A 115,343-nucleotide genomic window follows, 5' to 3' on the forward strand; every position below is an offset into this window, starting at 1 on the left:
CGTCGGTAAGCCTCACGTGGGACACCCTACGGATCTTGCAACAACAACGCTGGCAGAAAATGAGCTGTGTCACAGCATGATGGCTAACCTTAACGTGCCACGCTGTGACAGAGTCTCAACAGGTAGTGATAATATTCCTATCACCAGCGGGCAAAGATCACTGCAAGCCGACTATTCATTGGCATTACTCGCTAAAGATGTTTACGCCCCTGTTGCCGGGAGTCTTGGCGGTTTTACACGTTTGAGTGATAGGGCGCTACTCTCGGCGGGAATTGATCCGGCGAGCTTATCTGATAGCGCCTCAGGTTTTCTGGCCGGTATTTACAGTGATAATCAGCAGTATGTTTTATCTTTTGCTGGCACTAATGATTTAAATGATTGGCTAAGTAATATCCGACAGGCGACCGGTTATGAGGATATTCAATATAATCAATCGGTTGCTTTGGGAAAAACCGCAAAAATGGCGTTTGGTGATACGCTGATAATGACGGGACACTCTTTGGGCGGTGGGTTGGCGGCTACGGCAGCATTAGCCAGTGGGGTTTGGGCCGTGACATTCAATGCTGCGGGCGTTTCTGATCACACATTAAATCGCCTTGGTATGGACCCTGCTCAGGCGCGGCTTTCAGCAGAGGGCGGTGGCGTGCGGCGCTATAGTGAACAATATGACTTACTGACCGATGTTCAGGAATCTACCTCGCTAATTCCTGATGCTATTGGCCATAAAATCACGCTGGCAAATAGCGATAAGCTCTCCGGGGTGAATGACTGGTTGCCACATAAGCACCTCGAACGCCGCTTGTCGGCACACGGTATTGATAAAGTACTCAGTTCAATGAGTGAACAACAACCTTGGGATCGGCAGTATGCCTGAATCGACACTGGCAGTGAGGGTGAACCGCCATTTGCGTTATGCCATCTACGGTGTTTTGATGCCATTAATCAGCTTTGAGGGGCAGGCGATGACAGATGTTAATACAGCTTTTACTGATCCATCGGTAATGCCGATTGCAGATGCGATTATTCACGGCGATGTGAAACAGATTCATCAATTAGCAAACGAAAAGTTACTACAACAACAGGGTGAACAGTCGATAACGCTGATGCAGTGGGCCATTCTTAACCAACAACCTGAAAGTTTAGCCGCGTTGCTGCAAGAACATGCCGATCCTTTTCAGCCAGGGATGCAGGGCGATACTGCATGGCATACTGCGGCCAGTGTACAAGATGCGCATTACATGCAAATTTTACTTGAGGGGCATCTTCAACCGACGGCCCGAAATAGTGTAACACTAGCGACACCATTGGCTGCCGCAGTTATGGCCAAGCGCGAAACCCAGATGACCCTACTGTTGGTTGCCGGGGTTGATCCGAACCTTGCTGATCGTATGGGGGATACACCGCTACACTTGGCCGGTAAGAATAATGCGCCAGATTTAGCGCTGCGTTTATTAAAAGCAGGGGCTGATCCTGAATTACGTAATAAACAGGGCGCAACGTTCCAGCAGTATTTAGCGATGACGCCGTTGAATATCCAAAGTGCCGAAATGCAGCAAAAATATCAGCAATTGAATGTCTGGCTTCGTGGTAACAAACTTGCAGAGGTTTATCAGCAGTAGCAGAGAATCTGCCAGTTTTCAGACTGGAATGTTAAACAATACTTTAATATGGAACAGTTACTGATTACTGGAATTTCTCTGATAACAAATAAAAAAAGCCGCTGTCATAAGCGGCTTTTTTGTCAGGATACTGAATTAATTAGCACTTTTAGTATCAGGTTTTACCTTTGGCTGACGACGCTTACCCACATTTTTGGCATCGCGGTGACGAACCTTAACCTTTACTTTCTCTTTGCTGGCTTCTTTTAGTTCTTTACGCTTCGCTAGCACTTTTTTAGAGGGCTTACCGGTGGCTTTTTCGCTTGGTGCTTTACTGGTCGGACGTAATTCATCAATAACCCGTGGCTTCAGCGGCTCGTTCAAATAACGGCCAACTTTACCCAGTAACAAATGGTCATGCGCTTCAACCAATGAAATAGCGACACCTTTACGGCCCGCTCGGCCAGTACGGCCTATACGGTGAAGGTAGACGTCAGCGGTCAGCGGCAGATCAAAGTTGAATACGTGGCTAATATCGTCGATATCCAAACCACGTGAGGCGATATCTGTAGCAACCAGAACGTTAACTCTGCCATCGCTTAAACGGATAACTGCCTCGGTACGCTTGGCCTGAACCATTTCGCCTTCAAGGAACCAGGCGTTAATCCCGGCTTCACGCAGCCAACTGACCAGTTGGTGTACCTTTTCACGGGTACGTACGAAAATAATGGATTTCTGCACTTCCGGTTGCTTTAGCAGATGTACAAGCAAGGCGGTTTTGTGTTCGATACTGTCTGCGCGATAATACCATTGTTGAATTTTTTTGCGTTCCCGGCGGGATGGGTCGGCTTCCAGCTCTACTGGCTCATTCAGGATGCGCTCCGCAAACTCACGGATAGCCTCACCTTCAAGCGTGGCAGAAAACAGTAAGGTTTGTTTGCGCCAGCGAGTTTCTGCTGCAATGGTTTCAATATCCTGCGCAAAGCCCATATCCAGCATACGGTCAGCTTCGTCCAGAATCAGGGTCTCTACTGCCCGACAGTCAAAGTTCTCTTCTTTGATGTATTGCAGCAAGCGACCCGTTGTGGCCACCACAATATCTTGATTCTCACTAAAGACTTCCGCGTGGTTCATATAAGCGACACCACCGGTGATCGTCGCGATATCCAGTTGGGTGTGCTTGGCCAATTCACGGGCTTGATCCGCAACTTGCATGGCCAGTTCACGAGTTGGCGTCAGGATCAGGATCCGTGGCGTGCCGGATTTTTTGCGTGGGAAATCCAGCAAATGCTGCAAGGCAGGCAGCAAAAAGGCGGCAGTTTTGCCAGTACCTGTTGGAGCCGAACCCAATACATCGCGCCCATCCATAGCTGGCGGAATAGCCGCAGCTTGAATGGCAGTCGGGCGCTCATAGCCTTTGTCGCGCAGTGCGTCAATCAGGCGTTCATCGAGATCGAGTTCGGAAAAATTGGTTACAGTCATGGTCTTCCTCTACTTGGGGCGCCGATTATAGACGGGTTAGCCGAATTCTTCACCTGTTTAAGTGGTAATGATGTCTTTTCCCTTCAATCATATTGTCCTATGCTACGCCGGTTATATACCCGTCATCTTTTAAGTTGCAGGTATGTTGGCTGCGTTCAATCACCCGAATCACTTATTTGTATAAGCTTATCGGAAGTTCTCTCGCTTGCCGCTTACCCGCATTTTTGCAATCTATGGGGTATAGATCCTGGTGACTAATATGGGCAAACAATTGAAAAAAAAACCGGTGTTGCGTGGTGGTGGTTTCACTTTTAAACAATTTTTTGTGGCACATGATCGTTGTGCGATGAAAGTGGGCACTGACGGTGTTCTACTCGGGGCGTGGGTACCGGTAGAAAAAGCACACAAAGCCTTGGATATTGGTTGTGGCAGCGGGCTTATCGCCTTAATGATTGCTCAGCGTTTAGCATCTGAGGTCTTAATTGATGGGGTTGAGTTAGAGCCTGATGCGGCACAGCAAGCGAGCAGCAATGTGGCTTTATCTCCTTGGGCTGCACGGGTTCGTATCTATCAGCAAGATGTGCACCAGTTTGCCGAAAACCACCCTCATCAGTATGATTTGATTGTCAGTAACCCACCCTATTTTGCTCCGGCAATCGCCTGCCGGGATGAAGCCCGTGATATCGCACGTTACACCGGCTCCTTAACTCATGACGCTTTACTGAATTGCGCAGAGAAGCTTATCACAGAGAACGGTGTATTTTGTGTGGTTTTACCCCATAGTCTGGGAATTGAACTTACGGGTCTTGCTGTTCAACAAAACTGGTTTGTTCGCTGCCAGGTAGACGTCAGGGATCGCCCCGGTAAGCCACTACATAGAATGCTGCTGATGTTATCGCGCCAATCAGGTGAGATGGAACATCAGCATTTGGCTCTGCGTCAATCCGAAGGCGTGTATTCACCTGAGTTCTGTCAGTTGATTAGTGAGTTTTATCTCAATTATTAGTGCGGGCGATAGTGTTGCCGGAGTGATTAATAGGGCGCGATTACTGAATGAACTGCGCCCTGAAAAGTATTATGGATGAAGGATCGTTGGTTGCGGGTTTTCAATTTGATCAGGATAATCAAGGGTATAGTGCAGCCCTCGGCTTTCTTTACGATCCATTGCACAACGTACGATTAATTCAGCCACTTGGACCAGGTTACGCAATTCCAGCAGATTATTTGAAATACGGAAATTGGCATAATATTCATCAATTTCTTGCTGTAATGTATTAATCCGGCGTAAGGCGCGCTCTAAGCGCTTGGTTGTACGCACGATGCCAACGTAATCCCACATAAATAGGCGTAGTTCATGCCAGTTATGCTGAATGACAACTCGTTCATCGGAGTTATCAACGCGGCTTTCATCCCAGTCTGGTAACTGTTTAGCTAACTTAGCCGTAGGCAAGCGCATAAGGATATCTTCTGCGGCGGACCAGCCGTAAACCAGACATTCGAGTAATGAGTTGGATGCCATGCGGTTAGCGCCATGCAAACCGGTATAGCTGACTTCACCAATCGCATATAACCCATCCAGATCCGTACTCCCATGCTGGTCTACCATCACACCACCGCAGGTATAGTGAGCGGCTGGAACGATAGGAATGGCTTCTTTGGTCAGATCGATACCCAGCGACAGCAGTTTTTCATAGATCATTGGGAAGTGCTGCATGACAAAGTCAGTGGGTTTATGGCTGATATCCAGATACATGCAATCAGCACCAAGGCGTTTCATTTCATGGTCTATAGCGCGGGCAACGATATCACGTGGTGCGAGTTCGCCACGTGGGTCAAAATCGAGCATGAAACGGCTGCCGTCAGGGCGTTTAAGATAGGCTCCTTCCCCACGTAATGCTTCGGTCAGTAAAAAGTTACGTGCTTGCGGGTGGAACAGGCAGGTAGGATGGAATTGGTTAAATTCCAAATTAGCGACCCGACATCCGGCACGCCATGCCATGGCAATACCATCACCGGAGGAGATATCAGGATTGGTGGTATATTGATAAACTTTAGCCGCTCCGCCGGTGGCTAAAACGACGGCCTTAGCCCGAAACGTTTCCACTTTTTCTAGCTCACGGTTCCAGATATAGGCGCCGACCACGCGTTTAGTGCCTGCCAGGCCAATTTTATTGGACGTTATAAGATCGACTGCATTGCAGCGTTCTTTAACTAAAATATTAGGGTGGGTACTTGCTTTGCCTACCAGGGTGGTTTCTACTTCTTTACCTGTCGCATCAGCAGTATGCAGAATACGGCGATGGCTATGGCCGCCTTCCTGGGTAAGGTGATAACGCTCTTCGCCGCTGGCATTAGTCTCGGTATCAAACAGGACGCCTTGATCAATGAGCCATTGCACGCAAGGGCGGGCATTACTGGCAATGAATTCTACGGCGTCTTTGTCACAAAGCCCGGCCCCGGCAATCAGGGTGTCATTGACATGTGAACCGATGCTGTCGGTTTCATCAAAAACGGCGGCAATACCTCCCTGAGCATAAAAAGTCGCGCCTTCATTAAGTGGCCCTTTGCTCAGAACGGTGACTTTACAATGTGGCGCCAGGCGTAACGCTAATGACAAACCGGCAGCGCCACTCCCGATGATCAATACATCGCTAACGTGTTCAGATGATGATTGCATATCGTATGATGTGTGCAGAAGAAGAGTGAAATTCATGTTAGCCTATCTGCCAGAGCAAAAGCTATGGCTATAAGATGTCTAAAGAATATTCAGACAAATAATCTGGCAACATGGAACTTTGCAATTTTTATAAACACCAAGCGTGTGCTTGCTCAGGAAAATAAAGATATGGCTGGCAGTACTACTTTTAGCGTGGGGATAAATTTCGGGAGAGTTCACCTCGGATGAGCGAGCAGTTAACGGATCAAATGCTGGTTGAACGGGTCCAGAAAGGTGATCAGCAATCGTTCAATTTACTGGTAATTAGATACCAGCATAAGGTTGCGAGCCTCGTATCCCGTTATGTACCTCAGGGGGATGTCCCTGATGTAGTTCAGGAATCATTTATCAAAGCTTATCGTGCACTGGAGTCATTTCGCGGCGATAGCGCTTTTTATACGTGGCTTTACCGTATTGCTGTAAATACAGCGAAAAATTACTTAGTCGCTCAGGGGCGGCGCCCGCCATCCAGTGATGTGGATGCAAATGATGCTGAAAATTACGAAAATGCGGGTGCATTGAAAGAAATATCGAACCCTGAGAACTTAATGTTGTCTGAAGAATTGAGGCAGATAGTTTTTAAAACCATAGAGTCACTTCCTGACGATCTCCGGATGGCGATTACACTCAGGGAGTTAGATGGTCTAAGCTATGAAGAGATAGCTGTGATTATGGACTGTCCGGTGGGTACGGTTCGTTCACGTATCTTCCGAGCCAGAGAGGCTATCGATAACAAAGTTCAGCCGCTAATTCAGCGATAGGCGGACACACAAAGGGTATTTGGCATGCAGAAAGAAAAGCTTTCCGCTCTGATGGACGGAGAAACTCTTGATAGTGAGCTGCTTGGTTCTTTATCGAAAGATAAAGCATTGCAGCAAAGCTGGCAGAGCTATCATTTAATCCGTGATACTCTGCGGGGGGATGTTGGTGAAGTCGTGCATCTGGATATCGCCAGCCGTATTGCAGAGGCACTTAAAAACGAGCCTGCTCGTTTTGTTCCTATTGCTGTGCCTGAATCTCAGCCACAACCTCATATCTGGCAGAAAATGCCTTTCTGGCAAAAAATTCGCCCATGGGCCAGTCAGATTACCCAAGTGGGAGTTGCGGCCTGTGTTTCTCTAGCCGTAATTGTTGGTGTTCAGCAATATAACCAACCTGCATCCGGTAATTTACAGCCAGAATCACCTGCATTTAATACCTTACCGATGATGGGTAAAGCCTCACCAGTAAGTTTTGGTGTGCCTGCTGATGGTTCTTTCGGAACGTCTCAACAGCATCAGGTTCAAGAGCAACGCAGGCGTGTCAATATGATGACACAGTTGCAAGATTTTGAATTGCAGCGTCGTTTGCCACAAACTGATATATTGCAGCAGCCTTCGGCATCAACGCAGGCCGCTATTCAGGTCCCTGGCACTCAATCCTTAGGAATGCAGCAGCAGTAATGAAGCAATTTTGGTTTTCCGTCTGTTTAATGGCGGGCGGCCTGCTCATGTCAACAATTGCTTCGGCGGAAACCGCGCCGATAGCAATGTTACAGGAAATGAGCAGTGCCAGCCGGTCGCTCAATTATGAGCTCTCGTATATCAATGTTAATAAACAAGGGATTGATTCTCTTCGTTATCGACATGCTATTTTAGATAAAAAAACGTTGGCCCAGTTGCTGCGCATGGATGGTCCTCGTACTGAGATCCTACAACGTGGCAATGAGATAAGTTATTTCGAACCAGGTTTCGACTCTTTCACGCTAGGCGGTGAGCATATTGTCGATGCTTTACCCTCTGTTGTATTTCCCGATTTTGAAAAACTATCAAAATACTATAACTACATTGCGCTTGGTCGGGCTCGTGTCGCTGATAGGCCATCCCAGGTTATTAGGGTTGTAGCTCGTGACAGTACTCGATACAGTTATATTATTTGGATGGATGAAACATCCAAGCTCCCTATGCGTATAGATCTGTTGGACAAGGACGGAGAAACACTCGAACAGTTTCGTGTGATTTCTTTTGCCATCGGTGAGCCCATTCAGCAGATTCTAGAAGGCTTGCTAAAATTGTCTTTGCCGCCATTACTGGCATTACCCGCTAAAACTAAAGTGGATTTTACTTGGGCACCGCGTTGGTTGCCGGACGGTGTTACCGAGGTTTCGCGTAGTCGTCGTACATTACCCAATATGGATACACCAACAGAATCACGGCTATATTCCGATGGTTTGTTCAGCTTTTCGGTGAATGTCAATCCAGTGGGTAAAGATGCGCTTTCGGAACAATCGCTGCGTCAAGGACGCCGTACTGTTCATACTGAAGCGCGCAATAATGTAGAGATTACCGTAGTGGGGGAACTACCTCCTTCAACAGCTAAACGTATTGCCGATAGTGTAGTGCTGGAATCCGCTAAATGATGAAAGAATGGGCCACGGTTATCTCATGGCAAAATGGCATTGCACTTTTGCGTTGTGAACCACATTCTGGTTGTGGGAGTTGTAATGCGCGTTCCGGATGCGGTAGTCATTTATTAAATGAACTGGGGCCGAAGTCAGCGCATCAACTCCAAATACCCATTTCGCAGCCGCTTGAGCCTGGGCAAAAGGTTGAAGTTGGGATTAGTGAAGGTAGCTTATTACGTTCTGCTTCTTTGGTTTATTTGACGCCATTATTTGGGTTAATTGCCGGTGGGAGTCTGTTTCAGGCTTTATTTATCACCGATGCCTTTACTGCTATTGGTGCTATTTTAGGGGCTGGTTTAGGTTTTCTGTTAGCCAGACAATTGGCTACCAGGATTGAAGGGCAGAGTGATTATCAACCGACTATTTTACAGATAGGTTTGCCGCCAACAGCGATACGTATTCAGCAAGAGTAATGTCTTTAGCCTATTAGCCATAATAGGCAGGAATACGGTTTTGTATCATATGCTCAACTAATGCAATAAAAAGATCTGCACTGATAAGTGTTGAGTAATCTACCGAAAAAAGTATGTCACCTTTCGTGTCAAATAATCGTATTTTGTCATGGTGGTTTTCACGCAGTATCTCGATACGCAAAATATCTTCAATGTTAATAATACCGTCTGTCGTAATCAATTTGTGTGCACTAAGTGAAAGTGGAATTGTATCCATCTCGATGTTTTTTACCATGCTAATATTTAAAAGGCCATTAAATATTAGCATTTTTAGCCAGTTATCATTCTTTTTGATTACATCAAATACAATGGTTTTTCCACGAGATAAGGTATTTAAACTCATGATGCCCACATGCATAACTTGCTGATGGATTATTGTATTAATGAGAGGGTAAGCATTGGTTATATTATTAATTATGATATTCCATTGCTGAACTTTTGATGTGCGAAACGCCATCGTATTAATATCACCATTAGGGTTTATCCCTGAGTGGTATTTATGAATGTATTGTATTTTATTAAATGTGATAAAATATACATTTCCATTGTGATGATTAAAAACACGCACGCCTTTTTCATAAAGAAAGTAGGTGAATATTGGGCCGTTATGTAGAAATAAATAGAGTAAGCTACTCAATGAGACAACTGCAATGGTGGCACATAATATCGAAAGAATAAACAGTATTGAAAAGCCAGGTGTCATGTTAGATGAAATAATTACAACCAAGCTAAGCGAGAATATAAATATTATTGCGAGAATAGTTAATCTAGAGTTCTTTTTTCTAAACTCATGGCGGCTAAGTATTTGTCCTTCGTCAATCATAATATTCTCCATGTTGGCAGCCAAGAGGATATTTCACTTGGTTGTTATATAATCACATAAATACTCTAGGTTATTTTCCAATCGGGTAAATGAGCATTTTCCTAAAGTGCATTAATTGCGATTCATACGTAAAATATAAGTTTTAGGCGCTAATTTGTTTTCGGCTGGAATATATCTGCATGATTATTATAATTAAAATGACGAAAATTGATTACATGTATAGACTATAACAATAATATAAATATGGGTATCGGGGCCGTTTTTACTGGATAACTGATAGGAATAGCGTCAGGTCGAGGTTCTACCAATATTTGCTAACGGCAAGGTATTGATACATTTTAACGGGATAAATCAGGTAACAAGCTAAGTGTGATGCCTTTCACGAGGCTGACTTACAGTGTAAGATGCGTGCATATTTATGTGGGTAGTTTTGGGTTTGAGTCCATCGCTGTGTCCACCAATAATTAATTAAAAACAACGACTAGAGAAAAATTCATATAAATGAAGCACATAAGAAACTTTTCTATTATTGCCCATATTGACCACGGTAAGTCGACATTGTCGGACCGTATTATTCAGATTTGTGGCGGATTATCTGAGCGTGAAATGGCCGCTCAAGTACTGGATTCAATGGATCTGGAGCGTGAGCGCGGCATTACCATCAAGGCACAGAGTGTGACGCTTGATTACCATGCTAAAGATGGTCAAATCTATCAACTTAACTTTATCGATACTCCCGGCCACGTTGACTTCTCTTATGAAGTTTCCCGCTCTCTGGCGGCTTGCGAAGGGGCTCTATTGGTGGTCGATGCAGGGCAAGGTGTTGAAGCACAGACGCTGGCAAACTGCTACACCGCGATGGAAATGAACCTGGAAGTGGTTCCGGTTCTGAATAAAATCGACCTGCCAGCCGCGGATCCTGAGCGCGTTGCCGAAGAAATTGAAGACATCGTAGGTATTGATGCCACCGATGCAGTACGTTGCTCAGCCAAAACCGGCGTAGGTGTACCTGATATTCTTGAGCGCTTGGTGCGAGATATCCCACCACCTCAAGGTGATCCGGACGGGCCATTGCAGGCACTGATTATTGACTCCTGGTTTGATAACTATCTGGGTGTGGTGTCATTAATCCGTATTAAGAACGGTTCGTTACGTAAAGGTGATAAAGTTAAAGTTATGAGTACCGGGCAGAGCTATAACGCTGAACGCTTGGGTATCTTTACACCAAAACGTGTTGATCGTGATGTGCTGAACTGCGGTGAAGTTGGCTGGTTGGTCTGTGCGATAAAAGACATTCTTGGCGCACCGGTTGGCGATACATTGACATTGACCCGTAACCCGGCAGAGAAATCATTACCTGGTTTTAAGAAAGTAAAACCACAAGTTTATGCGGGTCTGTTCCCCATTAGCTCAGATGATTATGAAGCTTTCCGTGATGCGTTAGGCAAATTGAGTCTTAATGACGCCTCTTTGTTCTACGAACCAGAAAGTTCGACTGCGTTGGGCTTTGGCTTCCGTTGTGGCTTCCTTGGTTTGCTGCATATGGAAATCATTCAGGAACGTCTGGAGCGTGAGTACGATCTGGAGCTTATCACCACGGCGCCCACAGTGGTGTACGAAGTGATCACTACCAGTCAGGAAACGGTTTATGTTGATAGCCCATCCAAGCTACCGGCGCTGAACAATATTGAAGAACTACGCGAACCGATCGCTGAGTGTCATATGCTGTTGCCACAGGAATACCTGGGTAACGTCATTACCTTGTGTATCGAAAAACGGGGTATGCAGACCAACATGGTTTACCACGGTAACCAAGTGGCACTGACGTATGAAATTCCAATGGCTGAAGTGGTGCTTGATTTCTTCGATCGTCTGAAATCGACATCCCGTGGTTACGCCTCACTGGATTATAATTTCACACGTTTCCAGACCTCAGACATGGTCCGTGTTGATGTGTTGATCAACAACGAGCGTGTGGATGCGCTGGCGCTTATCACCCATCGTGATAATGCGCAGTATCGTGGACGTGATCTGGTTGAGAAAATGAAAGAACTGATCCCGCGCCAGCAATTTGATATTGCGATTCAGGCGGCTATCGGTAACCATATTATTGCCCGTGCAACTGTGAAACAGCTACGCAAAAACGTACTGGCGAAGTGTTATGGCGGTGATGTTAGTCGTAAGAAGAAACTTCTGCAGAAACAGAAAGATGGTAAGAAACGTATGAAGCAGGTCGGTAACGTTGAATTACCGCAAGAGGCTTTCCTGGCTATTCTGCACGTCGGAAAAGACAGCAAATAAGGAGTTTTGATGGCTAACATGTTTGCCTTGATTTTAGCGATAGCAACGCTGGTAACAGGGATTATCTGGTGCTTCGAGCGGTTTAAATGGGGCCCTGCCCGCCAGGCAAAAATTGCGGCAGTTCATGCGCAAACTGCGGAGATCAAAGCTCAAACCGGTTGTGCAGTCGATAATAAGACTTTAGCACAGGCAGCAAGACAGCCAGGTTGGATCGAGACTTGTGCCTCTGTTTTCCCAGTATTGGCTCTGGTGTTCATCGTGCGTTCGTTTATTTACGAACCGTTCCAAATCCCTTCTGGGTCGATGATGCCAACGCTATTGATCGGTGATTTCATTCTGGTTGAGAAGTTTGCTTATGGGGTTAAAGATCCTATAACTCAAACCACGCTGATCCCTACTGGGCATCCGAAACGCGGTGATGTTGCGGTATTTAAATATCCACTAGACCCACGTTTGGACTATATCAAACGTGTGGTGGGTTTACCGGGTGATCGCGTTAGTTATAATCCCATCAGCAAAGAAGTGACGGTTCAACCTGCGTGTAATACCGGGGCTGCTTGTGATAGCGCGTTAGCCATTACTTACAGTACGTCAGAGCCAAGTGAGTTTGTGCAGACATTCCGTTATGGCGGCAATGGCGAGGCTTCTGCCGGGTTCTTCCAGATCCCGACAAACCAAGCTGTACCTGATGGTGGGGTGCGTCTGCGTGAGCGTACTGAGACCCTCGGGCCGGTTGCACACCATATTCTGACTGTCCCTGGGCGTCAGGAGCAGATAGGCGCTTATTATCAGCAACCTAATCAACCTTTAGGGGTTTGGGTGGTACCGGAAGGTCATTACTTTATGATGGGTGATAACCGAGATAATAGTGCTGATAGCCGTTTCTGGGGTTTTGTGCCGGAACGTAATCTGGTCGGTAAAGCCACTGCTATTTGGATGAGTTTTGAAAAGCAAGAAGGTGAATGGCCAACGGGAGTGCGTTTAAGTCGGATTGGTGGGATTCATTAATACCGGCTATGTGCGAAGTCATTGGCGTTGCTGTAAACGAACAAATCCCGATAAGCCGACAAAAGTCAGTGGTTCGGGTGAGTAAGGGCGGCTAATATCGCGGCAACTTCAATTCAGCAGGGTATTTAAACGCAGCATTATATTTCCACTCGTTGTAGAATAACCTTTCGAGCGATAAAAGTTGGCTCCTTTATGGGAGCCACTGCAAACGAAACAGTTTTGTCTTGTAATATTGGCGGATCAGACCTGTTCCGTGTGCTGTAGTTTTTGACGCATTCTTGATCTATTGGTAACTCATGAACCCCATCGTAATAAACAGGCTACAGCGGAAGCTGGGCTACACTTTTCAACAGCAGGAGCTCTTGCTGCAAGCACTGACTCATCGTAGCGCCAGTAGTAAACACAATGAGCGTTTGGAGTTCCTGGGTGACTCTATATTAAGTTTCGTTATTGCCAATGAGCTGTATCGCCGTTTTCCTCGGGTTGATGAAGGGGATATGAGCCGGATGCGTGCAACATTGGTCAGAGGCAATACACTCGCCGAAATGGCCCGTGAGTTTGACCTTGGTGAATGTTTGCGCCTTGGGCCGGGTGAATTGAAGAGTGGTGGTTTCCGCCGTGAATCAATTTTGGCAGATACCGTCGAAGCCTTAATTGGCGGTATATTCTTAGATAGCGATATTCATACGATCGAACGGCTGATTCTCGAGTGGTATTGCAGTCGCTTAGAGGAAATCAGCCCAGGTGATAAGCAGAAAGACCCAAAAACGCGCTTGCAAGAATATTTGCAAGGCCGTCATCTGCCATTACCTTCTTATCTGGTTGTGCAGGTTCGCGGTGAAGCTCATGACCAGGAATTTACTATCCACTGCCAGGTGAGTGGCTTGAATGAACCGGTAATAGGTACTGGCTCAAGTCGTCGTAAAGCTGAGCAGGCGGCAGCGGAACAAGCGCTGATACAGTTGGAGCTTGAATGAGCGAAGTAGAAAAAACGTATTGTGGTTTTATTGCAATTGTAGGTCGCCCGAATGTGGGTAAATCTACCTTGTTGAATGAGCTGCTGGGGCAAAAAATCTCCATCACTTCACGTAAACCACAAACCACACGCCACCGTATTATGGGGATCCATACTGAAGTGCCTTATCAGGCCATTTATGTTGATACCCCAGGGTTGCATATTGAAGAAAAACGCGCGATTAACCGTTTAATGAATCGCGCGGCAAGTAGCTCTCTCGGTGATGTGGAATTAGTAATTTTTGTGGTCGAAGGTACCCATTGGACTGCTGACGATGAAATGGTAGTGAATAAGCTGCGCAGTTTACAATGCCCGGTATTATTGGCGATCAACAAGGTTGATAACGTAACAGATAAAACCAAGCTGTTACCTCATATCCAGTTCTTAAGCAAGCAGATGAATTTCCTGGACGTGGTGCCAATCTCTGCCGAGAAAGGGATAAACGTGGATACCATCGCCAGCATTGTGCGCAAGCTTATGCCGGAAGCGGGTCATCATTTCCCGGAAGATTATATCACTGACCGCTCTCAACGTTTTATGGCGTCAGAAATCATTCGTGAAAAACTGATGCGCTTTTTGGGTGAAGAGCTGCCTTACTCAGTGACGGTTGAAATTGAACAGTTTGTACCCAACGAGCGCGGTGGCTATAACATCCATGGGCTGATTTTGGTTGAACGCGAAGGCCAGAAGAAAATGGTCATCGGTAATAAAGGTTCAAAAATCAAGACTATTGGTATCGAAGCCCGCCAGGACATGGAAAAAATGTTCGAAGCAAAAGTACATCTTGAACTGTGGGTCAAAGTGAAATCGGGCTGGGCAGATGACGAACGTGCATTGCGCAGCTTAGGCTATACCGACGACCTGAAATAAGATTCATCAATGGAAGGTTGGCAACGCGCATTTGTCCTGCATGGGCGACCTTACAGTGAAACCAGTTTGATGCTGGATTTATTCACTGAAGGGGAGGGCCGCATTCGGGTATTGGCAAAAGGTGCACGAGGCCGGCGCTCCAATCTAAAAGGCTGCTTGCAGCCTTTTACGCCATTACTGGTTCGTTGGGCTGGGCGTGGCGAAGTCAAAACATTACGTAGCGCTGAGCCGGTGTCAATGGCTCTCCCATTGAGTGGCTCTATCTTGTATAGCGGCTTATATGTCAATGAGCTGCTCTCCCGCGTGTTGGAACACCAAACCAATTACTCCGCTCTATTCTTCGACTATCTGCATTGCTTACAATCCTTGGCAGGTAGCGACGGGTCGCCTGAATATGCTTTGCGCCAGTTTGAATTGGCGATACTGGCCCACCTTGGTTATGGCGTGGATTTTCTCCATTGTGCCGGTAGCGGCCAGCCGGTATCGGATACTATGACCTACCGTTATCGAGAAGAAAAAGGATTCATTGCCAGTCTGATTATTGATCACTACAGCTTTACTGGCCGCCAATTATTGGCGTTGGCTAATCGTGAGTTTCCTGATGCCGAGACTTTACGCGCAGCGAAGCGATTCACCCGTATTGCACTTAAACCCTATTTGGGCGGTAAACCGCTAAAAAGCCGCGAACTATTTCGTCAGTTTGTGATTAAACCGCCAACTGATCCATTGCCCTCGCAATAATTCTTTTATTTTTTTAGACCGCCCATGATCAACTTTCCCGCACTGTAACCTATCCGCTACCCGTCCACTCGGTGTAAACTGCGAAACACTGACGCATTTGTTGGTATGTATATTTACATGCTTATTAATCTATTAAAGATGCATCCATATCCGGAGGGCTGTCATGGCTGATTTGTTGCTGGGCGTTAATATTGATCACATTGCGACATTACGAAATGCACGTGGGACTATTTACCCCGATCCTGTCCAGGCAGCGTTTATCGCTGAGCAAGCTGGTGCCGACGGTATTACCGTACATTTGCGCGAAGATCGCCGTCATATTACTGATCGGGATGTGCGGATCTTGCGACAGACCCTCCAAACCCGTATGAATCTGGAGATGGCTGCCACCGATGAAATGGTGGGTATCGCTTGTGAAGTACAACCGCATTTTTGCTGTCTGGTGCCAGAAAAACGCCAGGAAGTCACTACTGAAGGCGGGTTGGATGTCGCCGGGCAAATCGATAAAATGACTGTGGCAGTCAGCCGATTATCTGAAGCCGGCATTCTGGTTTCACTGTTTATCGACGCCGATATACGCCAAATTGACGCGGCAGTTACCGTCGGTGCACCTTATATTGAAATCCACACTGGCGCGTATGCTGATGCTAAAACCGATTTGGCGCGTCAGGTTGAATTAGTCCGTATCGCCAAAGCCGCAACCTATGCTGCGGGCAAAGGGTTGAAGGTTAATGCAGGCCATGGCCTGACCTACCACAATGTGCAACCTATTGCCGCGTTACCAGAGATACATGAACTGAATATCGGCCATGCAATTATTGGTCAGGCCGTAATGACCGGCCTTGCTGCTGCGGTTACAGAGATGAAAGTATTGCTGCGGGAAGCGCGTCGCTAATGGCGATCCTTGGGTTAGGCACTGATATTGTTGAAATTTCAAGGATTGAGGCCGTGGTAGAACGCAGTGGAGAGAAACTGGCGCGGCGCATCCTCAGCCCATCCGAGTGGCAACATTATCAGCAGCACCAACAACCCATCCGTTTTCTGGCAAAACGTTTTGCGGTTAAAGAAGCTGCCGCTAAAGCATTTGGCACCGGGATCCGTAATGGCCTGGCGTTTAATCAGTTCGAAGTGGTTAACGATGCATTGGGTAAACCGACGTTGCGTTTACATCATCGAGCGGCAGAGTTGGCCGCAGAATTAGGGGTTAAATCCTTGCATGTAACCTTGGCTGATGAACGTCGTTATGCTTGTGCAACCGTAATTATTGAAAGCTAAATCAATCTTTCCCCCTCGGTGGTGAAGGAGTTTGAGGGCGCGCATGAAAATGCCGCCCTTTTTTTATCTTAATCTGAACATCCCTTCCCAGAAACACCCCCGCTATTGACTCCCGATATCGACCTTTATGCCTCCATTCTGTCTACCTACAACCATTGGTAAGGAATAAATCTTAATTTTGCGATCTGTCCGACAACTTGGTTAACCAAAACTTCATTTGGTTGCCCAATTGATGGTACTTGTAATACCAAATTGTCAGCCATCATCGACAATTCAGCGTTGAAACTCAGTCATATAAACAAAGTTGCCGTATGAAGATGATGTAAATACACAAAAAAGTCAGATGTGGCCTGACCAATATAAAAATAGTGTTACCAGACAACATATTGATATCTAACTACTGGGGAAAATAAAAGATGGAATGGATTAATATCCTATGGGTAGTGCTGGGCATAGGCTTAATGCTGGTGCTCAATATCCGCTATCAGATTAACTCAATGATTGCGTTGCTGCTGGCAGCTCTGCTGGTGGGGACCCTCGCTGGCATGGATCTGCTCAAACTTCTGCACACGATTAAAGCGGGGTTTGGTGGCACACTGGGTGAACTGGCGATAATCGTGGTGTTTGGTGCGGTGATCGGCAAGCTGATGGTGGACTCTGGCGCTGCTCATCAGATAGCTCAGACACTACTGCGTCGCTTCGGGATTAAATATGTCGAATTCGCGGTAATAATTATCGGTTTGATCTTCGGTTTGGCCATGTTCTATGAGGTTGCCTTTATTATTCTGGCACCCCTGATCATTGCTATCGCTGTCGAAGCGAAGATCCCTTTCCTCAAACTGGCGATCCCGGCAGTTGCTGCTGCGACTACCGCTCATTCCCTGTTCCCACCGCAGCCGGGGCCGGTTGCACTGGTCAGCGCTTACGGCGCAGATATGGGTATGGTCTATATCTACGGGGTTTTGGTGGCGATCCCTTCGGTTATTTGTGCCGGGTTGATTTTGCCGAAATTCCTGGGCAACCTGGAACGCCCGGTCCCAACCTTCCTGAAGGCGGAAAATCCGCTGGATGAAAATAATCTGCCGTCGTTCAGTACTTCGATTCTGGTGCCGTTAATCCCCGCATTTATTATGATTTTTACCACCATTGCCAACGTCTGGCTGGTAAAAGGGACGGCATCATACACCATCCTCAATTTCCTGGGTTCGTCACCTATTGCCATGTTTATCGCCATGCTGGTTGCCTTTGTCCTTTTCGGTACCGGGCGTGGCCATAAAATGGAATGGGTCATGCACTCGTTTGAAGGGGCGGTAAAAGGGATAGCCATGGTCATCCTGATTATCGGTGCGGGTGGGGCGCTGAAGCAGGTTATTATTGATACCGGGATTGGCGATACCATTGGAATGCTGATGTCTGCGGGGGGTGTTTCACCTTATATCATGGCCTGGCTAATTACGGTGCTTATTCGCCTATCAACAGGTCAGGGAGTGGTTTCGGCAATGACGGCGGCGGGGATTATTGGTGCTGCGGTGATGGATCCCGTCACCGGCACCATTACGTCGGTCGATCCGGCGCTGTTGGTACTGGCGACGGCAGCAGGTTCAAATACCTTTACCCATATCAACGATGCTTCATTTTGGCTGTTTAAAGGTTATTTTGAATTGTCGATTAAAGATACGCTGAAAACCTGGGGCCTGCTTGAACTTACCAACTCGGTAGTGGGGCTGGCTATGGTGCTGTTGATCAGCATGTTTATTTAGCGGCTGTAGGGTTTAGCGACAAACCTGTTTAGCGATAGATTTATTATTTTGATGATTCTATTATCAGTGCTTCAGTAGTGGCACTGATAATCAACTTCATAGGGAAAATCACCTAACTACAAACGATCGGCGTGATGCAGTTGTACAAACTTATCCCACAGCTGTTCATTCGTTTCAATCCTGGCTGGATCGGTAGAAATAGTATTATCAATAGGGCAGACCAACTGGCAGGTTGGGGTCTCGTAATGACCGACACATTCCGTGCAACGCATTGGGTCAATCTCATAAATTTCTGCACCCATGGAAATTGCCTCGTTAGGGCATTCCGGCTCGCACATGTCGCAATTAATGCAGCGTTTAGTAATCAATAAAGCCATGATCCCTCTTACCTTAGGTCGGGTATTTTTAACCGCGGTGGATTATACCCCTCTGAGATCCCTAGACCAGTTTTTTCACCAGTGCAGCACTGTGCTTAATACTCGCCTGCGCGTTTTCGGGGTCTTGCTGGATCATCGCCATAAATAACAGATCAGTGAGAGCATATTGTGCGGTACTGGAGGAGATTGCGGCACTGCGAATAACCGGCTCTTCCGATATGGTATACAAACAATGATCCGCACGTTGTTGCAAGCTGTTGGGGGAAAAACGGGTAAGAGCCAGTACTTTTGCACCACATCGTTGTGCTTCTTCTGCGGCCAAATTGATCTCACGGCGTTCACCACTAAAAGAAATAGCTAACAGTAAATCCCGTGAATCCAATGCCTGTACGGCGGCCAGTTGTGCGTGCATATCGGTTTCTGACACGGCCATAACACCAATTTTCAACAGCTTATAAGCCAGGTCTTTTGCTACCAATCCGGAGGCTCCCATACCTGACAGAATAATCCTTCGAGCCGACCTCAGCATCTCTAATGCTTGTGTCAGGCACTGTTCACTGTTGATATCCAGAGTGGCCCGTAGTGCAGCTGTTTTTTCGCTCAATAACTTTTCGCCGACCGTTTTTAAATTATCGGTATTGAGGATCTGGTTGTGTAGGGTGACGGCTTGCGTGGTGGGAGCGACAATTTCACTCAGTGCTAATTTTAGTGCCGGGAAGCCTTTATAGCCTAATTTCTGGGCGAATTTTACCACCGCAGATTGGCTGACACCGGTCTGTTGGGCCAATTTTTGTGAGCTGAGGTGACGTGCTTGCTCGGGATTGGTCAGTAGGAAATCGGCCAATTTACGATCATTTTGTGCCAGCGTTGGATAGAGCTGACGGATGCGAAGAAGACTGCTCATAAATCAGTTCCTGAATGCGGGACGTTATGGTTAACAATACCCACAAATACTGAATGTTAAGGGCCAATGATGGAGCATAACATCCTTTTTTTGTGATAGTCCGATGAAAGCGGTAAGAAAACAGTCGCTTTAATGAATATTATATTCAATTATAAATAAATAGTTATGAATTAAAAATTCAATGAGGAACAACCATGAACCTGGGCGCTTTGATTTCAGAAAGCCGTAACCCGGCAACTATGGAGCTGGATACGCTTTCAACGCTGGCGATGTTGACCTGTATTAATGATGAGGATCGCAAAGTGCCGGAGGCCATTCGTTTGGTATTACCGGCTATTGCTCAGGCGGTTGATTTGGCCGCTGAGGCCTTAAAACAAGGAGGGCGTCTGATTTATATGGGAGCAGGTACCAGTGGGCGGCTCGGGGTTTTGGATGCGTCTGAATGCCCGCCAACCTTCGGCGTACCCCATGGCATGGTGATTGGCTTAATTGCGGGTGGCCCAGGTGCGTTACTGAAAGCGGTGGAAGGTGCTGAAGATGATATGGCACTTGGTATAAGGGATCTGCAAGATTTAAAACTGACCGTAACTGATATGGTGGTCGGGCTGGCAGCTTCGGGTCGAACGCCTTATGTCATTGGTGCTCTGCGCTATGCCCATCAGCTTGGGTGCCCGACTGCCGCCATTTCTTGTAACCCGGATTCCCCTATTGCGCAGGAAGCTCTGGTTGCTATTTCGCCGGTGGTGGGGCCGGAGGCGCTTACCGGTTCCACACGTATGAAGTCAGGTACCGCACAGAAACTGGTGCTGAATATGTTATCTACCGGGGCGATGATTAGGCTGGGCAAGGTCTACCAAAATCTGATGGTGGATGTGAAAGCGACCAATATAAAGTTAGTCGATCGCGCCTACCGTATTGTTGTTGAAGCCACTGGTGCCAGCCGTGCGGAGGCTGAAGATGCTCTATCGCAAACTGAATTTGAAGTAAAACCCGCTATTTTGATGATTTTGAAAGGCATTAGTGCCGAGCAGGCCCGCCAAAGCTTACAGCAACATCATGGTTATTTGCGCGCAGCATTGTAGGACTCATTCTCAGCGACTCGGCAAAGTGATGTTGTATTTAGCCGCGATGGTTGTCACCATACTGACAGGTTTTCTATTTACCTGGTTTATGGGATTCAATGACCCTGAGGAGTAACCTTTTTACCTGGTTTATGGGATTCAATGACCCTGAGGAGTAACCTTTGAGCGCAGAGCCGGCCACATCGACCTTTGAGCAAGCTGACATTAATCATGAGGCGGTGGAGCCACAATCAGAAAGTGCCAAACGTATTGTCTTCTTTGACCTGGATGGCACCTTGCATCAGCAGGATATGTTTGGCTGTTTTTTGCGTTTTCTGTTGCGCCATTTGCCGCTGAATCTATTACTGGTGGTCCCCTTGCTGCCGATTATTGGATTCGGGTTGCTGGTTGGAGGGCGTTGTGCCCGTTGGCCGGTGAGTTTGTTGCTGTGGGCGATTACCTTCGGGCGATCTGAAGAGCACCTGAAAGATTTAGAGTTACATTTCGTGAATTATTTTCGTCAGAAAGTGACGGAGTTTCCGGTGGTCGTTATGCGTTTACGTCAATATCTGGACAGCTCGGACACTCAGGTATGGTTGATTACCGGCTCACCGCAGCGGCTGGTGGAACAGGTGTATCATGACTCCGCATTTATTCACCGTTTACGGCTGGTGGGCAGCCGCATGGCACGGCGTCATGGCGGCTGGGTGCTACCTTTGCGCTGCTTGGGGCCAGAAAAAGTGGTGCAATTGGAACAGCGCTTGGGGTCGCCGCTGAAACTTTACAGCGGATACAGTGACAGTAAGCAGGATAACCCACTGTTATATTTTTGCGAACATCGGTGGCGAGTCAGTAAAACCGGCGAATTACAGCAATTAGAATAAACAATCATTGGCGTCATTTGCCACCTACCATCGCCTTATCCTGTTTTAACTCTAACCATAGTAGGCATATATCATTTATATACGGAATGATTTATATCTTGCCGGAACATTAACCAATCATTATCTACCGAGCTACTTTATATTAGGAGTAGTGGTATAGCGCTTACCGCTCCCTGTGTATAATGCATGCCGCAAAAGCACCTGAGAGGTTAATGTGTCCGCTGATAATAATTTGTCTTCCCAATGTGATTTGCCTGCTGAATACAGTGATGAGTACTGGATGCAGCGGGCATTGACGCTAGCCCTGCGAGCGCAGGAAGAAGGTGAAGTCCCGGTGGGCGCGGTATTAGTACTTGATAATAAAGTGATTGGTGAAGGCTGGAATCGGTCTATTTGTGATAACGATCCAACCGCGCATGCAGAAATTATGGCGCTGCGCCAGGGCGGGCAAGTGGTGCAGAATTATCGCCTGCTAGATGCCACTTTATACGTGACGTTGGAGCCGTGCGTGATGTGTGCCGGCGCCATGGTACACAGCCGCATTCGCCGATTGGTCTATGGTGCTAATGATCTGAAAACTGGGGCTGCCGGATCGCTGGTGGATATTTTGCGTCATCCGGGAATGAACCATCAGATAGAGATAAGCGCCGGTGTACTGGCGGATGAGTGCTCCCGGCAGTTGAGTGAATTTTTTCGTCTGCGGCGTGAGCAGCAAAGGGCACTGAAGCTCGCGCAGCGGGGAAACTCTGAACCGCGCGAGATGTAAGTAAAAATAAGCAATATTAATGATAAAGCAATTTATAATTTAGCAAGTGAAGGGGTGACCGCACCTCGGGGCGCTCCGGCGACGGCGTCGCTACGACCTCAACGGCACGCTTCCCCTTCATTTGACTTTGTCGGTAATCTGAACGAAGTGCTAATTATTGATTGACCAGCCGGGGCCGACTACCGGATACGCCTTGCCAAGTTCGGCTTCGATAGCGGCATGTTGGGCGGCCTTTTTCTCTTTTTCCTGCAAATATCCCACCAGACTGACCTGATAACGGCGGATGTTTTCGACATAGCTATAGGCTTCATGACCACGGGCATAACCATAAGTGGTGCTTGGGTAATAGCGCTTTTGGCTCAACATCGGTAACCGCATTTTTACATCAACCCAGCTATCTGGATTACCATTCTGATTTTTAGTCAGACGACGGGCATCCAGCATATGACCATAACCCAGGTTGTATGCCGCCAGTGCGAACCAGATCCGTTCATCTTCCGGAACGGTGTCCGGTACTTTTTGCATTAGCCGCTGCAAGTAAACGGAGCCGCCTTTAATGCTCTCTTCAGGATCAATCCGGTCTTTGACCCCTAAGCCATTTGCCGTGGCACGCGTTAACATCATCAGCCCACGCACGCCGGTCGGTGAGGTGGCCTGCGGGTTCCAATGGGATTCCTGATAAGCAATCGCTGCCAGCAATTTCCAGTCGATTTCCCCCGCATGTTTTTCAAACAAGGGCTGGAAAACCGGCAACACGCTGTCGATGGCTGACAGGAAGGTTTTGGTGTCGACATAATCAAAGCTACCGACATGGCCGAGATATTTTTCCTCCAGTCGGGCCAGGCTACCGTCTTCTACCATCTGACTGTAGAAATCGAGCATTGCCGCATATACGCTGTCATCATTGTTCTTCTGAAAATACCAGGTCACGGGTTCTTCATCGGTGACATCAAAGGCAACCGCCAATTGCGGGTGAATGCGTTGCAGCAGAGCAATAGTGACGGAATCGCCAAGGGTATAGTCGAGTTTGCCGTCAGCCACCTGTTCCAGTAGTTCCTTGCCTGAACGGTCAATAGACGACCCCCAGTTAAGGTTCGGATATTTGCTCTGCTTAAGTTGTTTTAGGGTGGTCATATGGGCCGAACCAGAGGCAACAATCAACTGACCTTTCAGGTCACTGAATGATTTTGGTCGCGGTTTACCAAGCCGATAGACTAACTGTTGCGAGACCGAATAATAGGCAGGGCCAGTACGCGCCCGGTTAAGGCGTTCACGATTAAAAATCAGCCCGGCAGCTAGCATGTCTGCATCATCACTATTTAAAGCATCAAACAGATCGTCAATGTTATGACGAGGGGTAACAACCAGTTTGACCCCCAGATAGTCCGCAAAACGTTTTGCCAGCTCATAGTCAAGCCCGGAAGGGCCATCCTTTCCGGTAGAGTAGATCAGTGGAGAGCTAATCATGCTAACGCGTAGCTCTCCACGGGCTTTTATACGGTCCAGTTGCCCCTCTTGCCCATTGCGCCAGGGAATATTGGGCCACAGCGCGAGGGCCAGAAGTAAGGCAACTACACCGATAACAAAGTAATTTAATTTTATGCGCGTCAAATAGTTATCTCTCGGCAGCGCTCTTTATTTGAGTGTTGTGAAGCTAGAATCAACATGGTTAAATCCCCAGTGGAGTGGCATTTTGCGCAACAAATCGTCAGTGTGCAACTTTATTGCGTGCTTATTTATCCGGCATTTAACGTATATCTCTAACAGAGGTTTCTGACGTAATTATAAATAATAGATACGCAAACGGTTTCGTCTGCGGCTTAGATTCACTATAATGGCGCGCGTTTTCCCCTGTTTTGCGCCAATGAACGCTGCGCCCAATGAAGTGCTGTTTCAGTCGCTTCGAAGAGAGAGAAACTTAGATTATGGAAATACTGCGTGGTTCGCCCGCTTTGTCGGCTTTTCGTATTACCAAATTGCTGTCCCGTTGCCAGGATGCTCACCTGCCGGTGAGTGATATCTACGCCGAATATGTTCACTTTGCCGATGTCAGCGCACCACTGAGTGCTGACGAACACGCCAGACTCCAGCGGCTGCTTCAATATGGGCCATCTCTCCCCGAACATGCGCCAGAAGGGCGTTTACTGCTGGTGACGCCAAGGCCGGGGACAATTTCTCCGTGGTCTTCCAAAGCCACTGATATCGCACATAACTGCGCATTGCCACAAGTTCTGCGCCTGGAACGTGGCCTCGCCTTCTATATTCAGATTCAAAACGAAAATATTCAGATTCAAGGCGAAAATCGGATTCAAGGCCCGAATCTAAACGAAAGCCAATGGCAACAATTAGCGGCCTTACTGCATGACCGCATGATGGAAACGGTACTTACCGATTTGCAGCAAGCGGAGCAGTTATTTTCCCATCACCAGCCCGCCCCAGTGCAACGGGTGGATATTCTGGCACAGGGCCGCAGTGCGCTGGAGCAAGCCAATATTAAATTGGGTCTGGCACTGGCACCGGATGAAATTGATTATCTGTTGGCCGCCTTTACTGGCCTTGGACGCAACCCAACGGATATCGAGCTGTATATGTTTGCTCAGGCAAACTCTGAGCATTGCCGCCATAAAATCTTTAATGCAGATTGGATCATTGACGGTGTTGTGCAGCCAAAGACACTGTTCAAGATGATTAAAAATACCTTTGAACACACCCCAGATTACGTGCTGTCAGCCTATAAAGATAATGCCGCTGTGATGGCAGGTTCTCAGGTCGGGCGCTTCTTTGCCGCACCAGAAAACGGGGTTTATGACTACCATCAGGAAGAAGCGCATATCCTGATGAAAGTTGAAACCCATAACCACCCGACGGCAATTTCGCCGTGGCCGGGTGCCGCGACCGGTTCTGGTGGTGAAATCCGTGATGAGGGTGCCACCGGGCGTGGCGCTAAACCTAAAGCGGGTTTGGTGGGGTTCTCTGTTTCTAACCTGCGTATTCCAGGCTTTGAACAGCCATGGGAAGAGAATTTCGGTAAACCGGATCGGATCGTAACCGCACTGGATATCATGACCGAAGGCCCATTGGGCGGCGCGGCATTTAACAACGAATTCGGTCGTCCGGCCCTGCTGGGTTACTTCCGTACCTACGAAGAACGCGTTAACAGCCATAACGGTATAGAGTTACGTGGCTATCATAAGCCGATCATGTTGGCGGGCGGGATCGGTAATATCCGTGCTTCTCATGTGCAAAAAGCAGAGATAACGGTCGGTGCCAAGCTGGTGGTACTCGGCGGCCCGTCGATGAATATCGGTCTGGGGGGAGGCGCCGCTTCTTCCATGGCCTCCGGCCAGTCAGATGCGGATCTGGATTTTGCTTCGGTACAACGTGATAACCCGGAAATGGAACGCCGCTGTCAGGAAGTGATCGACCGCTGCTGGCAGTTAGGTGACCACAACCCGATTCTGTTTATTCATGATGTCGGTGCGGGCGGTTTGTCCAATGCCATGCCAGAACTGGTCAGCGATGGTGGCCGTGGTGGTCGTTTTGAGTTGCGTGACATCCTTAACGACGAGCCGGGCATGAGTCCGCTGGAGGTCTGGTGTAACGAATCTCAGGAACGTTATGTCATGGCCATTGCCCCAGCGCAGATGGCACAGTTTGATGAGATTTGCCGCCGCGAGCGGGCACCCTATGCGGTTATCGGTGAAGCCACCGAAGAAATGCATCTGACGTTGAATGATCGCCACTTCAACAATCAACCCATTGATATGCCGTTGGATGTGTTGTTGGGCAAAACCCCGAAAATGCTGCGTGATGTGACCCGCCTTCAGGCTCAGGGTGAGGCGCTGCAACGGGCCGAGATCAGCATCGCTGATGCGGTAAAACGTGTGATGCATTTACCGGCAGTCGCAGAGAAAACCTTCCTGATTACTATCGGCGACCGTACCGTGACCGGTATGGTGACGCGCGATCAGATGGTGGGGCCGTGGCAGATCCCGGTAGCCGACTGTGCGGTAACCAGCGCCAGTTTGGACAGTTACTACGGTGAAGCCATGTCGCTGGGTGAACGTGCGCCAGTGGCGTTGCTGGACTTTGCCGCCTCAGCCCGTCTGGCGGTGGGGGAAGCACTGACCAATATCGCCGCTACTCAAATTGGTGAGCTAAAACGTATCAAGCTGTCTGCCAACTGGATGTCTGCCGCCGGTCATCCGGGTGAAGATGCGGGTTTGTATGACGCTGTGCGCGCCGTCGGTGAAGAGCTATGTCCTGCGCTGGAAATTACCATTCCGGTGGGCAAAGACTCCATGTCGATGAAAACCCGCTGGCAGGAAGGTGACGAGCAGCGCGAAATGACCTCGCCATTGTCATTGGTCATTACCGCTTTCGCCCGTGTCGAAGATGTTCGCCATACCGTGACGCCACAGTTACGTACCGATATGGGTGATAATGCGCTGCTACTGATTGATTTGGGCGCAGGCCACAATGCATTGGGTGCCACCGCCCTGACTCAAGTTTACCGTCAACTAGGGGATAAACCTGCTGATGTGCGCGATGTGCCGCAACTGGCCGGTTTCTTTAACGCGATGCAGCAATTAGTGGCCAGTCAGGCATTGCTGGCGTATCACGACCGTTCTGACGGCGGCCTGCTGGTGACATTGGCTGAAATGGCCTTTGCCGGTCATTGTGGGGTGCAAGCTGATATTCACTCCTTGGGTAATGATGCGCTGGCCGCTTTGTTTAACGAGGAATTAGGGGCGGTAATTCAGGTGCGTGCCGAGCAGCGCGCAGCCGTGGAAAAAGTGCTGGCAGACCATGGGCTGGCAAACTGTGTTCACTATCTGGGCCGCGCCGTTGAGGGTGATAGCTTCGATATCCGCAGTGGTAGCGACGTGGTATATAGCGAAAAACGCAGCACTCTGCGCTTGTGGTGGGCAGAAACCACCTGGCAAATGCAACGTCTGCGTGATAACCCGGATTGCGCTGATCAAGAACATCAGGCGAAACAGGATGAACGCGATCCTGGTCTGAATGTGAAGCTGACCTTCGATCCGGCTGAAGATATCGCGGCACCGTATATTATCAAGCAGGTGCGGCCAAAAGTGGCGGTGCTACGTGAACAGGGTGTGAACTCCCATGTTGAAATGGCAGCCGCTTTCCACCGTGCCGGTTTTGATGCCATCGACGTACATATGAGTGACCTGCTTGCGGGTCGCATCGATTTGCAATCCTTCCAGACCTTGGTGGCCTGCGGTGGTTTCTCTTACGGTGACGTATTGGGTGCCGGTGAAGGCTGGGCGAAGTCTATTCTGTTTAACAACCGTGTTCGTGATGAGTTCGAGGCTTTCTTCCATCGCCCTGAAACACTGGCATTGGGGGTCTGTAACGGTTGCCAGATGATGACTAATCTGCGTGAACTTATTCCAGGGGCTGAACATTGGCCACGCTTTGTCCGCAACCTGTCTGATCGCTTTGAAGCGCGTTTCAGCTTGGTTGAAGTGGCCAATAGCCCATCGCTGTTTATGCAAGATATGGCCGGATCTCGCCTGCCTATTGCGGTTTCACACGGTGAAGGGCGGGTTGAAGTGCGTGATGCGGCACATCTGGCGCTGCTTGAGCAGAGCAACCTGGTGGCATTACGCTTTGTTGATAATCAGGGCGCAGTCACCGAGCGTTATCCGGCGAACCCGAACGGTTCTGCCCATGGGATCACGGCGGTAACCAGTGTCAGCGGGCGAGCCACGGTAATGATGCCGCATCCGGAGCGTGTCTTCCGCACGGTCAGTAATTCATGGCATCCGGAAGAGTGGGGCGAGGATAGCCCGTGGATGCGTATGTTCCGTAATGCGCGTCAGCAATTAGGTTAACTTAATCTTATTAATTAGGGGGATCCGATGGATCCCCTTTTTTATCTTTAATTTTCAGAAAAATGGGTTAAAGCAATATTAAATTTTTTAATCGCACTTTGATTATCAGTGTTCAATGCCTTAATCACTAATTTATAATTCCCCGCCACTAGATTCTCCAAAGGTAATGAAAGATCTTTCGTTCGATTATTAATTAATATTTCGGCCCGTGTTTTTTCATTTCCATTTAAATCATATAGATAGCTGGTAATTAGTAAGTGTTCATGGGCTGTTATCGTCATTTCAATTTGTCCCTGGCCGTCGTTAAGCCAATAATTCGATTGGATCCCGTGCACTGAAAAGTCATTTGAAACAACAAGGCTGCTGGTTAACGATATCTGTTTTATCCATAATTCACTGGCAATCAATGGCTGCGTTACTGCTGATAAACAGAACAACATAGCGTGGGTGAAAGTGATAAGGCTGATTTTCATATGAGTACCTCTCTAACTATAGGTAAGAGAAACTCCGCGGCAAATACCTGTGAGTGACCTGATGGGCATGAGCTGTTACCGGTGTTTTATATTCTGCACTTTGGCGACCTTCTCATCAGGGACCAGAGCCAGATCATTAGCGTGACTCATTCACAGTAGTGATGAAATCTCATAATTTATAACGCTATAGTGATTTGTACAGCAGCTTGCGGAGTGGTGGTGATAGCCTGCAATGGATAAGAGATGTAAAGGGCATTACCACCAAGGCAAGTTACTTAACGTATTGATTATTAAGTTTTTAATAAAATGTGTCGGTAAATCGCGACAATCAACATGTTATCTGTCTCAAAAAGGAGACATTTAATCTATTGATTTTAATGTATTTTATTTTAAACTTGCTTAGGTGTCGGGGATTAGCGACAAAATAGCCATTACTGACCTTTTTTGATTAGTGTCATTCATACTCAAATCGGATTGTGAAATTTATTTAATAGTAAATTCAATGTGTTATGTTTATTTTTATAAACTTGGCACGTAATCTGCAATATCATTATCAGTTGCTCATTCACCTCCTTATGATAGCCCCGCAGTTAAGCGGAATATGCGCTTCATAAACCATCGAATGATGCCTAAGACTGGTACCTATCGTCCACCAAACCGATATTGTGTGAATGCACATTATCAAACATCGGACGACACGTTGAGTGAGGTGCCGCCTATGTCCTACTGTGATGAATGGTTCATCAATTTTGGACATATTTGGATGCTATTCGTCTCATCCTCCCGATGATTGCCTCGGCTTCATCAAACTGGAGACGATGTTTAAGGGCATCCACATATTCTGCAACGGGGCATTTATTGCCCCGTTGTCACATCTTATTTTCGTCAAAGATAAGGTAATACCCGCCATTTTCACTGCGATTGACAATAAAAGCAGGTCTGATGATGATTTTGACGATAGTGGACAAGCAGCCTTAATTAAAAGCACTTCGCTCAAAGCCAAGTGCTTTTTTTTTATCTCAATTAAGAGCGGTTGTTCTAGGTACCACTTAAAATATGACGGGGTAATTGGGCCTCAGGCATTGTAATCCTCACACAGTCAGTTAGCATCACAGCAGAATGATAGGTAATGAGATGATTTCGTTGAAAAGATGGCGTTTATTCCCCCGTTCTTTACGTCAATTGGTGCTCATGGCATTTCTGCTGGTACTGTTGCCCTTATTGGTACTGGCATACCAGGCTTATCAAAGTCTTGACCATTTAAGCACTCAGGCGGCTGATATTAATCGCACTACGCTGGCAGATGCCCGGCGCAGCGAAGCAATGACCAGCGTAGCGCTCGAAATGGAGCGTAGTTATCGTCAATACTGTGTGTTAGATGATGCAACATTGGCAACGCTATATCAGCATCAGCGTAAACAGTACGCCCAAATGCTTGATACCCACGCCTCTATCCTGCCTAATGCCCGCTATTATCAAACCCTGCGTGAATTACTGACGCAACTTTCTGATATTCAATGTAAAAATAGCGGCCCGGAACAGAGTGCTGCGGCATTATTGGAACAGTTTTCCCGCTCGAACGCCGAAATGGTACAAGCCACCCGCGATGTGATTTTCTCTCGTGGCCAACAACTGCAAAAAGATATCGCTGAACGTGGGCAATTTTTTGGCTGGCAATCCCTGTTGCTGTTTTTAGTCAGTGTACTGTTAGTGGTGCTATTCACGCGTATGATTATCGGGCCGGTTAAAGGCATCGAGCGAATGATTAATCGGCTGGGAGAAGGGCGACCACTGGGTAATACCGCACTGTTTAAAGGGCCACGTGAGTTACGCTCATTGGCACAGCGCATTATCTGGCTCAGCGAACGTTTAGCCTGGCTGGAATCACAACGCCATGAGTTTTTGCGCCATATTTCGCATGAGTTGAAAACGCCCCTGGCCAGTATGCGTGAGGGGACTGAATTGTTGGCTGATGAGGTTGCCGGGCCATTGACTCAAGATCAAAAAGAGGTGGTCGCTATCCTTGATAACAGTAGCCGCCATCTGCAATTATTGATTGAGCAACTACTGGATTATAACCGTAAGCTGGCCGATGGCCCCGGTGAGCTTGAAAATGTTGAACTGGCAGAAATGGTCGAGGATGTCATCTCCGCCCACAGTTTACCGGCAAGGGCGAAGGCTCTCCGTACTGAGATAGATCTTCAGGCAGACATTTGTTGGGCGGACCCGACATTATTAATGCGGGTATTAGATAATCTCTACTCCAATGCGGTGCACTATGGTGAGGAATCCGGTACCATTTGGATCCGTAGCCGCCGGGTGAATAACCGCGTACAAATTGATATTGCCAATACTGGGGCACCGATCCCGATGTCCGAAGAAACAATGATATTTGAGCCTTTTTTCCAGGGAAGCCATCAGCGAAAAGGGGCCGTCAAAGGCAGCGGGTTGGGGTTGAGTATTGCCCAGGACTGCATCAGACGTATGCAGGGTGACTTGCAACTGGTGGCCGTGGATTACGCCGCAGTCTGCTTCCGTGTCGAATTGCCATTAACCGCCGAGAATGAATGAATAATGTACAAATGGTCTATGAGCAGCATGAGTAAAAAGACCGCCTTTTTATCATGTCCTACATCAACTGCGGCAGCGATGCCTGCGAGTAGGTCTGGCACCGGTATTTTTTGGCGAGCCTTCTTGCTGGCCCCACTATTACTTACCGGCTGTACAGATAACCCCACCAAGAGCCGTTTCTCACAAGCAGTCCAGATGGTCATCCCAGAAACGAAAATCGTTGATTATCGTACTTTACCTTGCGATGTGCTGTGGAGTCTTGATGATAAAGACACCCTGGAAAACTCTCTTTACTGGCTACGAGCGATGGATTGTGCCGAGCGACTGGGTTCAACTCAGGCGAGAGCCTTAGCGAAAACATTATTGGTCGAGACATGGTCTTCGGCCTTTAAGCAAGGCGTATTGGTCAGCAGTGCTGATCCTTCAATGGCGGAACGCCGTCAGATTGTTGAGCGCATGAACAGCTATAGTCAAACCTTCCCAGGGGCTGTGCGTCCACTGATCCAGCTATGGCGTGAGCAGCAGGTTCTACGCATCTCTCTTGCTGAAGAGCGCATTCGTTATCAGCGCTTACAAGACGAATCGGATGCCCAGATTGATCGCCTGCGGGAAAGTCAGGTCCGGCTGCAATATAACTTAATGGATACCAGCCGTAAGCTGGAAAACCTGACCGATATCGAACGGCAACTTTCATCGCGTAAGCAGTTACAAAATGAAATTCCGGAAACCGATGCGGATAGCAAGGCAGCAATCCCAAAACCCGCAGAGGATAAACCTCAGCTAAAAGTTGAGCCAGCCAAACCGGTCAAAACTAAGCCTGTAGAAGACAAACCCGTTGCAACCAAGCCCGTCGAAGCCAAACCGGTTGAAAGCAAGCCTATCGCGCCTCAATCGGCAGAAGCTAAGCCCGCAGAGGCCAAGCCAACGGCAGCTCAACCTGACGCTAAACCGGCTCCGCAATCGGTAGAAAAACCGGCTGATACTGATACACCGCCAGTGGTACCGCCAACTGACGCACCACCTGCCACTAATAAGGGATCTCATGACGCCACGCAAACCGGCCAATCTACTGCTGGTTGACGACGACCCCAGCTTACTTAAGTTATTGGGAATGCGTTTAACCAGCGAAGGATTTAATGTCACCACCGCCGAAAGCGGCCAGGAAGCATTGCGCCTGTTAATGCGTGAAAAGATTGATCTGGTTATCAGCGACCTGCGGATGGATGAAATGGATGGCATGGCGCTATTCGTTGAAATTCAAAAGCATCAACCGGGTATGCCCGTCATTATTCTGACCGCCCATGGCTCGATCCCTGATGCAGTTTCCGCGACGCAACAAGGGGTGTTCAGCTTCCTGACCAAACCGGTTGATCGCGATGCTTTATATAAGGCTATTGATGCGGCATTGGCGCTTTCTATGCCTGCCGGTGATGATAGCTGGCGTGAAGAGATAGTGACCCGTAGCCCGGTGATGTTGCGCTTATTGGAACAGGCCAAAATGGTGGCGCAATCGGATGTCAGTGTGCTGATTAACGGGCAAAGCGGCACGGGTAAAGAGGTGCTGGCGCAAGCTATCCATGCCGCCAGCCCACGGGCAAAAAAAGCCTTTATTGCCATCAATTGTGGTGCGCTACCCGAGCAGTTGCTGGAGTCCGAATTATTCGGCCATGCCAAGGGCGCGTTTACCGGCGCAGTCAGCAGCCGTGAAGGGCTATTTCAGGCCGCAGAGGGTGGTACGTTATTTCTGGATGAAATCGGTGATATGCCGTTGTCATTACAGGTGAAATTATTGCGGGTATTGCAGGAACGCAAAGTGCGCCCATTGGGCAGCAACCGTGATTTAAGTATTGATGTGCGGGTGATTTCAGCGACTCACCGTGATTTGCCTAAAGCCATGGCGAAAAATGAATTTCGCGAAGATCTCTACTACCGTTTAAATGTTGTCAATTTGAAAATTCCGGCACTGCATGAGCGCTCGGAAGATATCCCCCTGCTGGCGAACCATCTGTTACGTGTATCGGCTAAGCGCCATAAGCCGTTTGTCCGCAGTTTCTCAACCGATGCCATGAAACGGTTAATGACGGCCAGTTGGCCGGGTAACGTGCGTCAACTGGTTAACGTGATTGAGCAATGCGTGGCACTGACATCGGCTCCGGTTATCAGTGAAGCGTTGGTTGAACAGGCACTGGAAGGTGAAAACACCGCATTACCGACCTTTGTTGAAGCCCGCAATCAGTTCGAATTGAATTATTTGCGTAAGCTGCTACAAATGACCAAAGGTAATGTGACCCAGGCGGCCCGGATGGCGGGGCGTAACCGTACCGAGTTTTACAAATTGTTGTCACGCCACGAGTTGGATGCCAATGACTTTAAAGAATAATTATTGTGAATTAATGACAAAAATTATTTCCTGACAAAGCTGAAATAGAGTTTAAATACCAATGAGCAGATCACTTTCCATTGCGTTAGCCCAGTTGAATTGGTTGGTTGGCGATATTGAAGGCAACACTGAACGTATGTTGCAAACCTTAAATGAGCAGCAGAAGGCGGGTGCCTCACTGGTCATGTTCTCCGAACTGGCTTTGTCTGGTTATCCACCAGAAGACCTACTGTACCGCGATGATTTTTATCAACGTTGTGAAGCACAACTGGATCGTTTACAGGCCGCAACACAGCACACCGCAGTGCTGGTGGGTCATCCATGGCGTGAACAGGGCAATCTGTATAATGCGTTATCACTGTTTGCTGACGGCAAATTGCTGGGGCGCTATTTCAAGCAGCAACTGCCTAACTACGGTGTTTTCGACGAAAAACGCTATTTCTCAGCGGGTCATAAAAGCTGTGTAGTGGAGCTGAACGGTTATCGTCTAGGTTTGCTGATTTGTGAAGACTTATGGTTCGACGGCCCGGTCGATGCAGTTAAAGCTGCTGGCGCAGAAGTGGTACTGTCGATCAACGCCTCACCGTATAACCGTGAGAAACCCTATATCCGTAAAACCCTGATGGCGTCCCATTGTCAGCGTACGGGTTTGCCATTGGTCTATCTTAATCAGATTGGCGGGCAGGATGAACTGATTTTCGATGGTTGCTCCAAAGCCTTTGATGCTGCGGGCAACATGACCCATCGTCTGGCGGCATTCGCTGAACAAACCACCTTGCTACAATTCAATGAGTGTAATCTGGTGCCAATGACGGCACCGGTTGCTGAGCTGCCGCCACTGGCACAGGTCTATGAAGCGCTGGTGTTGGCGGTGCGTGATTATGTGACCAAAAATGGTTTTAATGGCGCGGTGCTGGGCCTATCCGGTGGGATTGACTCGGCACTGACGCTGGCGATTGCGGTTGATGCGCTGGGTAAAGACAAGGTTCAGGCATTGATGATGCCGTTCCGTTACACCGCAGATATCAGTATTGCTGATGCTAAAGAAGAAGCAGAAATTCTGGGTATCGAATTTGATGTACTGTCCATCGAGCCAATGTTTGATGCCTTTATGGGCCAACTGGCACCGATGTTTGCCGATACCGTGCGCGATACCACTGAAGAAAACCTTCAGGCGCGTTGCCGTGGCGTAGTGCTGATGGCTTTGTCTAACAAACGCCGCAGTATTGTATTGACCACCGGTAACAAAAGCGAAATGGCCGTGGGTTATGCCACGTTGTACGGTGATATGGCCGGTGGCTTTGATGTACTGAAAGATGTGCCAAAGACGTTGGTATTTAAATTATCAGAATATCGTAATACCGTTTCCTATGTGATCCCGCAGCGGGTTATTACCCGCCCACCCTCTGCTGAGCTGGCCCCTGATCAGAAAGATGAGGATAGCCTGCCACCTTATGTTACTTTGGACGCTATTCTCGAAGGATACGTTGAGCAGGATAAATCAGTGGCCGATTTGGTCGCAGAGGGTTTTGATGAGACTACCGTGCGTAAAGTTATCCGCCTGGTAGATATCAATGAATACAAACGGCGTCAGTCGGCTGTCGGGCCACGTATCACTGCCCGCAATTTTGGTAAAGACAGACGCTATCCGATTACATCAGGCTTTGGCCGCAAGAATTGGTAACACAGGGATCCACCATGAAAAAAATTGATGCGATTATTAAGCCATTCAAACTGGATGATGTTCGTGAGGCACTCGCTGAAGTGGGTATCACTGGTATGACAGTGACGGAAGTAAAAGGTTTTGGCCGCCAGAAAGGGCACACTGAGCTGTACCGTGGTGCCGAGTATATGGTCGATTTCCTGCCAAAAGTAAAAATCGAAATTGTTGTTGCTGACGATATCGTCGATACCTGTGTCGAAACGATTATGCAAACTGCCCAGACTGGCAAAATTGGCGATGGTAAAATCTTTGTCTTTGATGTCTCCCGCGTTGTACGTATTCGTACCGGTGAGCAGGACGAAGAAGCGATTTAATTCCCGTATCTTATCTCACAACCAATCCGTTCGTTTCGCCACGAGCGGGTTTTCTTTATTATTAATAGTTAGATTATTAATAGTTAGATTATTAATAGCGAGGTTCTAGTTCGCCATTCTGTACTGCCCGTTGGTGGTTAAGTAGTAATGCTTCATTGATGCCTTTTTCTAACAGTAGTTTTATCGGGTGGTTATCTGACCGGATAAGGATCACTGCCTGCGAGGCTTGAATATAACGCTCATCGCCTTGTAGCTTAATTGCCTGTAAATGCTGATGAGGAATATTGTCAGCCAGATTCCAGATAGCTGCATCAATATCACCACGGTTAATCTGCGCGATACAGTCGCTATAAGGGAGTTCGACCCGCTCAATAGGTTGCCCGGCGAATTTAATATCGGTCAGCAGGCATTGGTCGGGTGAGCGCGGGTCTAACCCAACCCGGCGAATGTTGTGTTGCTCACCGCGCCGGCAAATAAGCTGGTGGCCCTCAACGTAAGAGCCATTTCCCAGGTTTAATGCCACCGCCACTTCCCCTTTATCGAGATAACTTTTTGCAGCCAAATGAGACACGACGGCCATATCGTAAATACCGTCTATCAGGCACTCGATTCGCACCTCGGCCCCTCGCATATGAGCAAAATAAAGGGGCAGTAAGGTAAATTGTTCTCTTAAGCCACTGGCCAGGCCTTCATACAGCTTGGTATAGGGCAGTGGCATGGCGCACACCATATTACCCAGATCAGCCTGTTGCAGTAACAACGGCATATTCAGGTCAATAAGTAAGGTACCATTGCGGCCCCGGCGTTCAACGATGATAGCGCCATCTGCTTCCAGCACTTTTAATGCGTGCTGCACCACACCGACAGAGATGCCGAAATCTTCTGATAACTCATCAATAGTTTTAAGCCGATTACCAGAGCACTCACCAATTAAATAGCGCGCCATCGATACTAATACCAGCCCTTCTTTTTTTATGAATTTCTTACTCATGGTAGGTCAATTCAGCCTTAATTCACCCGGTAATATACCCATGTTACTGAAATTACAGGAATTAACGACATTAGATCACTGGCTGCCTGTAACTCCACGTTATTGGGGGATAAACGCGTTACCGGGTAATAAATAGTAAGGGGATAATTTAGCCACGTTATTCATTTTCAGTTATATGAATATTCAGACATTCGTTTGAATGCCTCATCGCGGCAATATTAAGTCAGGATATATGAGATTGATATCTGGTTCTACCAAATTTAGCCACAATAAGTAGAAGGACTTTCTGACGTGGAAACGCGGAGGAGGCCAGAGACCTCCCCACGATAAATTGAATATAACTCAATCACTAAATCACTTTATGCGGGCCGAAACATTCATAATGAATGCGCTCAGAGGCCACCCCTTGCGCTAATAATTGACGGCCCGCAAACTGCATAAATGCCAGTGGGCCACAGAAATAATAATGTCTATCGGGATCTGCCGCCAGCCACTGATGCGAACTGAGGTCCATCAACCCTTTACTATGATAATCCTCACCCTGGTTATCCTCGACGGTGGGTTCGCGATACCACACATGGCGACTGAGATTCGGCAGATTTTCTGCAATAGTGGCGACTTCTTCGGCGAAAGCATGTACCCGCCCATTCTCAGCCGCATGCAGCCAATGTATTGGGGCGGCATGTTGTTGGCTATTTAGCGAGTTGAGCATACTTAACATCGGGGTCTGGCCAACGCCAGCGGAAATCAATGCCACTGGCGTGTCCGGTGAGATATCCAGGAAGAAATCACCACGAGGAGGGGCAATACGCACACTGTCCCCTTCGTTCAGTTGTTGGTGCAGGTAATTAGAAACCGTGCCTTGTTCTTCACGTTTCACTGCGATGCGGTAAGTCTTACCGTTTGGTGCAGCCGTCAGGGAATATTGGCGTATTTCCTGATATTCCAGTCGTTCATCTTCGATATAAATACCCAGATATTGGCCTGGCTTGAAATCTAATACTCGCCCGCCATCTTCCGGTGCTAATACAAAGCTACAAATGACTTCGCTCTGCATCTCTTTTTTAATGATGCGGAAACGGCGCAAGGTTCGCCAGCCGCCAACTCCATTTTCACTTTGTTGATAAATTTGGCTTTCCCGCTGAATAAAGACATCAGCCAGCACTCCGTAGGCTTTACCCCAGGCATCTAACACTTCCTGACCCGGTGAGAGCAGTTCATCCAGCGTGCATATCAGATGGTGGCCGACGATGGGGTAATGTTCTGGTTGAATATTCAGACTGACGTGTTTTTGGGCAATGCGTTCAACCGCAGGTAACAACGTGGCCAGATTCTCAAGATTGGCGGCATAGGCGCAAATAGCGTTGAATAGCGCTTCACGCTGATCGCCATTGAGCTGATTGCTCATGTTGAAAATATGCTTGAGTTCGGGGTTGTGTTTGAACATGCGATCGTAGAAATGTGCGGTCAGTTTGGAACCGGTGGCGGCAAGTAACGGGATGGTAGATTGAACGGTGGCGATGGTTTGGCTATCCAGCATAGTGTGCTCCTATCGATTTAATAATCTGCATTCTAATAGATGTATTTTAAATACATCTTATATATTGCCCACTAATTTGTAAATGCACATTCCGCTCATAAGGGATTATTTCAGCGTATCAATTCACCGAAAGTGAAAAAATCACATAATGAATATGAGGATAATTCCGCTGTGTAGGATGAACTTTGAACAGGTCAAAGCCTTACGCCATCTGAAGCCAATCGTTTGCGTAAAAACCTCTGTCAAGACCTATCTTAACGGGGGGGAAACAGTTTACACTGTGTGCCAGAACCCAAACGGGTGACCCCCAGGTATATTTAGTTAGCTAAGTCAGGAGAGCCGGATGTTAAAGCGTGAAATGAACATTGCCGATTATGATGCAGATCTATGGCGTGCAATGGAGCAAGAAGTGGTGCGCCAGGAAGAGCACATCGAGCTGATTGCTTCTGAGAACTACACCAGCCCGCGTGTTATGCAGGCACAAGGTTCTCAATTGACGAACAAATATGCTGAAGGCTATCCGGGCAAGCGTTACTACGGTGGTTGTGAGTATGTCGATGTCGTTGAGCAATTGGCCATTGACCGCGCTAAAGCCTTGTTCGGTGCCGATTACGCCAACGTTCAACCGCATTCCGGTTCACAAGCTAACGTCGCGGTTTACTCAGCTTTGCTGAAACCGGGTGACACGGTATTAGGGATGAACCTGGCGCATGGCGGCCATCTGACCCACGGCTCACCGGTTAACTTCTCCGGTAAACTGTACAATATCGTGCCTTACGGGATCGACGAATCGGGCCAGATTGACTATGAAGATATGGCACGCCAGGCCGCAGAACATAAACCAAAAATGATCATCGGTGGCTTCTCTGCCTATTCCGGTATTGTTGATTGGGCAAAAATGCGTGAAATCGCAGACAGTATCGGCGCATGGTTCTTTGTGGATATGGCCCACGTAGCCGGTCTGGTTGCTGCTGGCGTATACCCTAACCCAGTTCCACATGCCCATATCGTTACCACCACCACGCACAAAACACTGGCTGGCCCACGCGGCGGTCTGATTTTGGCAAAAGGCGGTGATGAAGAACTGTACAAAAAGCTGAACTCTTCAGTCTTCCCTGGCAACCAGGGTGGCCCATTGATGCATGTTATTGCGGGTAAAGCGGTAGCACTAAAAGAAGCCATGGAGCCTGAGTTCAAGATTTACCAGCAGCAAGTGGTTAAAAATGCCAAAGCGATGGTGTCTGTGTTCCTGGAACGTGGCTACAAAGTGGTTTCTGGCGGTACAGAAAACCACCTGTTCTTGTTGGATCTGGTGGATAAAAACATCACCGGTAAAGATGCTGATGCCGCTTTGGGCCGCGCTAATATTACCGTGAATAAAAACAGCGTACCGAATGATCCGAAAAGCCCGTTTGTGACTTCGGGTGTGCGTATCGGTAGCCCGGCGATTACCCGTCGTGGTTTCAAAGAAGCAGAATCTCGTGAACTGGCTGGCTGGATGTGTGATGTGTTAGATAACATCAACGACGAAGCCACCATCGAACGTGTGAAGCAAAAAGTACTGGATATCTGCGCCCGTTTACCGGTTTACGCATAATATCGTCGGATTTGCTTTAACCTGATGAAAACCCGCGAAATGCGGGTTTCAGGCTGCTGACAAACCTCGACGGCTCGATCTTGCGAGGTGAGGGCGGGCAGAAGAGTAAAGCGTCCGCGCCAGGGATGGCGCGGCTCGAGCCTACATGGATGTATTCACGGCGTCTTTACGATCTGCCTGTTGTCACCGCTCAGAGCACTTTGTCATTGGCCTCAAACCCGCGAAATGCGGTTTTTTTACGTGTGTGCCGAGTGAGTTGCTGTTGGTATTTTGTTATTCACGCGGTTTAAATGTGAACTCCATCCCAAACTCTATGTTTGCATAATTGCAAAGTTGCTAGCAGACGGGGCCTCTGTCACAGTGACGGGCTGACCTCGGAGGGATTCATGGTATTGCAATCAACGCGTTGGCTGTCGCTCAGCTATTTCACCTATTTCTTTTCTTATGGCATATTTCTGCCTTTCTGGGGCATCTGGTTACAAGGGGAAGGGATACCACCTGAAACCATCGGTATTTTGCTGGGGGCCGGATTAATTTCTCGCTTTCTCGGCAGCTTGATTATTGCCCCCAGTGTCAAAGATCCTTCCCATCTGGTCACCGCGATCCGTATTTTAGCGTTGCTGGCACTGGCGTTCGCAGTCGGCTTCTGGTTTGGTAATGGCTGGGCTTGGTTGATGGTGATTATCGCGGGTTTTAACCTGTTTTTTGGCCCATTGGTACCCCTGACCGATGCACTGGCTGCCACCTGGCAGAAACAGATAACGATGGATTACGGCAAAGTCCGGCTATGGGGGTCATTGGCCTTTGTTATCGGATCAGCATTGACCGGTAAACTGGTATCCATTTGGGGCCATCCCGCCATTCTTTATAGCCTGATTCTGGGTGCCTCAGCCATGTTACTTGGCTCACTGCTGAAACCCAGTGTGATGCCACAGGGTGAGGTTAAACACCGTAATGTGGCCGCAACCGACTGGAAGGTGTTGCTGTCTGAGCCGCAGGTGTGGCGCTTTTTGCTCTGCGTGACGTTATTACAAGGCGCGCACGCCGGTTATTACAGCTTCAGCTCTATTTACTGGCAAGATGCAGGCTATTCTGCAGCGACGATAGGTTACTTATGGTCGTTGGGCGTGGTGGCCGAAATTGTGGTTTTTGCCTTTAGCAATGTGCTATTTCGCCGTTGGACTGCCCGCAGTTTGTTGCTGCTTTCCGCTGTCACCGGGATTATCCGCTGGAGCTTGATGGCTTCGACTACCGAGCTGCCGTGGCTAATCTTGATCCAAATTCTGCATTGCGGATCCTTTACTGTTTGCCATCTGGCGGCGATGCGTTTTATTGCCGCCCGGCGTGGGGCCGATGTGATCCGCTTGCAATCGGTTTATTCTGCGCTGGCGATGGGGGGAGGGATTGCGGTAATGACGGTAATATCCGGCTTCCTGTTCGAGCATTTCCGGGGCGGGGTATTCTGGGTTATGGCGTTGATTGTGATCCCTGCGTTGTTTATCCGCCCTCGGGTGGTGCCAAATCAGGAAGAGTTAACCGGTTAAGGCAATTCCAATATACGGCGTAACTGCTTGTTTTGTTGCTCAGTCAGCGGTAATAACACCTGAATCAATGGCGGCGTTGATTCAGGTTGCCGCACGGCATAAGGTGTGAGCACCACCGCAGTACCGGCTGGGGCACCGGATTGCAGATAAACGTCATGAGGCAAATATTTAATATGCAACGGCAATAGGGTTAACTCACGAACCTGTTGTTCCACTTGTTGTTCCAATTGCGGATTATTCCGCGTCAGCAGTAAAATCTGCTTTTCTTGTAATGCATTTTCCTGCATCAGCCAGGCGCCAAAGCTAATCGCAATCAAGCCAACTTCATCGCTAGAAAATTGAATCTGATATTCCTGTTCAAAAGCTAGCAGCGCTTGTTGGGTGGTGCGTAACAGCCGTGGGTATTTATGGGTGACTTCCTCCAGCAATGAATTATCAATACCAATGTTAAAATAGCAGCGCTCAATCGCGGGGGCTAGATGGGCAAAAAGTTGGCTTATCAGCGCCTCATTACTGCTAAGTGTCATGCCGGAAAATTGCTGAAAATGTGCGATTAACTGGTTAATAGCGTCGATTAGGCGGTTATCTTCTGCTGATTGGTTGCTGTAATAACTGTGTGCCTTAATCATCGTCAGCATTAGGATTAGCATATCTCGCTCAATTTTATTCAGCGGATCACCGGGTAGTGAATTACCTAACAGCGGATTAAATGAGTCAAATAAGCTGTCAGCCGCCGCCAGCGCGGGTTTGCGTTCTAACCACTGCTGCTGAGTGAGTGATAACTCTGGCGAGGTTTGCTGCTGGTTGTCCCAAGCGCAATAAGCCAAATACAATTGCAAAAACTGGCGATCTTTTTCATTGAGCTGCCGATTAAGATGGGGTTCACATTGGCTAACTATCCGCGGTAAATGCAGCGGTAGCACGCTGTCATCCCATGACAGTGCCTGATATAAGCAGGGGGCAAACTGGCTCTCCACAAAATGTGGGCAATAGCGCAACCCACGCCGTAGCCAATGGATCAGGCAGAGCCTTTTGTCCAGATGACTGCCGTGAATCAGACAACTATTATCGCTATTGGTACTGAGCTGCAAATGGTAGAAACGCTGGATTTCATTAGCAACCTCGGCTATATCTTGCCGAGTAGTTGGGAGTTCGACCCCATTGAATTGGCTGATAATCTCCAGTTGTATTCTGGGTGCTGGCATAAACAGTATCAGTACCAGATGACAGTGTCGTTGTTGTACGGATAGCGCTTGATGGGATAACTGGGGCACAGGGAAAGTGTCCAAGCGTGTATAACCTTCTGTGATGGATTCATGGTTGTTTATCAGACTTAAGCATAGCAAAAGAGATTCTATTCGGTTTGCTGGGTTTTACATCGACTTACAACTTAGGTCACAACTAGCGTGGAATATCTAAGGATTGATGAATGCAGCATATGTTATAACAAATTAGGTATGATTAGCCGACTGATGGCCATGCTATTAGCGGGGGGAACTATGGTTTATAGCCAGTTGTCGCAAGCTCATCCGCACAGTTTTATTGATATGGATGCCACTTTTGTGAGTGAAAAACAGACCCTGACAGGGATAAAAATGGTATGGACGATGGATGAAATAACCTCAGCTGATCTGCTGTATGACGCAGAAAATGCCAAAAGTGACGCTGAAATCTGGAAAAAGCTGGCAGCCCAAGTGATGGCGAATGTACTGGGACAGCATTATTTCACCGATCTCTACCGTGATGGTAAGCCAGTGAAATATAAAAACTTACCAACAGAATACCATTTGTCGCGTAAGGGACATCAGGCGGTTTTAGAGTTTGTTATGCCACTGGCAGAACCCCCACCGCTGGTGGGTAAGCCTTTTATTATCTCAACTTACGATCCTACCTATTTTGTGGATATGACCTATGCCGGTAACAAGGCAATAAGGTTATCGGCTGAAATGGAAAAAAGCTGCAAATTAACCTTATTTACCCCTAATCCCAATAGTTCACTACAGGCTTATGCATTGTCATTGGATAAAAATGATTCACCAGGAGAAGACATGGACCTTGGAAAACAATTTGCCCAACGGGTAACGGTGCAATGTCAGTAGGCATCACTGCGGGTTCACGCCACAGGCACTGGCTGATAAATTTATGGCCACTATTGCTGTTTTTATTGCTTCTGGCCGGTGCTGCGCAGGCTGCATGGCTTTATTGGCCTGAGCTATTTTTCAAGACCGTGGTATGGCAGAAAAGTATGCATCAGCAGATGGCTCAGTTGCTGCAACAGGTTAAAGCTAATCCTCATCAGGCCGGATTGGCACTGATGATGTTCAGCCTGATTTATGGCGTGCTACATGCGGTAGGGCCAGGCCATGGCAAAGTGGTGATTGTCACTTATTTGGCAACCCATCCGGCACAGTTAAGAGGCAGCCTGAAGCTGACCTTTGCGGCCTCAATACTGCAAGGTGGGGTGGCAATCTTACTGGTCACGCTGTTGCTGGGAGTATTGCAACTCTCATCCCGTTATCTGCATCAAAGTAGTTTCTGGCTGGAGAAAGGGAGTTTCTTGCTGGTTATCGCGCTAGGTATTCTGCTTTGTTTCCGCGCCATAAAGCGCCTTTATCAGCAGGTAAAAGCGCTAAAACCTCGGAAAATCACCATCCAGCGGATACCACCTTTAGCTGCCTATTCTATCCACAGTGACGACTGCGGCTGTGGGCATCGCCATCTGCCTAATGCTCAAGAGCTACAAGCCGGTGATGACTGGCGTACCCGGTTGGCGATTGTGCTGGCGATGGGGATGCGGCCTTGTTCCGGCGCGATTATGGTGTTGCTGTTTGCCAAAGTGATTGGGGTTTACTGGTGGGGTATTTTGTCGGCCATAGCCATGGCAATCGGCACCTCATTGACCATCTCGCTACTGGCACTGTTGGTTCATTATGCACGAAGGCTGGCGGTGCATTTAAGCCGTAAGCGGGCACCTGCGGCTTGGGGGGCGATAGCCTGGGCAACGTTGGCATTGACGGGTGGCGTTATTTTGCTGTTTGCCGGTGTGCTGCTTTATCTGTCTAGCCAGCCGGAAATGATGGGGGGGAGCCGGCCATTTAGTCATTGAATTTAGTAATAAAAAAGCCAGTCGGTTAACCCAGACTGGCTTTTTTGTATGAAACTGTCATTCGTATGGAATTAACGCTTCAAGGCATCACTCACTTCAGCTTGTATGATGGCCTGAATGATAGATTTCACAATACGTGGATTACCTGCCACGATATTGCCAGAGCTGAAATGGTTATGGCCACCGGCAAAGTCAGTTACGATCCCGCCAGATTCACGAACCAAAAGCTCGCCACCGGCAAAATCCCATGGCTTCAGGCCAATTTCAAAGAAACCATCGACGCGACCTGCGGCGACATAAGCCAGATCCAGTGCCGCTGAACCGGTGCGACGGAAGTCAGCACATTGTTCAAAAAGTTTACCTACTACGCGCAGATAAGCCGGGGCGTGTTGTTTTACTTTGAATGGAAAGCCCGTTGCCAAAATGGTGCCGTCTAAATCTTTGGCGTTGGTGCCACGCAGACGATAGCCGTTTAATTGAGCGCCTTGACCCCGGCTGGCTGTAAATAATTCGTTACGCATTGGGTCATAAACCACTGCAACTTCGGTACGGCCTTTGATGCGTACCGCGATAGAAACCGCGAAATGAGGGAGACGTTTGATGAAGTTGGAAGTGCCATCCAGCGGATCAATAACCCATTGTACATCGTCGTCTTCGCCAAGCAACTCACCACACTCTTCACCAATAATGGTGTGTTTCGGATAAGATTTACGGATGACCTCAACAATCAGGCGCTCAGAATCGCGGTCTACATTAGTAACAAAGTCGTTAGTGCCTTTTTGGCTCGCTTCGACAGCGTCTGGGGTTTCATAATTTTTGGCAATCAGGTTACCGGCCTTACGCGCAGCGCGTATGGCGATAGTCAGCATCGGATGCATGGGTATCTTCCACTAGGATGTTAAAGAACGAGAAACGGCGCGTAGTATAGCAGGGGATCGGATAAATGCCTATACCACCCTGCATCTCGAAGTAGCTTGGGTATATGTCTGTGTTAAGATATGGCAATTCCCCGTTACCCTCAGAGTTTGTATGCTACACAATATTCGTATCGTTTTGGTTGAAACTTCGCACACCGGCAATATGGGTTCGACAGCCAGGGCCATGAAAACAATGGGATTAACCAATTTATATCTGGTTAATCCTTTAGTAAAACCAGATTCTCAGGCCATTGCGTTATCTGCAGGCGCAAGTGATGTCATTGGTAATGCCACCATTGTCGATACTTTGGATGAAGCACTGGCTGGGTGCAATCTGGTGGTTGGCACCAGCGCCCGTTCCCGTACGTTGCCGTGGCCAATGTTAGAGCCGCGTGAATGTGGGGTGCGCAGCACACGCGAAGCAGAACATGCACCGGTGGCACTGGTATTTGGCCGTGAGCGAGTGGGCCTGACTAACGATGAGCTACAAAAATGCCACTATCATGTCGCTATTCCGGCAAACCCGGAATATAGCTCACTGAATTTGGCGATGGCAGTTCAAATTTTAGCCTATGAAGTGCGAGTGGCATTCCTTGACAGACAACAGGCGGCGGCACCGGTAATTGAAGAAGAGGAAGCGCCTTATCCATTAGTGGATGATCTGGAGCGTTTCTATCTGCATCTGGAGCAGGTTTTGTCTCATTCCGGTTTTATCCGTCAGGCACATCCAGGCCAGATTATGAGCAAGTTGCGCCGCTTATTTACCCGCGCACGGCCAGAGGCTCAGGAGCTGAATATCCTGCGTGGTATGCTGACATCCATCGAAAAACAGGATAAATACCCACAGCGTGGTGTGGGTGATACTGAGCCAGGCAACAAAAATTAATGCGTTATATCAATTGGTTATTATAAAAACTACGCCATATTATTGACGCGGAATAGGGGAATAATACTTGAGTAAATTACTAGGTTAAATAGTTGACTGAAACACTCAGGTATGTCAAAGTTCTGGCTTGTTTTCACCAACAGGTAATTTAGCTATGAGACTGACATCCAAAGGCCGTTATGCCGTGACCGCCATGCTCGATGTGGCATTACATTCCCATGACGGGCCAGTTCCTCTGGCCGATATTTCTGAACGTCAGGGGATTTCGTTATCCTACTTGGAACAGCTTTTTTCACGGTTACGCAAAAATGGTTTAGTTGCCAGCGTTCGTGGTCCGGGGGGCGGTTACCTGCTGGGCAAAGACGCATCAGCAATCGCGGTAGGTGCAGTGATAACTGCTGTAGACGAATCTGTCGATGCCACCCGCTGCCAGGGTAAAGAAGGTTGTCAGGGGGGCGATCGTTGCCTGACTCATACCTTGTGGCGTGATTTGAGCGAACGCATTAGCAGCTTCCTCAACAGCATTACACTGGCAGAATTGGTTAATAATCAAGATATTCTAGAGGTAGCGGATCGTCAGAACAACGATACGCGCCGTACGGCCAATGGCCGACCGCAAGAGACGATTAACGTTAATCTGCGCGCATAAGCAGAATCTGCGGAATTTTACGTTTTGGAAGTGATGTACGGAGCATAAGAGCAATGACCGAATCAAAAATAAAGACACCAATCTACTTGGATTATGCAGCAACAACCCCGGTAGATCCCCGTGTCGCTGAAAAAATGATGCAGTATCTGACTCTGGACGGTATTTTTGGTAACCCCGCCTCGCGTTCCCACAAGTTTGGTTGGCAGGCAGAAGAAGCTGTTGATATTGCACGTAATGATATTGCTGCTCTGGTAGGTGCTGACCCTCGCGAGATTGTCTTCACCTCCGGTGCAACTGAGTCTGATAACCTGGCAATAAAAGGTGCGGCTAATTTCTATCAAAAGAAAGGCAAGCACATCATCACCTGTAAAACCGAACATAAAGCGGTGTTGGATACCTGTCGCCAGCTGGAGCGTGAAGGTTTCGAAGTGACTTATCTGGCACCCCAGTCTAACGGTATTATCGACCTGAAGCAGCTTGAAGCCGCCATGCGTGCAGACACCATCCTGGTTTCTATCATGCACGTGAATAATGAAATCGGTGTGGTGCAGGATATCGCTGAAATCGGCGAAATGTGCCGTAGCCGCGGGATCATTTTCCACGTCGATGCGACACAAAGCGTCGGTAAATTACCTATTGATCTGAGCAAACTGAAAGTTGACCTGATGTCCTTCTCTGCCCATAAAGTGTATGGACCGATGGGCATTGGCGCACTGTTTGTTCGCCGTAAACCACGAATTCGCATTGAAGCTCAGCAGCACGGTGGGGGTCATGAGCGTGGCATGCGTTCAGGGACTTTACCGGTTCATCAGATAGCGGGTATGGGTGAAGCTTACCGTATCGCTAAAGAAGAGATGGAAAGCGAAGCTGCGCGCCTGCGTTCACTGCGCCTGCGTTTGTGGAATGGCCTTAAAGATATTGAAGAAGTTTACCTGAATGGCGATTTAGAGAATGGCGCACCTGGCATTTTGAACATCAGCTTCAACTATGTTGAAGGTGAGTCGCTTATCATGGCACTGAAAGATTTGGCGGTTTCATCGGGTTCAGCCTGTACCTCTGCGAGTTTGGAACCTTCTTACGTGCTGCGGGCGTTGGGGATGAACGACGAACTGGCTCACAGTTCAATTCGTTTCTCTCTGGGGCGTTTCACTACTGAAGAAGAGATCGACTACGCCATTGCGCTGGTGCGTAAATCCATTGGCCGTCTGCGTGACTTGTCTCCGTTGTGGGATATGTTCAAACAGGGCGTGGATATCAGCAGCATTGAATGGTCTCACCATTAATTCCAGACGTTAAGACTCAGGAGTAATCACATGGCTTACAGCGAAAAAGTAATCGATCATTACGAAAACCCACGTAACGTCGGGTCGTTCGACAATGCAGACCCAACCATTGGTAGCGGCATGGTTGGCGCACCCGCTTGTGGTGATGTCATGAAATTGCAAATCAAAGTCAACGAGGCCGGTATCATTGAAGATGCGCGTTTCAAAACCTATGGTTGTGGTTCTGCCATTGCCTCCAGCTCTTTGGTCACTGAATGGATGAAAGGCAAGTCTCTCGAGCAAGCTGAAGCGATCAAGAATACTCATATCGCAGAAGAGCTAGAGTTACCGCCAGTCAAAATTCACTGCTCAATTTTGGCTGAAGATGCCATTAAAGCTGCTATCGCCGACTACAAAAGCAAACATACTGCCAGCAAATAGCAGTGAGCATGTAGTTGTAACATAGGTTATTAATAACTGGCTCATTTTCACTTGAGTATCATCCACGGATATACACCAAAGGAATATGGGCTGGTTTTCATAGTTGAGGCTGTTATATGTCGATATCAATCAGCGACGTTGCTGCACAACGGGTCAGTGCCTTTTTAAATCACCGTGGTAAAGGCTTGGGTCTGCGCCTGGGGGTAAGAACCTCGGGCTGCTCCGGTATGGCATATGTACTCGAATTTGTTGACGAAACGAACGATGACGATATCGTTTTTGAAGACAAAGGTGTGAAAGTGATCATCGACGGCAAAAGCATGGTCTATCTTGACGGCACCGAACTGGATTTCGTCAAAGAAGGTCTGAACGAAGGCTTTAAGTTTAACAATCCGAATGTCTCCGGTGAGTGCGGATGTGGCGAAAGTTTTAACGTCTGACCCCCTGTTTTTGTTTCTACCTCAGGCAATTGATGCTTCATACAGCTCTCTGGGGTTAAAAGAGAGCTGTATAGATCTCACCTTAGCTATAACGACAACTTCCAGAGCATGCTATGGATTACTTTACCTTGTTCGGGCTACCGGCTCAGTACCTGATAGACGGCAACCAACTCACTAGCCGCTATCAGGAACTGCAACGCCAGTTTCACCCCGACCGTTTTGCTACTCAGCCTGAACGTGAGCGTCTCGCTTCGCTACAGCAGGCTGCAACCATCAATGATGCTTATCAAACCCTCAGACACCCGTTAAAACGTGCCGAGTATATGCTATCTTTGCAGGGTTTTGATTTAGGCAACGAACAGCACACGATGCGCGATACCGCGTTTCTGATGGAACAGTTGGAGCTGCGTGAAGAGCTTGATGCCATTGAGCGTAAACCCAATGCTGAAGCACTGCTCGCTGAATTCAATAGCCGCCTGGCTTTGATGACTAAAACGCGCAGTCAGCAGATGGTTGAGCAACTGGATCTACAACAGTGGGGCGTGGCGGCTGATACGGTGCGAAAATTACGTTTTCTGGATAAGTTACAACAGCAGGTCGAGCAGTTGGAAGACCGTCTGTTTGATGATTTTGCCTAACGACCTAATAGCCTAAGAAACATTACATCTGATTGATAAAAATAAATAAAACTCAATTTATTGATGACTGCAATGCTCAGCTACTTCTTATTAGAGCGCGTCACTAACGGTTTATATACTCTAAATAATTCGAGTTGCAGGTACGCTGTTCGCAGCGGCCTCAACGAGGCGGGGCTCATGGATGGGCCGAGTAACGAATGCAGCTAACGCATATGCAGCTTGAAGTATGACGAGTATAGATTGATGGAAGCTCAACATGGCCTTATTACAAATTAGTGAGCCTGGTTTAACTGCCCCACCGCATCAACGTCGGCTGGCCGCAGGGATAGATTTAGGTACCACCAATTCATTGGTAGCCACAGTGCGCAGCGGTAAAGCGCAAACGCTGGCAGATGAGCAACAGCGGGATCTTTTGCCCTCAGTGGTTCATTATCAACAAGATAGTATTGATGTCGGTTGGAATGCGCGCAGTCTGGCCGCATTGGATCCGGTAAATACCGTCAGTTCAATCAAACGTATGATGGGCCGTTCTTTGGCGGATATCGTACAGCGTTATCCTAATCTGCCTTATCAATTCCAGCCCAGCGAAAACGGCTTGCCGATGATCCAGACTGCCGCCGGGTGGGTCAATCCGGTTCAAGTGTCTGCGGATATCCTCAAAGTCTTGTCACAACGAGCGCAAGCCGCGCTGGAAGGGAGTCTGGACGGCGTGGTGATCACCGTTCCGGCTTATTTTGATGATGCTCAGCGTCAGGGTACCAAAGATGCCGCGCGTTTGGCGGGGTTGCATGTTTTACGTTTGCTTAATGAGCCGACCGCAGCCGCTATTGCCTATGGTCTGGATTCAGGTCAGGAAGGGGTGATCGCGGTTTATGACTTGGGGGGGGGCACATTCGATATTTCCATCCTTCGGCTAAGCCGTGGTGTGTTTGAGGTGCTGGCAACAGGCGGTGACTCTGCACTGGGGGGCGATGATTTTGACCATTTATTGGCTGATTGGCTGCGTGAGCAAGCGAGTATTGATTCCCGTGATGACCATGGTATTCAGCGGCAGTTACTTGATGCGGCAATCGCCGCCAAGATTGCCTTGAGTGATGCTGAGGTTGTTGATGTCACGGTTGCGGGCTGGCAGGGGCAAATCACGCGTACACAGTTTGAAGCTCTGATTACGTCGTTAATCAAACGGACATTAATGGCCTGCCGCCGCGCATTGAAAGATGCGGGAGTTACACCTGAAGACGTTCTGGAAGTGGTCATGGTCGGGGGATCGACCCGTGTGCCATTGGTGCGCGAGCAAGTAGGGCAATTCTTTGGCCATACGCCACTGACCTCGATTGATCCGGATAAGGTTGTCGCCATCGGTGCTGCGATCCAGGCTGATATTCTGGTGGGAAATAAGCCAGACAGTGACATGCTGCTGCTTGATGTTATCCCGCTCTCATTAGGGTTGGAAACCATGGGCGGGCTGGTGGAGAAAGTCATTCCGCGCAATACCACCATTCCCGTGGCCCGTGCGCAAGAATTCACCACCTTTAAAGATGGGCAGAGCGCGATGACCATCCACGTGCTGCAAGGTGAGCGTGAACTGGTGCAGGATTGCCGTTCCTTAGCTCGTTTCACCTTACGTGGCCTACCGCCACTGCCTGCGGGCGGGGCACATATCCGTGTCACTTTCCAGGTGGATGCGGATGGTTTATTGAGTGTCACCGCGATGGAGAAATCCAGCGGCGTTGAGGCATCGATTCAGGTTAAGCCGTCTTATGGGCTGTCCGATGATGAAATTGCCCACATGATTAAAGATTCGATGGCGAATGCGCAACGTGATGTCAGTGCGCGTAAGTTGGCGGAGCAACAGGTCGAGGCATCCCGTGTGCTGGAGAGTTTACAAGGCGCATTGGCACAAGACGCAGCATTACTCAGTGAGCAAGAAAGTACCGCTATTGCTCAAGCGATAGCGTTATTACAGCAGCAGATGCAGGGCACTGACCCACACGCAATCGAAGCTGCGATCAAAGCGTTAGATGCCCAAACGCAAGATTTTGCCGCGCGCCGGATGGATGCTTCCATTCGCCGTGCTTTGGCTGGCCATTCAGTGGATGAGGTTTAATCATGCCTAAAATAGTATTTCTGCCCCATAAAGACCTTTGCCCGGATGGCGCAGTACTGGAAGCAATCCAAGGTGAGACTATACTGGACGTTGCGTTGCGCAATGGTATCGACATCGAGCACGCCTGTGAGAAATCCTGTGCTTGTACCACTTGCCACTGTGTAGTGCGTGAAGGGTTTGACTCGCTGCCAGAAAGCAGTGAACTGGAAGATGACATGCTGGACAAAGCCTGGGGGCTAGAGCCAGAAAGCCGGCTAAGCTGCCAGGCCAAAGTAACCGACGAAGATTTAGTGGTCGAGTTCCCGCGTTATACCATTAATCATGCAAGAGAGCATTGATATGAGCTTAACCTGGCAAGATACCCGCGAGATCGGCGAAGCGCTTTACGAGCAATTCCCGGATACGGATCCCAAGACGGTGCGTTTTACCGATATGCACCAATGGATTTGCGATTTAGAAGGGTTTGACGACTCCCCGCAGGGATCGAATGAAAAAGTGCTGGAAGCTATCTTGCTGGTCTGGCTAGATGAATTTGAGTGAGTATAGTAGGGTCGCATAAGCGGCCCTTTTTTCTATTTGTTAACTAATATCTGTTACCTTATAAAGAACAGTAGGTTGTAGAGTAAGACATTTTGTTTTTAGAAAAGAAGGTTTTGATCCGCCGCGGCTAACACAGTGTCGCGTATAACCAGCTGAATAACAGCAAAAAATAATAATGAAGAGGTAGTACATGACAACCGAAATAATGCAAGTATCCCTATCTCAGGATCCGGCAGATGCCCGCTGGGGCGAGAAAGCCCTGTTAAGTTCCGATGGCGAGGGGATGACTATCCACCTAACGGGTAAAAGCGAATTAGGTGCAATTCAACGTGCTGCCCGCAAAATAGACGGGCAAGGTATTAAGCAAGTAAAACTGGCCGGTGAGGGCTGGGGTCTGGAACAAAGCTGGGCGTTCTGGCAAGGGTTCCGTGGGCCAAAAGGCCAGCGCAGCGTGGCGTGGGCAGAACTGCCAGCGAACGAAAAAACCGAGCTGGAACACCGTATTAAAATTATCGATTGGGTGCGCGACACCATTAACGCACCGGCAGAAGACTTAGGCCCGGAGCAACTGGCTAAAAATGCCATTGACTTAATGTGTGCTGTATCCACCGATGCGGTTAGTTACCGTATTACTAAAGGTGACGATCTACGCGAGCAAGGCTATGCTGGGATTTATACCGTCGGCCGTGGATCTGATCGGGCACCGGTGCTATTAGCGTTGGACTATAACCCAACCGGCAATCCGGATGCGCCAGTAATGGCTTGTCTGGTGGGCAAAGGGATCACTTTTGATTCAGGTGGCTATAGCCTGAAACAGAGTGCATTTATGGATTCAATGAAATCCGACATGGGCGGTGCAGCAACGGTGACCGGTGCCTTAGCGCTGGCGGCGGCCCGTGGGCTAAAAGAACGTGTGAAACTGTATCTGTGTTGCGCCGACAATATGGTTAGCGGTAATGCCTTTAAGCTGGGTGATATTATCCGTTACCGCAATGGCAAAACGGTAGAAATTATGAATACCGATGCTGAAGGGCGCTTGGTACTGGCCGATGGTTTGATAGACGCTTCAGAGCAGAAGGCACCGTTGATTATCGATGCTGCCACCTTAACGGGTGCGGCGAAAACGGCGTTGGGTAATGATTACCATGCTCTGTTCAGTTTTGATGATGAGCTGGCACAACAGTTGTTGAGCAGTGCGAAAAGCGAGCATGAGCCTTTCTGGCGTTTGCCGTTGGCTGAATTCCACCGTAGCCAATTGCCATCCAACTTTGCCGAGTTGAATAATGTGGCGGGTGCCGCTTACAGCGCGGGTGCCAGCACTGCTGCTGCATTCTTGTCGCACTTTGTGAAAAATTATCAGCAAGGCTGGCTGCATATTGACTGCTCTGCCACCTACCGTAAAAGTGCGGTTGAGCAATGGTCGGCTGGTGCGACAGGTTTAGGTGTGCGCACTATTGCCAATTTGCTGATGGCGAAAGCTAAACAGTAAGTTTGATGAATGAAGGGGAGTGAGAACAGGCAGATCGTAAAGACGCCGTATTCTCGTTGAAGAAAAAAGCCTCCCTGGAGGCTCGAGCCGCGCCATCCCTGGCGCGGACGCTTTACTCTTCCGCCTGCCCTCGCTCTCATTGACCTTTGTAATATATTTCTCTGGAGTAGAGCATGAGTTTGCCGCAGTCCCCCGATGATAACCACGATCATCATGACGATGACCAAAGTCTGGAGTCCTTGCTAAAGCTGGCGGCGACGGAGTCAATTCATCGCACTGCCTTTTTCCGCGCGTTGTTGGATGCCACTATTTTGGTGCTAGTGGAAGGTTCAGAACAGGGCGATAAGGAGGATGAAATGACCTTCACGACAGGCAATGGGGTGAATATTCTGCATTGGGAAAAGCAGGACGGCGAGTCTGTCATTCCTTTTTTCACCTCGGTAGAGGTGTTACAGCAGGCGCTGGATATGGCCGAAACTGACGCCATTGATCGAGAAAAACAACCTTTTGTCGCCATGCCGGTACGGGTGCTATTTGAAATGACCCAAGGTGAACATCTGTTTTTGAACCCGAAATCTGAGCACGGTAAAGAGTTCTGGCCGCAAGAAGTGGCGATGCTACTGGAAAACGGCGGGTTAACCCAATCGGCTGAGATGATGGTGGATAAAGAGAGCCAAATCCTACTGGGCCAACCGGAAGAGTATCCGGCGGCAATGGTCGATGCACTGATCCAGTTGTTCAGTCAGCGTAAACCGGTGCGGCGAGCTTTCCTGGCGCTGATGCATGATAAGAGTGTTGATGAACAGCCTAACTTATTGGTTGGGCTGGAAGTGGATGGCACAGCAGATGAGATTGACCAACTGATTCAAGAGGCCGGTAATGTGGCCAGTGACCTCGCACCAGATGAGGGTCCGGTGGATTTTTGCCTGGTCAGTGAGACGGAGCGCGGTGTAAGCCACTATCTGATGACCCATACTCAAGCGTTTTATCAGCGTAAGTGGGGCAGTTGGCTGAGAAATGCGATCCCGTCAACCAGCCATTAATTGGCGGCTGTAACCTCAAGTCCAGTGATTTTGGGTATAGGAAAGGGAGCCGCAGTGGCTCCCTTTTTATGACACATTATTCTCATTGCTACATGAAGAACTTATCCTGTGGTTTAGAAGGTATAAGCGACACCCATATTAATGGTCATCGGAGTGGCAATGTTTTTGCCTTTAGAGACTTTAGCTTCAGAGCCGATAGACAAATTAGACGTCAGGTTTACATTGATACCCAAACCTGCATTGGCACGGGTGCCTTTCAGGCCGTTATCCAGTATCTTGTTGTTAATCATTACCTTGTTACTTGCCATCAGATCATGATCCACCGAGAAGATAGCGTAAGGCTTGATTTCTGTACCCTTATTCAACACCAAGCGATAACCGGTGTTCATACCGAGCGTCCCGGTTGTAGTACGTGAACCTTGGTTCTGCGCTTCCATGCCGTTAGACAATTTGTATTGGCTTTTGCCTGCGTTAAAGGTGCTCAGAGCAACATAAGGGGAAACATATAACGCATCAACATTGATATGTTTACCGGCTTTTACTGCCAGTCCCAGACCCGAGAAGTTAGCTGTACCGGTCGCATTGCTATTTTGCGATGTCACATTGAGGCTCTGCTTAAACTGGTTGGTTTTCAGCACGCTGTTAAGATAGTAACCACTGTTCGACAGATATTGCGCGTAAGCACCTACCAGCGATGAGATCAAAATAGATAACGGTAATAAACGCGTATTTAACGTATTGCGATGATTCATTATTTTATAACTTCCTATTTATAGATGAACTTTAAAAAGTGAAATACTCAAGAGGACTAATAACGACAAAATGTTGGCTGAAATATAAACGCATAAGAGGGCTGGTGCTATTTATTAAAATATCAAATTAGAGTTTTTATATTAAATTAATTTTAATTTTAATTTTTCATGGTTTTTTAGATTGTATTTTATTGTTTTAATTGATTTTAATATAATAATTTTATTTTTATTTTTTTTCGGTAATTTTAATTTAATTTTTTTTAAAAAAATATTAAATACAATTTTTGTTGAGTATTGTTTATCTCTAGGGATATAAAATCATGTAAATACGAGTTCTTTCTGTGGAGAATTCCCCCCATTATCCTCTCGCTATATTCCCTTTCAGCCGAATGCTATAATCTTGCCATCAGCCAGGGAGCACTATATGAATTACAACGGGTTACATCGGTTAATGTCAGGGATCAACGGGTATCGGGCGGCCATATTGGTCGGTGCGGCATTGTTATTAGCAGCCTGTGATGACAGCAATAATAATGGCGTGACCGCATCGCCTGGCACTCAATCCAGTGCCGCAGTGGCAAAAGTAGCGGTGAGTAAACCAGCAGATGCTGCGGCTCTGGCAGAGCTGGCAAAACGGCATGCAGGTCAACCGTTTACCTTACTGGATGCCTCTGAATTGCAACTTGATGGGGCCAGCGCCATGGTGCTGACCTTCTCGCAGCCGCTGGACTCAAATCAGGATTTTGCTTCGCAGGTGCATCTGGTTGATACTGTCAGTGGCAACATTGACGGCGCCTGGGAACTGTCCGACAACCTGATGGAGCTGCGTTTACGCCACCTTAAACCTGAGCGTAAATTGCTACTGACCGTCGATAGCAGCCTAAAAGGGGTGACTGGCGCAGAGCTGGGTCAACAACAGCAACAGCAAATTACCACCCGCGACATCAAACCGAGCGTCGGCTTTGCCAGCAAAGGTTCTTTACTGCCGGGTGAACTGGCACAAGGTCTGCCAGTGATGGCGCTCAATGTTAATAATGTCGATGTTAATTTCTTCCGTATTAAGCAAAGCAGCCTGGCTAATTTCCTCGCAACATGGCAGTACCGCAGCGCGCTGTCTAACTGGGAATCAGATGAACTACTGAAAATGGCTGATTTAGTCTATACCGGCCGTTTTGATCTTAACCCTGCGGCTAATACCCGTGAAAAGCTGTTACTGCCACTGGCGGATATCAAGCCGTTGCAAGAGTCCGGCGTCTATCTGGCGGTGATGCAACAAGCCGGTCATTACAGTTATACCCATGCTGCCACCTTATTTACGTTGAGTGATATTGGTGTTTCATTGCACAGCTATCATAACCGCATGGATGTATTTACTCAGGCGTTAGCCGGTGGCGCAGCCTTGAAAGGCGTGTCGTTGCAACTGCTGGACGGTAAAGGCCAAGTGCTGATTCAGGCCGAAACTGATGAGCAGGGTCATGCGCAGTTGGAGAACAATGCCAACGCCAAGCTACTGTTGGCCTCGCAAAACGGGCAGACCAGCCTGATTGATCTCAGCGCACCAGCACTGGATCTGGCGGAGTTTGATATTGCCGGGCCGGAGGGTTTCCAGAAGCAGTTCTTTGTCTTTGGTCCGCGTGATCTATATCGCCCTGGTGAAACCTTAATCGTTAATGGTTTACTGCGTGATGCGAATGGTAAACCCCTGTCCACGCAGCCGGTTAAAGTGGATATCCTCAAACCCGATAATAAAATAGTGCGCAGCTTTGTCTGGCAACCGCAAGAGGGGTTGTATCAATATCAATATGCTATCCCGCAAGGTGGCCCAACGGGCGAATGGTCACTGCGCTTCAATCTGGGCGACAACCCGCCGCGTTTCTATAAATTTAAAGTGGAGGATTTTCTGCCAGAACGCCTGGCATTAGATATTGCCACCGGTAAAGAACCCATCGCTACCGACAGCGAAGCCAGCTTTGCCATCACCGGCCGTTATCTCTACGGCGCACCTGCGTCCGGTAATCGTCTGCAAGGCCAGTTATTCTTGCGCCCATTGCGGGAAGCGGTGGCAACGTTGCCCGGTTTTGAGTTTGGTTCTGTGACGGAAGAAAACCTCTCTCGCACTTTAGATGAATTTGATACCACGCTTGATAGCGACGGGCAGACTGACGTAACGGTGGATAACAGTTGGCAAAATGCGCAATCGCCGCTGAAACTGATCTTACAGGCCAGTTTGTTGGAATCTGGTGGGCGGCCAGTCACTCGCCGTGCGGAACAGGCGTTGTGGCCTGCCGATGCGTTGGTCGGTATCCGCCCACTGTTTAATAAACAGCAAGTTTATGATTACCGCAGTGACAGTTATAAATCGCAGGCGATGGTCAGCCAGGACACCCAGGCCGATTTCGAAATTGTCTATGCTAATGCCGACGGTGACAAGCTGGCGGCCGATGGCTTAAAAGTAAAATTGATACGTGAACGCCGTGATTACTACTGGCAGTGGTCAGAAAGTGATGGCTGGCAGTCGCTGTTTGATAAAAAAGACTTAACGCTGGCAGAACAAAGGGTAAGTATTGCCGCTAACGGCAGCGCTAAAGTCAGTTTCCCGGTGGAGTGGGGCGCATACCGTATTGAGGTGAGCAATCCAGATAACTCACGGGTTAGTAGCTCTCGCTTCTGGGCCGGTTATAGCTGGCAGGATAACACCGCAGGCAGCGGTGCAGTACGTCCGGATCAGGTCAAACTGACACTGGATAAACCGGCTTATCGCCCCGGCGACCAAGTGAAATTACATATTGAAGCGCCTGTGGCCGGTAATGGTTACCTGTTGGTGGAATCCAGTGACGGCCCACTGTGGTGGCAAGAAGTGACCATTCCAGCCGGCGGCACCGAGGTTGACGTGCCTATTAACCATGACTGGGATCGCCACGACCTGTATCTCAGCGCCACGGTGATCCGCCCTGGTGATAAGGCGCAGCAGGCAACGCCAAAACGGGCGATTGGTTTGTTGCATCTGCCGCTGGTGGATGAAACCCGCAAACTGGCGCTGCAACTGGATGCGCCCGCCCGTATTCGCCCGAATCAAACCTTAACGGTAAAAGTGAAAGCCAGCCGCACCGGCGCACCATTACCTGAAAAAGTACAAGTGCTGCTGTCGGCAGTCGATAGCGGGATTTTAAACATTACCGATTACGCCACACCAGACCCATACGACGCCTTCTTTGGCCGTAAGCGCTACAGCGCCGATCGATATGATGTTTACGGGCAACTGATTGAAGGACAAGGGCGTTTAGCCAGTTTACGTTTTGGTGGCGATGGTGATGAAGAGGATGCGTTATCCCGTGGCGGTAAGAAACCTATCACCGAAGTCACCATTGTGGCGCAACAAGCCCAGCCAGTAACATTAAATGCGCAGGGTGAAGGCACGGTTGAACTGGCAATTCCTGACTTTAACGGTGAATTACGCCTGATGGCGCAAGCCTGGAGTGATAAAGACTTTGGCAAAGCAGAGTCTAAAGTGGTGGTGGCCGCGCCATTAATTGCCCAACTGGCGACCCCGCGCTTTCTGGCGGGGGGCGACCGCACGCAACTGGCTTTGGATTTGAGTAATTTATCCGGTCAGGCGCAAACATTGTCACTCAACCTGGCGGCCAGCGATTTACTGGCGCTAGAGGGTGCCGCAACTCAATCTATTGCGCTGGCCAGTGGTGAGCGCAAGACGGTATTGATTCCGGTTCGGGCGCTGAACGGCTTCGGTCAGGGGGATATCGGTCTGACGATCACCGGCATGGTGTTACCGGATGAAAAACTAGCGGATTACCAGCATCATTGGAAAATTGGTGTGCGGCCCGCGTATCCGGCACAAACCCGCCATTTCGCTAATGTGCTGCGCAGTGGTGAAAGCTGGAGCCTATCGGCTGAGGCCATCGCCGGATTGAGTGCTGAAACCCTGCAGGGGCAACTGCTGGTGACCAGCCGCCCGCCGCTGAATCTGGCTCGTTATATCAGTGAGTTATACGCCTATCCTTATGGTTGTCTGGAGCAGACGGTCAGCGGGCTGTATCCATCGCTGTACAGTAACCATGCGCAACTCACCGCGCTGGGTATCAAGGCTGATAGCGATGAAAAGCGGCGTCAGACGATTGATATCGGTATCGAACATCTGCTCAGTATGCAGCGTTATAACGGTAGTTTTGGCTTGTGGAGTAATAGCAGTCCGGAGGAATTCTGGCTGACCGCCTATGCCACCGGCTTCCTGTATCGTGCCAGTCAGCAGGGTTACAGCGTGCCGGTAGCGGCATTGACTGCCGCCAATAACCGTTTGCAGCGCTATTTACAGGATCCGAATCAGGTTGAGATCCGCTACAGCGAGCAGAGCAAACATACCCGTTTCGCGGTGCAGGCTTACGCGGGGTTGGTACTGGCACAGCAACAGCAGGCATCACTGGGGGCATTACGGCAGTTGTATACTCGCAGCAGTGACGCACGTTCCGGCTTACCGCTGGTGCAGCTTGGTGTGGCGCTGAAATTGATGGGGGATATGCCGCGAGCCAAAACAGCGATCACTCAGGGGCTGAACACCACACGCAGCGATAAAGATTACTGGTTGGAAGATTACGGCAGTTCGGTGCGCGATGATGCGCTGATTTTGGCGCTGTTAACCGACAACAACTTGCTACCGGAAGCGCGCGATACTCGCTTGCTGGCGTTATCGGATGCGTTATTCGGCCGCAATTATCTGTCAACGCAGGAGAGCAATGCGTTATTCCTGGCAGGGCGCACGTTGATCAATGGCGCTGAAACACCGTGGCAGGTGGCAATTGCTCAACAGGCCGAGTCAATCGACGATAGTGCCACTTTGACACAAAGTACCGCACTGAACCAAAATTGGTCGGCGCAACAACTGGCCGGTGGGATGCAATTACAAAACCGTGGCGATAGCGCATTGTATAGCCGCGTTGATGTCGTGGGGTATCCACAGCACGCTCCAGCGCCATTCAGCAATAATTTGCATATCAGCCGCCGTTATATTGGGCTGGATGGCCATCCGCTGCAATTATCGCAACTGAAGAGTGGCGAGTTGCTTCTGGTGCATTTGGATATCTGGGCCGATAAGCGAGTACCGGATGCGTTGGTGGTTGATTTGTTACCTGCGGGCCTGGAACTGGAAAACCAAAACTTGGGCGATAGCAACGCCAGTTTGGGGGACAGCGCCAGTCGCGTGACTGAGTTATTACAGGATATGCAGCAGTCGGATATCAAGCATCAGGAGTTCCGCGATGATCGCTATGTCGCGGCAGTCAGTGTTGATGGTTATCGTCACACCACGCTGCTGTATCTGGCGCGTGCTGTGACACCGGGGGTCTATCAAGTGCCTGCACCACAAGTGGAATCGATGTATGTTCCGGATTGGCGTGCATTAGGGGGCACGCCGGCACAGCTTCAAATCGTTAAGTGAGTATTCCCCCCCTTACGGCCAGACAGTTGTCAGGGGGGGAAAGCCATTGATGCGAACCATACTTTTTTCTCGCTATCGGCGCATGTGTTGGGTGCTGGTACTCATCGCTGTGTTATGTCCGGCAACTCTATGGCTGGCGGATAAACTGTGGCCGCTCCCGTTGACGGAGGCTCAGGTGGCACGGGTTGTGGTGGCTGAAGATGGCACCCCGCTATGGCGTTTTGCCGATGCTGATGGCGTGTGGCGCTATCCTGTCGTACTGCAAGATGTCTCGCCCTATTACCTACAAGCATTATTGACCTTCGAGGATCGCTGGTTTTACGTTCATCCCGGCGTAAATCCATTCGCACTGGCTCGTGCTGCCTGGCAGGATCTGCGCGCGGGTAAGATACTTTCCGGCGGCAGTACCTTATCGATGCAAGTAGCGCGCTTGATCGACCCACACCCCCGCACTTTAGCCGGAAAGTTACGTCAGATGTGGAGAACTTTTCAGTTAGAGTGGCATTTCTCTAAAGATCAAATCCTCGAAATTTACCTTAATCGCGCCCCTTTTGGTGGCACGTTGCAAGGGATTGGTGCCGCCAGTTGGACCTATCTGGGTAAATCACCTGCTCACTTAACACCTTCAGAGGCCGCACTGCTGGCAGCGTTACCGCAAGCGCCGAGCCGGTTGCGGCCCGATCGCTATCCACTGCGAGCTAAAACTGCCCGCGATAAAGTATTAACCCGCTTGGCGGATTACCAGGTTTGGTCGGCAGAGAATGTGGCTGATATCAAACAAGAAGATATTTGGCTGGCACCGCGTCAGGTGCCGCAATTAGCCCCTTTGCTGGCGCGCCGGTTGACCAGCGGTAATCAGCGCGAAATAATTCAAACCACATTGGATGCCGGTTTACAACGGCAACTGGAAGATATGGCTGCCGGTTGGCGTCACCAGTTACCGGAGAAAACCTCGCTGGGCTTGCTGGTGGTTGATCATTCAACTATGAGTGTCCGCGCATACCTCGGTTCGGTGAATTTTCAAGATAACAGCCGTTTTGGCCATGTGGATATGGTCAGCGCATGGCGATCACCGGGTTCGACACTCAAGCCTTTCCTGTATGCCATGGCATTGGATGATGGCCTGATCCATGCCGAATCGTTGCTACAAGATGTACCGCGCCGCTTTGGGGACTATCGCCCTGGTAATTTTGATACCGGATTCCATGGGCCAGTCGGTGCCAGCGAGGCACTGGTGCGTTCATTGAATCTGCCTGCGGTACAATTACTCGAAGCTTATGGCCCTAAGCGCTTTACCGCCAATTTGCGTAATGCTGGCTTAAACCTACGTTTCCCACCCCATAGTGAGCCGAGTTTGGCCGTTATTCTGGGGGGGATAGGTTCACGGTTGGATCATCTGGTTGCGGCTTACAGTGCCTTCGCACGTGGTGGAATGGCGGCAACATTACGTTTTGAACCACAGCAAAAAATACAGGAACGGCGGTTGTTCTCACCAGGTGCGGCGTGGATCACCCGACGAATAATGGCCGGTGAAGCCAGGCCATTACCGGACGATATTTTGCCGGACGTAGTGCCGTTGGCGTGGAAAACCGGTACCAGTTATGGTTATCGTGATGCCTGGGCTTTGGGTATCAATGCCCGCTATACCATTGGGGTATGGGTCGGGCGGCCAGATGGGACACCGGTTGCCGGGCAGTTTGGTTATGCTACTGCCATACCGATTCTTAATCAGGTCAATAATTTACTGATGATAGGGTTACAGCAAAGTGTCCGTTCGTTACCGACAGACCCAAGGCCACCGTCAGTAAGTCGGGCAGAGATTTGCTGGCCGGGTGGGCAACCGCTGGCAGCCGGAGACAGTAACTGCCGCCAACGGCGTCAAAGCTGGATCCTTGACGGCACTATACCTCCCACGCTCGCGGCACCTGGTCAGGAAAATATGCAGGGCAGCCAACTCAGTGTGTGGCTAGATCCGCAGGGCCAGCGGGTTGCTGCAGATTGCCCTGCCGCCAACCCAGCACCATTAACTCTCTGGCCACTGCCGCTTGAACCCTGGTTACCACGGGCAGAACGCCGTAAGCAACGGCTACCGACAGCCAGTAGCGAATGTCCACCACAAGGTGGTGTCGATGTGGCTCCTCTGCTGATTTTGGGCATACGTGACGGCGCGATAGTGAAACGTCTGCCTGGTCAGAATCGCCTTGATCTGCGTTTGGCGATGCAAGGCGGACAGGGCCAGCATTGGTGGTTCCTCAATGGGGAACAAGTCGCGGTGACGGATAATAATCAATCATGGATACAAACACTATCGGCACCGGGTCGCTATCAACTTAATGTATTAGATGAAAGTGGTTTGGTGAGTAATTTATTATTTCGCGTAGAATGAATTCATGTGTCAGATTAATTAATGATAATTTATGGTTTTCTTTTGTATTTAGTTATTAATTAATTCTTTTATAATAAATAAAATAATATTATGGATCTAATTTGTTCGATAAAATAACTCCAGTATTGCTATTTCTAATTACTGTTCATAACTGGGGCGGAAGATGATTAATAATATTTTTTTTATGGTGTTATGTTTAATAATATTAACTACCAATGTTTTTGCTGACAACCCTAAGGTTTGTTTTTTCGCTGATGAAGGTTATCAAGGGGCATCTATCTGCGCCACCCAGGGGTTGGCGGTAGATAATCTTAGCATTGAATGGAATGACCGGATATCATCTATTTCCGTCCCTCCCGGCATGGTGGTTTCAGTATATAAAGATATCAATTTTTCGGGGGGGAACTTAACATTTAGAGAGAATGTTGATTTATTTACCTCACGTCAATGGGCAGATTTAAATAATACCATTAGATCCTTTAAAGTCAGGAGTGCTGCCTGTTTTTACGAATATGATGATTTTTTAGGTGATTCAATATGTATCTCTGGTAATGAACGAATTGATTTATATAATGAAACCCCTGGTAAGTTATATAATATTTTACACCCTCTTAACGATCGAATTAGCTCTGTCCTATTACCACCTGATACTCAGGCCATAATCTATGAAAATGATGGCTATAATGGAGATTATTTTGTTTTGATAGAGAGTCACTCTACTTCAGATTTAGAAAAAATAGGTATGAATAAGAATATAAGTAGTATTAGAGTTTCTCAGTACGAATATTTTCTTTGTGATCAGCGCTGTGTCATAAAAAATAACATGACTATCCCTGTGCAATATGCTTTTGGTAATTATTGGAATGATAAAAGAATAGATTTAAAGCAAGTCTTGATTAGTTTTAAATTAACAAGCGAAAGTGACTACTCTTTAGCGATAGGCGGTGGAGGGCTTTTAAAAGTTAAAAATAATGAAATATTTTTTATTCATGAAGAAAGTAACAATAGTACTATATTTAAAATAAGTAATCAGCCCAGTATATTATCAATGTTATTTAGCTTTAATGGTGGTTATGTTGAAATCCAGTGTATTGAAAGTGTTGAGGGGCAGGGCTCGTATTTTTATCCGATTCTGAGTTATTTATTTGATGTTAATAGTACTAATATTAAGTTTGTTATCAATAATGCTAACAATAGTAAACCGCTCATAATAGACAAGGTTGTCATGACCGTTGAAAAAGAACAGGGTAGGGTAGAGCGTGGCTTTATCGGAATGGCGAGTTGTTGGTTAATACCTCTGCTTAATATTTATAATTATATCATTCAGGGACGTTGTAATCAGGCAGAACGTTTTGTAACCGATGCTTATGACTTTTTTAGCGCCACCGACAATAAAATATTGCAAGTCTCCGGTACGTCGAAACCACTGCCTCGAATAGAACATAATGAAACTTTTCCTGCCGAAATGCTCCTTGCAAATTTTTCGACTGGTTCGATGGGTATATTGATCCAGATTAATTCTGACATGAACGGTAAATCATTGACGGTACCCGCTGCAGCGTTAGCCTGTAAAGTTTCAATGAAATATGAGGTGCTTCCTCATCTGCGTTTTCGCCGTGAGCTTATTCCTCCTTGCATCGATTGGACATTAGATATTTTAACTGATTTTACCCTGCTATTTGGTGGCAGTATCGCCAGTTGGAATGCCGAAAATTTTGGACGGGTTATTGAGCGTATTATCAATTCGGGAGACACCGGCTATGCAGCATTAGATACAGCAACTGACGCGCGCTTAATTGACAGTGTTCGGACTTATGTTGCCGAGAATATTGATAACACCGCTCTTATAAAAACGGCATTTGATTTTTCACAACTCAGCTATGCAGGTTATTTACAATATAATGAAGCTGACGTCCAGCCCCCGCAAGTGGTGCAGCAATTACCTCAGGGGCGCTATGAACTGGCGCTGCAAAATTTCCACTTTGTTGAGACGGTACCCAGAAGACAATTGCAGGGTGAATGGGTAGAACAGCCCGATCTATTCTTTGATATTGAGGTGATCACCGGTACACCTCAAAGCACGTTAACTGCCCGACAAAACGTTCTTCCGGTAGTGGAGGGATGGCATCAACTGTATCGCCAAGCATTGCAGTCTTTAACAACGGTTGCGGAGATTGAAAATGTTGCTAATACCAATCAGCATGAAGGGATAGATCCGATTATTTCAGCGGCTAATTTGGTGAGTGATGTTGTTCAGAGTTGGTTAAGGACATCCCGTGATGATTATATTTATGTCATCGTTCGTCTGTCCGGGGAAATAGTCAGCATGACAATGGCAGTGGATATTAATGAATTTGATGTGGGTATTGCGGGTTCATTAACCACCCCGAACTATGTGCTCCATCCAATGGCAGATGGTGTTATCAGAGGTGCTGGTACTGCTGCTATCAGAGCATTAGCTCACCATTTGGCGCAGAAAGGAAAACGTTCCCTGGTCTCAGATGTTATCAGTCAGCCGTCAGCCATTGTGAAGAATAAGGTTGGTTTTCAATTTATTAATGAACTTTGATATTAATAACTTTTTGCCAGAAAAATACGGAGAGTAGGTCAAACCGTTTTTTATGCAAAAGTGTGATTTGTGCATAAAATTGAGTGATTAAGATAACTATTTTTTAATGAAATGTTGTGATTGCCGTATGCAAGCGCTAATAGCACACCTATAATCGGCGACCACTGTACAGGGTCGGCATAATTTTGTAGTAAAGGAACTGCCGCCAGCCAAGCCTATGTGTTTATTAATGGCCTATAGCGGGGCGGGTTCCGAGTCCGGTCAATATTAGAAATCCTATATGAGGTTATCATGGCTTTAGAACGTACTTTCTCCATTATCAAACCCAATGCTGTTGCCAATAACAAGATTGGTGCCATTTATGCGCGTTTTGAAAGTGCTGGCTTCAAAATTATTGCAGCAAAAATGCTGCACCTGACCAAAGAACAAGCCGAAGGGTTTTATGCTGAACATAAAGGCCGTCCATTCTTTGATGGCTTGGTTGAGTTTATGACCTCTGGCCCCATCATGGTTCAGGTTTTGGCCGGTGAAAATGCCGTTCAGCGCCACCGTGATATTATGGGCGCGACTAACCCTGACAACGCACTGGCGGGGACTCTGCGTGCGGACTTTGCTGATAGTTTCACTGCTAATGCGGTACACGGTTCTGATGCGGTTGAATCCGCTCAGCGTGAAATTGCTTATTTCTTCGCCGCAGATGAAATTTTCCCTCGCAGCTAATTAATTGATTCCGTGTAGGAATACCCACTATTTAATCAACTGAAACAATAAAGTTGTCCGGGTACCTTTTCAATCATGGAATCAATGCTCTAAAATTTGTACAATGCCGCGCCCCGTTGGAGACATCTTCCTCGGGGCGTTCTATTATTTATTTATCGCCGTTTCGAAAGCCATACCTGGTTTAAAGCGCAGCGCCGTAAAGTGTAACAACGAGGCCACGACAACTCATGTCTGAACAATTATTAACTGCATCAACATCCATTGATGCTGCACTGCTGTCTGACAATGCGGTGCAGACCGCAGCGCCTGTCACCAGCAAAATCAATCTGCTCGACCTAAATCGTCAACAAATGCGCGAGTTTTTTGCCAAAATGGGTGAGAAACCTTTCCGGGCAGATCAGGTCATGAAGTGGATGTATCACTATTGCTTTGATGATTTCGAGCAAATGACCGACATCAATAAAGCGCTGCGTGCCAAATTGCAGCGCGTAGCAGAAATTCGTGCGCCAGAAGTGGCAGAAGAACTGCGCTCAACCGATGGCACCATTAAATGGGCAATCAAGGTCGGCGATCAGCAAGTTGAAACCGTGTATATCCCGGAAGGTGATCGTGCGACGCTGTGTGTGTCATCTCAGGTAGGCTGCGCGTTAGAATGCAAATTCTGCTCAACGGGGCAGCAGGGCTTTAACCGTAACTTACGCGTATCTGAAATTATCGGTCAGGTATGGCGCGCAGCGAAGATTATCGGTTCATTAAAATCAACCGGTACCCGCCCAATCACCAATGTGGTAATGATGGGGATGGGCGAACCCTTGCTGAACCTGAATAACGTGGTGCCAGCCATGGATATCATGTTGGATGATTTTGGTTTTGGTTTGTCCAAACGCCGTGTGACCTTGTCCACTTCAGGGGTTGTACCAGCACTGGACAAACTGGGTGACATGATTGATGTGGCGCTGGCGATATCCCTGCACGCACCGACCGATGATATCCGCGATGAAATTGTGCCTATCAACCGTAAATACAATATCGAAACCTTCCTGGCTGCAGTACGGCGTTATTTGGATAAATCTAAAGCCAATGGTGGGCGTGTTACTGTCGAATACGTTATGCTGGATCACATCAATGACAGCGTGGAACAAGCTCATCAACTGGCGGAATGCCTGAAAGACACGCCGTGTAAGATTAACTTGATCCCATGGAACCCGTTCCCAGGGGCACCTTATGGTCGTAGCTCAAACAGCCGGGTAGATCGTTTTTCTAAGGTATTGATGGAATACGGTTTTACCACAATAGTACGTAAGACGCGTGGCGATGATATTGATGCCGCATGCGGTCAGTTGGCCGGTGATGTGATTGACCGAACCAAACGCACTTTGAAAAAGAAAATGGCCGGTGAACCAATCGCTATCAAGACAGTCTGATTGATAGGATTGATTTCTCTATATAACTAATTGTTATTTAACTTATAATTTGTAGGGTGTTCAATCTTGAAAGACGATAGTCTAAATAAGTCGAGTAGCGAGCGCCGCCAATACGCATATGGCTTGAAGTATATGATGGGTATCTTCATTTAAGGACAATTGAGAAAGCATGAAGCTGACAAAACTGTGGAGAGTTTGCCTGGTAGCAATTACATTGGCGGGTTGTTCCGGTTCATCGCCGGAAAAAGTCAATCAGCCAGCCGCAGGGCAGACGCGTTTACAACTGGGTTTAGAGTATTTGGCGCAAGGTGATCTTAATGCTGCGCGGCAGAATCTTGAGAAGGCTGTAGAGGCGAACCCACAGGATTATCGCGCTCAATTGGGTATGGCATTTTACGAGCAACGTATTGGTGAAAACAGTGCTGCAGAGCAACGTTATCAGCAAGCGATGAAACTGGCACCCGGAAATGGCACTGTACTGAATAATTACGGTGCGTTTCTGTGTGGTTTAGGGCAGTATGTACCGGCCCAACAACAGTTTAGTGCAGCAGCGCTGTTGCCTGATTACGGTCAGGTTGCAGATAGTCTGGAGAACGCAGGATATTGTTTTTTACGGGCTAACCAAAATGATCAGGCTCGGGTACTGTTGAGTCGTGCATTGAAGTATGATCCGGATAAAGGTGAGCCGCTGCTCGCAGAAGCTCAGAGGCATTTTGGCGAAGGGAATCACGCTCAGGCGCAACTATTACTGGATGTTTACCAACATACACTGCCAGCCAGTGCTGAAAGTATATGGTTACAAATTCGTTTCGCCGCGCTAGCAGGCCGTCAAGATAGTGTACAACGCTATGGCAAGCAGCTTGCGCGAAGTTTCCCACAATCCAAACAGTACCAGCATTTTCTAGCTAATGAATACTGAAGCCTCCCAAGATAAAACAGTTCCAGAGACGACAGGTGTACGCCTGCGTCAGGCCCGTGAAGCACTAGGGCTAACTCAACAGAACGTTGCAGAACGTCTGTGTCTGAAAGTATCCACAATCCGTGATATTGAGGAGGATAAAGCACACGCTAATCTCGCCTCGACATTCCACCGTGGCTACATTCGTTCTTACGCCAAATTGGTTCACCTTCCCGAAGATGAACTGTTACCTATGTTAGAAAAACAGGCTCCAATCAGAGCGGCGAAAGTCGCGCCAATGCAAAGTTTCTCATTGGGTAAAAAGCATAAAAAACGTGATGGCTGGTTGATGAGTTTCACCTGGCTTATTGTGTTGGTTGTGCTCGGTCTGACAGGGGCGTGGTGGTGGCAAAATCATCAGGCGCAGCAAGCTGAAATAGTCACTATGGCTGATCAGTCCTCTGCCCAACTGTCGCAAAACGGTGGGCAAAGTGTGCCGCTGACTGATGATAATAGCGATCCTGCCGCATCTACTGATGCTCAGGCTCCGGTTGCCAATAGCTCGGCTGCTTCTACATCAACAGCAAGTGGTACTGCGCCAGCCACAAACAGTACAACGCCCGCAGATACGGTGAATAGCCGTGTCGAGGCAACATCTAATCAGGGCGCGGCTTCGGCCCAATCAGTGGTCGTTTCCCCGAGTCAGGCACTTGTGCCTGATACTTCTACCGCACCATCACCATTGCCTACCGCAGATGCTGGGGTAAATAGCGCCCCATCATCGGTAGGTTCATTGGTAATGAACTTCACCGCTGATTGCTGGTTACAGGTTGTTGATGCGAGTGGAAAAACACTGTTGAGCGGTATCCAAAAGGGAGGGACCACCCTCAATCTATCGGGTAAAGCGCCCTATAAGCTGACCATTGGTGTACCAAGTGCACTGACGATTACGTATCAGGGTAATCCAGTAGATTTGAGTAAATTTATTAAGGCTAATCGCGTAGCCCGCCTGACTGTCGGTGTAGAGTAATATTGTGGTTTTGACAAACTGTATGGTGGTTCAGACACACAACCACCGTCATTTTGAGAAACTGCTCTGTTGTATAAACTACACGACTGTAAAGGAGAGTGTGTAATGCATAACGAATCCCCAATTATCCGACGTAAATCTACCCGGATTTACGTCGGTAAAGTGCCGGTTGGTGATGGTGCACCAATTACAGTGCAATCGATGACCAATACAAAAACCACGGATGTTGCTGCGACGGTTGCCCAAATCGTGGCATTGCAGCGTGTTGGTGTGGATATCGTGCGAGTTTCAGTACCGACTATGGACGCGGCTGAAGCGTTTAAATTGATCAAGCTGCATCCGGATGTCACTGTACCGCTGGTGGCTGATATTCATTTTGACTACCGTATTGCGCTGAAAGTGGCTGAGTACGGTGTTGATTGCTTACGCATTAATCCCGGTAACATTGGTAGCGAAGATCGTATTCGCTCCGTGGTTGATTGTGCCCGCCACCATAATATCCCCATCCGTATTGGTATTAATGGTGGATCGCTGGAGACAGATATTCAGGAGAAATACGGTGAACCTACGCCGGAAGCCCTGCTTGAATCCGCGATGCGTCATGTCGATATTCTTGATCGCCTCAATTTTGATCAGTTTAAAGTCAGTGTTAAAGCTTCCGATGTTTTCCTGGCGGTAAACGCCTACCGTCTGTTAGCTAAGCAAATTAATAATCCTTTGCATTTAGGGATCACCGAAGCCGGTGGTGCGCGCAGTGGTTCGGTGAAATCTGCCATTGGGCTAGGTTTGCTGCTGTCAGAAGGTATTGGCGATACGTTACGTATTTCGCTGGCAGCTGATCCGGTTGAGGAAGTTAAAGTCGGTTTTGATATCCTGAAATCTTTACGTATCCGTGCTCGTGGTATTAACTTTATCGCCTGTCCAACCTGTTCCCGTCAGGAATTTGATGTTATCGGTACCGTCAATGCGTTGGAACAGCGGCTTGAAGATCTGATTACACCGATGGATGTTTCTATCATTGGTTGTGTGGTCAATGGGCCGGGTGAGGCATTGGTATCGACCATCGGTGTGACCGGTGCGCGTAATAAAAGCGGTTTCTACGAAGATGGCATTCGTCAAAAAGAACGCTTTGATAACAAAGAGATGATTGACCAGTTAGAAGCGAAGATTCGTGCCAAAGCCTCAATGCTTGATGCGAAGAACCGAATTGTCATCAATCAACTGGATGATAAATAAACGTTGTTGATAACGTGTTGTCGGCCGGTATGAAAAAGCGGGCATGGCTCACTTTATATTGTGCCTGTAGAGGTAACAAATTGTCATCATTGAATAAATGGGTGGCAAACCTCTACAATCGGCTTTATTTTTTGCACTATATCCGAATTCATTGGAGTTGCTGCTGATAACGCTGCCGCTTCAAGTCAATAGGGTATAAAACTACAGAGAACAGACGTGGCAAAGAACATTCAAGCCATCCGTGGTATGAACGACTGCCTGCCAGCCGAAACGGCGATATGGCAGCGTATTGAAAGCATCTTGAAACAAGTGCTGGCGGGTTACGGTTACAGTGAAATCCGCATGCCGATTGTAGAGCAGACCCCGTTATTCAAACGCGCAATTGGTGAAGTCACCGACGTGGTTGAAAAAGAGATGTATACCTTTGACGATCGCAATGGCGAAAGTCTGACACTGCGCCCGGAAGGTACCGCAGGGTGCGTGCGCGCCGGTATTGAACATGGTCTGCTGTACAATCAGGAACAGCGTTTATGGTACATCGGCCCGATGTTCCGCTATGAGCGGCCACAGAAAGGCCGCTATCGTCAATTCCATCAGTTGGGCGCAGAAGTTTTTGGTCTGCAAGGGCCAGACATTGACGCCGAATTGATTTTGCTGACTGCCCGTTGGTGGCGTGCTTTGGGTATCTCAGAGCATGTGCGGCTTGAGCTGAACTCCATTGGATCATTAGATGCCCGTGCTGATTACCGTGAGGCACTGGTCACTTTCCTGGAGCAACACGTTGAGGTGTTGGACGAAGATTGTAAGCGCCGGATGTACAGCAACCCACTGCGAGTATTGGATTCTAAGAATCCGGATGTTCAACAACTGCTTAATGATGCACCTAAGCTATCGGATTATCTGGATGAAGAGTCAAAACAACATTTTGCGGGTCTGTGTGAACTTTTAGACCAGGCCAGCATCCCATATAGCGTTAATGAGCGTTTAGTTCGTGGTTTGGATTATTACAACCGTACGGTATTTGAGTGGGTTACCCGCAGTTTGGGTGCGCAGGGCACGGTCTGTGCCGGTGGGCGTTATGACGGTCTGGTCGAGCAACTCGGTGGTCGTGCAACACCTGCTGTAGGTTTCGCCATGGGGCTTGAGCGTTTGGTTCTGTTAGTGCAGGCAGTAAATCCTGACTTCCAGGTGCCAGCGACAGTTGATGTGTATGTCATCTCGTCGGGCCAGAATACACAAAGTGCTGCCATGCTACTGGCTGAAAGCTTACGTGATGCTATGCCAACGTTGAAATTAATGACCAATTACGGCGGCGGTAATGTCAAAAAGCAATTCACCCGCGCTGATAAGTGGGGAGCCCGTGTTGCATTAATGCTGGGCGAAAGCGAAGTGGCGGCACAGCAAGTGACAGTAAAAGATTTACGCAATGGTGAACAAGAAACGCTGGCGCAAGCGGATATTGCTGCGCGTCTGGCTTTGATGTTGGGTTAAGGAGAGAGACACCGTGGAAGTCTATACCACTGATAATGACCAGGTTGATGCAGTGCGCCGTTTCTTTAGTGAGAATGGCAAAGCGCTGGCCGTGGGTGTGGTGCTCGGGATTGGTGCATTAGTGGGTTGGCGTTACTGGCAGAGTCATCAGAATACTGCCATGACGGAAGCCTCCTCTGCCTATCAGCAAGCCAGTAATGCTTTGTCAGCTAACCGCGCTGATGGTGTTGCTCTTGCTGAAAAATTTGTTCAGGGCAATAACAATAACTACGGTGTTCTTGCCGGGTTAGAGCTGGCTCATCATTTCGTTGAGCAAAATCAGTTTGATAAAGCGGCGCAGCAACTTACTCAGGCGCTGGGCCAAACAAAAGATGAAAACCTGTTATCACTGATTAATCTGCGCCTTGCGCGTCTGCAATTGCAGTTGAAAAAACCAGACGAAGCATTGAAAACACTGGATGCAGTGCAGGGTGAAGGCTGGACTGCGATGGCTCAAGATGTCCGTGGCGATGCGTTATTAAGCAAAGGTGACACCGCAGGTGCACGGGCAGCTTACAGTAAAGGCGCCGAATCAAATGCTTCTCAGGCGCTGCAAGCTTTACTGCGCATAAAATTGAATAATTTGTCCAGCTAAGGGGTATTCCCATGCAATTGCGTAAAACACTCTTAGTAGGACTGGTATCTGTTGCCCTATTGAGCGGTTGTTCACTGTTTAACAGTGAAGAAGATGTGGTTACCATGTCGCCACTGCCAAAAATTGAGAATCAATTCACACCCACTAAAGTGTGGAGCACGTCGGTCGGTGGTGGTGTTGGTGATTATTACTCACATTTGCGCCCAGCTTGGCAGGGGACAACGGTCTTTGCAGCAGATCGTAAAGGTTTGGTGAAAGCCATGGATGCCGACAGCGGTAAGCAAATCTGGCAAACTGATCTGTCTGAAAAAACCAATTTCCTTTCCAGCAACCGTTCTGCAATGTTATCTGGCGGCGTAACAGCCTCAGGTGCACATGTGTATGTCGGTAGTGAGAAAGCAGTCGTTTATGCTCTTAACGTTGACGATGGTCAGGTCGCATGGCAGACGGTGGTTGCGGGCGAAGCCTTATCGCGTCCGGTTGTCAGTGATGGCGTGGTACTGATCCATACCTCCAATGGCATGCTGCAAGCACTGAATGAGTCTGATGGCGCGATTAAGTGGACATTAAACCTCGATACTCCCGCGCTATCTCTGCGTGGTGAATCTGCACCTGCAGTGGCATTCGGTGCAGCCATTGTCGGTGGTGACAATGGCCGTGTCAGTGCGGTGATGATGGAGCAGGGCCAGTTGATCTGGCAGCAGCGTATCTCCCAAATAACCGGTACCACGGAAATTGACCGCCTGAATGATGTTGATACCACGCCTGTCGTGGTAGACGGTGTGGTTTATGCACTGGCATACAACGGTAATCTGACCGCACTGGATTTGCGTTCCGGTCAGATTCTGTGGAAGCGTGAGATGGGGTCAGTGAATGACCTTATTGTCGATGGTGGCCGCATTTATCTGGTCGATCAAAATGACCGTATCGTTGCGCTGAAAACCGATGGCGGTATAACCCTTTGGAGTCAAAGCGATTTATTACATCGTAACTTGACTGCCCCAGTGATGTATAATGGATATCTGGTTGTAGGTGATGCCGAAGGTTATCTGCACTGGGTGAATGCCGATGATGGCCGTTTTGTGGCTCAGCAGAGCGTAGATAGCTCTGGCTTCTTGAGTGCGCCGGTGGTTGCTAGCGATAAATTGCTGATCCAGGCGAGAGGCGGTACGGTTTACGCGTTCACCCGTTAATTCTGATTTAGCGCCTGTTTAACAGGTCAGCACCCCAAAAACGGCTCCTGGGACTCAGGGGCCGTTTGTATTCTAAAAACTGCGCTGTTGCAGGTTAGGTACAGCGCTGTAATGATTTGAAAATTAAGTAATGAGGCTTCAACAATGATACCTGTCATCGCGCTGGTCGGGCGCCCGAATGTGGGTAAATCCACTCTATTTAACCGCTTAACGCATACTCGTGATGCTTTAGTTGCGGACTTTCCCGGGCTAACGCGTGACCGTAAATATGGTCGTGCCGAGGTCGAGGGTCATGAGTTTATTGTTATCGATACCGGGGGTATTGATGGCACAGAAGATGGCGTAGAAACCAAGATGGCTGGTCAATCGTTATTGGCGATTGAAGAAGCCGATATCGTGTTGTTTATGGTTGACGCCCGCGCTGGGTTGATGCCCGCGGATCAAGGCATTGCCCAGCACCTGCGCAGCCGTGAGAAAGCGACGTTCCTGGTTGCCAACAAAACCGATGGTATTGACCCAGATACTGCTACGGCCGATTTCTATTCACTAGGCTTAGGCGAAGTTCATGCGATTGCGGCTTCCCATGGCCGTGGCGTGACTCAGTTGATTGAAGACGTTATGGCACCGTATATGGATGCCGTAGAGCCTGACGTTGAACTGACAGAAGAAGAGGCCAATGCCGCCTATTGGGCTGAGCAGGAAGAGCAAGGTGACGAAGGTCTGGAAGGCGAAGAGCCAGAAGATGACTTTGATCCACGGACTCTGCCAATCAAAATGGCGATTGTTGGGCGTCCTAACGTTGGTAAGTCCACACTAACCAACCGTATCCTCGGCGAAGATCGCGTGGTGGTTTATGACCTGCCAGGTACCACCCGTGACAGCATTTATATTCCGATGACCCGCGATGAGCGTGAATATATTCTGATTGATACTGCGGGTGTGCGTAAGCGCGGTAAGGTCACTGAAACTGTTGAAAAGTTCTCCGTTATTAAAACGTTACAGGCCATTGAAGATTCCAACGTTGTACTGTTGGTTATTGATGCCCGTGATGGTATTTCGGATCAGGACTTGTCGCTGTTAGGCTTTATTCTCAATAGTGGGCGCTCACTTGTTATTGCGGTCAATAAATGGGATGGCATGACAGAAGAAGCTCGTGCGCAGGTTAAAGATATGCTGGATCTGCGCCTTGGCTTTGTTGATTTTGCCCGTATTCACTTTATTTCTGCTTTGCATGGCAGTGGTGTCGGTAACCTGTTTGAATCCATTCAGGAAGCTTATGACTGCTCTACCAAGCGAGTGGGCACTTCCTTACTGACCCGTATTATGCAAATGGCAGAGGAAGATCATCAGCCTCCGTTGGTACGTGGTCGTCGTGTCAAACTGAAATATGCTCATGCCGGTGGTTATAATCCGCCGATTGTGGTTATCCATGGCAACCAAGTCACTGATTTGTCGGATTCTTACAAACGCTACCTGATGAATTACTTCCGTCGTTCACTGAAAGTTATGGGTACGCCAATCCGTATTCAGTTTAAAGAGGGTGAGAACCCGTTTGCCGGTAAGCGCAATCCTTTAACGCCGAATCAGATGCGGAAACGTAAACGTTTGATGTCGCATTTGAAAAAAGGTAAGTAATAACAGCAAAGCGCGGGCATCCCGCGCTTTTTGCCTTTTTAGTGTATGACTATTTAACAAATAGTTTTTGGCAAGCCACAGTTTTTGACAGGCGATGGTTTTTAACAAGCAATTATTTTTAACAGGCCATAGTTTGGGCTAATCAATAGCAAGCAAAAGGAATTGAAGCCAGCCATGTCCTGGCAAACCTGGAGTTTTGCATTCACTGGGCATTGTTTTTCTATTTTCTGCCACTCCAACCGCTGCTGGGAGTTATGTGATGACCCGTGCGATGGGGGAAATGCCACGCTGGCCGCGAATATTATTGCCATCACCACCGTCGGTTCATTTTTCACTACCGCTATGGGGATTTATTTCTTACGTTCGCTGGGCGTGATGTGAGTTTTTAAGTGAAAATTGAGGAGAGAAGCTATGGATGCGTTATGTCCGATTTGCCAGAAAGTAATGACTGAAGTGAGTGGCCACTTTCATTGCTCTCACTGCCATGGTCATTATCAGCAGCAGGCGGAGTGCCCGGATTGTGCCAAGCCTCTGCAAGTACTTAAAGCCTGTGGTGCCGTCGATTATTTTTGCCAAAATGGTCACGGGCTAATTTCTAAAAGCCGCGTTCGCTTTAGTTATCTGCCGACGGTTTAATTGGCCGCTTTACGCGGGCGGGGTTTCTTCGCCACCTTGATGAGGATCACCTCACTTTCTACCCAGCCGTCTTGCAGCCGAGTGGTGAGCTTATCGCCCGCTTGCACTTGTTTGGTGGTTTTGAGTAACGTGCCTGCCGGGGTCTGCGTTACGCTGTAGCCCCGGGCTAGCGTTGCCAATGGGCTGACGGTTTCCAGTTGTGAACAGGCGATACCAAAGCGCTGACGATAGCCATTAAGTTGGCGTTCCAATGCCTGGCGTAAGCGGTATTCCTGCTGCTGTACCCGCTGGTTATAACGGTGAATCTGCCCCTGCGGCTGGGCTTGAACCAGGCGCTGCTGGAGCCGTTCGGTGCGCTTGCTCAGTAAACGAATTTGCGTCTGCGCACTTTCTTCCAATCGGCGTTGCAGCTTCAATAGCAGAGTCTGCTGGCGAGCCAGGCGCAAATGTGGATGTTGCTGTTGTAGCCGATGCTCCAGATGGGTGAATTGCTGGCTGCGTTGTGCCAGATAGTAATCCATCGCCATTTCCATCCGCTGCTGCTGCCCCTGAATTTGCCTGACCAGCTCGATCTGGTTGCGGCTCACTAATTCTGCGGCGGCTGATGGGGTCGGTGCGCGTAAATCGGCAACGAAATCAGCGATAGTGACATCGGTTTCATGGCCGACGGCACTGACAATCGGGATGTGGCTGTTAAAGATGGCGCGAGCGACGCGCTCGTCATTAAAACTCCACAAATCTTCCAGTGAACCGCCACCCCGGCCAAGAATTAATACATCGCATTCGGCACGCAGATTCGCTAACTGAATGGCACGGACTATCTGCAATGGTGCATCAACACCTTGCACCGTGGTTGGGTAAATAATTACCGGCAGTGATGGGTCGCGGCGTTGTAAAACCTGCAAAACATCGTGCAGGGCAGCACCACTGGACGAGGTAATCACCCCTACTTGTTTGGCTGGGTTGGGTAACGATTGTTTATGACTTTGATCAAAAAGCCCTTCTGCGGCCAACGTCTGTTTAAGTTGCTCAAACTGTTGTTGCAGTAATCCGTCACCGGCAGGCTGCATGCTTTCCGCGATTAATTGGTAGTCACCACGAGGCTCATACAGGGTAATCGATGCTCTGACTAAAACTTGCTGGCCATTTTGCGGCTGGAAAGTGGTGCGGCGATTACTGTTACGGAACATTGCGCAACGCACCTGCGCTCGGGCGTCTTTCAGGGTGAAATACCAGTGACCGGACGACGGCTGAGAGAAATTAGAAACCTCGGCGGTGAGCCAAATCTGGCCCATTTCCATTTCCAGCAGTTGTCGCACCGTCTGATTAAGGCGGCTAACAGTAAAAATTGTTGATGCGGAAGATTGTGACATGTGACCTAGATCAAATTTTAAAACAAGCACTTAATTGATTGATACTACCTACCTCAAGCCGGTTAGCAAGAAATATTATGAGAAAGTGCTGGAGGCAATCGATTACGCTCTGTAGAATGCCACGGCAATATTTTATCTTTTCACATCCACCTTGGTGAGATATTGCCCATGCTACGTATCGCGAAAGAAGCTCTGACATTTGACGACGTTCTCCTGGTTCCAGCCCACTCCACCGTTTTGCCTAATACGGCCGAACTTGGCACTCAACTGACCGCCACTATCCGCCTGAATATTCCTATGCTGTCCGCAGCTATGGATACCGTTACCGAAGCTCGCCTGGCTATTGCGTTAGCGCAAGAAGGTGGTTTAGGTTTCATCCACAAAAATATGTCCATTGAGCGTCAGGCTGAAGAAGTCAGCCGTGTGAAAAAACACGAAAGTGGCGTGGTTACCGAGCCGCAGACTGTTACCCCAACGACCACTCTCCGTCAGGTTAAAGAACTGACCGCCCGTAACGGTTTCGCCGGTTATCCGGTGGTGACTGAAGATTACGAGTTGGTTGGGATCATCACTGGCCGTGATGTGCGCTTTGTTACCGACCTGGATCAACCGGTGACGGCGGTTATGACACCGAAAGAGCGTTTGGTTACCGTCAAAGAAGGCGAGGCCCGCGAAGTTGTGCTGCAAAAAATGCATGAAAAACGTGTAGAGAAAGCCTTGGTTGTGGATAAAAACTTCCATCTGCGCGGTATGATCACCGTAAAAGACTTCCAAAAAGCAGAACGCAAGCCTAACGCCTGTAAAGACGAACATGGCCGTTTGCGGGTTGGTGCTGCTGTCGGTGCCGGTGCAGGGAATGAAGAGCGTATCGACGCTCTGGTTGCTGCGGGTGTTGATGTTTTACTGATTGACTCCTCCCATGGCCATTCTGAAGGCGTTCTGCAACGTATCCGCGAAACCCGTGCCAAATATCCTGACTTGCAAATTGTTGGCGGTAACGTCGCGACAGGTTCGGGTGCGAAAGCATTGGCTGATGCCGGTGTAAGTGCGGTAAAAGTGGGTATCGGCCCTGGCTCAATCTGTACTACCCGTATTGTGACCGGCGTCGGTGTTCCACAGATTACCGCGATTGCTGATGCGGTCGACGCGCTGGAAGGCACCGGTATTCCGGTTATTGCCGATGGCGGTATCCGTTTCTCCGGCGATATCGCTAAAGCGATCGCGGCGGGTGCTTCCTGTGTCATGGTGGGTTCTATGTTAGCCGGTACTGAAGAGTCTCCGGGCGAAATTGAACTGTATCAGGGCCGTTCATTTAAATCTTACCGTGGGATGGGGTCACTGGGCGCTATGTCCAAAGGCTCCTCTGACCGTTACTTCCAGACCGATAATGCTGCCGATAAACTGGTACCGGAAGGTATTGAGGGCCGCGTCGCGTATAAAGGTTTGCTGAAAGAGATTGTGCATCAGCAAATGGGAGGTTTGCGCTCCTGTATGGGTCTGACCGGTTGTGCCACTATCAATGAATTGCGCACTAAAGCTGAGTTTGTGCGTATCAGTGGGGCGGGGATCCAAGAAAGCCATGTGCATGATGTGACTATCACCAAAGAGTCACCGAATTATCGCATGGGCTAATAATGAGTTAATTAGTCATCTGGTGTTTGTCATCAGATGACTATTTTTTATTTTAATATTTGGAATTTGCCGCACATGACAAAAAATATTCATAAGCATCGCATCCTTATTCTTGATTTCGGCTCGCAATACACTCAACTGGTGGCGCGCCGTGTTCGTGACATTGGTGTCTATTGTGAACTATGGGCGTGGGACGTGACCGAAGCCCAGATCCGCGAATTTAATCCAAGCGGTATCATTCTTTCCGGTGGCCCTGAAAGTACCACTGAACATGACAGCCCACGGGCACCTGATTATGTGTTTACTGCCGGTGTGCCGGTGCTGGGTGTCTGTTATGGCATGCAGACCATGGCGATGCAACTGGGGGGCAAAGTTGAAGGTTCAAACCAGCGCGAATTTGGTTACGCGCAGGTTGAAATTAAAACTGACAGCGCACTGATCCGTGATATCAAAGATGCTATCAATCCAGCCGGTGAAGCGGTATTGGATGTGTGGATGAGCCATGGCGATAAAGTCACGGCAATTCCCTCTGATTTTGTCACTGTCGCCAGCACCGATACTTGCCCGTTTGCCATTATGGCCAATGAAGAAAAACGTTTTTATGGGGTGCAGTTCCATCCTGAAGTCACGCATACCAAGCAAGGTCAGCGTCTGCTGGAGCGCTTTGTGCTGGATATCTGTGCCTGTGAAGCACTGTGGACGCCCGCGACCATTATCGAAGACGCTATTGTTCGCCTGCGTGAGCAAATCGGTGACGACCACGTGATTTTGGGTCTATCCGGCGGTGTTGATTCATCGGTAACTGCAATGCTGCTGCATCGTGCTATTGGTAACCGCCTGACTTGTGTGTTTGTCGATAACGGTCTGTTGCGTTTGAACGAAGCCGATCAGGTCTTGGAAATGTTCGGCGATAAATTTGGTCTGAATATTGTCCATGTTGCCGCAGAAGAGCGTTTCCTCACCGCACTGGCCGGTGTCGATGAACCTGAAGCCAAACGTAAAATCATTGGTCGTGTATTTGTCGAGCTGTTTGATGAAGAGGCTTGCAAACAAGAGCAAGTGAAATGGCTGGCACAGGGCACTATCTACCCAGATGTGATTGAATCAGCAGCGTCAGCTACCGGTAAAGCACATGTGATTAAATCTCACCACAATGTGGGCGGTTTGCCGAAAGAGATGAAACTTGGGCTGGTAGAGCCATTGAAAGAACTGTTTAAAGATGAAGTGCGTAAAATTGGTCTGGAACTCGGTTTGCCGTACGACATGCTGTTCCGTCATCCATTCCCAGGCCCTGGTCTAGGGGTCCGTGTTCTCGGCGAAGTGAAAAAAGAATATTGTGACTTGCTACGTCGTGCGGATGCCATCTTTATTGAAGAGCTGCATAAAGCAGATCTGTACAATAAAGTCAGTCAGGCTTTTACCGTGTTCCTGCCAGTCCGTTCAGTTGGTGTGATGGGTGATGGCCGTAAATATGATTGGGTTGTTTCTCTGCGTGCCGTAGAGACCATCGATTTTATGACTGCACATTGGGCGCATCTGCCATACGACTTCCTGGGCCGCGTTTCAAACCGCATTATTAACGAAGTGAATGGTATTTCTCGTGTGGTTTACGATATCAGTGGTAAGCCGCCAGCGACTATTGAGTGGGAATAAATAGTTTAGTCAGTGAATAAGATATTTTATCCTGATATTTATTAAGCCTCCGACTTAGGAGGTTTTTTTATGGTCGAAGTATAATAAAACTGGTTTTTATATTTAATGTTATTTTTTCAATAAAAAAACAAATAGTATTTTATGTGAGTTTACTTTTAAATAAATCTGCCTTATGTAAATATAAAACATCAGTAATGGTGTGGCTACTTTATTTTTGTAGGTGAAATATGGATATAAAAGGTTATATTTTAATTATATTATTAATGTTTGTTTTCACATCTCCATCTGTAATGGCAGATAACCAAAGTGAAGATAATGTCTGTTTTTATTCAAATGATAATTATTCTGAAAAAGACGGGGGTAAGAAGTTTTGCGTTCCTTACTATACTGAGGATGAGTGGTTATTTAATCAGTGGAATAATACTATTTCTTCAATTAAAATCCCTTCATATTTTCGAGTTGATATTTTTAGTGATTATTAATTTTCTGGTAGAACAGTCTCACTTTATAGCGATACCGACTCAGCTACTTTAGAAAAATATGGGTTGATATCAGATATAAGCTCTTACCGTGTATTACCAAAAAATCTCTATCCAGACAGTAAAAGGGTTGTATTTAATTTTCACTCGGATATTTTTTCTGAAAAATACTTTAGCTATGATTATTATCACAATAGTGGACACAGTATTTTTTTGACAAAAAAAAGCCAACCTGTCGCCGTTGATGGACACAGCTCTTATCTCTTTTACAGCCACGCAGGGCAGATAATGACGGCCTTTTTCGGACTCGGTTTTGAGCGTAATCTATACTGCCTGATGCCCGCAGACCGGCGGAGTGGTAGCTTAAATGCTGATGTGGCATTCACTTATTGTGATTTTAATAATTCAGGTCAAACTTGGTTTCCGGTTACGGTGGAAGAAAAAATAGTATTAATTAATCGAGGAACTGGCACCGCGTTATCCTTGGATCAAACCGGCTTTTACGTGAGTTTACATACCAGCCCTCATACCCACCTACAGACTAATAGTCGGTATAGCCGGGAGCAGGAAAATAATGTTCCGATAGTCGAGGTTAATGATAATACCTTATGGTTTGATGCGTCATACATAGAAAAGTTGAAAAAACAGGCAGTAAGACCATTCCTGCAATATAAAGAAACACTTGAATCAATAAACGAGAATGATCAACGAGATGTGATTGTTCATCATTTAGATGAAGTTGATGATGCTAATATTTATTTGGCGGATAAAAAAACTGGGCGGCATATTTATTATAATGCTGAGACTAAGTCGTTAATGGCATATAACAAGCTAAGTGACGGGAAAGAGTTGATTGAATCCTCCTGCCTTTCATTACTAAACGACGGCACAGACCAACCTTCACCGGTCAGTTATATGCATCATCGCAGTAACTACAGTGATAACAGTTTAGAATACCGTTGTGATAATGGTGTGATTTATAACATTTATACCAAAAAATGGTATTTTATGGCAGATTGGGAATACCACTATCTGGTTAATGGACATGAAAATAAAGTTCTGCATTTCTATATTAATGATAAGCCGCCGTATAAAAATTTCCGTGGTGTATTGACCGGGCCTGAACTCGGCGAACGCATTGGGTTAGCCGTGAGCTTCAATGCAAGAAAACCCCATGATGCAGTATTTATTAGTAATCCGGCATTAGGATATCTATTGGATGTTGAAAAAGGGGTTTGTGAGCTGAGTGGGTTTACCGATGATAATGGCACCCATTGTGAAGTACTGAATGCCAATTGGGCCTCAACCGATAATGAGATACAGAATACCAATCTCACGCGTTACTATATCCCTTGGTTACTGGCTCAAATCTTTCATAAGTTACATACCGATGAGTGGACTGATGCAGTGAATGCTTACCTGCAAAAAGTCGAGACACTGGAAAGCATCTTTGAGCAAAATAAAAATCAGCCAGCCGACAACGCCACATTGCAGCAAACCCACGATTTATTAGTGGAATTTTTACACACTTACCACTCAATCAGTTACGAGCAACTATGGCATCAAGTTGCCTATATCCTTAACCGAATAGACGTTATCCTCAGCAGAAATACAGATAATTAGGAGGATAATCACACCATGTGATTCAGATCACATGGTGTTTTACCCCCTAATTAAGAGGGGTATAATCTTGACGGATCTTTACAACTAAACTAAATGTTTATTATCTGCATCTTATAATTTACATCGTCAGCAAGGCGGGAAATCCAGTCATTATTAGTCAAGATTGCCACTGCCGCAGCGTCAATCGTACGGCGGTTTAGCTCACAGTAGCCCGCATCTGTTAACGCCATGCCTATAACAGCATGTCTATAAATACAACGGATTAATACTGTGTGCGTACTCTTTTGTGGAGAAAAAACATGTCGGTAACTCACGCTCCGATCCCTCAAGTGCGCGGTATTTCACGCCGTCGTTTACTGGGATATGTCGGTGTTGGGCTGGTCAGCAGCCTGATGAATCCTCTCTCTTTGGATGCTTTCGCGGCATCAACCCAAACCTCGCCACAGGATCTGGAAAGATTCATGTTGGTATCCCGTGGATTAACCGGCAAGCGCCAACTTAATGCGCAGATTGGTCAGCGAACTTATCAGGTTTTACTTGGCAAAATAGGGGGGTTTGACCAGAAACTGGCCTTACTGCAGCCCTTACCCGCCGGTGAACCTCATCAATGGTCGCCACTCCAGCAGCAGATCGCCCGACAAATTTTACAAAGTTGGTATATCGGGGTGATCGGCGAGGGAGCGGATGCGGCAGTAATCAGCTATGAAAATGCGTTGATGTTCGATGCGGTATCCGATGTGTTGGTTATTCGCTCTTATTGCCCGAATAAACCCGGATACTGGGCTGCAAAGCCTGATGTCGCCTTATAATTTTGGAGAATACGGTTATGGCTGACACACTCAAGGCGGATATCGTTGTCATTGGTTCGGGCGTTGCCGGGGGATTAGTGGCTTATCAACTGGCAATGGCAGGTAAGTCGGTGCTGATTTTAGAGGCCGGTCCGCGTTTATCGCGTTGGGAAATTGTGGAAAATTTCCGCAATCAACCGGATAAATCAGACAATATGGCAGCTTATCCTGCTACATCTTATGCACCTCATCCGGAAGCTAACCCTAATAATAACTATCTGATTCAAAAGGGTGAACATCCGTATGATGTGCAATATATCCGTGCCGTCGGCGGCACCACCTGGCACTGGGCCGCTTCTGCCTGGCGTTTTCTGCCCAATGATTTCAAGCTGAAAACACTGTATGGCGTCGGAAGAAACTGGCCGATTGATTATGCTACGCTGGAAAAATGGTATTTCCGCGCCGAGCAGGAACTGGGCGTATGGGGGCCGAGTGATGAAGATTTAGGTTCGCCCCGCAGTGAGCCATATCCGATGGTACCCTTGCCACTATCGTGGAATGAACAGCGCATCAAAACAGTATTGAATAGCCACAGTTTTACTGGCAGCGGTTTTAATGATGCTCATTTTAATGTGGTGACCGAGCCGGTGGCGCGTAACAGCCGCCCTTATGATGGTCGCCCCACCTGTTGTGGCAACAATAACTGTATGCCAATTTGTCCGATTGGTGCCATGTACAATGGCATCACCCATGTTGAAAAAGCCGAACACGCCGGTGCTATCGTGCGCCCACAGGCCGTGGTGTATAAACTGGAAGTTAATGACCAGCAGCAGATCACTGCCGCGTTGTTTAAAGATGCGCAGGGCAATGAGCATCGGGCTGAAGGTAAGTTTTTTGTGTTGGCCGCTAACGGGATCGAAACGCCGAAACTGATGCTGATGTCTACCAGTGATAAAAACCCACGCGGTGTAGGTAATAGCTCCGATATGGTGGGGCGCAATCTAATGGACCATCCGGGTACTGGTGTCACTTTTATGGCCAGTGAACCACTGTGGCCGGGGCGCGGGCCGCAGGAAATGACCTCGATGATCGGGTTCCGTGACGGTGCTTTTCGTGCGGATTTTGCGGCGAAAAAAATCCACTTATCCAACTTATCACGTACTGATCAGGTCACTATCGAGTTACTCAAACAGGGTGACTTGCCGCTTGGACCGCAGCTTGACGCTAAAATCCGCGATAGAGCGGCGCGTTTTGTGGCATTCGATAGCTTTCACGAGATTTTGCCACACGTAGAAAACCGTATTATTCCCAGTGCGACTGAGAAAGATGCCATCGGCATTCCAAAGCCAGAGTTTTACTATGCGATGGATGATTATGTTCGCAAAAGTGCGATACACACTCAGCAGGTCTACGCTGAGGCGGCAAAGCTTATGGGTGGCACCGACGTTAAGTTTACTAATAACTTTGCGAATAATAATCATATTACTGGTACCACCATCATGGGCAATGATCCGAAGGATTCCGTGGTGGACAGTGATTGTCGCGCCCACGACCATAAAAACCTGTTTATTGCCAGTAGCAGTGTGATGCCAACTGTCGGCTCAGTGAACTGTACTCTGACGATTGCTGCGCTCTCCCTGCGGATCGCTGAAACCTTAAAGGCCGAGGTGTAAAATGAAAAAGCAAACCCTGGGCTATTCAGTGAGATCCTTGTTTATTGAATTAGGATTAGTGGTAAGTGGATTGATTGTCAGCGGATATGCCAGTGCCGACGACAACCTGGTTGCACGTGGTGAGTACCTGACCAAGGCTGCCGACTGTGTCGCTTGCCATACCACCAAAGACGGTAAACCTTTTGCCGGTGGATTGGCTTTTAAGACGCCAATGGGCACCTTATATTCACCCAATATCACCCCCGACAAAGAGACAGGGATTGGCAGTTGGACCGATGAAGAGTTTTTGCGTGCGTTACATGAAGGGAAAGGCAAAAATGGTGAAAATCTTTATCCGGCATTCCCTTACACCTCATATACCTTGCTGACCGATGATGACGTCAAAGCGATTAAAGCCTATCTGTTCAGTCTACCGGCGGTGCATCAACCTAATCGTGAAAATGATATGCCATTCCCCTTCAATCAGCGTTGGGGATTGTGGTTCTGGAATTTGGTGAACTTTGAAGGGCAGCGCTTCCAGCCCGATAGCAGCAAAGATGCGCAGTGGAATCAGGGGGCATATTTTGTTGAGGCATTGGGGCACTGTGGCGAATGCCATACGCCACGTAATATCACCATGGGGATGAAAGAGAGCAAAGCATACGCTGGTGCCGAGGTCGACGGCTGGATGGCCTTCAATATTACCTCAGACCCGCATGCCGGGATTGGTGGCTGGAGTCAGGAGCAGATGGTGCAATATCTGCGTACCGGTCATGTTGATGGTAAAGCACAGGCTGCTGGCCCGATGGCGGAAGTGATTGAAAATAGTACCCGTTATCTGACGGACAGTGATCTGAATGCCATGGCGGTTTACCTGCGAACCTTGAAGCCATTGAATCCAGATAATGAAACCAAAAGTCGTTCGGATTGGGGGCAATCGGCCAGCAGCGTGAATACGTTGCGCGGGGTGCCGTTCAAGGCGGATAACCATACCGATGGTGCGCGCTTATATCTGGGGAACTGTGCCAGTTGCCATAGTTTTACTGGCGATGGTGTGAAAGACGGCTATTATCCGTCACTGATGAAAAACTCAGCGGTGGGCGCTGCTACCCCGAATAATCTGATCAACGTGATATTGCAGGGTGTTTCGCGCAAAACCAATGACGGTGAGGTATTTATGCCCGGTTTTGCCAACACATTAACCGATGAACAGGTCGTCAGTCTGAGTAATTACTTACTCCAGCAATTCGGACAGCCGACACTGAATATCAAAGTGGACGATGTAAAAAAATTACGCGGGGAATAAGGCATAAATATAAGGGAGCAGGCCAAGCTCCCTTGGTCTTATTTAACCTTTTCATTATGCCAATGCATTAATATATAGTCGCCGTCATCGCTCTTACCGCTTGCAATTGCCACCCAGCCTTGTTTTTGATAAAACGCCAGTGCATGATGATTTTTTGTCAGGCATTTTAACGAACCATGGCGAGTCAATAGGTGTTGTGCTGCCTGTAATAATGCCTTGCCAGCACCACATTGTTGCACCCTAGGGTCAACAAACAGGTTATGCAGAAAGCTCTCCTCGATAAAAATCGAGGCAAAACCCAGGCGCTGATCACCGTTAATGGCCACCAGGACGGTTTCTCCCCGCGTCGAGCGGTCAAAATCCTCCAGACGAAAAAGCTCCCCATCCAGCCAGCTAAACGCCGCCCGGCGTGATGCCAGATACAAGGTACGCAGAAACGGACGGTCACTTTCCTGATACTGACGGATCTCAATACTCATCCTACGGTTATACCCCCAAGACACAGTGCGGTTGCTGAATTGATCATGGGTTCAGCTAGTACAGGATTGATCTTTTACTACCGTGATAATAACAAGTTACTTAAATGGTTACAGTACACCGACATTTATTCAACCCTTAAAATGCCAGATGTCCCTTATCGAGTGTTTTTCTCGGTATATGCTGAGTGATATTACGCTCGTGGCAAGTTGTGTGAGTTAGCTAACGAGGTAAAGTTACCCCTATTAATGACATATTCTGTGCCGGGAATGGTAGTAAGGAGAGGCGACGAAAGACAAACTGTATCCCGTCGCCTGGTATCGCAGGGGAGCTTATGGGCTCTGTGTTTGGAGTTTATTCAAAACATCACTTACCACTAAATTGACGCTGAGATCGTCCTCATCAGTACTGCCTGCCGTTTTCAGTTGCAAATGTTGAAGCTCCGACGCGATCGCTTTTGCCAGTTGGAGATCTGTCGTATTGACTAATTTACTGACGACCCAATATTTCCAAATAGTGTCTTGGGTTTTTAATACATTGAGTACGGGTTGTTTCAACGGAGCACCGATTTTGGCTAAAAATGGTGCCAGCTCTTGCGCTACCGGCCAGTTTAAATCCTGCATCCAATAGATTAATACCGGTAGTATGGGGGCGACGCCAGGATAGCCATAATTCACCGCTTTTTTGGCAGTCTCAATATCCATTTTATCTTTTGGGATCAGCGCATACAGTTCGGCAGATATCGCAGTGAAATCAAATGATCCGCACATTTTTTTTATCAGATCCATAAATGGCCTCCACTCTAGTTGACTTGGCCTGTTCTGGCATTATTAACATCAGTGGTATAGATCCCTATCAGGGGATTATCCCACATATTATCGACTAATATTGCCGCTCTGGTATTTGCCCAATCCAGCAAATTGTTCCCCACATTCGGATTTGGCAAAACCGAATAATGCTGAGGGTTACCCGCCGTCGGCGTATTGAGGATCTGGGTGTCATCGGTTAAATCAGAACTAATTATTTGTGCTCTTACTGCCGGAGCCGCATTCGCTAAGGATAATCCGGCACCGGGCCCTACCGTGTCCGCAATACGCGGGGTGAAATTAGCCGGTGTTCTATTTCCGAGTCGATAGTAATTAGGCATGATGATGTTCCTATAGTATAGGATTACTGTGAAATATAATTAAATCAGGCAATATTTTTCTTTTGCATTAAGTCAAATTTTTAATAATTTAGCCTCTCTGCGTTCTATTGCTTCCAGCAAGTATTTATTACTTTCATAAACCAGTCTATATAGACTGTCATGAGCAATGAATGCTTTGACTAATTGTGTTCCCCGTTTTTTACTCGGATCGAGTTCCCTTATTTTCCTTAAAACATCCTCCATGACTTTTTCAAATTTACCCGACATTACTGACCATTGTTCATAACTAATTTCATCATTATAAAACTGCTGGTCATTTTTGTCAGAGGCAAATTTAGTGACATTCAACGTGTTTTGATATTGATCGATAAGGGCAATTTTTGCCTGTAATTCAAATTCATCGACAGAAAACTTGATAATATATGCAAATTGGTAGGTCGCAATTTTCTCATTATTAAAGAAAGATGAACGCTGGAAGGTTTGGGTGCCGACGGAGCCAAATATCCTTAGCCCACCCCCGATGGGGTCTGACTTCATACCGTGTTTAACGGTGATGGATGTTGCATTACCAAAGGAACCAACGATACCTGCAAGCAGGTTGAAACAATTCGTTGCGATCAATAGACGTTTATCTTGGTTCATATCGTACTTTTTATTAATATCCTTGGCTTTATCTCCGGCATCCGTTCCTGCGGGTAAGTTTTCTATTTTTCCATCAATGGTACCAATAACCGCTGATGAGATTTTGTTAATGATGGATGCGACTGAGGCGAGTGACCATTCTTGTATTGACTGGTAATCAAATTGTTTACCCGTAATATAAATATCACTTACCCAAGGCTTTTCATGTCCTTTGGTATAAAATGCCTCTGCCTCTTTTTCTAAAAGATCATAAGTATCCCCGAGTTTACTGGTTAATTCATCAGCGATGCCATTTAAATACTCGCGGCTTTTTTTATCTTTTTTTTCCATTTCTTCAATACTTGGACTTTTACCCATGATTTACCCTCTCTTGTTAGCTTTAGAGAACAATTACTTTCAATTAAAATATATGATGGTGGTTTCAAGGAGGATATTTCCCTATCAACCTAAAAGTCATCACTAAAAAATAATAGTTTATAAAAATCTATTATCAAGTGAGATAATTAATATTTATCTTTGAGTGGCGGTAATATGTTGATTTCGATCAATCTTTATTTTTTCAGATAAAAGTGGATTCGAGGCCGTATGTTGGGTATTGACGGGTGAGTTGTAAACATCCAGCGGCAATGAATCTCCTGCTTTTGGTGATCACCTCTGGTGGATTTCTATCGGCAACCAGATACAATCCTGTCAGACCGTTATTAAATACGTGCTCTTTTTTCATTGTGTTATCTGATCTGGATTATGCTCGCGGAGAGACGTTTCGGCACCGCAGGGTACTGCCTTCTTAACCGCCGGTTAGGAGGAATATGTGCGTTCAACCTGCCGTTTTTTCTTCAGTGGTCGCGGTTAGTATTTCACTATTCGCTTTATCGAATGTGGAGATAAATTCATGAAGCGCATTAATGCTCTCACAATAGCTGGAACTGACCCGAGTGGCGGTGCCGGTATTCAGGCTGACCTGAAAACCTTTTCTGCTTTGCAGGCTTACGGTACCAGTGTTATCACCGCATTGGTGGCACAAAATACCCGTGGTGTGCAGTCGGTTTATTCTATCGAACCGGCTTTTGTTGCTGCTCAACTGGATTCTGTTTTGAGTGATGTGCGTATCGATAGTGCCAAAATCGGCATGCTGGCCAATGCCGGGATTGTCGAAATCGTCGCCGCACAACTGCGCCGTTACCCTATCCCATTTGTGGTGTTGGATACCGTGATGGTGGCAAAGAGTGGCGACCCACTACTGGCACCGGAGGCCGTTGATGCGGTGCGCCAACTTTTGTTACCTCTGGTTGACCTGGTGACGCCGAATTTGCCCGAAGCGGCAACATTACTGAATTGTCCGCCAGCCTGTAATGAGCAACAAATGTGTGAGCAGGGGCGGGCGCTATTAGCGCTGGGCTGTCAGGCCGTATTAATGAAAGGGGGGCATTTGAGTAGTGAAGATAGCCCGGACTGGCTGTTTACGGCACAAGGCGAACAGCGTTTTGTCACTCGTCGGGTGAATACCCGACATACACACGGCACCGGTTGTACCTTATCGGCGGCTTTAGCGGCATTGCGCCCGCAGCATCACCATTGGGCAGATACGGTAGATGCTGCCAAAGGTTATCTGCAAGGCGCACTGGAGCAGGCCGATACCCTCGAAGTGGGTCAGGGGATTGGGCCGGTGCATCATTTTCACCAATGGTGGTAAGGCCCTCAACCTTGAAGCTGCAGGGGGGTTAGCTGCGCTCACGCACCAGAATCACTTACTTGAGTAAGCTCATCGGGATGAGTTCGCTGGCTGCCTGTAACTCCAATGACTTTGGATATAGATATTTTGTTTTATTAATATCAGGTGTCTGCGCCAGTAAATAGTGCTGTGTCATAGTAAACATCGTGATAGCACGTTGCAGATGGTGAGCGTCAAAACGGTTAAGCAGGTAACTGTCTGCGCCCTTACGCGGGCGAATACACAGCGAAAGCGTTGGCTCGCCAGCTTCATCGTGGATCAGGTCAAACTGATAACTACCAATATCTTTTTCATTTTCCCGCCAGGAAATTTGTACGGCAGGTAATGGATTGCCAGTGGTTGACTGCCTGACGGCAAAAAAGTATTCCCCAGCCCAGAAACCGGCGTAATCCCCATCGGCTTGCAAATGTTTGGTGCGGAATATGGGCGCGTCAACCAGTTCACGGATGGCTTGTGTTGTTATTTGTTGCTGGCTTTGCAGCCATAGCGGGGTACCGTTCTCTAATTGCCAACAGGCCGCGCCCAGATAATCATTCAGTTCGCGCCAATCATTATCCAGTTGTTGCAGTAATTCCTCTTCGAGAATATTACGGTATTGCTGCATACCACTGGGTTGGTCGCCCAGCGTTTCGTAGGTGATTAACTCCATGGTACGTGGCTTGCGGCGAAAGCTCATCCACAGCACGACTTTAGGGATGCGGAATTCAATCGATTGAATGCTTAGCCGGTAGCGGTCACCTTTGTTAACCACAAAACCGTTGGCGGTGCCGCGTTTGTTTTGATAGTTACGTACCACCACCACGCTATTCAGCCCCATCCAACCAGTAACATAGTGTTCACGGTCGGAGTTGGCCACGTCCAGGTCGATCACCCTCTGGATGATTTTATCGGTTTCAAGCTTGGCCAGCGGATGGGCATCCCCGGCAGAGTAATACAGCTTCTCGGGTTCTTCGGGTAACTCAACGGTTAACATGGCATGGCCTTTTATTGGTTTGTTATCGACTCATTGCTGTCTGGTTCATAGCTTAACTCAAGCTGTCATACCGATTGCGGTATAACGGGTATTAGGATGAAAATTCGTGTTGTGGATCAACTTTTCCGACTGTTGATGGTCATAGATAAGCAAGCTAATATCACACCTGCTCATACCTGCAAATCCGTTGCACCGGGCCACGTTCAATGTCCGGCGAGTAGATTAATCAGATAATAAGGATTTTGATAATGAAAGGTCATAAAACCCTCCATTGTCTTGTTGCTGCGACGGCACTCAGTGTCAGCTCTTGGGCCTTCGCGCAGTCAACCACTGCAACCGTGGCGTCAACGCCAACAAATTCGACCCCGGCATCCTCTCAGACTGTTGCTGTCAAACCACTTCCTACTGCTGCGGATCTTCTGCAACAGCCGGTTTATAAAAACAGCTGGCAAAAAATGGTGAAGGGACAGAAAAATTTACCTGCCTGGGCGCGTAAAGGCGTGGGAACGTCGGCACCCTATGAGGTGATCAATTGGGAAGGGCAGCCGTACAAGGTGGGGCGAATCTGTAAACCTCACGATTGTAGTTATAATTTTATGTGGGTTGCGTTTAGTCAGGATAAAAAACAAGTATGGCAGGCATGGGGTATGCGCGTCTCGGTAGCAGATAAGCCGCAAGCAATTAATAATCCAAGCCAGTTCGCGACCTATCAATGGTTAGGCCGCCCCAATGAAAGTGTTCAGGCTCTGCTGAAAAAACAGTTACAGCAAGATCCTAACTGGCATTGATCGAGTGATAAGGGAGAGTGTTCAGAATTCTGTGTCACGCTAAAACCATTATAGCGTTATCACTTTATCAAGACGCCCCTCAAAATAAATGGCTAACTGGGACAGTGTCAAATTCCAACTCTGGATTGGCATTGCCCATTTTCTTTGCGCATTCTGTAACCCTATTTGATTAAGTTACGTATTTGGTGAATGACGCAGAGCTGGACCTTGGTTCGCGGGTAAAGGTTCGCGGGTAAATGCTGTTGATGGTTTGCGGGAAGCCGGTCAGGCCGTCAACACCGGCTATCAGGATATCCGAATGATTTTCTGCTCAATCTCATCGGAGAGCGTGGTCTGGTGTTTTTTCACTAATTGCGGTTCAAAGCTGCTATTACTGTCGCGGGGGGTTGCCAGTTCAACGCTGCCGGTGGGGGTTTTGATGGTTTTTACGGTTAGCGTCAATATCATTCGCCAGATGGGAGTCCAGCTCAGCCGTTAATGTAGCTTCAGTTAACTGTTTGATTAATGGTGTTAAAATGCCATTTTTACCCGTCAATGATTGACCTGGTTGCAAGGCTTTTAGGGCTTTTTCAAAGTCGAAAGGTTGAGTCATATGTCATTCCTTTTTTTAAATACGTTAGCGGAATGACACAGAATTTCTAATACTCCCTGATGATTAACTTCTATCATCATGCCCATAAACGTCATCATATCCATAACCCATCATCATGCTTCATCGTCATGGCTATTCTCAACCAATACCGGCCTGATGCAGGTCGTGCAAATTAATAGCACCTACCAACTTCCCATCCAGATTAACTACTGGTGCGGCACTGATATGGTGCTGATGCAGTGCTTCCAGTGCTTCACCGGCACGCCATTGTTCGGGTAATCGGTAGCCCGGCCGGGTGATAGCGCTTTCCAACGGTTGTTGCAATGTACCGCCTTTGACCAACCAACGGCGCAAATCACCGTCGGTAAATACCCCGACGACCCGTTGACTCGGGTCGCATACTGCTACCAGCCCTAGCCCTGTACGGCTCAGTTCCAGCATCGCTTCCATTACTGTATCGGATTCATTCACCATTGGCAGACGATCACCGGTTCTCATTAAATGATGAACCCGATTGAGTAACTTCGCGCCCAAGCTGCCGCCGGGATGTGAGCGGGCAAAATCTTCTGCATTAAAACCACGATGGCGCATCAAAGCCATCGCCAGTGCATCCCCCATCATCAAGGTATTGACTGCACTGGATGTTGGGGCCAGCCCCATCGGACAGGCTTCGTGCTCAACACTGATGTCCAGCACACAAGCCGCTGCCTGAGCTAATGGTGATTCTTTACCGCCAGTGATAGCTATCACTGGGATCTGGCTGTCTGCCAGCAAGGGAAGAATCAGATCCAACTCTTTGGCGCGGCCAGAGTAGGAGATGAAAATCACTGCATCCTGTGGGCCAATCATGCCCAAATCACCGTGCAATGCCTCTGCGGGATGAACGAAAAAGGCGGGGGTGCCGGTACTGGCCAGTGATGCAGCAATCTTTTTGCCAATATGGCCGGATTTGCCGATACCGGAAACCACGGCTTTACCGGTACAGGCCAATAATAACTCACAGGCACGGACAAAATTATCATCTAAACGTGACAGCAAGCGTTGTGCTTCTGTCAGCTCAATTTCCAGTGTTTCACGGGCATAGGTCAGCAGTGGATTAGTCATTTTTATCAACCAGAATAATAATACGGATAACAGCCTACTTACAGATAGTTAGCCTAACAATTCACAATTGGGTGGCAGACGACACCGGATCGCATTGGGGAGTACTTCAATACGGAAATGCTTGCCTGACAATGGCTCACCATCCAGGTTAAAGGTCATGTTGTGTGGCGCGGTGATTTCCAGCCAAGGCAAGTTGGCCTCAATGACGTTTTTATTTTTCTCACCACTGAACACGCTGATCAATAGGGTAGGGAGCAGCTCTTCTGCGGTCAGTAAACGCAATTGCAACAGGCCATCATTAATCAGTGCATCAGGGCAGAGAGGCTGCCCGCCACCCGCTTGCCTGCCATTGCCGATCCCTATCACCAGTGCATCACCCGCCCATGCGAAACCAGGGCCACGAATTTCACAGCTATCGGCTTTAATCGTATCCATGCGCATCAGGCCATGGATAAAATAGGAAGCGCCACCCAGTACAGCTTTGAGTTTTTCGGGCGTCTCCGTGGTAATACGGGTACCGAAACCCCCGGTAGCCATATTGATAAAACAGTGTTCGCCATTCACTTGTGCTACATCAATACTCACTGCCCGGCCTTTGACGGCCAATTGCAATGCATTTTCTATTTGTAGCGGAATATTACAGCTGGTGGCAAAATCGTTGGCTGTGCCTAATGGCAAAATAGCCAAATCGGGGCGATTGTTGGTAGACAACGCCATCAGCGCAGTCGCCACCTCATTAAGGGTGCCATCTCCACCACCGGCAATGACGGTATCGACATCCAGAATGGCGGCCTCTTCGACATAGCGTTTCGCATCACCTTGTTCCCAGGTGACCCGAACATGAAGAGTCACCCCCTCCGCACGCAAGTTTTTGACTGCATTGCGAACATCAATATTACCCGATTCTTTACCATTCAGGATGAGAAGGGTGCGCGGTATTGAGGTCATAACTTGCTCCGGATCAATTCTGTAATGGGGGTAACAGTATCCCATATCCGTTTAATTTACCTATCAGATTATTCAGGCAATAACTGAAAATATCAATTATTGTTAGACTTAATAAAAGGCGGTTTTATGGGCATATTTATTTAATCAGAATAGTTATTTTTTTTGTGGGTGAGATTATCCATTAATAGCAGAATTTTCTTATTGTTAGTTAACCGCTTAATAAGAATTGTTAATAATAACATTCAATAAAAACTGATTATAATCATATGGATAGTGGAAAAAGAAAAGGCTAGCCCAAGGGAGATTGGGCTAGCCAAGGAGGTGGTTCCTAGTCTTGTTTTGAAACTTTTTTAGTTATTGATTGTACTCAAGTGATGTTACCCCAGTGTAATTATAATTGATGTGATCCATTTCTAATATTTGCCAAAAATGCCACCTGACCGATGGCATTATTGTTTATTGCATTATGTTACGCTTTTTCGTGGGGATTACGGCTATTTGTCCCGTTCAGGTTCCGTATCAGTAAGCCATATTCCACATTAATGTCCTTGGGGATGGGCAAATACATGATATGACCATTCCCCGGCGCGATATCTGCGGGCTGGTTTTTTTTATCCTGCATGCTGTCGAGAGTGAACTGGATATTGCCGTTTGGCGTCATCAACTCAACACTGTCACCGACCGAGAATTTGTTTTTGACCACCACTTCGGCCAGGCCATCACGGCGTACTCCGGTAAACTCACCGACAAATTGCTGGCGTTCGGAAACCGAATAACCGTAGTCGTAAGTTTGTTGAGCCTCATGCACATGGCGACGCAGAAAGCCCTCGGTGTAGCCACGGTGCGCTAAACCTTCCAATGTGGTCAGCAGGGTTGGATCGAAAGGTTTACCCGCCACCGCATCATCGATGGCGCGGCGATAAACCTGTGCGGTACGGGCGCAGTAATAGAATGATTTAGTCCGGCCTTCAATTTTCAGGGAATGCACACCCAATTGGGTCAGGCGTTCCACATGCTGAATGGCGCGCAGGTCTTTGGAGTTCATGATGTAAGTACCGTGCTCATCTTCTGAGGCTGTCATATACTCGCCGGGGCGCTGTGCTTCTTCTAACATAAATACCTGGTTAGTCGGCGCGCCGATACCCAATGTCGGCTCAACATTCTTCACCGCGATCGGCTGATGGATATGCACGATATTGCCGATATCGTCTTCTTTGCCTGCCTGAACGTTATATTCCCAGCGGCAGGCATTGGTGCATGTCCCCTGATTCGGGTCGCGTTTATTGATATAGCCGGACAGCAGGCAACGACCGGAATAGGCCATGCATAGCGCGCCGTGGACAAAAACCTCCAGTTCCATTTCAGGTACTTGCGCGCGAATTTCAGCAATTTCTTCCAGTGATAACTCACGGGAGAGTATCACCCGTGTCAGTCCCATCTGCTGCCAGAATTTGACGGTGGCCCAGTTGACGGCGTTAGCTTGTACTGACAGGTGGATATCCATCTGCGGAAATGCTTCCCGTACCATCATGATCAAACCGGGATCGGACATAATCAGTGCATCCGGTCCCATATCGATCACCGGTTTTAAATCACGCAGGAAGGTTTTCAGTTTGGCGTTGTGGGGGGCAATATTCACCACCACATAGAAACGTTTGCCAAGGACATGGGCTTCCTGAATACCTAATGCCAGATTTTCATGATTGAATTCATTATTACGCACCCGCAAGCTATAGCGCGGCTGGCCGGCATAAACCGCATCAGCACCGTAAGCAAAGGCATAACGCATGTTTTTAAGGGTACCGGCAGGTGACAGTAATTCCGGTGTAAAAGGCATATTTGATGATGGTACAAATGATGATGTCGCTGACGTCATAAAGTGGCTCTCTGTCTGAGTTCAAGTCAGAACCACGCCCGTAGGAGTGGCTAAAAGCCGAGGATTGTAACCTTGCCAACGGTGAAAATCAGCCGTTGCACAATTTTTGTAAGGTTTAAATGATCCAGATCAACATGAGGAGAGGAATGCGCGGTCACTTGCCCCGCGCGGGCACAGCCAGGTAATAAATGTAGGTAAGAGTCGTGCTATCTGATAGATGAAAATTACTGTGTCAGATCTTTAATTATGGTGGTTGGGCCATTTTTCATCACCGAGGCAATGCCATTTTTGGCCGCGCTTTCGGAACTGTAGGATTCGCTGATACCAATAACCTGATGGTTCTTCGCTTTCAATACGAAATAAGGCTCATTTTTGGTGTTGTGTTTCAGCTCATATTGGCTTTCCAATGGGGAGTTACTTTGCACTGATGATATGCCATTTTCTGTAGAGGCTTTACTGGCGTACATCTCACTAGAGAGAATAATTTCGCCATTACTGGCTTTCAGATTGAAATGGTACTGCCCATTTTTTGCCTTCTTAATCTCATAGTGTCCGATGGACATAGTGTTTCTCCTGTTGGTGGTGATACCTCTAATGAGTGTAGTCAACGTTGACCGGAAGTCAGGCCAACGCGCCCTGTATCACCAACATAATGCAGATTTAACGAAGAATAAATTACAGTAAACGACAGATCTCTGCTTCCCAGCGATACCCCATGCCATAAACCGCGCGGATAAAAGGCTTCTCGCCATCGAGCGCTTCAAGCTTACGCCGCAGATTTTTGATATGGCTGTCGATAGTACGATCGGTCACCACGCGGTAATCGTCATACAGGTTATTCAGCAGTTGTTCACGGCTAAATACATGGGCCGGTTGGGTTGCCAGTATTTTCAGCAAACGAAACTCCGCTGGCGTCAGTTCCAGTAGATGATCCTGATAACTGGCCTGAAAGCGGGATTCGTCAATCAGTAGCGGTGCGCTGTCGCTTGGCTGTTCCCGTTGTTGCTGACAACGGCGCAGAATGGTTTTGACCCGCGCTACCACTTCCCGTGGGCTATAGGGTTTGCAGATATAGTCATCAGCACCAATTTCCAGCCCCAGCAACCGATCAATTTCTTCGGTTTTAGCTGTGACCATCACGATGGGTACATCGGAAAAACGGCGGATTTCACGACAAATGCTGATGCCATCGCTACCGGGTAACATTAAATCCAGCAAAATAATGGCGGGCGGGGTTTGGCGCACGGCGGCCACGACCTCGGCACCATGGGTTAGCCATTGAGTGCTGTAACCCGCAGCTTGCAGGTAATCGACCAATAACTGGCCGAGCTTTGGTTCGTCTTCAACGATCAATACGGAACCAGACTGGCTGGCAGACTGACGCGGCTCATGCATTACAATCAATTACCCTATGGAATGGAATAGGGGAAATACTACCGTAATCTGTAGGCCGCCCAAAGGTGAATGTGTCGCGCTGATTTTTCCGCCGTGCGCTTCAACAATATTGTGGCATATTGCCAGGCCGAGCCCCGAGCCGCCGCTGGCGCGATTACGGGAGCTTTCGGTGCGATAAAAACGTTCAAAAATACGTTGCAACTGTTCATCGTTAAGACCCGGTTTAGTGTCTTGCCAGTGTAGCGTTAAGCTCTCTTCTGCTAGCTGTGCGCTGATTTCTAACCGCCCCCCCTCATTGGTATAACGCAGACTATTTTCCAGTAAATTATGAAACAGTTGATTCAGTCGGTCGGGATCACCAAACATAACCGCGTGTTCAGGTAGGTGAGTGGTGATGGTCATATTTTTACTTTCGAAGCGGCCACGGAAGCTGGCAATCGCAATTTGTAACAGGCGCACGGCATCCAGTTGGGTTTTACGATAGGCCAGTGCGCCACGATCGGAGAGCGATAACTGGTGCAAGTCGTTGACCAGTTTGGTGAGGATCCCCACCTCGGCTTGTAGCGAAATTAAGGATTCAGGGGTGGGTTGGCGCACACCGTCCTGTAGTGCTTCCAGTTCGCCACGTAAGACTGCCAGTGGCGTGCGTAATTCATGGGAGACATCAGCCATAAAGTCGCGCCGCATTTGTTCATTTTTCTCCAGTGACCGGGCAAGTTGGTTAAAATCCTGTGCTAAACGGCCCAGTTCATCACGGCTACTGACGGCCACGCGGGTACTGAAATCACCGGCTGCCAGCCGATGTGTTCCTTCCACCAAACGCTTGACCGGAGCCAGCATGCCGCGAGACAACAGCCAGGTTACGGCGGCAGCCAGCAGGGTCGATAAGCCGACAATAATCCAACTGGTGCGGCGCTGTTGCTGGTCAAAGTTAATATCTGCGTTGCGGGTCAGTTTTTCCGGCGGGGTAGATATCACCCAGCCAACTATATGTTTATTAACAGTTATCGCTCGGCGACTGGCTTCTTTTGGGAGCTGTCCGGTGTGCCCAACCAACAGATTATTATGATTATCGACCACCCAAAATTGTGCGCGCCAACCACGTGGGGGCAGGCTGCGGCCATTATCTCCGCTTTGTTCAAAAGAGCGCATGATCTGATAAATTACCTGATCATTATTGCGCAGGAAATCCCAGTTACCGTAGCGCTGGTATTGCACCTCAAGGGCATCTCCCAGCATCGCTATCCGCTGCTCATTACTTTGTTTGATGTAATCAATAAAACCGCGTTCGAAGCTGGCCCTGACTCCCCAGTGCATGGTTGCCAACACCAACATGCAGGTGGCAAATATCGCCATAAACAGTTTTCCGGTAATACCGATCCTTATCATGTTTCACCTGTTCTATCGGTTGGCAGCCAGATTACGATTGGTTCCGATATCTGCTGGCACGCGGTTAAATATCAGCGCTGGTAGCACAATAATAATGGCCATACCCATGCTGCCGATAATCATTAGGATCTGAAATCTATTGGGTATGCCATGTTATTCCAGCCTCATTAACGCTTTCTTACTAAAGCGGCTGCGCAGGTGATCAAAATAGAGATAAACCACTGGCGTGGTATACAAGGTGAGCAACTGACTCACCACCAGCCCACCGACGATGGTAATCCCCAGCGGCTGGCGTAACTCCGCACCATCACCACTGCTCAGTACCAATGGCAGCGCCCCGAACAAGGCGGCCAGCGTGGTCATCAAAATGGGTCTGAAGCGCAATAGGCTGGCTTGAAAAATGGCGTCGCGAGCACTGAGATTGCCATTACGTTGTGCATCAAGAGCAAAATCCACCATCATGATGGCGTTCTTTTTCACAATGCCAATCAATAACATAATGCCGATAAGGGCGATCAGGCTAAAAGGCGCATCGAACAGTTCCAGCGCCAGCAGCGCCCCGACTCCGGCGGATGGCAGCGTTGACAGGATGGTTAGCGGGTGAACAAAACTCTCATACAAAATTCCCAGTACGATATACACCGTAGCGATGGCCGCCATAATCAGCCACAACTGGGATTTCAGCGTTTCCTGGAACACCTGCGCAGTACCCGCAAAAGCACCGCGCACAGTAGCAGGCACCCCGAGTTCAGTCATTGCCCGCTCGACGGCGGCAGTGGCTTCAGACAAGCTGCCGCCATCAGGCAGGTTAAATGAGATGGTCGAAGCCGCAGATAAGCCCTGATGATTGACCGCCAGTGGGGCGTTGGCCGGTTGCCACTTGGCGAAATAGGACAGCGGAATTGACTGGCCGTTGCTGTTAATCACAAACATCTTATCCAGCGAACTGACATCCTGGGTGTATTGAGGTGCGACTTCCATTACCACCTTATATTGGTTTAAGGGTTGATAAATGGTGGAAATCTGCCGTTGTCCAAAGGCATTGTTGAGCAGGGCATTGGCATCGGAAACATCAATACCTAATCGCGCCATGGTCTCACGATCGTAAGTCAGCGCCATTTCCGAGCCTTTATCCTGTTGGTCGGAGTTAACATCGACCAGTTCCGGCAATTTAGCCAGCGCCGCCCGGACTTTGGGTTCCCATTCTCGTAGTGCCGTTAAATCGTCTGCCAACAGGGTAAATTGGTAACTGGCATTGGATTGACGGCCGCCAACCCGGATATCTTGTACTGAGGCCAGAAACAGGTTGGCTCCCGGCTCTTTTGCCAACTTACCCCGCAGGCGGGTAATCACCTGCTGGGCGGTTTCCTTACGTTCACTTAGCGGTTTGAGCGAGATAAACATTGAACCACTATTGGTGCGTGAACCGCCGGTGAAACCAGTCACATTATCGACTGCCGGGTCAGCACTGACGATCCTCATGAAATCTTTCAGTTTTTGCTGCATCGCCTGGAAGGAGATACTCTGATCGGCTTGGATAAAGCCCATCATGCGGCCGGTATCTTGCTCAGGGAAAAAGGTTTTCGGGATACTGATATAAAGCCAGACATTCAGAGCAATAGTTGAAAACAGTACAACCATTACCCATCGTGTATGCCCCAACACCCAATTCAGCGAACGGCCATAACCTCGCTGAATGGACAATAGTACTTTGCCAAAACCGCGAATACGTTGCTGCTGACCGACAGGGTGTGAACGTAGCAAGTGGGCGCACATCATGGGCGTCAGCGTCAGGGAGATGACCAGCGAGATGCCAATTGATACGGATAAGGTGACGGCAAACTCACGGAATAACCGGCCCGGTAGCCCTTCCATCAGCAGCAGCGGAATAAATACCGCCACCAGCGAGATACTCATCGACAACACGGTAAAGCCGACTTCACGCACCCCGCGTAGGGCGGCAGCCATCGGTTTTACCCCAGCCTCCAAATGGCGGGAAATATTCTCCAGCACCACAATGGCATCATCGACCACAAAACCGGTGGCAATGGTTAGCGCCATCAGCGACAAATTATTGAGACTAAAACCGCACAGGTACATGGCGGCAAAGGTACCGATCAATGAAACCGGGACGGCAACCGCCGGGATCAGGGTGGCGCGGCCAGATCGCAGGAACAAGAACACCACCAGGATCACCAGTGCCACGGCGATGATAAGTGAGCGCTCCACTTCATCCAGTGACGCACGGATGGTAGGTGAACGATCCTGAGCAATATTTAACTCAATTGACGCTGGGATCGAGGCGCGCAGGGCCGGAAGCTCGGCTCGAATTCTGTCCACGGTGGCGATAATATTCGCACCCGGTTCGCGGCTGATCACCAATAGCACCGCCGGTTTACCATCGGACATTCCGGCGTTACGCACATCTTGTACCGAGTCCACCACGTTGGCGACATCCTGCAACCGGACTGGTGATCCATTGTTGTAATGGATCACCAGCGGGCGATAACCCTCGGCCGTTTTGATTTCATCATTGGCCTGAATCTGCCAGTGTTGTTGGCTGGAGTCGATTGACCCTTGCGGGCGACGAACGTTGGCGGCACTGATCGCCTGACGCACTGCATCCAGCGAAACGCCCTGATTGAATAGCGCGCTGGGATTTAGCTCAACCCGCACCGCAGGCAGGGAACTCCCGCCGACAGTCACATCACTGACCCCTTCAGTTTGGGCGATTTTTTGCGCCAGTTGGGTCGAGGCAAAGTCATACAACTGGCCTTGGGTGAAAGTATCTGAGGTCAGCGTCATTATCATGATCGGCGCATCAGACGGGTTCATCTTGCGATAGGTTGGGCGGTTGGGCATCCCCGACGGCAGCAGGCTTTGGGCTGCATTGAGTGCGGCCTGCACATCACGGGCCGCACCGTTGATATCACGGCTGAGATCAAATTGCAGGATGATCCGCGTGCTGCCCAGTGAACTGGTCGAGGTCATTTCATTGACCCCGGCAATTCTACCCAGTGCGCGTTCCAGTGGCGTGGCAATGGATGACGCCATGGTTTCCGGTGAGGCACCTGGCATGGAAGCACTGACCGAAATCACTGGATAATCCACCTGCGGCAGCGGTGATACTGGCAATAAGCTAAAGCCGATAACACCGCAGATGGTAATCGCCAATGTCAGCAGGGTGGTGGCGACCGGGCGCTGGATAAACAGAGCGAAGAATTTCACTGTGGCTCCTGCCCGTTCGGCAATTCAGGTGGTGAGTCTGATGAATCAATATCCTCATTACGGCGTCGATTTTTGCCATGAGAGTTGCGCGCCAGCTTATCGAATAACAGATAGATAACCGGTGTGGTGAACAGGGTCAATACCTGGCTAACAATAAGCCCGCCGACCATACACACCCCCAGCGGATGGCGTAACTCGGCACCGGTACCGGTACTGAACATCAAAGGTAACGCAGCGAACAGCGCCGCCAGTGTGGTCATCAGAATAGGGCGGAAACGTAACAAACAGGCCTGATAGATAGCATCATACGGGGTCATCCCTTGATCCCGCTCGGCTGCCAGCGCGAAGTCGATCATCATGATGGCATTTTTCTTCACAATGCCGATCAGCAGAATAATCCCGATAATAGCGATCACATCCAGCTCATTGCCGGTCAGTATTAGCGCCAGCAAGGCTCCGACACCGGCGGTTGGCAGGGTTGATAAGATAGTGACCGGATGAATAAAACTTTCGTATAACACACCAAGCACAATATACATCGCCACAATAGCCGCGACGATCAACCACAGCGTGCTGCCAAGGGCGGCCTGAAACGCCAGCGTCGAGCCTTGGAAACGAGTGATGATATCGGCCGGTAGTTGAATGGCAAGCTCTGCTTGGGTCACGGCTTTTACTGCCTCGCCGAGGGAATAGCCGTGTGCCAGATTGAAAGAGATGGTGGCCGATGGGAACTGATTCAAATGGTTGATCGACAGCGGTCCGAAACGCTCTTCAATGGTGGCAATACTGCTCAGTGGCACCCCTTTACCATCACTGCCCGTCAGGCGGATATCATTGAGTGCCGCCAGCCCCGGTGTGGCTTGTACATTATGTTCCAGTACTACTCGATACTGGTTAGCTTGAGTATAAATGGTGGAAATCAGCCGTTGACCAAAGGCGTTATACAGCGCGCTGTCAATGGCAGTCATGGTGATCCCCAAACGGCTGGCGCTGTCTCTGTCGACATTAACAAACGCCACCAGTCCCTGATCCTGCCAGTCACTGGTGACATCCTGGAACGGGGCTTGTTGCTGCAACTCGTTAACCAGCTTCGGCACCCAGGTACTCAGTTCTTCCAGCGAAGTGGCTTGCAGGGTGAACTGATATTGTGTCCGACTGAGTTGGGTATCGATGGTCAAGTCCTGAACCGGCTGTAAGTACAGTTTAATCCCCGGCACGCCGGCGACACTGTTCTGCAAACGAGTAATAATCTCAGGCATGCGGTCGTCACGGCTGCTCAGTGGTTTAAGGTTAATCTGCAACCGGCCATTATTGAGCGTGGCATTGGTGCCATCGACGCCGACAAACGAGGTCAGGCTTTCTACTGCGGGATCTTTAAGGATGATGGCGGCCACCTGTTGTTGCCGTTCAGCCATATTACTGAACGAAACCGATTGTGGCGCTTCCAGCGTTCCCTGAATCAGACCATTATCCTGTAATGGGAAAAATCCTTTGGGGATCAACAAGTAAAGTATCACGGTGAGTACCAGGGTACTCAGGGTGACGCTGAGTGTTAGCCATTGATGTTTAAGAACTTTTCTCAGGCCAACGGCATAATGGGCAATCACCCAGTCAAAGAATTTCTCACTGGCACGGGACAGGCAGTTTTGTTTACGCAGTGATTCATAACTGAGCATCCGTGCACACATCATTGGCGTCAGGGTTAGGGAAACCACCGCTGAAATCAGGATCGCCACCGCCAGTGTGACGGCAAATTCGCGGAACAAGCGGCCCACGATATCGCCCATAAACAGTAGCGGAATCAACACTGCAATCAATGAGAACGTCAGGGAAATAATGGTAAAACCAATCTCACCGGCACCTTTCAGCGCGGCATCCAGTGGCTTCTCGCCTTTTTCGATATAGCGAGAGATATTCTCAATCACCACGATGGCATCATCAACCACAAAACCGGTGGCAATGGTCAGCGCCATTAATGTCAGGTTATTGATTGAAAAACCAAGAAAATACATCGCGGCAAAGGTACCGATCAGCGACAGCGGCACCGCGATACTGGGGATAATCGTGGCTGCGGCATTGCGCAGGAACAGATAAATCACCATCACCACCAGCACAATTGACAGCAGTAACTCAAACTGCACGTCACTGACTGAGGCGCGGATAGTGGTGGTGCGGTCGGTTAGCACTTTTACATCGACCGATTTGGGCAGACTTTTGATCAGCTCTGGCAGCATCTCGCGGATACTGTCGGCGGTATCAATGACGTTCACTCCCGGCTGGCGCTGGATATTCAGCACAATTGCCGGTTGGGTATTGGCCCAGGCGGCCAACTTGTTATTTTCCGCGCCTTGCTCAATGGTGGCGACATCCTGCAAACGGATTGGCGCACCGTTTTGGTAGGCCACGATCAAGTCGCGGTAATCCTCGGCGGATTTCATCTGATCATTGGCTGATAAGGTCACCGAGCGGGTTGGCCCATCCAGACTGCCTTTGGCGGAATTGACGTTGGCATTGCTGATGGCGGTGCGAATAGTTTCGCTGTCCAGCCCCAGAGCCGCTACCGCCGGGGCATTCAGTTTCACCCGCACGGCAGGGCGTTGGCCCCCTGAAATAGTGACCAGACCGACCCCGGTAACTTGCGAGATTTTCTGCGCAATCCGGGTTTCCACCATGTCTTCCACTTGCGTCATCGGGATTGCCGTGGAGGTAACCGCCAGTGTCAGAATAGGCGGATCAGCCGGATTAACTTTGCTGTAAATCGGCGGATAAGGCAGATCGTTCGGTAGCAGGTTGGTGGCCGCATTAATGGCCGCCTGCACTTCCTGCTCTGCCACATCTAACGGCAAAGTGAGTTGGAATTGCAGAGTAATCACCGACGCGCCACCCGAGCTTTGCGAGGCCATTTGTTTCAGGCCGGACATTTGCCCAAATTGGCGCTCCAACGGTGCGGTAATTGACGATGTCACCACATCCGGGCTAGCACCGGGATAGAGTGTCACCACCTGAATAGTCGGGTAATCAACCTCCGGCAGGGCGGAAACCGGCAAAGCGCGGTAGCCGATAATCCCTGCTAACAGAATGGCAACCATAAATAAAGTGGTGGCGACCGGGCGCAGGATAAACAGCCGTGATGGCCCGCCACCAGGCGTTGGAGGCATCACTTGCATCAGGATTTCTCCGCAGCAGGGGTGTTGCCAGCCGCGGTATTGGTAGCCGGCCTTTTACCTTTATGCGTGGTTTTCTCCTCGGTGGCCGGTTTGTCTGTTGCTCCACTTGGATTGGCATTCGCGGCCCGTGGCGTGACCACTTCTACCTGTAAGCCTTCGGTCAGGCGATCAATACCGTCAGTAACCACACGCTGACCAGCATTCAGACCGGTGCTGATAACCACTTGTTTGCTGTCCTGAATACCGGTGGTCACCTGATGCTTACTGACTTTATTGTCGTCATTGAGTGTCCAGACAAAGCTACCTTCGTTGCCCATTTGTACTGCGGCAGTTGGCACCACGACCGCATTTTGCAGTAAATCCACTTTGATACGGGCATTAACAAACTGGTTTGGGAACAGCACATCATCTTCATTGGCGAAGCGGGCTTTCAGTTTAATGGTGCCGGTGGTGGTATCAATTTGGTTATCAATACTGAGCAGATAGCCCTGTGCCAGCATCTGCTTGTTAGTGCGATCCCAGGCTTCAACCGGCACCGTAGTATTATTTTTTGCTGCATTTTTCTGCGCTTGCATAATCGTCGGGATATCACTTTCCGGCAGAGTAAAGACCACATCAACCGGATGTGTCTGGGTAATCACCACAATCGGGGTGGTGATGCCGCTGGTAATGTAATTACCGACATCCACCTGTTTCAGGCCAACCGTGCCGGAGATCGGGGCGGTTATTCGGCTATACGTCAGTTGCAGTTCAGCGCTGTCGATAGCACCCTGATCGGCTTTAACACTGCCTTCGCTCTGGCGTACCAGTGACGCTTGTGTATCCAGATCTTGCTGTGAAATCAGGCCGGTTTTGGCCAGTTTTTGATAGCGAGCCAGATCCCGCCGAGCGTTGTCCAGCGTGGCCTGATCTTTTGCTAACTGGCCCTGTGCTTGGGTGAGTAATACCTGATAAGGGCGTGGATCGATTTCCACCAGTAAATCACCGGCGTTGACCTGCTGCCCTTCGATAAAGTGGATTGCCATCAACTGACCATTGACCTGGCTGGTCACGGTGACGGTATTGGCAGCAATCACGGTACCTAAACCGGTAAGATAGCGCGGCACGGTTTGCTCGGTGGCAGTGGCGGCTTGCACCGGTGACATAGGCATACTACGGCGGCCACCGGCCCGTGCCGCACTGTTCCCCCCCGCATGCTGCTGTGCACCCGGTGCGGTGTTGCCAGGGGTTGCGCTAATGTTGCCAGGGGTTGCGCTAAAGTAGCGCCAGGCAAATACAGCAACAATAATCGCCACCACAGCCCCGAGTAACACCGGTACTCGGGAAGTGCGTTTAGATTGAGCTTTCATGATGGCGGAGAGTCCTTTTAATGTTCTGGTTATTTGCGCAGGTGCAATCAATTAAAATTTATACCCAATAGATTTCAAGATGCGGGAAGGCGGCAAAAGAGATTATCCCGATGAGCTTACTCAAGTAAGGATTCGGGTAAACGAGCCAGCCAACACACCTGCAACTTGAAAGACGACGGGTATGGATATGTTACTAGTTTAGCGGGAATCTACCGGAAAAAAATGGAGGAAATATGAAACTAGTGTCAGGGTATGTGGGGAAGGGGTAATAATCGTTAGATTTAAAAATGGGATTCAAAGTAAAGCCCGTGGATTTCGATTGAAAGTCACAGTCGAAGGGACCTGATATAAGATCTTATCTACAGGTTCATATTGCGGATAAAAAACCAATTTGATCTATAGCTACGTTGTAGCTCCAATAAATGGGGTGGAAGTCTATCGCGTTGACACGGTTGATGCACTGAAGCGCGATCTTGGTTGGTAATAATGCTGACGATTATTTATCAAAGTCGTTTTAAAAAAGATGCAAAGCGATATACCAAGAATAAAAACGCACAGAAAGTTATTTTAGCAACTATTTCACTGCTACAAACAGGCGAAGCGTTGCCAAAAATAGATAAAGAACATCCATTGATAGGCAACTACATTGGCTATCTTGAGTGTCATGGTATGCCAGATTTATTATTCATTTACCAGCGTACCGATCCCGAAATCAAGTTGTATCGTATGGGAAGTCACTCTGATTTATTTTAGTATTCAAACACATAAAACGATAATAACAGCATTCGGATAAAATAATTAGCGAGTGATATAGGCGAAATAGACCACCGTTCAACGTTTGTGGCCCTATACCGGTTGATTCATCAGAAATAAAGCGAGCTATAGCGCTCTGACAACCCGCTTTACTTCCATATCTCATTACGACCAAACGCGCATCTAGCGATAAAGTGTCTGCGCCCACCGCGCTAACCCGGCGGTGACCGAGCCAAAATCATTCCCCCCCACCAGCGGGATACCCGGCAGTTGTTGCTGCAAGGCTGCTCGTAGTAATGGGGAGCGGGCGCTGCCGCCAGTCAGGTAAATCACATCAGGGGTGATATGGCTGGTGGATAATGCCAGGCTGACTTGCTCCTGGATCCGTTGTAGCGGCTGAGTGATCGCCTCTGCCAGTTGTTGCTGGCTGATGGTCTGGCCTAATTGTGGTTCGACAAAACTCAGCACCGCAGCCACTTGTGCCTGTTCTGATAGCGCGATCTTGCTCTCTTCTGCCGCTCGGACTAAACGGTAGCTCAGGCGTTGTTGATAGACCCTTAACAGGCGTTCTACTTGCTGTGGATGCGCCGCATCGCGGATTAAATCACGCAGGAAGCGGCCATTAACCGTGCTGTAGAAATCGCTCTGTGCCGGAACATCGTTGGTGGCAACGGCATTCCAGTAGGGCAGCGACGGCAGGGCAATGCCTTTTTCGGTCTCGCCACCCATGCCAAACAGCGGCATCAGTTGTTTAAACGCCAGCATAATATCCAGATCGTTACCTCCGACGCGGCAACCACTGTGGCCCAGCAGGCTCTGCTGGCGATCTGCCAGCCCCTGCCATTTCGGCCCCATCAACAGCACCGAGCAGTCAGTGGTCCCCCCGCCGATATCCACTACCAGCACGGTTTTTTCTTCCGTCAGCGTGGCTTCAAAATCCAGCCCTGCCGCGACCGGCTCAAACTGGAAAGCAATATCGCGAAAACCGGCGCGTTGCGCCGCGCGCAGTAAAATACCTTCCGCCTGCCGGTTAGCCTCTTCACCGCCGGAACCTTGAAAGTTTACCGGGCGGCCAATCACCGTCTGATTAATTTCTGATGCCAGTACCGATTCTGCCTGACGTTTGATGTGGAACATCATGGCACAGACCAAATCTTCAAACAGTGCCAGTTGCTGAGGCTTCAGCCCATTGGCGCCCAAGAAAGATTTAGGTGATTTAACAAAGTAAACGTCTTCGGGATCTTCAATATATTGGGCGAGGGCCGACAGGCCGAACGTCAGACTGTCGGCGGCAATCGGAATATCTTCTTCGCGATTGAACGCCATGGCCCGGCGTAATAGCTGCTGGTTTTCGTCACTACCGGTGGGGACCTGCCAGTGGCGGTGCAGGCACTCACTGACCGCTTCCCGTGTGGGCGCACACAACATGGAGGGCAAATAGACATCATTATTTTCCAGTGTTAGCAATTTGGGAGCATCATCCCGCATCACGGCAACCGAGCAGTTTGCTGTGCCGTAGTCAAAACCAATGAACATAATTTGCTCCCCAGGCCAAATAAAGGGGGCCGACTTTACCCCAGAGTGGGCCGTGGGGCAATCATCAAGTCAGGGATTTTTTTATCGGGAACGAGGTAGCAGCACCGGTAGCTGTTTTTGCTGTGATTGATAGAGACGAACCTGGCCGCGACCACTGCGCTTGGCGGTATAACAGGCAATATCTGCTTGCGCCATAATTTCACTGCGCTGATTATTGCTGCTGCTGATTCGGGTCACACCCGCACTGGCACCAATACGATACAGCTTATCTTCCCAGTGGAAATGGTAGCCATTGATCATTGATACCAGACTTTGGGTAATGGCTTTAGCATCGGGCAGGGTGCAATTGAGCATCAGCAGACCAAACTCATCACCACCGAGGCGTGCAATGCAATCGCTGTTGCGTAAATGCTGGTGCATCAACTGGCCAATCTCTTTCAGTAACGCATCGCCTGCCGGGTGCCCAGCGGTATCATTAATGGCTTTAAAATAGTCTAAATCAAGGAATGCCAGCGCATTTTGCTGGTTGAGATCGACGCTTATCTGGATAGCGGCTTTTAATCTATTGTCAAAGTTGGCGCGATTTGGCAGGCCGGTCAGATTATCGTGCGATGCGCTATGGCTGAGTTTCCGCATCATGGCGCGGGATTCGCCAGCATCCTGGAACACCAGCACGGCACCCACAATGTCTCCTTCCAGAGTTTTCAGTGGGGCGACCGACTCTTGAATATCATAATACCGCCCGTCACGATGATGTAATACCATCGACTCATTCAGCGAAGAGTAAGCGCGATGATTGAGGCAATGTTCTATTGGGTTATCAATTTCTGGCCCGTCCACGCCGTTAGTCAACTTAATGATCTGGTTAACCGGTTGGCCCAGTGCGCTGGTATTTGCCCAGCCGGTCATTTTCTCAGCAACCGGATTCATAAAGGTAATTTTCATCTCCTGATCGGTACAAACCACGGCCTCACCGATGGAGTCCAGCGTGATATGCAGCCGTTCTTTCTCTTCGTGCAGCGCCTCAGTCAGGCGACGGTTAATCATCTCGGTTTTTTTCAGCTCATTGATATCTTCAACCTGCGAGATGAAATAGAGCGGCTGTAATTCGTGGTCGCGAACCACACTGACCACCAGTAGTGCCCACACCACCTCGCCATCGCTGCGGATATAGCGTTTTTCCATTGAATAACTGGGGATTCGGCCATGATACAAGTCATCGAGCAATTTCAGATCAGCAGAGAGATCTTCCGGATGAGTAATTTGCTGGAAAGTCAGTGTCAGTAATGTTTCTTGGCTGTAACCTAATAATTTGCACAGTGCCTTATTGACCTGCATCCATTTGCCTTCTGGCGAAACCAGAGCCATACCAATAGCCGAATACTCCATGGCATTACGAAAGCGATTTTCACTTTCAACGATATTCGCTTTTTCCATCCGGAAGGCGTGCATTACCATCGACATCGCGTGAGGTGGGATCAACACCATTAACAGTGGAATAAAGGAGAACGCTTGGACCGACAGTTTAGTATCAGCCTGAAGTGTAAACAGGTTGAAATTGATCATCATTGCAATCAGCACGGTGGCCAAAAAACAGACAGTAAATGTTTCAAAACGTGGTAAGCGGATTGAGGTCCAGATCAACGCCATAATGACAAAAGTGAAGGGGAAAGGCAGATATAGCAGACCGATATAACAGGCGGCCAGCGATAATACCGTCATCCACATCATATCAAACAATGCGTTGGATTGGGTTGCGATGTTGAAGTAACCACGGCGGTAAAGTAGCCCGACTGGCCCTAAGGCCAGCATTCCTATGGCTTCGGACATAAACCATATGGTGAACACTTGGCTAAAGTTGTCGTTTTGCGGTGATAAATACCAGGCCGCAGCCAGACCACTGACCAGCGGAACGATAACCACCGTGCAAATTGAGAACTTGAGCCAACTAAACAGACTATTCAGTGGGTCTTTGGGCTGCAGAAATTTACGCAGCAGCCACGCACCGACTGCTGCCTCTGCCAGGTTGATCAATGTCAGGGGTAATGGGAACCAACTAATACCGTATAAAATAAAATTTGCCGCCACAATACATATCCCAGCAGTCAATAATTGCCATGGCCAGTAGCGCAAGGGATGGTGAAAAAGCGCGATCATTAATACTGCGGTCGGGAACCATAAAGGAGCCAGATTTTCAGATTGTTCGGAAAGCTGGATACAAAAGAGTGCGAGCAAAAACACCACTATGCTGATGATAGTTATATGCAGAATGGTTTTATTATCAGGTGCCGGTTTTTCGGCCGCACTGAGATCCATATAACACCTTATTTTGTTCACAAAGATTCGGATTATGATAGGGAAAATCCATCACATAAAAATATTTCGTCTTTAAAATACGGCTACATTCAATATATTTAGTATAGATGAGCACTGTCGGAGAGGGGGCCTTTACCCAGTGCTCAATTAATGGTTTTTTATTATATAAGCATTAGACCAAGAATATGGTGGCCAGTCCCAGAAAGATGAAAAATCCGCCAGTATCGGTGATGGCGGTGATCATCACACTGGATCCGATAGCCGGATCACGGCCTAAACGGGCCATGGTCATTGGGATAATAACGCCCATCATCGCTGCCATTAACAAGTTAAGCATCATTGCCAAGGTCATCACGCCGCCCATTGCCGGGTCGCCATATAACAGATAGGTGACAACCCCCATAATGCCGCCCCAGACCAGGCCATTAATCAGCGCCACACCTAATTCTCTGAACATCAGGAAGGTTACATTGCCCTGCTGAATATGGTGCAGTGCCAAGGCGCGCACGATCATGGTGATAGTCTGATTACCGGTGTTACCGCCAATACCGGCCACAATCGGCATTAATGCTGCCAGTGCCACTAACTGTGAGATGGTATGTTCAAATAAACCGATCACTCTCGACGCCACAAAAGCGGTACAGAGATTGATTGCCAGCCATGACCAGCGGGTGCGGACAGCGCGACCTACTGGGGAGAACACATCCTCTTCCGGACTCAAGCCCCCCATCCGTCTTAGGGTGGTATCGCTCTCTTCGTTGACGACGTCAACGATCTCTTCGATGGTTATGCGGCCCATCAGTTTGCCTTTGGCATCAATAACTGCGGCACTGATTAAGTCATAACGTTCAAATGCGCCCGCCGCATCTTCCGCTTTCTGTTCTGGTTGGAAAGTGATTGGGTTGCTCTCCATCACCTCAAACACTTTGGCATCTGGTGAGTTGAGCAGAATAGCGGTCAGTGGTAGCTCACCGAGTAAGGTATTTTTGCGGTCAATAACAAAGATTTTGTCTGTGGCATCGGGGATGTTTTTCCGGTAACGCAAATAGCGTTGCACGGTTGCCAGAGCCACGTCGGCCCGCACCGTGACCAGTTCGAAATCCATCATCTGACCAACAGTATCGCGGCCATACTGGATAACCTCCCGCACGCGGGCTCGTTGATCCGGATCCAGTGAGGTGAGTAAGCGGCCCATCAGATTACGTGGCAGGTATTCAGCCAGATAAGCCTGTTCATCGACATGCAAGGGGCGCATGGCTTTTAACAGGTCTTTATCGCTCATCTCTTTAATCAGGGTGTCCCACACGGTTTCAGAGACTTCAACCAGTGTTTGACCACGTTTCTCGTTTTTGACTAACCGCCACAATGCTAAGCGTTCGTCATTGGGCAAGGCTTCCAGTAAGTCGGCGAGGTCTGCTGCGTGTAGGTTATCGAGCAGGTTTCTGATCTCTAACGTTTGTTCTAACAATTGCTCATTACTGAGCTTTTCCCGTTCTTCCTCGCGACCAAGAATGCCGTCAATCAAGGCTTTATTATTCAGTAATAGGGAAAGTATCCGGTTGCGTATTTCTGCCAGTTTTTTAGCATTATTTTTAGCTTTGTTTTTTATCACGGCGGAAAGTGGCCCAGGGATTATTGGTACTGGCATAGTGTGTCCTTTATACCCAACGTATTTGAAGCCGCAGGGTGGTTCGCTTGCAGCCTACTTGCCACGCCAATTACTTGGCTATAGGGAGATGTAGCGGGTGCGAGTAGGGGTGATGAGCACTAAAATCTAGGGGCTGAGGTCGGTCTCATGGGGGCCCGGAGGCTCGCCTTCCACCGTCAGCTCTAGCTGTTGCGATCCCCTACGCTCCTGATGATGAGAAATAGACGCGATCGCCGCATATAATAAACGGCCAAATAGAATGAGAAAACTCACCAGTAGGATAATTTTTGTTAGCTGTGTGGACGGTCTTTTTCTCATTATTAACCCTTCGCTCTTGGCGCTGCAGCGGTGTTAGCTGCTCTCACTCACCCGAATCACTGACTTGAGTAAGCTCATCGGGATTCTTTCGTTTGCTGCCTTGCTGCAACACCAATATCTTTGGGTAAACCCCTTTATTACTTGGCGCTGCAGCGGTGTTAGTTGCTCTCACTCACCCGAATCACTGACTTGAGTAAGCTCATCGGGATTCTTTCTGATTACTCTTTGGTCGTAACAACCTCGGCCTCTTTCGGCGCGTCGTTTTCTTCGTCTTCTTCGATGATAAGCTTCCAGCCTACCACATCATCCCAGTAAGCCTGTTCACGTTCAAAATCCAGTTGCACCAGATTATTTTGTGTCAGGAAATTCGCCGGGAAACGCAAGGTCCAGTGGCCGTCATTGGTCATCAGACGCAGAC

At 48.5% G+C, this 115,343-nt stretch carries 93 protein-coding genes and 5 pseudogenes (1 of these 98 only partly in view); 64 read left to right on the top strand and 34 right to left on the bottom strand.

Annotation, left to right across the window (positions count from 1 at the left end):
• The first annotated feature begins 16 nt into the window (after window positions 1-16).
• Both AEP37_RS00060 and AEP37_RS00065 read left to right on the top strand, forming a co-directional pair.
• On the top strand, window positions 17-874 hold the full coding sequence (locus AEP37_RS00060) for a phospholipase (RefSeq protein WP_244880756.1): 858 nt from the start codon (window positions 17-19) through the stop codon (window positions 872-874).
• An 88-nt stretch (window positions 875-962) separates the two neighbouring features.
• Window positions 963-1,619: an ankyrin repeat domain-containing protein gene (locus tag AEP37_RS00065; RefSeq protein ID WP_049608460.1), complete on the top strand. Its 657-nt coding sequence runs from the start codon at window positions 963-965 to the stop codon at window positions 1,617-1,619.
• A gap of 135 nt (window positions 1,620-1,754) precedes the next feature.
• On the opposite strand, the gene srmB is transcribed toward AEP37_RS00065, so the two are convergent.
• Window positions 1,755-3,080: an ATP-dependent RNA helicase SrmB gene (gene srmB, locus AEP37_RS00070; RefSeq protein WP_049607998.1), complete on the bottom strand. Its 1,326-nt coding sequence runs from the start codon at window positions 3,078-3,080 to the stop codon at window positions 1,755-1,757.
• Window positions 3,081-3,339: 259 nt separating this feature from the next.
• On the opposite strand from srmB, the gene trmN reads away from it, so the two are divergent.
• Window positions 3,340-4,086: a tRNA(1)(Val) (adenine(37)-N(6))-methyltransferase TrmN gene (trmN, locus tag AEP37_RS00075; protein ID WP_049608001.1), complete on the top strand. Its 747-nt coding sequence runs from the start codon at window positions 3,340-3,342 to the stop codon at window positions 4,084-4,086.
• A gap of 69 nt (window positions 4,087-4,155) precedes the next feature.
• Here trmN and nadB read toward each other — a convergent pair whose 3' ends face one another.
• Window positions 4,156-5,757: an L-aspartate oxidase gene (gene nadB, locus AEP37_RS00080; RefSeq protein WP_202905467.1), complete on the bottom strand. Its 1,602-nt coding sequence runs from the start codon at window positions 5,755-5,757 to the stop codon at window positions 4,156-4,158.
• 224 nt (window positions 5,758-5,981) lie between these two features.
• Here nadB and rpoE point away from each other — a divergent pair, with 224 nt between their 5' ends.
• From rpoE to rseC, 4 genes are read left to right on the top strand one after another with little or no spacing between them, the layout of a single operon-like run.
• On the top strand, window positions 5,982-6,557 hold the full coding sequence (gene rpoE / locus AEP37_RS00085; RefSeq protein WP_049608007.1) for an RNA polymerase sigma factor RpoE: 576 nt from the start codon (window positions 5,982-5,984) through the stop codon (window positions 6,555-6,557).
• A gap of 24 nt (window positions 6,558-6,581) precedes the next feature.
• The gene (gene rseA / locus AEP37_RS00090; protein ID WP_049608010.1) at window positions 6,582-7,238 is read left to right on the top strand and encodes an anti-sigma-E factor RseA; all 657 of its coding nucleotides are present in this window, start codon (window positions 6,582-6,584) and stop codon (window positions 7,236-7,238) included.
• Window positions 7,238-8,194, top strand: a complete 957-nt coding sequence (rseB, locus tag AEP37_RS00095) for a sigma-E factor regulatory protein RseB (protein ID WP_049608013.1) — start codon at window positions 7,238-7,240, stop codon at window positions 8,192-8,194. Before rseA ends, rseB begins: the two co-directional genes overlap by 1 nt.
• Window positions 8,191-8,652, top strand: a complete 462-nt coding sequence (gene rseC / locus AEP37_RS00100; RefSeq protein ID WP_049608015.1) for a SoxR-reducing system protein RseC — start codon at window positions 8,191-8,193, stop codon at window positions 8,650-8,652. The genes rseB and rseC overlap by 4 nt, the downstream gene beginning before the upstream one ends.
• A gap of 13 nt (window positions 8,653-8,665) precedes the next feature.
• On the opposite strand, the gene AEP37_RS00105 is transcribed toward rseC, so the two are convergent.
• Complete coding sequence (locus AEP37_RS00105) at window positions 8,666-9,514, bottom strand: hypothetical protein (protein WP_049608016.1); 849 nt, start codon at window positions 9,512-9,514, stop codon at window positions 8,666-8,668.
• 501 nt (window positions 9,515-10,015) lie between these two features.
• Here AEP37_RS00105 and lepA point away from each other — a divergent pair.
• The 8 genes from lepA (at window position 10,016) to gntP (ending at window position 18,484) form a co-directional block, all read left to right on the top strand.
• Window positions 10,016-11,815 (top strand): translation elongation factor 4, encoded by a 1,800-nt coding sequence (lepA, locus tag AEP37_RS00110; protein ID WP_049608018.1) that lies wholly within the window; start codon window positions 10,016-10,018, stop codon window positions 11,813-11,815.
• A gap of 9 nt (window positions 11,816-11,824) precedes the next feature.
• A complete protein-coding gene (gene lepB / locus AEP37_RS00115; RefSeq protein WP_049608020.1) occupies window positions 11,825-12,823 on the top strand; it encodes a signal peptidase I in 999 nt (332 codons plus the stop codon).
• A gap of 296 nt (window positions 12,824-13,119) precedes the next feature.
• The gene (rnc, locus tag AEP37_RS00120; protein ID WP_049608022.1) at window positions 13,120-13,800 is read left to right on the top strand and encodes a ribonuclease III; all 681 of its coding nucleotides are present in this window, start codon (window positions 13,120-13,122) and stop codon (window positions 13,798-13,800) included.
• Window positions 13,797-14,708: a GTPase Era gene (gene era, locus AEP37_RS00125; RefSeq protein WP_049608024.1), complete on the top strand. Its 912-nt coding sequence runs from the start codon at window positions 13,797-13,799 to the stop codon at window positions 14,706-14,708. The genes rnc and era overlap by 4 nt, the downstream gene beginning before the upstream one ends.
• Before the next feature lie 9 nt (window positions 14,709-14,717).
• Window positions 14,718-15,449 carry a DNA repair protein RecO gene (recO, locus tag AEP37_RS00130; RefSeq protein WP_049608026.1) on the top strand — a complete coding sequence of 244 codons (732 nt, stop codon included), beginning with the start codon at window positions 14,718-14,720 and terminating at the stop codon, window positions 15,447-15,449.
• A gap of 163 nt (window positions 15,450-15,612) precedes the next feature.
• Window positions 15,613-16,344, top strand: coding sequence for a pyridoxine 5'-phosphate synthase (pdxJ, locus tag AEP37_RS00135; RefSeq protein WP_049608028.1), 732 nt, complete (start codon window positions 15,613-15,615; stop codon window positions 16,342-16,344).
• Window positions 16,344-16,724 carry a holo-ACP synthase gene (gene acpS, locus AEP37_RS00140; RefSeq protein ID WP_049608029.1) on the top strand — a complete coding sequence of 127 codons (381 nt, stop codon included), beginning with the start codon at window positions 16,344-16,346 and terminating at the stop codon, window positions 16,722-16,724. Before pdxJ ends, acpS begins: the two co-directional genes overlap by 1 nt.
• A 416-nt stretch (window positions 16,725-17,140) precedes the next feature.
• On the top strand, window positions 17,141-18,484 hold the full coding sequence (gntP, locus tag AEP37_RS00145; protein WP_049608031.1) for a gluconate permease GntP: 1,344 nt from the start codon (window positions 17,141-17,143) through the stop codon (window positions 18,482-18,484).
• Window positions 18,485-18,600: 116 nt separating this feature from the next.
• On the opposite strand, the gene AEP37_RS00150 is transcribed toward gntP, so the two are convergent.
• Window positions 18,601-18,861: a YfhL family 4Fe-4S dicluster ferredoxin gene (locus AEP37_RS00150; RefSeq protein ID WP_049608033.1), complete on the bottom strand. Its 261-nt coding sequence runs from the start codon at window positions 18,859-18,861 to the stop codon at window positions 18,601-18,603.
• A gap of 61 nt (window positions 18,862-18,922) precedes the next feature.
• Window positions 18,923-19,765, bottom strand: a complete 843-nt coding sequence (locus tag AEP37_RS00155; protein WP_049608036.1) for a MurR/RpiR family transcriptional regulator — start codon at window positions 19,763-19,765, stop codon at window positions 18,923-18,925.
• 194 nt (window positions 19,766-19,959) lie between these two features.
• Here AEP37_RS00155 and murQ point away from each other — a divergent pair, with 194 nt between their 5' ends.
• The 4 genes and pseudogenes from murQ to tadA all read left to right on the top strand — a co-directional run bounded on the left by murQ (window position 19,960) and on the right by tadA (window position 22,476).
• The gene (murQ, locus tag AEP37_RS00160) at window positions 19,960-20,847 is read left to right on the top strand and encodes an N-acetylmuramic acid 6-phosphate etherase (RefSeq protein ID WP_049608038.1); all 888 of its coding nucleotides are present in this window, start codon (window positions 19,960-19,962) and stop codon (window positions 20,845-20,847) included.
• Window positions 20,848-20,866: 19 nt separating this feature from the next.
• Window positions 20,867-20,962, top strand: a pseudogene (locus AEP37_RS25920) (PTS transporter subunit EIIC); the annotation flags it as partial.
• A gap of 46 nt (window positions 20,963-21,008) precedes the next feature.
• Window positions 21,009-21,710 carry a phosphatidylglycerophosphatase C gene (gene yfhb, locus AEP37_RS00165; protein ID WP_049608041.1) on the top strand — a complete coding sequence of 234 codons (702 nt, stop codon included), beginning with the start codon at window positions 21,009-21,011 and terminating at the stop codon, window positions 21,708-21,710.
• Window positions 21,711-21,924: 214 nt separating this feature from the next.
• Window positions 21,925-22,476, top strand: a complete 552-nt coding sequence (tadA, locus tag AEP37_RS00170) for a tRNA adenosine(34) deaminase TadA (RefSeq protein ID WP_049608045.1) — start codon at window positions 21,925-21,927, stop codon at window positions 22,474-22,476.
• Window positions 22,477-22,626: 150 nt separating this feature from the next.
• Here tadA and mltF read toward each other — a convergent pair whose 3' ends face one another.
• The gene (gene mltF / locus AEP37_RS00175; protein WP_049608048.1) at window positions 22,627-24,087 is read right to left on the bottom strand and encodes a membrane-bound lytic murein transglycosylase MltF; all 1,461 of its coding nucleotides are present in this window, start codon (window positions 24,085-24,087) and stop codon (window positions 22,627-22,629) included.
• Window positions 24,088-24,401: 314 nt separating this feature from the next.
• Between mltF and purL the strand changes: the two genes are divergently transcribed.
• Complete coding sequence (gene purL / locus AEP37_RS00180; RefSeq protein WP_049608052.1) at window positions 24,402-28,337, top strand: phosphoribosylformylglycinamidine synthase; 3,936 nt, start codon at window positions 24,402-24,404, stop codon at window positions 28,335-28,337.
• Between the two features lie 47 nt (window positions 28,338-28,384).
• Here purL and AEP37_RS00185 read toward each other — a convergent pair whose 3' ends face one another.
• Window positions 28,385-28,810: a hypothetical protein gene (locus tag AEP37_RS00185; protein WP_049608055.1), complete on the bottom strand. Its 426-nt coding sequence runs from the start codon at window positions 28,808-28,810 to the stop codon at window positions 28,385-28,387.
• Window positions 28,811-29,944: 1,134 nt separating this feature from the next.
• Between AEP37_RS00185 and AEP37_RS00195 the strand changes: the two genes are divergently transcribed.
• The 5 genes from AEP37_RS00195 (at window position 29,945) to glnB (ending at window position 35,798) form a co-directional block, all read left to right on the top strand.
• Complete coding sequence (locus tag AEP37_RS00195) at window positions 29,945-31,381, top strand: sensor histidine kinase (RefSeq protein ID WP_049608060.1); 1,437 nt, start codon at window positions 29,945-29,947, stop codon at window positions 31,379-31,381.
• 78 nt (window positions 31,382-31,459) lie between these two features.
• Complete coding sequence (gene qseG, locus AEP37_RS00200; protein WP_156168488.1) at window positions 31,460-32,461, top strand: two-component system QseEF-associated lipoprotein QseG; 1,002 nt, start codon at window positions 31,460-31,462, stop codon at window positions 32,459-32,461.
• The gene (glrR, locus tag AEP37_RS00205; RefSeq protein ID WP_049608066.1) at window positions 32,424-33,761 is read left to right on the top strand and encodes a two-component system response regulator GlrR; all 1,338 of its coding nucleotides are present in this window, start codon (window positions 32,424-32,426) and stop codon (window positions 33,759-33,761) included. Before qseG ends, glrR begins: the two co-directional genes overlap by 38 nt.
• A 61-nt stretch (window positions 33,762-33,822) precedes the next feature.
• Window positions 33,823-35,445, top strand: coding sequence for an NAD+ synthase (locus tag AEP37_RS00210; protein ID WP_049608068.1), 1,623 nt, complete (start codon window positions 33,823-33,825; stop codon window positions 35,443-35,445).
• A gap of 14 nt (window positions 35,446-35,459) precedes the next feature.
• A complete protein-coding gene (gene glnB / locus AEP37_RS00215) occupies window positions 35,460-35,798 on the top strand; it encodes a nitrogen regulatory protein P-II (RefSeq protein WP_004704019.1) in 339 nt (112 codons plus the stop codon).
• Between the two features lie 91 nt (window positions 35,799-35,889).
• On the opposite strand, the gene yhfZ is transcribed toward glnB, so the two are convergent.
• Window positions 35,890-36,789, bottom strand: coding sequence for a GntR family transcriptional regulator YhfZ (gene yhfZ, locus AEP37_RS00220; RefSeq protein WP_049608073.1), 900 nt, complete (start codon window positions 36,787-36,789; stop codon window positions 35,890-35,892).
• A gap of 349 nt (window positions 36,790-37,138) precedes the next feature.
• Window positions 37,139-38,329, bottom strand: a complete 1,191-nt coding sequence (gene hmpA, locus AEP37_RS00225; protein WP_049608075.1) for an NO-inducible flavohemoprotein — start codon at window positions 38,327-38,329, stop codon at window positions 37,139-37,141.
• A 343-nt stretch (window positions 38,330-38,672) separates the two neighbouring features.
• Here hmpA and glyA point away from each other — a divergent pair, with 343 nt between their 5' ends.
• The gene (gene glyA / locus AEP37_RS00230; protein ID WP_049608078.1) at window positions 38,673-39,926 is read left to right on the top strand and encodes a serine hydroxymethyltransferase; all 1,254 of its coding nucleotides are present in this window, start codon (window positions 38,673-38,675) and stop codon (window positions 39,924-39,926) included.
• 386 nt (window positions 39,927-40,312) lie between these two features.
• Window positions 40,313-41,470 (top strand): 3-phenylpropionate MFS transporter, encoded by a 1,158-nt coding sequence (locus tag AEP37_RS00235; protein ID WP_049608082.1) that lies wholly within the window; start codon window positions 40,313-40,315, stop codon window positions 41,468-41,470.
• Here the strand turns inward: AEP37_RS00235 and csiE are convergent.
• Window positions 41,467-42,744, bottom strand: a complete 1,278-nt coding sequence (gene csiE, locus AEP37_RS00240) for a stationary phase inducible protein CsiE (protein WP_082170637.1) — start codon at window positions 42,742-42,744, stop codon at window positions 41,467-41,469. The two genes, AEP37_RS00235 and csiE, sit on opposite strands and share 4 nt — an antisense overlap.
• Window positions 42,745-42,927: 183 nt before the next feature.
• On the opposite strand from csiE, the gene AEP37_RS00245 reads away from it, so the two are divergent.
• Window positions 42,928-43,569, top strand: a complete 642-nt coding sequence (locus AEP37_RS00245) for a DUF1007 family protein (protein WP_049608086.1) — start codon at window positions 42,928-42,930, stop codon at window positions 43,567-43,569.
• On the top strand, window positions 43,560-44,576 hold the full coding sequence (locus AEP37_RS00250; RefSeq protein ID WP_049608089.1) for a nickel/cobalt transporter: 1,017 nt from the start codon (window positions 43,560-43,562) through the stop codon (window positions 44,574-44,576). The genes AEP37_RS00245 and AEP37_RS00250 overlap by 10 nt, the downstream gene beginning before the upstream one ends.
• A 71-nt stretch (window positions 44,577-44,647) precedes the next feature.
• On the opposite strand, the gene suhB is transcribed toward AEP37_RS00250, so the two are convergent.
• Window positions 44,648-45,454, bottom strand: a complete 807-nt coding sequence (gene suhB, locus AEP37_RS00255; RefSeq protein WP_049608092.1) for an inositol-1-monophosphatase — start codon at window positions 45,452-45,454, stop codon at window positions 44,648-44,650.
• 151 nt (window positions 45,455-45,605) lie between these two features.
• Between suhB and trmJ the strand changes: the two genes are divergently transcribed.
• The 11 genes from trmJ (at window position 45,606) to sseB (ending at window position 54,988) form a co-directional block, all read left to right on the top strand.
• Complete coding sequence (trmJ, locus tag AEP37_RS00260; protein WP_049608095.1) at window positions 45,606-46,379, top strand: tRNA (cytosine(32)/uridine(32)-2'-O)-methyltransferase TrmJ; 774 nt, start codon at window positions 45,606-45,608, stop codon at window positions 46,377-46,379.
• 154 nt (window positions 46,380-46,533) lie between these two features.
• Window positions 46,534-47,028, top strand: coding sequence for a Fe-S cluster assembly transcriptional regulator IscR (gene iscR, locus AEP37_RS00265; protein ID WP_049608099.1), 495 nt, complete (start codon window positions 46,534-46,536; stop codon window positions 47,026-47,028).
• A gap of 68 nt (window positions 47,029-47,096) precedes the next feature.
• Window positions 47,097-48,311, top strand: a complete 1,215-nt coding sequence (locus AEP37_RS00270) for an IscS subfamily cysteine desulfurase (RefSeq protein WP_049608464.1) — start codon at window positions 47,097-47,099, stop codon at window positions 48,309-48,311.
• Window positions 48,312-48,341: 30 nt separating this feature from the next.
• Window positions 48,342-48,731 (top strand): Fe-S cluster assembly scaffold IscU, encoded by a 390-nt coding sequence (gene iscU, locus AEP37_RS00275; RefSeq protein WP_049608103.1) that lies wholly within the window; start codon window positions 48,342-48,344, stop codon window positions 48,729-48,731.
• A 116-nt stretch (window positions 48,732-48,847) separates the two neighbouring features.
• The gene (gene iscA, locus AEP37_RS00280; protein WP_049608106.1) at window positions 48,848-49,171 is read left to right on the top strand and encodes an iron-sulfur cluster assembly protein IscA; all 324 of its coding nucleotides are present in this window, start codon (window positions 48,848-48,850) and stop codon (window positions 49,169-49,171) included.
• Window positions 49,172-49,284: 113 nt separating this feature from the next.
• Window positions 49,285-49,809, top strand: coding sequence for a co-chaperone HscB (hscB, locus tag AEP37_RS00285; RefSeq protein ID WP_049608109.1), 525 nt, complete (start codon window positions 49,285-49,287; stop codon window positions 49,807-49,809).
• Window positions 49,810-50,065: 256 nt separating this feature from the next.
• Window positions 50,066-51,916 (top strand): Fe-S protein assembly chaperone HscA, encoded by a 1,851-nt coding sequence (gene hscA / locus AEP37_RS00290; protein WP_049608112.1) that lies wholly within the window; start codon window positions 50,066-50,068, stop codon window positions 51,914-51,916.
• A gap of 2 nt (window positions 51,917-51,918) precedes the next feature.
• Window positions 51,919-52,254: an ISC system 2Fe-2S type ferredoxin gene (fdx, locus tag AEP37_RS00295; protein ID WP_049608114.1), complete on the top strand. Its 336-nt coding sequence runs from the start codon at window positions 51,919-51,921 to the stop codon at window positions 52,252-52,254.
• Between the two features lies 1 nt (window position 52,255).
• The gene (iscX, locus tag AEP37_RS00300) at window positions 52,256-52,456 is read left to right on the top strand and encodes a Fe-S cluster assembly protein IscX (RefSeq protein ID WP_049608117.1); all 201 of its coding nucleotides are present in this window, start codon (window positions 52,256-52,258) and stop codon (window positions 52,454-52,456) included.
• 190 nt (window positions 52,457-52,646) lie between these two features.
• Window positions 52,647-53,945, top strand: coding sequence for an aminopeptidase PepB (gene pepB / locus AEP37_RS00305; protein WP_049608120.1), 1,299 nt, complete (start codon window positions 52,647-52,649; stop codon window positions 53,943-53,945).
• A gap of 173 nt (window positions 53,946-54,118) precedes the next feature.
• On the top strand, window positions 54,119-54,988 hold the full coding sequence (gene sseB, locus AEP37_RS00310; RefSeq protein ID WP_049608122.1) for an enhanced serine sensitivity protein SseB: 870 nt from the start codon (window positions 54,119-54,121) through the stop codon (window positions 54,986-54,988).
• Window positions 54,989-55,101: 113 nt separating this feature from the next.
• Here sseB and AEP37_RS00315 read toward each other — a convergent pair.
• Window positions 55,102-55,686: pseudogene (locus tag AEP37_RS00315) on the bottom strand (autotransporter outer membrane beta-barrel domain-containing protein); the annotation flags it as partial.
• Window positions 55,687-56,164: 478 nt separating this feature from the next.
• Here AEP37_RS00315 and AEP37_RS00320 point away from each other — a divergent pair.
• The 14 genes and pseudogenes from AEP37_RS00320 (at window position 56,165) to AEP37_RS00385 (ending at window position 77,041) form a co-directional block, all read left to right on the top strand.
• Entirely contained in the window at window positions 56,165-61,189 is a 5,025-nt protein-coding gene (locus AEP37_RS00320; RefSeq protein WP_049608127.1) for an alpha-2-macroglobulin family protein, read from the top strand.
• Window positions 61,190-61,238: 49 nt separating this feature from the next.
• A complete protein-coding gene (pbpC, locus tag AEP37_RS00325) occupies window positions 61,239-63,575 on the top strand; it encodes a peptidoglycan glycosyltransferase PbpC (protein ID WP_049608129.1) in 2,337 nt (778 codons plus the stop codon).
• A 163-nt stretch (window positions 63,576-63,738) separates the two neighbouring features.
• Window positions 63,739-66,144: a peptidase inhibitor family I36 protein gene (locus AEP37_RS00330; protein WP_049608132.1), complete on the top strand. Its 2,406-nt coding sequence runs from the start codon at window positions 63,739-63,741 to the stop codon at window positions 66,142-66,144.
• Between the two features lie 291 nt (window positions 66,145-66,435).
• Window positions 66,436-66,864 (top strand): nucleoside-diphosphate kinase, encoded by a 429-nt coding sequence (gene ndk / locus AEP37_RS00335; protein WP_049608135.1) that lies wholly within the window; start codon window positions 66,436-66,438, stop codon window positions 66,862-66,864.
• Between the two features lie 227 nt (window positions 66,865-67,091).
• Window positions 67,092-68,288, top strand: coding sequence for a bifunctional tRNA (adenosine(37)-C2)-methyltransferase TrmG/ribosomal RNA large subunit methyltransferase RlmN (locus AEP37_RS00340; protein WP_049608138.1), 1,197 nt, complete (start codon window positions 67,092-67,094; stop codon window positions 68,286-68,288).
• 169 nt (window positions 68,289-68,457) lie between these two features.
• On the top strand, window positions 68,458-69,207 hold the full coding sequence (gene pilW, locus AEP37_RS00345) for a type IV pilus biogenesis/stability protein PilW (RefSeq protein ID WP_049608140.1): 750 nt from the start codon (window positions 68,458-68,460) through the stop codon (window positions 69,205-69,207).
• Complete coding sequence (rodZ, locus tag AEP37_RS00350) at window positions 69,197-70,216, top strand: cytoskeleton protein RodZ (RefSeq protein WP_049608142.1); 1,020 nt, start codon at window positions 69,197-69,199, stop codon at window positions 70,214-70,216. Before pilW ends, rodZ begins: the two co-directional genes overlap by 11 nt.
• 105 nt (window positions 70,217-70,321) lie before the next feature.
• The gene (ispG, locus tag AEP37_RS00355) at window positions 70,322-71,452 is read left to right on the top strand and encodes a flavodoxin-dependent (E)-4-hydroxy-3-methylbut-2-enyl-diphosphate synthase (RefSeq protein WP_049608145.1); all 1,131 of its coding nucleotides are present in this window, start codon (window positions 70,322-70,324) and stop codon (window positions 71,450-71,452) included.
• Window positions 71,453-71,668: 216 nt separating this feature from the next.
• Window positions 71,669-72,943: a histidine--tRNA ligase gene (gene hisS / locus AEP37_RS00360; RefSeq protein ID WP_049608148.1), complete on the top strand. Its 1,275-nt coding sequence runs from the start codon at window positions 71,669-71,671 to the stop codon at window positions 72,941-72,943.
• Window positions 72,944-72,956: 13 nt separating this feature from the next.
• On the top strand, window positions 72,957-73,577 hold the full coding sequence (locus AEP37_RS00365) for a YfgM family protein (RefSeq protein ID WP_049608151.1): 621 nt from the start codon (window positions 72,957-72,959) through the stop codon (window positions 73,575-73,577).
• Window positions 73,578-73,588: 11 nt separating this feature from the next.
• Window positions 73,589-74,770: an outer membrane protein assembly factor BamB gene (gene bamB / locus AEP37_RS00370; protein ID WP_049608153.1), complete on the top strand. Its 1,182-nt coding sequence runs from the start codon at window positions 73,589-73,591 to the stop codon at window positions 74,768-74,770.
• Window positions 74,771-74,914: 144 nt separating this feature from the next.
• Window positions 74,915-76,405, top strand: a complete 1,491-nt coding sequence (gene der, locus AEP37_RS00375) for a ribosome biogenesis GTPase Der (protein ID WP_049608155.1) — start codon at window positions 74,915-74,917, stop codon at window positions 76,403-76,405.
• Between the two features lie 202 nt (window positions 76,406-76,607).
• Window positions 76,608-76,786 (top strand): annotated as a pseudogene (locus AEP37_RS00380) (AEC family transporter); the annotation flags it as partial.
• A 30-nt stretch (window positions 76,787-76,816) separates the two neighbouring features.
• Complete coding sequence (locus tag AEP37_RS00385; protein ID WP_049608161.1) at window positions 76,817-77,041, top strand: zinc ribbon domain-containing protein; 225 nt, start codon at window positions 76,817-76,819, stop codon at window positions 77,039-77,041.
• Here AEP37_RS00385 and xseA read toward each other — a convergent pair.
• Entirely contained in the window at window positions 77,038-78,414 is a 1,377-nt protein-coding gene (xseA, locus tag AEP37_RS00390; RefSeq protein ID WP_049608164.1) for an exodeoxyribonuclease VII large subunit, read from the bottom strand. The two genes, AEP37_RS00385 and xseA, sit on opposite strands and share 4 nt — an antisense overlap.
• Window positions 78,415-78,582: 168 nt before the next feature.
• Between xseA and guaB the strand changes: the two genes are divergently transcribed.
• The 7 genes from guaB to AEP37_RS00420 all read left to right on the top strand — a co-directional run bounded on the left by guaB (window position 78,583) and on the right by AEP37_RS00420 (window position 87,547).
• A complete protein-coding gene (gene guaB, locus AEP37_RS00395; protein ID WP_049608167.1) occupies window positions 78,583-80,046 on the top strand; it encodes an IMP dehydrogenase in 1,464 nt (487 codons plus the stop codon).
• Window positions 80,047-80,121: 75 nt separating this feature from the next.
• A complete protein-coding gene (gene guaA, locus AEP37_RS00400) occupies window positions 80,122-81,699 on the top strand; it encodes a glutamine-hydrolyzing GMP synthase (protein ID WP_049608467.1) in 1,578 nt (525 codons plus the stop codon).
• Between the two features lie 227 nt (window positions 81,700-81,926).
• Window positions 81,927-82,181, top strand: a complete 255-nt coding sequence (locus AEP37_RS27100; protein ID WP_235801332.1) for a hypothetical protein — start codon at window positions 81,927-81,929, stop codon at window positions 82,179-82,181.
• A gap of 285 nt (window positions 82,182-82,466) precedes the next feature.
• Entirely contained in the window at window positions 82,467-83,801 is a 1,335-nt protein-coding gene (locus AEP37_RS00405) for a hypothetical protein (RefSeq protein ID WP_244880753.1), read from the top strand.
• Between the two features lie 299 nt (window positions 83,802-84,100).
• On the top strand, window positions 84,101-84,610 hold the full coding sequence (locus AEP37_RS00410) for a sugar dehydrogenase complex small subunit (protein ID WP_049608169.1): 510 nt from the start codon (window positions 84,101-84,103) through the stop codon (window positions 84,608-84,610).
• 17 nt (window positions 84,611-84,627) lie between these two features.
• Window positions 84,628-86,262, top strand: a complete 1,635-nt coding sequence (locus AEP37_RS00415) for a GMC family oxidoreductase (protein WP_049608172.1) — start codon at window positions 84,628-84,630, stop codon at window positions 86,260-86,262.
• Window position 86,263: 1 nt separating this feature from the next.
• A complete protein-coding gene (locus AEP37_RS00420; RefSeq protein ID WP_049608175.1) occupies window positions 86,264-87,547 on the top strand; it encodes a cytochrome c in 1,284 nt (427 codons plus the stop codon).
• A 38-nt stretch (window positions 87,548-87,585) separates the two neighbouring features.
• Here AEP37_RS00420 and AEP37_RS00425 read toward each other — a convergent pair whose 3' ends face one another.
• From AEP37_RS00425 to AEP37_RS00440, 4 genes are all read right to left on the bottom strand, one after another.
• Complete coding sequence (locus AEP37_RS00425; protein ID WP_049608178.1) at window positions 87,586-88,026, bottom strand: GNAT family N-acetyltransferase; 441 nt, start codon at window positions 88,024-88,026, stop codon at window positions 87,586-87,588.
• A 330-nt stretch (window positions 88,027-88,356) separates the two neighbouring features.
• On the bottom strand, window positions 88,357-88,812 hold the full coding sequence (locus tag AEP37_RS00430) for a DUF5071 domain-containing protein (protein WP_049608181.1): 456 nt from the start codon (window positions 88,810-88,812) through the stop codon (window positions 88,357-88,359).
• 14 nt (window positions 88,813-88,826) lie between these two features.
• Window positions 88,827-89,171 carry a hypothetical protein gene (locus AEP37_RS00435; protein ID WP_049608184.1) on the bottom strand — a complete coding sequence of 115 codons (345 nt, stop codon included), beginning with the start codon at window positions 89,169-89,171 and terminating at the stop codon, window positions 88,827-88,829.
• A gap of 72 nt (window positions 89,172-89,243) precedes the next feature.
• The gene (locus tag AEP37_RS00440; protein ID WP_049608188.1) at window positions 89,244-90,170 is read right to left on the bottom strand and encodes a hypothetical protein; all 927 of its coding nucleotides are present in this window, start codon (window positions 90,168-90,170) and stop codon (window positions 89,244-89,246) included.
• 535 nt (window positions 90,171-90,705) lie between these two features.
• Between AEP37_RS00440 and thiD the strand changes: the two genes are divergently transcribed.
• Window positions 90,706-91,506: a bifunctional hydroxymethylpyrimidine kinase/phosphomethylpyrimidine kinase gene (gene thiD / locus AEP37_RS00445; protein WP_049608190.1), complete on the top strand. Its 801-nt coding sequence runs from the start codon at window positions 90,706-90,708 to the stop codon at window positions 91,504-91,506.
• Window positions 91,507-91,561: 55 nt separating this feature from the next.
• Here the strand turns inward: thiD and AEP37_RS00450 are convergent, their stop codons facing one another.
• Window positions 91,562-92,518 (bottom strand): hypothetical protein, encoded by a 957-nt coding sequence (locus AEP37_RS00450; protein ID WP_235801330.1) that lies wholly within the window; start codon window positions 92,516-92,518, stop codon window positions 91,562-91,564.
• Window positions 92,519-92,766: 248 nt separating this feature from the next.
• On the opposite strand from AEP37_RS00450, the gene AEP37_RS00455 reads away from it, so the two are divergent.
• Window positions 92,767-93,306 carry an inhibitor of vertebrate lysozyme family protein gene (locus tag AEP37_RS00455; RefSeq protein ID WP_049608193.1) on the top strand — a complete coding sequence of 180 codons (540 nt, stop codon included), beginning with the start codon at window positions 92,767-92,769 and terminating at the stop codon, window positions 93,304-93,306.
• Window positions 93,307-93,470: 164 nt separating this feature from the next.
• Here the strand turns inward: AEP37_RS00455 and AEP37_RS27815 are convergent.
• From AEP37_RS27815 to AEP37_RS00505, 11 genes and pseudogenes are all read right to left on the bottom strand, one after another.
• Window positions 93,471-93,601, bottom strand: a pseudogene (locus AEP37_RS27815) (transposase); the annotation flags it as partial.
• Window positions 93,602-93,603: 2 nt separating this feature from the next.
• Window positions 93,604-93,898, bottom strand: a pseudogene (locus AEP37_RS27820) (transposase); the annotation flags it as partial.
• Window positions 93,899-94,036: 138 nt separating this feature from the next.
• Window positions 94,037-95,002, bottom strand: coding sequence for an arabinose-5-phosphate isomerase GutQ (gene gutQ, locus AEP37_RS00465; RefSeq protein ID WP_049608199.1), 966 nt, complete (start codon window positions 95,000-95,002; stop codon window positions 94,037-94,039).
• A 48-nt stretch (window positions 95,003-95,050) separates the two neighbouring features.
• Entirely contained in the window at window positions 95,051-95,941 is an 891-nt protein-coding gene (gene yegS / locus AEP37_RS00470) for a lipid kinase YegS (protein WP_082170638.1), read from the bottom strand.
• Between the two features lie 478 nt (window positions 95,942-96,419).
• On the bottom strand, window positions 96,420-97,787 hold the full coding sequence (trhP, locus tag AEP37_RS00475) for a prephenate-dependent tRNA uridine(34) hydroxylase TrhP (protein WP_049608473.1): 1,368 nt from the start codon (window positions 97,785-97,787) through the stop codon (window positions 96,420-96,422).
• Between the two features lie 263 nt (window positions 97,788-98,050).
• The gene (locus tag AEP37_RS00480) at window positions 98,051-98,389 is read right to left on the bottom strand and encodes a YegP family protein (protein ID WP_049608205.1); all 339 of its coding nucleotides are present in this window, start codon (window positions 98,387-98,389) and stop codon (window positions 98,051-98,053) included.
• Window positions 98,390-98,501: 112 nt separating this feature from the next.
• Complete coding sequence (baeR, locus tag AEP37_RS00485) at window positions 98,502-99,221, bottom strand: envelope stress response regulator BaeR (RefSeq protein WP_049608207.1); 720 nt, start codon at window positions 99,219-99,221, stop codon at window positions 98,502-98,504.
• Window positions 99,222-99,230: 9 nt separating this feature from the next.
• A complete protein-coding gene (baeS, locus tag AEP37_RS00490; RefSeq protein ID WP_049608476.1) occupies window positions 99,231-100,607 on the bottom strand; it encodes an envelope stress sensor histidine kinase BaeS in 1,377 nt (458 codons plus the stop codon).
• 156 nt (window positions 100,608-100,763) lie between these two features.
• Window positions 100,764-103,838 carry a multidrug efflux RND transporter permease subunit MdtC gene (gene mdtC, locus AEP37_RS00495; protein WP_049608209.1) on the bottom strand — a complete coding sequence of 1,025 codons (3,075 nt, stop codon included), beginning with the start codon at window positions 103,836-103,838 and terminating at the stop codon, window positions 100,764-100,766.
• Window positions 103,835-107,005: an MdtB/MuxB family multidrug efflux RND transporter permease subunit gene (locus tag AEP37_RS00500; RefSeq protein WP_049608211.1), complete on the bottom strand. Its 3,171-nt coding sequence runs from the start codon at window positions 107,003-107,005 to the stop codon at window positions 103,835-103,837. Before AEP37_RS00500 ends, mdtC begins: the two co-directional genes overlap by 4 nt.
• The gene (locus AEP37_RS00505; RefSeq protein WP_049608213.1) at window positions 107,005-108,354 is read right to left on the bottom strand and encodes an MdtA/MuxA family multidrug efflux RND transporter periplasmic adaptor subunit; all 1,350 of its coding nucleotides are present in this window, start codon (window positions 108,352-108,354) and stop codon (window positions 107,005-107,007) included. Before AEP37_RS00505 ends, AEP37_RS00500 begins: the two co-directional genes overlap by 1 nt.
• A 486-nt stretch (window positions 108,355-108,840) precedes the next feature.
• On the opposite strand from AEP37_RS00505, the gene AEP37_RS00510 reads away from it, so the two are divergent.
• Window positions 108,841-109,107: a type II toxin-antitoxin system RelE/ParE family toxin gene (locus AEP37_RS00510; protein WP_049608216.1), complete on the top strand. Its 267-nt coding sequence runs from the start codon at window positions 108,841-108,843 to the stop codon at window positions 109,105-109,107.
• 183 nt (window positions 109,108-109,290) lie between these two features.
• On the opposite strand, the gene yegD is transcribed toward AEP37_RS00510, so the two are convergent.
• The 5 genes from yegD to ppx all read right to left on the bottom strand — a co-directional run.
• On the bottom strand, window positions 109,291-110,643 hold the full coding sequence (gene yegD, locus AEP37_RS00515) for a molecular chaperone (RefSeq protein WP_049608219.1): 1,353 nt from the start codon (window positions 110,641-110,643) through the stop codon (window positions 109,291-109,293).
• Window positions 110,644-110,724: 81 nt separating this feature from the next.
• A complete protein-coding gene (locus tag AEP37_RS00520; protein WP_049608221.1) occupies window positions 110,725-112,959 on the bottom strand; it encodes a PAS domain S-box protein in 2,235 nt (744 codons plus the stop codon).
• A gap of 172 nt (window positions 112,960-113,131) precedes the next feature.
• Window positions 113,132-114,607, bottom strand: a complete 1,476-nt coding sequence (mgtE, locus tag AEP37_RS00525) for a magnesium transporter (protein WP_049608224.1) — start codon at window positions 114,605-114,607, stop codon at window positions 113,132-113,134.
• 126 nt (window positions 114,608-114,733) lie between these two features.
• The gene (locus AEP37_RS00530) at window positions 114,734-114,925 is read right to left on the bottom strand and encodes a YfgG family protein (protein WP_049608227.1); all 192 of its coding nucleotides are present in this window, start codon (window positions 114,923-114,925) and stop codon (window positions 114,734-114,736) included.
• A gap of 218 nt (window positions 114,926-115,143) precedes the next feature.
• A protein-coding gene (gene ppx, locus AEP37_RS00535; RefSeq protein WP_049608229.1) for an exopolyphosphatase crosses the window boundary here: on the bottom strand, window positions 115,144-115,343 show its final stretch. Its footprint extends 1,375 nt past the window's final position; the window shows 200 of its 1,575 coding nt (coding positions 1,376-1,575); its start codon lies beyond the right edge, outside the window — the gene reads right to left on this strand; it ends in the stop codon at window positions 115,144-115,146.

Source organism: Yersinia pekkanenii, from assembly GCF_001152565.1.
GTDB classification, from domain to species: Bacteria; Pseudomonadota; Gammaproteobacteria; order Enterobacterales; family Enterobacteriaceae; genus Yersinia; species Yersinia pekkanenii.

Bases quoted from the DNA above. Each gene is read 5' to 3' on its own strand.
- AEP37_RS00065 (WP_049608460.1), top strand. From the start codon at position 963: ATGACAGATGTTAATACAGCTTTTACTGATCCATCGGTAATGCCGATT.
- srmB (WP_049607998.1), bottom strand. From the start codon at position 3,080: ATGACTGTAACCAATTTTTCCGAACTCGATCTCGATGAACGCCTGATT.
- trmN (WP_049608001.1), top strand. From the start codon at position 3,340: ATGGGCAAACAATTGAAAAAAAAACCGGTGTTGCGTGGTGGTGGTTTC.
- nadB (WP_202905467.1), bottom strand. From the start codon at position 5,757: ATGCAATCATCATCTGAACACGTTAGCGATGTATTGATCATCGGGAGT.
- rpoE (WP_049608007.1), top strand. From the start codon at position 5,982: ATGAGCGAGCAGTTAACGGATCAAATGCTGGTTGAACGGGTCCAGAAA.
- rseA (WP_049608010.1), top strand. From the start codon at position 6,582: ATGCAGAAAGAAAAGCTTTCCGCTCTGATGGACGGAGAAACTCTTGAT.
- rseB (WP_049608013.1), top strand. From the start codon at position 7,238: ATGAAGCAATTTTGGTTTTCCGTCTGTTTAATGGCGGGCGGCCTGCTC.
- rseC (WP_049608015.1), top strand. From the start codon at position 8,191: ATGATGAAAGAATGGGCCACGGTTATCTCATGGCAAAATGGCATTGCA.
- AEP37_RS00105 (WP_049608016.1), bottom strand. From the start codon at position 9,514: ATGATTGACGAAGGACAAATACTTAGCCGCCATGAGTTTAGAAAAAAG.
- lepA (WP_049608018.1), top strand. From the start codon at position 10,016: ATGAAGCACATAAGAAACTTTTCTATTATTGCCCATATTGACCACGGT.
- lepB (WP_049608020.1), top strand. From the start codon at position 11,825: ATGGCTAACATGTTTGCCTTGATTTTAGCGATAGCAACGCTGGTAACA.
- rnc (WP_049608022.1), top strand. From the start codon at position 13,120: ATGAACCCCATCGTAATAAACAGGCTACAGCGGAAGCTGGGCTACACT.
- era (WP_049608024.1), top strand. From the start codon at position 13,797: ATGAGCGAAGTAGAAAAAACGTATTGTGGTTTTATTGCAATTGTAGGT.
- recO (WP_049608026.1), top strand. From the start codon at position 14,718: ATGGAAGGTTGGCAACGCGCATTTGTCCTGCATGGGCGACCTTACAGT.
- pdxJ (WP_049608028.1), top strand. From the start codon at position 15,613: ATGGCTGATTTGTTGCTGGGCGTTAATATTGATCACATTGCGACATTA.
- acpS (WP_049608029.1), top strand. From the start codon at position 16,344: ATGGCGATCCTTGGGTTAGGCACTGATATTGTTGAAATTTCAAGGATT.
- gntP (WP_049608031.1), top strand. From the start codon at position 17,141: ATGGAATGGATTAATATCCTATGGGTAGTGCTGGGCATAGGCTTAATG.
- AEP37_RS00150 (WP_049608033.1), bottom strand. From the start codon at position 18,861: ATGGCTTTATTGATTACTAAACGCTGCATTAATTGCGACATGTGCGAG.
- AEP37_RS00155 (WP_049608036.1), bottom strand. From the start codon at position 19,765: ATGAGCAGTCTTCTTCGCATCCGTCAGCTCTATCCAACGCTGGCACAA.
- murQ (WP_049608038.1), top strand. From the start codon at position 19,960: ATGAACCTGGGCGCTTTGATTTCAGAAAGCCGTAACCCGGCAACTATG.
- purL (WP_049608052.1), top strand. From the start codon at position 24,402: ATGGAAATACTGCGTGGTTCGCCCGCTTTGTCGGCTTTTCGTATTACC.
- AEP37_RS00185 (WP_049608055.1), bottom strand. From the start codon at position 28,810: ATGAAAATCAGCCTTATCACTTTCACCCACGCTATGTTGTTCTGTTTA.
- AEP37_RS00195 (WP_049608060.1), top strand. From the start codon at position 29,945: ATGATTTCGTTGAAAAGATGGCGTTTATTCCCCCGTTCTTTACGTCAA.
- qseG (WP_156168488.1), top strand. From the start codon at position 31,460: ATGCCTGCGAGTAGGTCTGGCACCGGTATTTTTTGGCGAGCCTTCTTG.
- glrR (WP_049608066.1), top strand. From the start codon at position 32,424: ATGACGCCACGCAAACCGGCCAATCTACTGCTGGTTGACGACGACCCC.
- AEP37_RS00210 (WP_049608068.1), top strand. From the start codon at position 33,823: ATGAGCAGATCACTTTCCATTGCGTTAGCCCAGTTGAATTGGTTGGTT.
- glnB (WP_004704019.1), top strand. From the start codon at position 35,460: ATGAAAAAAATTGATGCGATTATTAAGCCATTCAAACTGGATGATGTT.
- yhfZ (WP_049608073.1), bottom strand. From the start codon at position 36,789: ATGAGTAAGAAATTCATAAAAAAAGAAGGGCTGGTATTAGTATCGATG.
- hmpA (WP_049608075.1), bottom strand. From the start codon at position 38,329: ATGCTGGATAGCCAAACCATCGCCACCGTTCAATCTACCATCCCGTTA.
- glyA (WP_049608078.1), top strand. From the start codon at position 38,673: ATGTTAAAGCGTGAAATGAACATTGCCGATTATGATGCAGATCTATGG.
- AEP37_RS00235 (WP_049608082.1), top strand. From the start codon at position 40,313: ATGGTATTGCAATCAACGCGTTGGCTGTCGCTCAGCTATTTCACCTAT.
- AEP37_RS00245 (WP_049608086.1), top strand. From the start codon at position 42,928: ATGATTAGCCGACTGATGGCCATGCTATTAGCGGGGGGAACTATGGTT.
- AEP37_RS00250 (WP_049608089.1), top strand. From the start codon at position 43,560: ATGTCAGTAGGCATCACTGCGGGTTCACGCCACAGGCACTGGCTGATA.
- suhB (WP_049608092.1), bottom strand. From the start codon at position 45,454: ATGCATCCGATGCTGACTATCGCCATACGCGCTGCGCGTAAGGCCGGT.
- trmJ (WP_049608095.1), top strand. From the start codon at position 45,606: ATGCTACACAATATTCGTATCGTTTTGGTTGAAACTTCGCACACCGGC.
- iscR (WP_049608099.1), top strand. From the start codon at position 46,534: ATGAGACTGACATCCAAAGGCCGTTATGCCGTGACCGCCATGCTCGAT.
- iscU (WP_049608103.1), top strand. From the start codon at position 48,342: ATGGCTTACAGCGAAAAAGTAATCGATCATTACGAAAACCCACGTAAC.
- iscA (WP_049608106.1), top strand. From the start codon at position 48,848: ATGTCGATATCAATCAGCGACGTTGCTGCACAACGGGTCAGTGCCTTT.
- hscB (WP_049608109.1), top strand. From the start codon at position 49,285: ATGGATTACTTTACCTTGTTCGGGCTACCGGCTCAGTACCTGATAGAC.
- hscA (WP_049608112.1), top strand. From the start codon at position 50,066: ATGGCCTTATTACAAATTAGTGAGCCTGGTTTAACTGCCCCACCGCAT.
- fdx (WP_049608114.1), top strand. From the start codon at position 51,919: ATGCCTAAAATAGTATTTCTGCCCCATAAAGACCTTTGCCCGGATGGC.
- iscX (WP_049608117.1), top strand. From the start codon at position 52,256: ATGAGCTTAACCTGGCAAGATACCCGCGAGATCGGCGAAGCGCTTTAC.
- pepB (WP_049608120.1), top strand. From the start codon at position 52,647: ATGACAACCGAAATAATGCAAGTATCCCTATCTCAGGATCCGGCAGAT.
- sseB (WP_049608122.1), top strand. From the start codon at position 54,119: ATGAGTTTGCCGCAGTCCCCCGATGATAACCACGATCATCATGACGAT.
- AEP37_RS00320 (WP_049608127.1), top strand. From the start codon at position 56,165: ATGAATTACAACGGGTTACATCGGTTAATGTCAGGGATCAACGGGTAT.
- pbpC (WP_049608129.1), top strand. From the start codon at position 61,239: ATGCGAACCATACTTTTTTCTCGCTATCGGCGCATGTGTTGGGTGCTG.
- AEP37_RS00330 (WP_049608132.1), top strand. From the start codon at position 63,739: ATGATTAATAATATTTTTTTTATGGTGTTATGTTTAATAATATTAACT.
- ndk (WP_049608135.1), top strand. From the start codon at position 66,436: ATGGCTTTAGAACGTACTTTCTCCATTATCAAACCCAATGCTGTTGCC.
- AEP37_RS00340 (WP_049608138.1), top strand. From the start codon at position 67,092: ATGTCTGAACAATTATTAACTGCATCAACATCCATTGATGCTGCACTG.
- pilW (WP_049608140.1), top strand. From the start codon at position 68,458: ATGAAGCTGACAAAACTGTGGAGAGTTTGCCTGGTAGCAATTACATTG.
- rodZ (WP_049608142.1), top strand. From the start codon at position 69,197: ATGAATACTGAAGCCTCCCAAGATAAAACAGTTCCAGAGACGACAGGT.
- ispG (WP_049608145.1), top strand. From the start codon at position 70,322: ATGCATAACGAATCCCCAATTATCCGACGTAAATCTACCCGGATTTAC.
- bamB (WP_049608153.1), top strand. From the start codon at position 73,589: ATGCAATTGCGTAAAACACTCTTAGTAGGACTGGTATCTGTTGCCCTA.
- der (WP_049608155.1), top strand. From the start codon at position 74,915: ATGATACCTGTCATCGCGCTGGTCGGGCGCCCGAATGTGGGTAAATCC.
- AEP37_RS00385 (WP_049608161.1), top strand. From the start codon at position 76,817: ATGGATGCGTTATGTCCGATTTGCCAGAAAGTAATGACTGAAGTGAGT.
- xseA (WP_049608164.1), bottom strand. From the start codon at position 78,414: ATGTCACAATCTTCCGCATCAACAATTTTTACTGTTAGCCGCCTTAAT.
- guaB (WP_049608167.1), top strand. From the start codon at position 78,583: ATGCTACGTATCGCGAAAGAAGCTCTGACATTTGACGACGTTCTCCTG.
- guaA (WP_049608467.1), top strand. From the start codon at position 80,122: ATGACAAAAAATATTCATAAGCATCGCATCCTTATTCTTGATTTCGGC.
- AEP37_RS27100 (WP_235801332.1), top strand. From the start codon at position 81,927: ATGGATATAAAAGGTTATATTTTAATTATATTATTAATGTTTGTTTTC.
- AEP37_RS00405 (WP_244880753.1), top strand. From the start codon at position 82,467: ATGACGGCCTTTTTCGGACTCGGTTTTGAGCGTAATCTATACTGCCTG.
- AEP37_RS00410 (WP_049608169.1), top strand. From the start codon at position 84,101: ATGTCGGTAACTCACGCTCCGATCCCTCAAGTGCGCGGTATTTCACGC.
- AEP37_RS00415 (WP_049608172.1), top strand. From the start codon at position 84,628: ATGGCTGACACACTCAAGGCGGATATCGTTGTCATTGGTTCGGGCGTT.
- AEP37_RS00420 (WP_049608175.1), top strand. From the start codon at position 86,264: ATGAAAAAGCAAACCCTGGGCTATTCAGTGAGATCCTTGTTTATTGAA.
- AEP37_RS00425 (WP_049608178.1), bottom strand. From the start codon at position 88,026: ATGAGTATTGAGATCCGTCAGTATCAGGAAAGTGACCGTCCGTTTCTG.
- AEP37_RS00430 (WP_049608181.1), bottom strand. From the start codon at position 88,812: ATGGATCTGATAAAAAAAATGTGCGGATCATTTGATTTCACTGCGATA.
- AEP37_RS00435 (WP_049608184.1), bottom strand. From the start codon at position 89,171: ATGCCTAATTACTATCGACTCGGAAATAGAACACCGGCTAATTTCACC.
- AEP37_RS00440 (WP_049608188.1), bottom strand. From the start codon at position 90,170: ATGGGTAAAAGTCCAAGTATTGAAGAAATGGAAAAAAAAGATAAAAAA.
- thiD (WP_049608190.1), top strand. From the start codon at position 90,706: ATGAAGCGCATTAATGCTCTCACAATAGCTGGAACTGACCCGAGTGGC.
- AEP37_RS00450 (WP_235801330.1), bottom strand. From the start codon at position 92,518: ATGTTAACCGTTGAGTTACCCGAAGAACCCGAGAAGCTGTATTACTCT.
- AEP37_RS00455 (WP_049608193.1), top strand. From the start codon at position 92,767: ATGAAAGGTCATAAAACCCTCCATTGTCTTGTTGCTGCGACGGCACTC.
- gutQ (WP_049608199.1), bottom strand. From the start codon at position 95,002: ATGACTAATCCACTGCTGACCTATGCCCGTGAAACACTGGAAATTGAG.
- trhP (WP_049608473.1), bottom strand. From the start codon at position 97,787: ATGCCTTTTACACCGGAATTACTGTCACCTGCCGGTACCCTTAAAAAC.
- AEP37_RS00480 (WP_049608205.1), bottom strand. From the start codon at position 98,389: ATGTCCATCGGACACTATGAGATTAAGAAGGCAAAAAATGGGCAGTAC.
- baeR (WP_049608207.1), bottom strand. From the start codon at position 99,221: ATGCATGAGCCGCGTCAGTCTGCCAGCCAGTCTGGTTCCGTATTGATC.
- AEP37_RS00500 (WP_049608211.1), bottom strand. From the start codon at position 107,005: ATGCAAGTGATGCCTCCAACGCCTGGTGGCGGGCCATCACGGCTGTTT.
- AEP37_RS00505 (WP_049608213.1), bottom strand. From the start codon at position 108,354: ATGAAAGCTCAATCTAAACGCACTTCCCGAGTACCGGTGTTACTCGGG.
- AEP37_RS00510 (WP_049608216.1), top strand. From the start codon at position 108,841: ATGCTGACGATTATTTATCAAAGTCGTTTTAAAAAAGATGCAAAGCGA.
- yegD (WP_049608219.1), bottom strand. From the start codon at position 110,643: ATGTTCATTGGTTTTGACTACGGCACAGCAAACTGCTCGGTTGCCGTG.
- AEP37_RS00520 (WP_049608221.1), bottom strand. From the start codon at position 112,959: ATGGATCTCAGTGCGGCCGAAAAACCGGCACCTGATAATAAAACCATT.
- mgtE (WP_049608224.1), bottom strand. From the start codon at position 114,607: ATGCCAGTACCAATAATCCCTGGGCCACTTTCCGCCGTGATAAAAAAC.
- AEP37_RS00530 (WP_049608227.1), bottom strand. From the start codon at position 114,925: ATGAGAAAAAGACCGTCCACACAGCTAACAAAAATTATCCTACTGGTG.